The sequence below is a fragment of the Streptomyces showdoensis genome, from assembly GCF_039535475.1.
GTDB lineage: Bacteria > Actinomycetota > Actinomycetes > Streptomycetales > Streptomycetaceae > Streptomyces > Streptomyces showdoensis.
Genome location: NZ_BAAAXG010000028.1, coordinates 342990 through 458332, shown reverse-complemented (window position 1 = coordinate 458332; position 115343 = coordinate 342990). Strand labels below are relative to the sequence as shown.

86 protein-coding genes, 1 tRNA gene, 3 rRNA genes and 1 pseudogene (2 of these 91 cut by a window edge) are annotated in these 115343 nt (G+C 72.1%); 62 read left to right on the top strand and 29 right to left on the bottom strand.

Translation table 11 applies throughout. The features are described from left to right. Nucleotides 1-3920, bottom strand: partial view of a type VII secretion protein EccCa gene (eccCa, locus tag ABD981_RS36690; protein ID WP_345530541.1) — the 5' portion only. 34 nt of this gene lie to the left of the window's left edge; the window shows 3920 of its 3954 coding nt (coding positions 1-3920); its start codon is at nucleotides 3918-3920; its stop codon lies off the left edge, out of view. A gap of 181 nt (nucleotides 3921-4101) precedes the next feature. Here eccCa and eccD point away from each other — a divergent pair, with 181 nt between their 5' ends. From eccD to ABD981_RS36660, 6 genes are all read left to right on the top strand, one after another. Next, on the top strand, nucleotides 4102-5574 hold the full coding sequence (gene eccD / locus ABD981_RS36685) for a type VII secretion integral membrane protein EccD (protein WP_345530540.1): 1473 nt from the start codon (nucleotides 4102-4104) through the stop codon (nucleotides 5572-5574). 217 nt (nucleotides 5575-5791) lie between these two features. Beyond that, the gene (gene rpsO / locus ABD981_RS36680) at nucleotides 5792-6082 is read left to right on the top strand and encodes a 30S ribosomal protein S15 (protein ID WP_128976159.1); all 291 of its coding nucleotides are present in this window, start codon (nucleotides 5792-5794) and stop codon (nucleotides 6080-6082) included. A gap of 296 nt (nucleotides 6083-6378) precedes the next feature. After that, nucleotides 6379-8598, top strand: a complete 2220-nt coding sequence (locus tag ABD981_RS36675) for a polyribonucleotide nucleotidyltransferase (RefSeq protein WP_345530539.1) — start codon at nucleotides 6379-6381, stop codon at nucleotides 8596-8598. Further along, nucleotides 8595-9974: a M16 family metallopeptidase gene (locus ABD981_RS36670; protein WP_345530538.1), complete on the top strand. Its 1380-nt coding sequence runs from the start codon at nucleotides 8595-8597 to the stop codon at nucleotides 9972-9974. The genes ABD981_RS36675 and ABD981_RS36670 overlap by 4 nt, the downstream gene beginning before the upstream one ends. Nucleotides 9975-10006: 32 nt before the next feature. Beyond that, nucleotides 10007-10759 (top strand): 4-hydroxy-tetrahydrodipicolinate reductase, encoded by a 753-nt coding sequence (gene dapB / locus ABD981_RS36665; RefSeq protein WP_345530537.1) that lies wholly within the window; start codon nucleotides 10007-10009, stop codon nucleotides 10757-10759. Between the two features lie 4 nt (nucleotides 10760-10763). Then, entirely contained in the window at nucleotides 10764-11216 is a 453-nt protein-coding gene (locus tag ABD981_RS36660; protein WP_345530536.1) for a hypothetical protein, read from the top strand. Here ABD981_RS36660 and ABD981_RS36655 read toward each other — a convergent pair. Further along, nucleotides 11213-11767, bottom strand: a complete 555-nt coding sequence (locus ABD981_RS36655) for a PH domain-containing protein (protein ID WP_345530535.1) — start codon at nucleotides 11765-11767, stop codon at nucleotides 11213-11215. The genes ABD981_RS36660 and ABD981_RS36655 overlap by 4 nt on opposite strands. Nucleotides 11768-11820: 53 nt before the next feature. After that, nucleotides 11821-12060 carry a hypothetical protein gene (locus tag ABD981_RS36650; RefSeq protein WP_345530534.1) on the bottom strand — a complete coding sequence of 80 codons (240 nt, stop codon included), beginning with the start codon at nucleotides 12058-12060 and terminating at the stop codon, nucleotides 11821-11823. A gap of 195 nt (nucleotides 12061-12255) precedes the next feature. Here ABD981_RS36650 and thyX point away from each other — a divergent pair, with 195 nt between their 5' ends. The 7 genes from thyX to ABD981_RS36615 all read left to right on the top strand — a co-directional run bounded on the left by thyX (nucleotide 12256) and on the right by ABD981_RS36615 (nucleotide 21603). Continuing rightward, nucleotides 12256-12996: an FAD-dependent thymidylate synthase gene (gene thyX / locus ABD981_RS36645; RefSeq protein ID WP_345530533.1), complete on the top strand. Its 741-nt coding sequence runs from the start codon at nucleotides 12256-12258 to the stop codon at nucleotides 12994-12996. 178 nt (nucleotides 12997-13174) lie between these two features. After that, nucleotides 13175-14074 carry a 4-hydroxy-tetrahydrodipicolinate synthase gene (dapA, locus tag ABD981_RS36640; protein ID WP_345530532.1) on the top strand — a complete coding sequence of 300 codons (900 nt, stop codon included), beginning with the start codon at nucleotides 13175-13177 and terminating at the stop codon, nucleotides 14072-14074. Nucleotides 14075-14187: 113 nt separating this feature from the next. Further along, nucleotides 14188-15873: a ribonuclease J gene (locus ABD981_RS36635; RefSeq protein ID WP_345530531.1), complete on the top strand. Its 1686-nt coding sequence runs from the start codon at nucleotides 14188-14190 to the stop codon at nucleotides 15871-15873. 518 nt (nucleotides 15874-16391) lie between these two features. Further along, nucleotides 16392-17917: ribosomal RNA gene (locus ABD981_RS36630) — 16S ribosomal RNA — on the top strand. Between the two features lie 285 nt (nucleotides 17918-18202). After that, nucleotides 18203-21322, top strand: a 23S ribosomal RNA gene (locus tag ABD981_RS36625). An 86-nt stretch (nucleotides 21323-21408) separates the two neighbouring features. Further along, a 5S ribosomal RNA gene (rrf, locus tag ABD981_RS36620) occupies nucleotides 21409-21525 on the top strand. The 16S, 23S and 5S rRNA genes sit together here with 1 tRNA gene alongside, the layout of an rRNA operon. Nucleotides 21526-21530: 5 nt before the next feature. Further along, nucleotides 21531-21603 (top strand) — tRNA-Thr (locus tag ABD981_RS36615). 99 nt (nucleotides 21604-21702) lie between these two features. On the opposite strand, the gene ABD981_RS36610 is transcribed toward ABD981_RS36615, so the two are convergent. After that, a complete protein-coding gene (locus tag ABD981_RS36610) occupies nucleotides 21703-24354 on the bottom strand; it encodes a SpoIIE family protein phosphatase (protein WP_046911766.1) in 2652 nt (883 codons plus the stop codon). A gap of 272 nt (nucleotides 24355-24626) precedes the next feature. Here ABD981_RS36610 and ABD981_RS36605 point away from each other — a divergent pair, with 272 nt between their 5' ends. The 9 genes from ABD981_RS36605 to ABD981_RS36565 all read left to right on the top strand — a co-directional run bounded on the left by ABD981_RS36605 (nucleotide 24627) and on the right by ABD981_RS36565 (nucleotide 39134). Further along, the gene (locus tag ABD981_RS36605) at nucleotides 24627-30095 is read left to right on the top strand and encodes a HAMP domain-containing protein (RefSeq protein ID WP_205628311.1); all 5469 of its coding nucleotides are present in this window, start codon (nucleotides 24627-24629) and stop codon (nucleotides 30093-30095) included. 338 nt (nucleotides 30096-30433) lie between these two features. Beyond that, a complete protein-coding gene (locus tag ABD981_RS36600) occupies nucleotides 30434-31108 on the top strand; it encodes a response regulator (RefSeq protein WP_046911767.1) in 675 nt (224 codons plus the stop codon). Nucleotides 31109-31224: 116 nt separating this feature from the next. Further along, the gene (locus ABD981_RS36595; RefSeq protein ID WP_046911768.1) at nucleotides 31225-34032 is read left to right on the top strand and encodes a DNA translocase FtsK; all 2808 of its coding nucleotides are present in this window, start codon (nucleotides 31225-31227) and stop codon (nucleotides 34030-34032) included. Nucleotides 34033-34282: 250 nt separating this feature from the next. Beyond that, entirely contained in the window at nucleotides 34283-35119 is an 837-nt protein-coding gene (locus ABD981_RS36590; protein WP_046911769.1) for a RodZ domain-containing protein, read from the top strand. 73 nt (nucleotides 35120-35192) lie between these two features. Next, nucleotides 35193-36752, top strand: a complete 1560-nt coding sequence (gene rimO / locus ABD981_RS36585; protein ID WP_046911770.1) for a 30S ribosomal protein S12 methylthiotransferase RimO — start codon at nucleotides 35193-35195, stop codon at nucleotides 36750-36752. Next, complete coding sequence (pgsA, locus tag ABD981_RS36580) at nucleotides 36749-37426, top strand: CDP-diacylglycerol--glycerol-3-phosphate 3-phosphatidyltransferase (RefSeq protein WP_046911771.1); 678 nt, start codon at nucleotides 36749-36751, stop codon at nucleotides 37424-37426. Before rimO ends, pgsA begins: the two co-directional genes overlap by 4 nt. Continuing rightward, nucleotides 37423-37956, top strand: a complete 534-nt coding sequence (locus ABD981_RS36575; protein WP_046911772.1) for a CinA family protein — start codon at nucleotides 37423-37425, stop codon at nucleotides 37954-37956. Before pgsA ends, ABD981_RS36575 begins: the two co-directional genes overlap by 4 nt. Before the next feature lie 109 nt (nucleotides 37957-38065). Continuing rightward, entirely contained in the window at nucleotides 38066-38449 is a 384-nt protein-coding gene (locus ABD981_RS36570; RefSeq protein ID WP_046911773.1) for a helix-turn-helix domain-containing protein, read from the top strand. A gap of 214 nt (nucleotides 38450-38663) precedes the next feature. Further along, a complete protein-coding gene (locus ABD981_RS36565; protein ID WP_046911774.1) occupies nucleotides 38664-39134 on the top strand; it encodes a Dps family protein in 471 nt (156 codons plus the stop codon). Between the two features lie 447 nt (nucleotides 39135-39581). Here the strand turns inward: ABD981_RS36565 and ABD981_RS36555 are convergent, their stop codons facing one another. The 3 genes from ABD981_RS36555 to ABD981_RS36545 form a co-directional block, all read right to left on the bottom strand. Continuing rightward, complete coding sequence (locus ABD981_RS36555; RefSeq protein WP_046911775.1) at nucleotides 39582-40346, bottom strand: SDR family NAD(P)-dependent oxidoreductase; 765 nt, start codon at nucleotides 40344-40346, stop codon at nucleotides 39582-39584. Nucleotides 40347-40436: 90 nt separating this feature from the next. After that, nucleotides 40437-41234: a DNA-formamidopyrimidine glycosylase family protein gene (locus ABD981_RS36550; RefSeq protein WP_046911776.1), complete on the bottom strand. Its 798-nt coding sequence runs from the start codon at nucleotides 41232-41234 to the stop codon at nucleotides 40437-40439. Nucleotides 41235-41267: 33 nt separating this feature from the next. Continuing rightward, nucleotides 41268-45950 carry an Lhr family ATP-dependent helicase gene (locus tag ABD981_RS36545; RefSeq protein WP_046911777.1) on the bottom strand — a complete coding sequence of 1561 codons (4683 nt, stop codon included), beginning with the start codon at nucleotides 45948-45950 and terminating at the stop codon, nucleotides 41268-41270. A gap of 90 nt (nucleotides 45951-46040) precedes the next feature. Here ABD981_RS36545 and ABD981_RS36540 point away from each other — a divergent pair, with 90 nt between their 5' ends. The 3 genes from ABD981_RS36540 (at nucleotide 46041) to ABD981_RS36530 (ending at nucleotide 48056) form a co-directional block, all read left to right on the top strand. Beyond that, nucleotides 46041-46922: an AraC family transcriptional regulator gene (locus tag ABD981_RS36540; RefSeq protein WP_123955179.1), complete on the top strand. Its 882-nt coding sequence runs from the start codon at nucleotides 46041-46043 to the stop codon at nucleotides 46920-46922. Between the two features lie 97 nt (nucleotides 46923-47019). Next, complete coding sequence (locus tag ABD981_RS36535) at nucleotides 47020-47751, top strand: AzlC family ABC transporter permease (RefSeq protein WP_046911778.1); 732 nt, start codon at nucleotides 47020-47022, stop codon at nucleotides 47749-47751. Further along, a complete protein-coding gene (locus tag ABD981_RS36530; RefSeq protein WP_046911779.1) occupies nucleotides 47748-48056 on the top strand; it encodes an AzlD domain-containing protein in 309 nt (102 codons plus the stop codon). Before ABD981_RS36535 ends, ABD981_RS36530 begins: the two co-directional genes overlap by 4 nt. Before the next feature lie 165 nt (nucleotides 48057-48221). On the opposite strand, the gene ABD981_RS36525 is transcribed toward ABD981_RS36530, so the two are convergent. Beyond that, nucleotides 48222-49154, bottom strand: coding sequence for a hypothetical protein (locus ABD981_RS36525; protein WP_046911780.1), 933 nt, complete (start codon nucleotides 49152-49154; stop codon nucleotides 48222-48224). Nucleotides 49155-49233: 79 nt separating this feature from the next. Between ABD981_RS36525 and ABD981_RS36520 the strand changes: the two genes are divergently transcribed. From ABD981_RS36520 to recX, 4 genes are all read left to right on the top strand, one after another. Then, nucleotides 49234-49428 (top strand): DUF3046 domain-containing protein, encoded by a 195-nt coding sequence (locus tag ABD981_RS36520; protein WP_046911781.1) that lies wholly within the window; start codon nucleotides 49234-49236, stop codon nucleotides 49426-49428. A 238-nt stretch (nucleotides 49429-49666) separates the two neighbouring features. Continuing rightward, nucleotides 49667-50887: an AI-2E family transporter gene (locus tag ABD981_RS36515; protein WP_382748608.1), complete on the top strand. Its 1221-nt coding sequence runs from the start codon at nucleotides 49667-49669 to the stop codon at nucleotides 50885-50887. 192 nt (nucleotides 50888-51079) lie between these two features. Further along, nucleotides 51080-52210 (top strand): recombinase RecA, encoded by a 1131-nt coding sequence (recA, locus tag ABD981_RS36510; RefSeq protein WP_345530530.1) that lies wholly within the window; start codon nucleotides 51080-51082, stop codon nucleotides 52208-52210. Nucleotides 52211-52214: 4 nt separating this feature from the next. Further along, nucleotides 52215-52781 (top strand): recombination regulator RecX, encoded by a 567-nt coding sequence (gene recX / locus ABD981_RS36505; RefSeq protein ID WP_345530529.1) that lies wholly within the window; start codon nucleotides 52215-52217, stop codon nucleotides 52779-52781. A 63-nt stretch (nucleotides 52782-52844) separates the two neighbouring features. On the opposite strand, the gene ABD981_RS36500 is transcribed toward recX, so the two are convergent. From ABD981_RS36500 to ABD981_RS36465, 8 genes are all read right to left on the bottom strand, one after another. Further along, nucleotides 52845-53276, bottom strand: a complete 432-nt coding sequence (locus tag ABD981_RS36500; protein ID WP_382748577.1) for a rhodanese-like domain-containing protein — start codon at nucleotides 53274-53276, stop codon at nucleotides 52845-52847. Beyond that, a complete protein-coding gene (locus tag ABD981_RS36495; RefSeq protein WP_345530527.1) occupies nucleotides 53273-53827 on the bottom strand; it encodes a cupin domain-containing protein in 555 nt (184 codons plus the stop codon). The genes ABD981_RS36500 and ABD981_RS36495 overlap by 4 nt, the downstream gene beginning before the upstream one ends. Nucleotides 53828-53903: 76 nt before the next feature. Next, nucleotides 53904-53975 carry a putative leader peptide gene (locus tag ABD981_RS36490; RefSeq protein WP_317852217.1) on the bottom strand — a complete coding sequence of 24 codons (72 nt, stop codon included), beginning with the start codon at nucleotides 53973-53975 and terminating at the stop codon, nucleotides 53904-53906. A 47-nt stretch (nucleotides 53976-54022) separates the two neighbouring features. Continuing rightward, on the bottom strand, nucleotides 54023-55672 hold the full coding sequence (locus ABD981_RS36485) for an FAD-dependent monooxygenase (protein WP_345530526.1): 1650 nt from the start codon (nucleotides 55670-55672) through the stop codon (nucleotides 54023-54025). Between the two features lie 161 nt (nucleotides 55673-55833). Continuing rightward, the gene (locus ABD981_RS36480) at nucleotides 55834-56685 is read right to left on the bottom strand and encodes an amino acid ABC transporter permease (protein WP_345530525.1); all 852 of its coding nucleotides are present in this window, start codon (nucleotides 56683-56685) and stop codon (nucleotides 55834-55836) included. Further along, nucleotides 56682-57329, bottom strand: a complete 648-nt coding sequence (locus ABD981_RS36475; RefSeq protein ID WP_345530524.1) for an amino acid ABC transporter permease — start codon at nucleotides 57327-57329, stop codon at nucleotides 56682-56684. The genes ABD981_RS36480 and ABD981_RS36475 overlap by 4 nt, the downstream gene beginning before the upstream one ends. Nucleotides 57330-57437: 108 nt before the next feature. Next, nucleotides 57438-58355: a glutamate ABC transporter substrate-binding protein gene (locus ABD981_RS36470; protein ID WP_345530523.1), complete on the bottom strand. Its 918-nt coding sequence runs from the start codon at nucleotides 58353-58355 to the stop codon at nucleotides 57438-57440. Nucleotides 58356-58441: 86 nt separating this feature from the next. Then, on the bottom strand, nucleotides 58442-59227 hold the full coding sequence (locus ABD981_RS36465) for an amino acid ABC transporter ATP-binding protein (protein WP_345530522.1): 786 nt from the start codon (nucleotides 59225-59227) through the stop codon (nucleotides 58442-58444). 312 nt (nucleotides 59228-59539) lie between these two features. Between ABD981_RS36465 and ABD981_RS36460 the strand changes: the two genes are divergently transcribed. Next, nucleotides 59540-60244: a response regulator transcription factor gene (locus ABD981_RS36460; protein ID WP_046912362.1), complete on the top strand. Its 705-nt coding sequence runs from the start codon at nucleotides 59540-59542 to the stop codon at nucleotides 60242-60244. An 18-nt stretch (nucleotides 60245-60262) separates the two neighbouring features. Then, the gene (locus ABD981_RS36455; protein WP_123955275.1) at nucleotides 60263-61720 is read left to right on the top strand and encodes a sensor histidine kinase; all 1458 of its coding nucleotides are present in this window, start codon (nucleotides 60263-60265) and stop codon (nucleotides 61718-61720) included. Here the strand turns inward: ABD981_RS36455 and ABD981_RS36450 are convergent. From ABD981_RS36450 to ABD981_RS36435, 4 genes are all read right to left on the bottom strand, one after another. Continuing rightward, complete coding sequence (locus ABD981_RS36450; protein ID WP_046912363.1) at nucleotides 61699-62697, bottom strand: TAXI family TRAP transporter solute-binding subunit; 999 nt, start codon at nucleotides 62695-62697, stop codon at nucleotides 61699-61701. The two genes, ABD981_RS36455 and ABD981_RS36450, sit on opposite strands and share 22 nt — an antisense overlap. A 243-nt stretch (nucleotides 62698-62940) precedes the next feature. Further along, the gene (locus ABD981_RS36445; protein ID WP_046912364.1) at nucleotides 62941-64131 is read right to left on the bottom strand and encodes an RCC1 domain-containing protein; all 1191 of its coding nucleotides are present in this window, start codon (nucleotides 64129-64131) and stop codon (nucleotides 62941-62943) included. A 24-nt stretch (nucleotides 64132-64155) separates the two neighbouring features. Continuing rightward, entirely contained in the window at nucleotides 64156-65340 is a 1185-nt protein-coding gene (locus ABD981_RS36440) for an RCC1 domain-containing protein (RefSeq protein ID WP_046912365.1), read from the bottom strand. 16 nt (nucleotides 65341-65356) lie between these two features. Continuing rightward, nucleotides 65357-66580, bottom strand: a complete 1224-nt coding sequence (locus ABD981_RS36435) for an RCC1-like domain-containing protein (protein WP_046912366.1) — start codon at nucleotides 66578-66580, stop codon at nucleotides 65357-65359. Nucleotides 66581-67171: 591 nt separating this feature from the next. Here ABD981_RS36435 and ABD981_RS36430 point away from each other — a divergent pair. From ABD981_RS36430 to ABD981_RS36420, 3 genes are all read left to right on the top strand, one after another. Next, nucleotides 67172-67678 (top strand): hypothetical protein, encoded by a 507-nt coding sequence (locus tag ABD981_RS36430; RefSeq protein ID WP_046912367.1) that lies wholly within the window; start codon nucleotides 67172-67174, stop codon nucleotides 67676-67678. Nucleotides 67679-67920: 242 nt separating this feature from the next. After that, on the top strand, nucleotides 67921-68859 hold the full coding sequence (locus ABD981_RS36425; RefSeq protein ID WP_046912368.1) for a hypothetical protein: 939 nt from the start codon (nucleotides 67921-67923) through the stop codon (nucleotides 68857-68859). 78 nt (nucleotides 68860-68937) lie between these two features. Continuing rightward, nucleotides 68938-70371: a hypothetical protein gene (locus ABD981_RS36420; RefSeq protein ID WP_276205620.1), complete on the top strand. Its 1434-nt coding sequence runs from the start codon at nucleotides 68938-68940 to the stop codon at nucleotides 70369-70371. A gap of 249 nt (nucleotides 70372-70620) precedes the next feature. Here ABD981_RS36420 and ABD981_RS36415 read toward each other — a convergent pair whose 3' ends face one another. Further along, entirely contained in the window at nucleotides 70621-71586 is a 966-nt protein-coding gene (locus ABD981_RS36415) for a LysR substrate-binding domain-containing protein (protein WP_123955108.1), read from the bottom strand. Nucleotides 71587-71696: 110 nt separating this feature from the next. Here ABD981_RS36415 and ABD981_RS36410 point away from each other — a divergent pair, with 110 nt between their 5' ends. The 6 genes from ABD981_RS36410 to ABD981_RS36385 all read left to right on the top strand — a co-directional run bounded on the left by ABD981_RS36410 (nucleotide 71697) and on the right by ABD981_RS36385 (nucleotide 77350). After that, entirely contained in the window at nucleotides 71697-72854 is a 1158-nt protein-coding gene (locus tag ABD981_RS36410) for a four-carbon acid sugar kinase family protein (RefSeq protein ID WP_046911359.1), read from the top strand. A gap of 375 nt (nucleotides 72855-73229) precedes the next feature. Continuing rightward, complete coding sequence (pdxA, locus tag ABD981_RS36405; protein ID WP_345530521.1) at nucleotides 73230-73976, top strand: 4-hydroxythreonine-4-phosphate dehydrogenase PdxA; 747 nt, start codon at nucleotides 73230-73232, stop codon at nucleotides 73974-73976. A 12-nt stretch (nucleotides 73977-73988) separates the two neighbouring features. Further along, nucleotides 73989-74663, top strand: coding sequence for a HisA/HisF-related TIM barrel protein (locus ABD981_RS36400; RefSeq protein ID WP_046911358.1), 675 nt, complete (start codon nucleotides 73989-73991; stop codon nucleotides 74661-74663). 34 nt (nucleotides 74664-74697) lie between these two features. After that, nucleotides 74698-76230, top strand: coding sequence for a tRNA (N6-isopentenyl adenosine(37)-C2)-methylthiotransferase MiaB (gene miaB / locus ABD981_RS36395; RefSeq protein WP_205628303.1), 1533 nt, complete (start codon nucleotides 74698-74700; stop codon nucleotides 76228-76230). A 75-nt stretch (nucleotides 76231-76305) separates the two neighbouring features. Beyond that, nucleotides 76306-76632, top strand: coding sequence for a hypothetical protein (locus tag ABD981_RS36390; protein WP_046911357.1), 327 nt, complete (start codon nucleotides 76306-76308; stop codon nucleotides 76630-76632). A 10-nt stretch (nucleotides 76633-76642) separates the two neighbouring features. Next, the gene (locus ABD981_RS36385) at nucleotides 76643-77350 is read left to right on the top strand and encodes a class III extradiol dioxygenase subunit B-like domain-containing protein (RefSeq protein ID WP_046911356.1); all 708 of its coding nucleotides are present in this window, start codon (nucleotides 76643-76645) and stop codon (nucleotides 77348-77350) included. A 135-nt stretch (nucleotides 77351-77485) separates the two neighbouring features. On the opposite strand, the gene ABD981_RS36380 is transcribed toward ABD981_RS36385, so the two are convergent. After that, entirely contained in the window at nucleotides 77486-77746 is a 261-nt protein-coding gene (locus ABD981_RS36380; RefSeq protein WP_046911355.1) for an antitoxin, read from the bottom strand. Nucleotides 77747-77803: 57 nt separating this feature from the next. Next, complete coding sequence (locus ABD981_RS36375; protein ID WP_046911354.1) at nucleotides 77804-78046, bottom strand: hypothetical protein; 243 nt, start codon at nucleotides 78044-78046, stop codon at nucleotides 77804-77806. Nucleotides 78047-78158: 112 nt separating this feature from the next. Between ABD981_RS36375 and miaA the strand changes: the two genes are divergently transcribed. The 6 genes from miaA to hflX all read left to right on the top strand — a co-directional run bounded on the left by miaA (nucleotide 78159) and on the right by hflX (nucleotide 86227). Next, the gene (gene miaA / locus ABD981_RS36370; protein ID WP_046911353.1) at nucleotides 78159-79097 is read left to right on the top strand and encodes a tRNA (adenosine(37)-N6)-dimethylallyltransferase MiaA; all 939 of its coding nucleotides are present in this window, start codon (nucleotides 78159-78161) and stop codon (nucleotides 79095-79097) included. A gap of 108 nt (nucleotides 79098-79205) precedes the next feature. After that, entirely contained in the window at nucleotides 79206-79670 is a 465-nt protein-coding gene (locus tag ABD981_RS36365) for a hypothetical protein (RefSeq protein WP_046911352.1), read from the top strand. Nucleotides 79671-79843: 173 nt separating this feature from the next. Further along, nucleotides 79844-80737, top strand: coding sequence for a diaminopimelate epimerase (dapF, locus tag ABD981_RS36360; RefSeq protein ID WP_046911351.1), 894 nt, complete (start codon nucleotides 79844-79846; stop codon nucleotides 80735-80737). Nucleotides 80738-80879: 142 nt separating this feature from the next. After that, nucleotides 80880-83030 (top strand): RelA/SpoT family protein, encoded by a 2151-nt coding sequence (locus ABD981_RS36355; RefSeq protein ID WP_046911350.1) that lies wholly within the window; start codon nucleotides 80880-80882, stop codon nucleotides 83028-83030. A 65-nt stretch (nucleotides 83031-83095) separates the two neighbouring features. Continuing rightward, on the top strand, nucleotides 83096-84586 hold the full coding sequence (locus ABD981_RS36350; RefSeq protein WP_046911349.1) for a M1 family metallopeptidase: 1491 nt from the start codon (nucleotides 83096-83098) through the stop codon (nucleotides 84584-84586). Between the two features lie 147 nt (nucleotides 84587-84733). Further along, the gene (gene hflX / locus ABD981_RS36345) at nucleotides 84734-86227 is read left to right on the top strand and encodes a GTPase HflX (RefSeq protein WP_046911348.1); all 1494 of its coding nucleotides are present in this window, start codon (nucleotides 84734-84736) and stop codon (nucleotides 86225-86227) included. 118 nt (nucleotides 86228-86345) lie between these two features. Here hflX and ABD981_RS36340 read toward each other — a convergent pair whose 3' ends face one another. Together ABD981_RS36340 and ABD981_RS36335 are read right to left on the bottom strand one after the other, a co-directional pair. Continuing rightward, nucleotides 86346-87518, bottom strand: coding sequence for a trypsin-like serine peptidase (locus ABD981_RS36340; protein ID WP_046911347.1), 1173 nt, complete (start codon nucleotides 87516-87518; stop codon nucleotides 86346-86348). A 147-nt stretch (nucleotides 87519-87665) separates the two neighbouring features. Further along, complete coding sequence (locus ABD981_RS36335) at nucleotides 87666-88844, bottom strand: trypsin-like serine peptidase (protein WP_046911346.1); 1179 nt, start codon at nucleotides 88842-88844, stop codon at nucleotides 87666-87668. A gap of 496 nt (nucleotides 88845-89340) precedes the next feature. On the opposite strand from ABD981_RS36335, the gene ABD981_RS36330 reads away from it, so the two are divergent. The 5 genes and pseudogenes from ABD981_RS36330 (at nucleotide 89341) to ABD981_RS36310 (ending at nucleotide 97588) form a co-directional block, all read left to right on the top strand. Further along, a complete protein-coding gene (locus ABD981_RS36330) occupies nucleotides 89341-90663 on the top strand; it encodes a diaminobutyrate--2-oxoglutarate transaminase family protein (protein ID WP_046911363.1) in 1323 nt (440 codons plus the stop codon). A 427-nt stretch (nucleotides 90664-91090) separates the two neighbouring features. Beyond that, nucleotides 91091-92836, top strand: coding sequence for an IucA/IucC family protein (locus tag ABD981_RS36325; protein ID WP_338058656.1), 1746 nt, complete (start codon nucleotides 91091-91093; stop codon nucleotides 92834-92836). Between the two features lie 81 nt (nucleotides 92837-92917). Beyond that, nucleotides 92918-93647: pseudogene (locus ABD981_RS36320) on the top strand (GNAT family N-acetyltransferase). 100 nt (nucleotides 93648-93747) lie between these two features. After that, complete coding sequence (locus tag ABD981_RS36315; RefSeq protein WP_046911344.1) at nucleotides 93748-95568, top strand: IucA/IucC family protein; 1821 nt, start codon at nucleotides 93748-93750, stop codon at nucleotides 95566-95568. Nucleotides 95569-95617: 49 nt separating this feature from the next. Next, complete coding sequence (locus ABD981_RS36310; protein ID WP_046911343.1) at nucleotides 95618-97588, top strand: ATP-dependent DNA helicase; 1971 nt, start codon at nucleotides 95618-95620, stop codon at nucleotides 97586-97588. An 89-nt stretch (nucleotides 97589-97677) separates the two neighbouring features. Here the strand turns inward: ABD981_RS36310 and lexA are convergent, their stop codons facing one another. Next, a complete protein-coding gene (lexA, locus tag ABD981_RS36305; RefSeq protein ID WP_046911342.1) occupies nucleotides 97678-98466 on the bottom strand; it encodes a transcriptional repressor LexA in 789 nt (262 codons plus the stop codon). Nucleotides 98467-99002: 536 nt separating this feature from the next. Here lexA and nrdR point away from each other — a divergent pair. The 3 genes from nrdR (at nucleotide 99003) to ABD981_RS36290 (ending at nucleotide 103433) form a co-directional block, all read left to right on the top strand. Beyond that, nucleotides 99003-99512: a transcriptional regulator NrdR gene (nrdR, locus tag ABD981_RS36300; RefSeq protein ID WP_046911341.1), complete on the top strand. Its 510-nt coding sequence runs from the start codon at nucleotides 99003-99005 to the stop codon at nucleotides 99510-99512. A gap of 177 nt (nucleotides 99513-99689) precedes the next feature. Next, nucleotides 99690-102584, top strand: coding sequence for a vitamin B12-dependent ribonucleotide reductase (locus tag ABD981_RS36295; RefSeq protein WP_046911361.1), 2895 nt, complete (start codon nucleotides 99690-99692; stop codon nucleotides 102582-102584). 159 nt (nucleotides 102585-102743) lie between these two features. After that, nucleotides 102744-103433 carry a DUF6215 domain-containing protein gene (locus tag ABD981_RS36290; protein WP_046911340.1) on the top strand — a complete coding sequence of 230 codons (690 nt, stop codon included), beginning with the start codon at nucleotides 102744-102746 and terminating at the stop codon, nucleotides 103431-103433. Between the two features lie 43 nt (nucleotides 103434-103476). Here ABD981_RS36290 and ABD981_RS36285 read toward each other — a convergent pair whose 3' ends face one another. Further along, nucleotides 103477-104007, bottom strand: coding sequence for a TerD family protein (locus tag ABD981_RS36285; protein WP_046911339.1), 531 nt, complete (start codon nucleotides 104005-104007; stop codon nucleotides 103477-103479). A gap of 87 nt (nucleotides 104008-104094) precedes the next feature. Here ABD981_RS36285 and ABD981_RS36280 point away from each other — a divergent pair, with 87 nt between their 5' ends. Together ABD981_RS36280 and ABD981_RS36275 are read left to right on the top strand one after the other, a co-directional pair. Beyond that, nucleotides 104095-104913 (top strand): arylamine N-acetyltransferase family protein, encoded by an 819-nt coding sequence (locus ABD981_RS36280; protein ID WP_046911338.1) that lies wholly within the window; start codon nucleotides 104095-104097, stop codon nucleotides 104911-104913. Nucleotides 104914-104945: 32 nt separating this feature from the next. Continuing rightward, nucleotides 104946-105551 (top strand): YdbC family protein, encoded by a 606-nt coding sequence (locus tag ABD981_RS36275; protein WP_046911337.1) that lies wholly within the window; start codon nucleotides 104946-104948, stop codon nucleotides 105549-105551. Nucleotides 105552-105650: 99 nt separating this feature from the next. Here the strand turns inward: ABD981_RS36275 and ABD981_RS36270 are convergent, their stop codons facing one another. Further along, nucleotides 105651-106412: a TetR/AcrR family transcriptional regulator gene (locus ABD981_RS36270; protein WP_123955104.1), complete on the bottom strand. Its 762-nt coding sequence runs from the start codon at nucleotides 106410-106412 to the stop codon at nucleotides 105651-105653. Nucleotides 106413-106513: 101 nt separating this feature from the next. On the opposite strand from ABD981_RS36270, the gene ABD981_RS36265 reads away from it, so the two are divergent. The 4 genes from ABD981_RS36265 to ABD981_RS36250 all read left to right on the top strand — a co-directional run bounded on the left by ABD981_RS36265 (nucleotide 106514) and on the right by ABD981_RS36250 (nucleotide 112052). Further along, nucleotides 106514-108124: an ABC-F family ATP-binding cassette domain-containing protein gene (locus ABD981_RS36265; protein WP_046911336.1), complete on the top strand. Its 1611-nt coding sequence runs from the start codon at nucleotides 106514-106516 to the stop codon at nucleotides 108122-108124. A gap of 33 nt (nucleotides 108125-108157) precedes the next feature. Beyond that, nucleotides 108158-108817 carry a histidine phosphatase family protein gene (locus ABD981_RS36260; protein WP_046911335.1) on the top strand — a complete coding sequence of 220 codons (660 nt, stop codon included), beginning with the start codon at nucleotides 108158-108160 and terminating at the stop codon, nucleotides 108815-108817. Nucleotides 108818-108829: 12 nt separating this feature from the next. After that, a complete protein-coding gene (locus ABD981_RS36255) occupies nucleotides 108830-109741 on the top strand; it encodes an ADP-ribosylglycohydrolase family protein (RefSeq protein ID WP_046911334.1) in 912 nt (303 codons plus the stop codon). 229 nt (nucleotides 109742-109970) lie between these two features. Further along, nucleotides 109971-112052 carry a DUF4153 domain-containing protein gene (locus ABD981_RS36250; protein WP_382748591.1) on the top strand — a complete coding sequence of 694 codons (2082 nt, stop codon included), beginning with the start codon at nucleotides 109971-109973 and terminating at the stop codon, nucleotides 112050-112052. 100 nt (nucleotides 112053-112152) lie between these two features. Here ABD981_RS36250 and ABD981_RS36245 read toward each other — a convergent pair whose 3' ends face one another. Continuing rightward, complete coding sequence (locus tag ABD981_RS36245) at nucleotides 112153-113706, bottom strand: MFS transporter (RefSeq protein WP_046912395.1); 1554 nt, start codon at nucleotides 113704-113706, stop codon at nucleotides 112153-112155. Nucleotides 113707-113840: 134 nt separating this feature from the next. On the opposite strand from ABD981_RS36245, the gene ABD981_RS36240 reads away from it, so the two are divergent. Both ABD981_RS36240 and ABD981_RS36235 read left to right on the top strand, forming a co-directional pair. Then, nucleotides 113841-114458, top strand: coding sequence for a TetR/AcrR family transcriptional regulator (locus ABD981_RS36240; protein ID WP_046912396.1), 618 nt, complete (start codon nucleotides 113841-113843; stop codon nucleotides 114456-114458). Between the two features lie 373 nt (nucleotides 114459-114831). Further along, nucleotides 114832-115343, top strand: the 5' portion of a protein-coding gene (locus ABD981_RS36235) for a ribonuclease HII (protein WP_046912397.1). 199 nt of this gene lie beyond the right edge of the window; the window shows 512 of its 711 coding nt (coding positions 1-512); the start codon lies at nucleotides 114832-114834; the stop codon falls past the right edge of the window.

Genomic DNA, 115343 nt, shown 5'->3' with positions numbered 1-115343 from the left:
AGCGGCATCCCGCGCTTGCGGGAGACGAAGGTGCCGCGGCCCGGAGGCATCGGCCTGGCGCGGACGTTGCCGAGGATGTCGCCCTCGCCCGGGTCGCCGGAGAGGATCACGCCCTGGGCGCCGAGCTCCTTCGCGCGCTGCATGAACGGCTCGTACATCGCGCGGGAGGCGCCGGCGGCGCTGCGGGCCACGATGAAGCGGATGCCGACGTCGCGGGCGAACGGCAGGTTCTCCACCAGGACCTGCAAAGGGTTGCCCGAGTTCGTCGCGACCAGCTCGAAGTCGTCGATCAGGACGTAGAGCTGCGGTCCCGTCCACCAGCTGCGGTCGCGCAACTGCTGAGGGGTGATGTCCGGCTTCGGGGCGCGCTTGGTCATCACCGTGTTGATCGCGTCCATGTGCATCTGCATGGCCGAGGCCATCGGCGCGTACTCCAGCAGGTGCGAGGGCGCCACCGCCTCCAGCATCGTGCGCCGGTAGTCGCCGACCACGATCCTGGCCTGCTCCGGCGTGTAGCGCTCGCACAGCTGCTTGGCGATGAGCCGCAGCAGCGCGGTCTTGCCGGACTCGCTCTCGCCGAAGATCAGGAAGAACGGGTCCGACTCGAAGTCGACGAACACCGGCTCCAGGTTCGTCTCGTCGATGCCGATCGCGATGCCGTGCTGCGGGTACTCGAAGCCCTTCGGCAGCTGCTCCGCAGGCAGCCGGCGCGGCAGCAGCCGCACGGCCGGGGCCGGGGCGCCCGCCCAGGCGGCCTTCACGGACTGGACGAAGGCGGCCGCGCCGTCGGAGAGGTCCACCGCCGAACTCGACCCGTCGATGCGCGGCAGCGCGCCCATGAAGTGCAGCTTCTCCGGCACCTGGCCGCGCCCGGGCACGCCCGGCGGCACGTTCGCCGCGACCTTGCGGTCGAACTCGGAGTCCATGACGTCACCGAGCCGCAGCTCCAGACGCCCCAGCATCTGGTCCTTGAGGGCCGCCCGCACCTCCATGTAACGGGCCGCGGTGATCACCACGTGGATGCCGTAGCCCAGACCGCGCGCCGCGAGGTCCGAGACGACCGGCTCCAGCATGTCGTAGTCGTTGCGGAAACCGCCCCAGCCGTCCACCACCAGGAACACGTCGCCCCAGGCCTCGCCCGGGAGTTCACCGGCCGCGCGCTTGCGCCGGTAGGTCGCGATGGAGTCGATGTTGTTCGCGCGGAAGAACTCCTCCCGCCGGTTCAGCACCCCCATCACCTCGGCGACCGTCCGCCGCACCCGCTCCGGGTCCAGCCGCGAGGCCACCCCGCCGACGTGTGGCAGATCGGCCAGCGAGGACATGCCGCCACCGCCGAAGTCCAGGCAGTAGAACTGCACCTCGGCCGGCGTGTGGGTGAGCGCGAACGACGAGACCAGCGTGCGCATCAGCGTCGACTTGCCGGACTGCGGACCGCCGACCACCATCATGTGGCCCGCCGCACCCGAGAAGTCCCGGTACAGCACCTCGCGCCGCTGCTCGAAGGGCTTGTCGATGAGACCCAGCGGCACGGTGAGACCGCCGGGGCGGGTGTACTCCGTCGCCGTCAGCCCCCGGTCCGCGGTCTGCGCGAGCCCCGGCAGCAGCTGGTCCAGCGTGGGCGCCTGGTCGAGCGGCGGCAGCCACACCTGGTGGGCCGGCACGCCCTGCCCCTCGAGACGGCGCACGATCACGTCGAGGACGGTGTCCGCGAGCGCCTCGTCCTCCTCGGCGCGCTGCGCCGTCAGATACGCCGGGTCGGGCGCCGCGTACACCACCGGCACCGGCGAGGCCGTGAACAGCGCGGGCCGCCGCTCGATCGGCAGCTGCCCGGCCTCCAGCCGCGGACCGCCCGTACGGTACGTCCCCGAGACGTACGCCGCCTTGAAGCGGGTCATCTCGTCCGTACCGAACTTCAGGTAGCCCGAACCCGGCACCGACGGCAGGTGGTACGCGTCCGGCACGCCGATCGCCGTGCGCGACTCCGCCGCCGAGAAGGTCCGCAGACCGATCCGGTACGAGAGGTACGTGTCCAGGCCGCGCAGCTTGCCCTCCTCCAGGCGCTGCGAGGCCAGCAGCAGATGCACGCCCAGCGAACGCCCGATGCGGCCGATCTGGATGAACATGTCGATGAAGTCCGGCTTGGCGGTGAGGAGTTCGGAGAACTCGTCGATCACCAGGACCAGCGAGGCCAGCGGCTCCAGCGGAGCGCCCGCCGCCCGCGCCTTCTCGTAGTCGTGGATGTTCGCGTAGTTGCCCGCCGACCGCAGCAGCTCCTGGCGCCGCTGCAGCTCGCCGCGGATCGCGTCGCCCATGCGGTCGACCAGCGTCAGGTCGTCCGACAGGTTGGTGATGACCGCCGCCACGTGCGGCATCTGCGACATGCCCGCGAAGGTCGCGCCGCCCTTGAAGTCCGCGAGGACGAAGTTCAGCGTCTCCGAGGAGTGCGTCACCGCGAGGCCGAGCACCAGCGTCCGCAGCAGCTCCGACTTGCCGGAACCCGTCGCGCCCACGCACAGACCGTGCGGGCCCATGCCCTCCTGCGCGGCCTCCTTCAGGTCCAGCATGACCGGCTGCCCGTCCTCGCCGACGCCGATCGGCACCCGCAGCCGCTCCGCGACCGACCGCGGCCGCCAGGTGCGCGCCACGTCCACGGAGGCGGCGTCGCCGAGGTTCAGCAGGTCCGTGAAGTCCAGGTTGGCCAGCAGCGGCTCGTCGTCGTCCCCGCCGCCCATCCGCAGCGGCGCCAGCTGCCGGGCCAGCGCCTCCGCGGCCGGCAGCGACATCCCGTCCGGCAGGCCCTCGTACGCGAAGCCGCCGCCCGACTCCAGGCGCAGCCGTCCCGGCCGCACGACCACGGACAGGCCGCCGCGCGGCTCGTCGAGCTCACCGGAGACCACCTCGACGATGGTCACGCCCTGCAGCCCCTCGGCCGCCGCGAACAGCGAGTCCGGCGGCACCATGCCGCCGTCGAGCACCACCACCACGTGCGGCTGGTCCAGGACCGGCTGGTTGTCCCGGCTGAACCGGGGCCGCCCGTCGAGGCGCCCGCGGATCAACTGCTCCAGCTCGCCCAGGTCGTCGCCGAACAGGCGCTTGGTGCCCGCCCCGTCGACCGTCCCCGGCACCTGCGCGTGCGGCAGCCACTTCGTCCAGTCCCAGCGCTCCTGCGCACCCCGCGCCGCGACCACGGCCAGCATCAGGTCGTCGGGGGAGTGCAGGGTCACCAGCTGCGCCACCAGACCGCGCGCGGCGGACTGCGCCGACTCCGGGTCACCGGAGACCGTCACGTGGTAGAACGCCCGCATCGACACCGCCATCGGCAGCCCGTCCAGCGTCCCGTGCACGGCGAGGAACTGCTGCATCGCACCCGCACACAGCGGCTCCAGCTCGTCCACCGGCGCCGTGTCCGGCGCGACCAGGGGAGTGGCCAGCTGCTGCGCGCCCAGACCGATGCGCGCCTGCGCGAAGTCGTGGTCGCCGACCCGCCGCTCCCACAGCCGCGAGCCCTCCGCCACCACCGACCACAACTGCTCCGGCGCCGGGTGCAGATACAGCTGCGCGTCCCGCTGACGACGGGCCGTCCGGCGCACCGTACGCCGGGTCTGCGCGAGGTATTTGAGGTAGTCCCGCCGCACATCGGCCATTTGCCCCTGCGTACCGCGGCGGAATCTCACGAACTGGGCGATGGCCATCGCGACCGTCGACGCCAGCATCAGGACGCCCATGATCCGCATGATCGGCGAGGGCGTCATGAAGAAGAACACCACCGACGAGCCCATGCCCAGCATCGGGAGGAGCTGCATCAGCGCGGACTCCTGCTGCCCGCGCGGAAGTTCCGGCGGAGACTCCAGGACCAGTTCCTCACCGGGTACTTCCGGAGGAAGGGACCTCGGCGGGCGTTTGACGACGATCTGGCTCACCGGCGCATCAATCCCTCGTTACGGGCGGGCTCGTGAGGGAGTCGCCGCACCTGCGCCCCCGTCGGCTGTGTTCCGTGCGGTCTCCCCCGTGAGAGCAGGATCCTACTTGCAGCCACCCGTGCCGCTCCCCGGTAGGGTGGCGCCGCACTGTGCGCAACCGCGAATCAGGGGGACCAGACACGTGAGTACGACCGCAGCGACCGGCTTCTGCCGTGTCACCGTCGTGGCGCCGGACAGTCGCATCGACGTCGCACTCCCCGAGGACATCGCCGTCGCCGACGTCTACCCGGAGATCCTCCGGCTCACCGGGCAGACCCAGCCGGCCGGCGCCCCCACCGGCTACCACCTGGTCCGGCGCGACGGCTCCGTCCTCGACGGCGCCCGCACGCTCGCCGCCCAGCAGGTCCTCGACGGCGAGGTGCTCTCGCTGCGCCCCTTCGCCCAGTCGCTGCCGCCGGCCGTCTTCGACGACGTCTCCGACGCCGTCGCCTCCGCCGTCACCCGCGACCGGCACCTGTGGAGCGACGAGCTGCTGCGCGGCGCCGGCCTCGTCGGCGGCGTGCTGCTCCTCGTCCTCATGGGCTTCGTCCTCTGGTTCGCCGACCCGCTCCGCCACGACATGCACAGCCTGCCCGGCGTCATCGCGGGCGCCGTCGGCGTGCTGCTCACCGCCTTCGCGGGCGTCCGCGCCCGGGTCTACGGCGACCGCGCCACCGCCGTCGCCCTGGGCCTCGGCGCGCTGCCGCTGCTGCTCATCGCCGGCTCCGGCATCATCGCGCCCGACGCGGGCCAGGGCCCCGGCCGCCTCCAGTTCCTGCTCGGCTGCGTCACCGTCCTGGTCGCCGCCGTCACCCTGGTCGCGCTCACCCCGAGCGGCGACGCCCCCTTCGTCGCGGCCACCTTCCTGGCCACCGTCGGCACCCTCGCCACCTTCCTGGCGATCCTCACCGAGGCCTCCGCCACCGGGACCGCGGCCGTCTGCGTGCCCGTCGCCATCGGCCTGGTCGCCTTCCTGCCCGGCCTCTCGGCCCGCTTCGCCCGCCTGCCCATCGGCTACGCCTCCCCGCGCAGCGCCGCCGAGGACGAGTTCCTCGCCGACCCGCACCAGGCCCACCAGGAGCCGCAGCCCGTCGACGGCGAGCGCATCGCGCTGCAGGCCCGCCGCGGCCACGAGATGCTGCTCGGCCTGGTCGGCGGCTGCGCGGCCGTCGTCGTCGGCTCCGCCGCGGTCCTCGGCTTCGCGGGGAACGTCTGGGGGCAGCTGCTCGCCCTCGCCGCCGGCCTGGCGATGCTGCTGCGCGCCCGGCTCTTCCGCTACACCTCGCAGGTCGCCTGCGTCCTGGTCGCCGGTCTCGCCGCCATCGCGCTGCTCATCCTCGGCCTCTCCCTGAACCCGCCGGTCGACCTGGTCAAGGACCTCGTCCTGTACGGGGACCGCGGCGGCCTCGACGTCCGTACGATCTGGCTCACCGCGGCCGTCGCGGCGGGCGCCGCCCTGGTCACCGCGATCGGCCTGATCATCCCGAGGAAGGGCCTGTCGCCCTTCTGGGGCCGGATGCTCGACCTCACCGAGGGCTTCGTCCTGCTCTCCCTGGTCCCGCTCTGCCTCGCCGTGCTCGACGTGTTCATGGCGGCCCGCTCGCTCACCAGCTAGTGACCGCCCGGTCACCGAAGGCCTCACCCGAACGGCCTCACCGGCGAGCTGGTACGCTGTGTGACGGCCGTTTGTGTACGCGCTCCCGGAAACCCCTGTTTCAGGACGGACTCGGGGAGCAGCGCTCATCGGACCTTCGCCCGCGAGTCACGGAAGATTCCCCTGAGACCCAGACCAGGGGCACTCGTGGGCGCACGAACACCAAGAGGAGATCCGCGTGGCTCTCGACGCCGCTGTCAAGAAGCAGATCATGGCCGAGTTCGGCACCAAGGAGGGCGACACCGGCTCCCCCGAGGTCCAGGTCGCGATGCTGTCCCGCCGCATCTCGGACCTGACCGAGCACCTCAAGACCCACAAGCACGACCACCACTCCCGTCGTGGTCTGCTGATCCTGGTCGGCCAGCGCCGCCGCCTGCTGCAGTACCTGGCCAAGAAGGACATCCAGCGCTTCCGTACGCTGGTCGACCGCCTCGGCATCCGCCGCGGTGCGGCCGGCGGTGCCAAGTAAGGACGCCGTAGAGGGAGCGGTTCCCACTTTCAGGGGGCCGCTCCCTTTGCTGTACGTGCGAAAGGTGCGCAGCGGACCGTAGGCTGGTGGCACAACCGCACGCACAACAGCACAGACGAAGAGCGAGGAGCCGCCTGCTTCGCCGCCGGTCCTCGGTAGTGGCCCCCGGGCAAGAGACCCCGGGAGCTTCGATCGAAGACCGGCCCGCACCCAGCGCGCTTCTCCGCCTCCGTCGACACCGTCCCCGGCCACACGGGCCGATGGACGCAAAGACGAACACGTAGGAGAAACCGCTAGTGGAGAACGAGACCCACTACGCCGAGGCCGTCATCGACAACGGCACCTTCGGCACCCGCACCATCCGCTTCGAGACCGGCCGTCTGGCCAAGCAGGCCGCCGGCTCCGCCGTCGCCTACCTGGACGACGACACCATGGTCCTCTCGGCGACCACCGCCTCGAAGCGTCCCAAGGACCAGCTCGACTTCTTCCCCCTGACGGTGGACGTCGAGGAGCGGCAGTACGCGGCCGGCAAGATCCCCGGCTCCTTCTTCCGCCGTGAGGGCCGGCCCTCCGAGGACGCGATCCTCACCTGCCGCCTGATCGACCGCCCGCTGCGCCCCTCCTTCAAGAAGGGCCTGCGCAACGAGATCCAGATCGTCGAGACGATCATGGCGCTCAACCCCGAGCACCTGTACGACGTGGTCGCGATCAACGCGGCCTCCGCGTCGACGATCCTCGCGGGCCTGCCCTTCTCCGGCCCCATCGGCGCCACCCGCGTCGCCCTGATCAAGGGCCAGTGGGTCGCGTTCCCGACGCACACCGAGCTCGAGGACGCCGTCTTCGACATGGTCGTCGCCGGTCGCGTCCTGGAGGACGGCGACGTCGCGATCATGATGGTCGAGGCCGAGGCCACCGAGAAGACCATCGAGCTCGTCAAGGACGGCGCCGAGGCGCCGACCGAGGAGGTCGTCGCCGCCGGTCTCGAGGCCGCGAAGCCCTTCATCAAGGTCCTCTGCAAGGCCCAGTCGGACCTCGCCGCCAAGGCCGCCAAGCCCACCGGCGAGTTCCCGGTCTACCTCGACTACCAGGACGACGTCCTGGAGGCGCTGACCGCCGCCGTCAAGGGTGAGCTCGCCAAGGCGCTCACCATCGCGGGCAAGCAGGAGCGCGAGGCCGAGCTCGACCGCATCAAGGAGCTCGCCGCCGAGAAGCTCCTCCCGGCCTTCGAGGGCCGCGAGAAGGAGATCGGCGGTGCCTACCGCGCGCTGACCAAGAAGCTGGTCCGCGAGCGCGTCATCAAGGACAAGGTCCGCATCGACGGCCGTGGCCTGACGGACATCCGTACGCTCGCGGCCGAGGTCGAGGCCATCCCGCGCGTGCACGGCTCGGCGCTGTTCGAGCGTGGCGAGACCCAGATCCTGGGCGTCACCACCCTCAACATGCTCCGCATGGAGCAGCAGCTGGACACCCTCTCCCCGGTGACCCGCAAGCGCTACATGCACAACTACAACTTCCCGCCGTACTCCGTCGGTGAGACCGGCCGCGTGGGCTCGCCCAAGCGCCGCGAGATCGGCCACGGCGCGCTCGCCGAGCGCGCCATCGTGCCGGTGCTGCCGACCCGCGAGGAGTTCCCCTACGCGATCCGCCAGGTGTCCGAGGCCCTCGGCTCCAACGGCTCGACGTCGATGGGCTCGGTCTGCGCCTCCACCATGTCGCTGCTGAACGCCGGTGTGCCGCTCAAGGCCGCCGTCGCCGGCATCGCCATGGGCCTGATCTCCGAGGAGATCGACGGCCAGACGCACTACGTCGCCCTCACCGACATCCTCGGTGCGGAGGACGCCTTCGGCGACATGGACTTCAAGGTCGCCGGCACGAAGCAGTTCGTGACCGCGCTCCAGCTCGACACCAAGCTCGACGGCATCCCCGCCTCGGTCCTGGCCGCCGCGCTGAAGCAGGCCCGCGACGCGCGTCTGCACATCCTCGACGTGATGAACGAGGCGATCGACGTTCCGGACGAGATGTCCCCGAACGCGCCGCGCATCATCACCGTCAAGATCCCGGTGGACAAGATCGGTGAGGTCATCGGCCCCAAGGGCAAGATGATCAACCAGATCCAGGAGGACACCGGCGCCGAGATCACGATCGAGGACGACGGCACCATCTACATCGGTGCCCAGCAGGGCTCGCAGGCCGAGGCCGCCCGCGCCACGATCAACGGCATCGCCAACCCGACCATGCCGGAGGTCGGCGAGCGCTACCTGGGTACGGTCGTCAAGACCACCACCTTCGGTGCCTTCGTCTCCCTGCTCCCGGGCAAGGACGGCCTGCTGCACATCTCGCAGATCCGCAAGCTCGCCGGTGGCAAGCGCGTGGAGAACGTCGAGGACGTGCTGGCGATCGGCTCCAAGGTCCAGGTCGAGATCGCCGAGATCGACCAGCGCGGCAAGCTCTCCCTGATCCCCGTGATCGCGGACGAGGACGGCGCCGAGGGCGACAAGGACGACGCTGCCAAGTGACGTCCCGTAGTTCCCGCGCGACGGCCCGCCCCTCTTCGGAGGGGCGGGCCGTCGCCCGTACCCAAACGCTTCTCCCGGGCAGGGACGGCATCGGCACGGTCCGCCGCACCACCCTCCCCGGCGGCCTCCGGATCGTCACCGAGACCCTCCCCTCGGTACGCTCCGCCACCTTCGGCATCTGGGCGCACGTCGGCTCGCGCGACGAGACCCCCACGCTGAACGGTGCCACCCACTACCTCGAGCACCTCCTCTTCAAGGGCACCCACAAGCGGTCCGCCCTCGACATCTCGGCCTCGATCGACGCGGTCGGCGGCGAGATGAACGCCTTCACGGCGAAGGAGTACACCTGCTACTACGCCCGGGTCCTCGACACCGACCTGCCGCTGGCGATCGACGTCGTCTGCGACATGCTCACGGACTCGCTCATCCTCGACTCCGACGTGGACGCCGAACGCGGTGTGATCCTCGAGGAGATCGCGATGACCGAGGACGACCCCGGCGACATGGTGCACGACCTGTTCGCGCAGACCATGTTCGGCGACACCCCGCTGGGCCGCCCGGTCCTCGGCACCGTCGACACGATCAACGCGCTCACCCGGGACCAGGTCGCCCGCTTCTACAAGAAGCACTACGACCCGACCCACCTGGTCGTCGCCGCCGCGGGCAACGTCGACCACGCCACGGTGGTGCGCCAGGTCCGCCGCGCCTTCGAGAAGGCCGGCGCCCTCACCCGTACCGACGCCGTCCCGATCGCCCCGCGCGACGGACACCGCACCCTCCGCACCGCCGGCAGGGTGGAGCTGCTCGGCCGCCGGACCGAGCAGGCCCACGTGGTCCTCGGCATGCCGGGCCTGGCCCGCAACGACGAGCGCCGCTGGGCGCTCGGCGTGCTGAACACCGCCCTCGGCGGCGGCATGTCCTCCCGCCTCTTCCAGGAGGTCCGGGAGAAGCGCGGCCTGGCCTACAGCGTGTACTCGTACACCTCCGGCTTCGCCGACTGCGGCCTCTTCGGCGTGTACGCGGGCTGCCGGCCCAGCCAGGTCCACGACGTGCTGCGGATCTGCCGGGACGAGCTCGACAAGGTCGCCACCGACGGGCTCACCGACGACGAGATCGCCCGCGCCATCGGGCAGCTCTCCGGCTCGACCGTGCTCGGCCTGGAGGACACCGGCGCGCTGATGAACCGCATCGGCAAGAGCGAGCTGTGCTGGGGCACCCAGATGTCGGTCGACGACATGCTGACCCGGATCGCGGAAGTCACCCCCGACGACGTACGGGAAGTGGCCCGCGATGTACTGGAGCAGCGGCCCTCGCTCTCGGTGATCGGCCCGCTGAAGGACAAGCAGGCGGACCGCCTCCACCAAGCGGTCTCCTGACCCGTACCTCTCGTCACTAAGGAACCAGAGCTATGAGCAAGCTGCGCGTGGCGGTCCTCGGGGCCCAGGGCCGTATCGGCTCCGAGGCCGTCAAGGCCGTCCAGGCCGCCGAGGACATGGAACTGGTCGCGGCCCTCGGCCGCGGCGACAAGCTGGAGACCCTGGTCGAGGCGGACGCCCAGGTCGTGGTCGAGCTGACCACGCCCGCCTCGGTCATGGACAACCTCGACTTCTGCGTGCGCCACGGCATCCACGCGGTCGTCGGGACCACCGGCTGGACCGAGGAGCGCCTCGCGCAGCTGGACGGATGGCTCGCCGACTCCCCGGGGACCGGCGTCCTGATCGCCCCGAACTTCTCCATCGGGGCGGTCCTCACCATGAAGTTCGCGCAGATCGCGGCGCCGTACTTCGAGTCCGTCGAGGTCGTCGAGCTGCACCACCCGCACAAGGTGGACGCCCCCTCGGGCACCGCCACCCGCACCGCCCAGCTGATCGCCAAGGCCCGGGCCGAGGCCGGCCTGGGCGCCCAGCCGGACTCCACCGAGACCGGCGTCGAGGGGGCGCGCGGCGCCGACATCGACGGCGTGCGGGTCCACGCGGTGCGCCTGGCGGGCCTGCTGGCCCACCAGGAGGTGCTGCTCGGCGGCGAGGGCGAGACCCTGACGGTCCGTCATGACTCCCTGCACCACTCCAGCTTCATGCCGGGCATCCTGCTGGGCGCCCGCCGCGTGGTGACCACCCCGGGCCTCACGTTCGGCCTGGAACACTTCCTGGACCTGGGCTGACGTCATGGGCGGAAAGATCACGTACGTCTTCCTCGCCACCGTCCTCGTCCTCGTCTTCGGCGTGGTGGGGATGGAGGGCGTCCTGCTGTTGCTGACCGGCGAGCCGGCCGCGATGGGCATGGGCGCCGTGGCGTTCCTGCTGCCGCTGGTCGGCGCCTGGTTCCTGTGGAAGAACACCCGCTTCGCGCGCCGGGCCAACCGCCTGGCCGCGGAGCTGGACGCCGAGGGCGGGCTGCCCGTCGACGAGCTGAGGCGCACTCAGGGCGGCCGCGTCGACCGGGACTCGGCCGACGAGGTCTTCGCCCGGCGCAAGGCCGAGACGGAGGACTCGCCGGACGACTGGCGCTGCTGGTTCCGGCTGGCGGTGGCGTACCACGACGCCCGCGACACCCCGCGGGCCCGCCAGGCGATGCAGCGCGCGATCACGCTGCACGAAGTCGCCCGGACCGCGTCCTAGCGGGCGGCGGACCCGGCGTACTCCGCGTTCCAGGCCTCGACCGTGTCAGCGGCACGGTCGAAGGCCTCGACGCGCGAGAGGAAGTCCGCGTTGTGGTCGGTGAGCAGCAGGGTCTGCTCACCGCCATGGCGTACGAGCATCAGGGCCTGGCCCTGGACGGTGCGGGGGAGCCCCAGCCAGCGCACCGGCTGCTGGGCGGTGCGCACCTCGGAGACCTTCGGCCACGGCACGGTCCGGGTCGCGAAGAACGAGACCTGGCGCAGGCCGGCCCGGCTCACCCACACGCCCATGCGCAGCAGGCGCAGGGCGGCGGCGATGATCAGCGCGGCGACCCCGAAGGTGAACGCGGCGCCGCCGAGCGCTCCGGCGACGGCGATGATGACGGCGGCCAGCAGCACGAACGAGGCGAGCAGCAGCGCGAGCGCCGCCATTCCCACCCGCCACGGTCCGGGCCGGTACGGACGACGCCACTGATCGTGGTCGTCGAACGGCAGCGCGATGTCGTCGGTCGCGTCGAAAGCACGGTCGGCCGTCAGAAAGGGCAGGGGCACGACAGGTCCTCACTCACAAGCACGTTCGGTGGGCTGTGCCCGGTGAGGCTACCTCAGCGGCCGTCGGAAGCCTCGGACTGCTGCTGATGGCCGCCCGCGCTCCCCGACTGGAGGGAGGGCACACCGAAGACCAGCGATCCGACGAGGCCGGCCACCACGGTCAGCCCGATCAGCGTACGGCCCAGCACCTGTGACGGGGTGGGACGCTCGCGCGGCGGCGGAGTGACGTTACTGCGGAAGCGGTCGGACTCCGCGACGAACGCGAACGGGACGGCCTCTCGCCGGCGCAACATCAGGGTCACTCTCCTCGGACTCGGTGGTGATGACGTCTGTCACAGGTACAGACGAGCGAATCGGGGTTTTGGTGCCCTTTTTCATCAAAGCAGCCGAATCTCATCCTTGAGGAGGACGGGACGGGAGGGGGCCGGGAGGCGCTCGGGACCTGGCTAAAGTGGGCGACTGCAACGCCCCGACTGGAAGGACCGCCGGTGACCGACAGCCCCACCGAGAACCAGAAGATCGACTTCCGGAGCGACGTCACCGTCGACCTGGTCAAGAGCGCGGCCGGCGACTCGGACGTGCTGTGGGCGGCGCGGGTGTCCACCGCGGGAGAGCAGTCGCTGGAGGAGCTCCAGAAGGACCCCGAGCGCTCCAAGGGCCTGATCAACTACCTGATGCGGGACCGCCACGGCAGCCCCTTCGAGCACAACTCGATGACCTTCTTCATCAGCGCCCCGATCTTCGTCTTCCGCGAGTTCATGCGGCACCGGGTGGGCTGGTCGTACAACGAGGAATCCGGCCGCTACAGGGAGCTCCAGCCGGTCTTCTACGTCCCGGACACCTCCCGCAAGCTGGTCCAGGAGGGCCGTCCCGGCAAGTACGTCTTCGTCGAGGGCTCCCAGGCCCAGCACGAGCTCGTCGGCCGCGCCATGGAGGACTCGTACCGCCAGGCGTACGAGACCTACCAGGAGATGCTGGCCGCGGGCGTCGCCCGTGAGGTCGCCCGCTCGGTCCTCCCGGTCGGCCTGTACTCCTCGATGTACGCCACCTGCAACGCGCGCTCCCTGATGCACTTCCTCGGTCTGCGCACCCAGCACGAGCTCGCCGCGGTGCCCTCGTTCCCGCAGCGTGAGATCGAGATGGTGGGCGAGAAGATGGAAGAGCACTGGGCCAAGCTGATGCCGCTGACCTACGCGGCCTTCAACAAGAACGGCCGTGTGGCCCCATAGAGCACATAAGTACGAACTTCTCCCGCGAAGTGTCCGTATTGCGACGTTTCACGAAGTTCATCTAGGCTGATCAAACGGACCCGGCACTGCTTGAACCCCCGAGCAGGCAGTGCCGGGCTCCCTTTCTCACGTCCCCCTAGGGGACACCCGGCGCTGAGCAGCGAGTAGCGTGTTACCCATGGCTCCGATCTCCACTCCGCAGACCCCCTTCGGGCGGGTCCTCACCGCCATGGTCACGCCCTTCACGGCGGACGGCGCACTCGACCTCGACGGCGCCCAGCGACTCGCCTCCCACCTCGTGGACGCAGGCAACGACGGCCTGGTCGTCAACGGCACCACCGGCGAGTCCCCCACCACCACCGACGCGGAGAAATCGCAGCTCGTACGAGCCGTACTGGAGGCGGTCGGCGACCGCGCCCACGTGGTCGCCGGCATCGGCACCAACGACACCCACCACACGCTGGAGCTCGCCCGCGCCGCCGAGCGTGACGGCGCGCACGGCCTGCTCGCCGTCACGCCGTACTACAACAAGCCCCCGCAGGAGGGCCTGTACCGGCACTTCTCGGCCATCGCCGACGCCACCGAGCTCCCGGTGATGCTCTACGACATCCCCGGCCGCAGCGGCGTCCCGATCGACACCGAGACGATCGTCCGGCTCGCCGAGCACCCCCGGATCGTCGCCAACAAGGACGCCAAGGGCGACCTCGGCCGCGCCAGCTGGGCCATCGCACGCAGCGGCCTCGCCTGGTACTCCGGCGACGACATGCTCAACCTTCCGCTGCTCTCCGTGGGCGCCTGCGGCTTCGTCTCCGTGGTCGGCCACGTGGTCACCCCGGAACTCCGCGCCCTCCTGGAGGCCCACCTGGCCGGCGACGTCCAGAAGGCCACCGAGATCCACCAACGGCTGCTCCCGGTCTTCACCGGCATGTTCCGCACCCAGGGCGTCATCACCACCAAGGCCGCCCTCGCCCTCCAGGGCCTCCCGTCCGGCCCCCTGCGGCTCCCGCTCGTGGAGCTGAGCGACGAGGAGACCGCCCAGCTCAGGCTGGACCTCGCCGCCGGCGGGGTAGAGCTCTGAGACACGACTTCACAACTGAAGAGACGTAACTGAAAAAACACACAGCAAGTGCACGAATGTCATGCGCGCCACGTGCCCGAGCCGGCACGTGGCGCGTGTGGTGAGGAGAGACTTTGAGCCATCCGCATCCCGAACTCGGCACCCCGCCGAAGCTGCCCAAGGGCGGCCTGCGCGTCACCCCGCTCGGTGGGCTGGGTGAGATCGGCCGGAACATGACGGTCTTCGAGTTCGACGGCCGTCTGCTGATCGTCGACTGCGGCGTCCTCTTCCCCGAGGAGGAGCAGCCGGGCGTCGACCTGATCCTGCCCGATTTCACCACCATCCAGGACCGCCTCGACGACATCGAGGGCATCGTCCTGACGCACGGCCACGAGGACCACATCGGTGGCGTGCCGTACCTGCTCCGCATGAAGCAGGACATCCCGCTCATCGGCTCCAAGCTGACCCTGGCCCTCATCGAGGCCAAGCTCCAGGAGCACCGGATCCGCCCGTACACCCTCGAGGTGGCCGAAGGCGACCGCGAGCGGCTCGGCCCCTTCGACTGCGAGTTCATCGCCGTCAACCACTCCATCCCCGACGCGCTGGCCGTCGCCATCCGCACCCCCGCGGGCATGGTCGTCCACACCGGCGACTTCAAGATGGACCAGCTGCCGCTGGACAACCGCCTCACGGACCTGCACGCCTTCGCGCGCCTGAGCGAGGAGGGCATCGACCTCCTGCTCACGGACTCGACGAACGCCGAGGTCCCGGGCTTCACGGCACACGAGCGCGACATCTCCAACGTCCTGCGCAACGTCTTCGCCAACGCCCAGAAGCGCATCATCGTGGCCAGCTTCGCCAGCCACGTGCACCGCATCCAGCAGATCCTGGACGCCGCCCACGAGTACGGCCGCAGGGTCGCCTTCGTCGGCCGCTCCATGGTCCGCAACATGGGCATCGCCCGTGACCTGGGCTACCTGAAGGTCCCCGCCGGTCTGGTCGTGGACGTGAAGACGCTGGACGACCTGCCGGACGACGAGGTCGTGCTGGTCTGTACGGGTTCCCAGGGCGAGCCGATGGCCGCCCTGTCCCGGATGGCCAACCGCGACCACCAGATCCGGATCGTCCCCGGCGACACGGTCATCCTGGCCTCGTCCCTGATCCCGGGCAACGAGAACGCGGTCTACCGCGTGATCAACGGCCTGACCCGCTGGGGCGCCAACGTCGTCCACAAGGGCAACGCCAAGGTCCACGTCTCGGGCCACGCCTCGGCCGGCGAGCTGCTGTACTTCTACAACATCTGCAAGCCGAAGAACCTGATGCCGGTCCACGGCGAGTGGCGCCACCTGCGCGCCAACGCCGAGCTCGGCGCCATGACGGGTGTCCCCAAGGACCACATCGTCATCGCCGAGGACGGCGTCGTCGTCGACCTGGTCGACGGCCGCGCCCGGATCACCGGCAAGGTCCAGGCGGGCTACGTGTACGTCGACGGCCTCTCGGTCGGCGACGTCACCGAGTCCTCCCTGAAGGACCGCCGCATCCTCGGCGAGGAGGGCATCATCTCGGTCTTCGTGGTCGTGGACTCCTCGACCGGCAAGATCGTCAGCGGCCCGAACATCCACGCCCGGGGCTCCGGCATCGAGGACTCCGCCTTCGACGCGGTGCTCCCCAAGGTCGACCAGGCCCTGAACAAGTCCGCCCAGGACGGCGTGCTCGAGCCCCACCAGCTCCAGCAGCTGATCCGCCGCACGGTCGGCAAGTGGGTGTCGGACACCTACCGCCGCCGTCCGATGATCCTCCCGGTGGTCGTGGAGGTCTGACGGACCGGCACGGACCAGGACGTACCAGGAGCGGGGCGCCTCGATTTGCATCGGGGCGCCCCGCTCCAGTACGTTTACGGCTCCGCCAGAACGGGAACCGCCGAGCGCCGCAGTGCGCCGGTACGGAAACCGGGAGGCGGGAAAACCGGCTCAGAACTTCTGATAAAGTCGGAACGCGCCGGAAGGCCCCGAGAAAAACAAATTCGGGACCGGAAAGCACCGAGGAAATCGGATCGGAAAGATCTGATAGAGTCGGAAACGCAAGGACGAAGGAAGCGCCCGGAGGAAAGCCCGAGAGGGTAAGTACAAAGGAAGCGTCCGCACCTTGAGAACTCAACAGCGTGCCAAAAATCAACGCCAGATTAGTTGATACCCCGTCCATCTTCGGATGGTCGAGGTTCCTTTGAAAAAGTCCACCCTCCGGGGTGGCACACAGCGAGGACGCTGTGGACAGCAGGCCCTATTCCGGCTTGTCTGTCCCGCTCAACGCGAGTGTCTAGCCGGATTACCGGCAAACATTCACGGAGAGTTTGATCCTGGCTCAGGACGAACGCTGGCGGCGTGCTTAACACATGCAAGTCGAACGATGAAGCCCTTCGGGGTGGATTAGTGGCGAACGGGTGAGTAACACGTGGGCAATCTGCCCTTCACTCTGGGACAAGCCCTGGAAACGGGGTCTAATACCGGATACGACCTGCCGAGGCATCTCGGCGGGTGGAAAGCTCCGGCGGTGAAGGATGAGCCCGCGGCCTATCAGCTTGTTGGTGAGGTAACGGCTCACCAAGGCGACGACGGGTAGCCGGCCTGAGAGGGCGACCGGCCACACTGGGACTGAGACACGGCCCAGACTCCTACGGGAGGCAGCAGTGGGGAATATTGCACAATGGGCGAAAGCCTGATGCAGCGACGCCGCGTGAGGGATGACGGCCTTCGGGTTGTAAACCTCTTTCAGCAGGGAAGAAGCGAAAGTGACGGTACCTGCAGAAGAAGCGCCGGCTAACTACGTGCCAGCAGCCGCGGTAATACGTAGGGCGCAAGCGTTGTCCGGAATTATTGGGCGTAAAGAGCTCGTAGGCGGCTTGTCACGTCGGGTGTGAAAGCCCGGGGCTTAACCCCGGGTCTGCATCCGATACGGGCAGGCTAGAGTGTGGTAGGGGAGATCGGAATTCCTGGTGTAGCGGTGAAATGCGCAGATATCAGGAGGAACACCGGTGGCGAAGGCGGATCTCTGGGCCATTACTGACGCTGAGGAGCGAAAGCGTGGGGAGCGAACAGGATTAGATACCCTGGTAGTCCACGCCGTAAACGTTGGGAACTAGGTGTTGGCGACATTCCACGTCGTCGGTGCCGCAGCTAACGCATTAAGTTCCCCGCCTGGGGAGTACGGCCGCAAGGCTAAAACTCAAAGGAATTGACGGGGGCCCGCACAAGCAGCGGAGCATGTGGCTTAATTCGACGCAACGCGAAGAACCTTACCAAGGCTTGACATATACCGGAAAGCATTAGAGATAGTGCCCCCCTTGTGGTCGGTATACAGGTGGTGCATGGCTGTCGTCAGCTCGTGTCGTGAGATGTTGGGTTAAGTCCCGCAACGAGCGCAACCCTTGTCCTGTGTTGCCAGCATGCCCTTCGGGGTGATGGGGACTCACAGGAGACCGCCGGGGTCAACTCGGAGGAAGGTGGGGACGACGTCAAGTCATCATGCCCCTTATGTCTTGGGCTGCACACGTGCTACAATGGCCGGTACAAAGAGCTGCGATGCCGCGAGGCGGAGCGAATCTCAAAAAGCCGGTCTCAGTTCGGATTGGGGTCTGCAACTCGACCCCATGAAGTCGGAGTTGCTAGTAATCGCAGATCAGCATTGCTGCGGTGAATACGTTCCCGGGCCTTGTACACACCGCCCGTCACGTCACGAAAGTCGGTAACACCCGAAGCCGGTGGCCCAACCCCTTGTGGGAGGGAGCTGTCGAAGGTGGGACTGGCGATTGGGACGAAGTCGTAACAAGGTAGCCGTACCGGAAGGTGCGGCTGGATCACCTCCTTTCTAAGGAGCACAGTACCGATTGCAGGCAAACGTTCTGCACGGTCAGCTCATGGGTGGAACGTTGATTAGTTGGCACGATCTTGAGGATCCTTCACCAGTACTGCTTCGGCGTGGAACGTGACGAGATTTCAACGGATCGTGCTTGGCACGTTGTTGGGTATCTGAGGGTACGGCCGGTTGGTCGAACCTTCGCGATGCCGGCCCCAGTGAACTCACCGCTTCTGTGGTGGGGTGATGGGTGGCTGGTCGTTGCTTGAGAACTACACAGTGGACGCGAGCATCTGTGGCCAAGTTTTTAAGGGCGCACGGTGGATGCCTTGGCACCAGGAACCGATGAAGGACGTGGGAGGCCACGATAGTCCCCGGGGAGCCGTCAACCAGGCTTTGATCCGGGGGTTTCCGAATGGGGAAACCCGGCAGTCGTCATGGGCTGTCACCCATGCCTGAACACATAGGGCATGTGGAGGGAACGAGGGGAAGTGAAACATCTCAGTACCCTCAGGAAGAGAAAACAACCGTGATTCCGGGAGTAGTGGCGAGCGAAACCGGATGAGGCCAAACCGTATGCGTGTGAGACCCGGCAGGGGTTGCGCATGCGGGGTTGTGGGATCTCTTTTTCACAGTCTGCCGGCTGTGAGACGAGTCAGAAACCGTATGGATAGGCGAAGGACATGCGAAAGGTCCGGCGTAGAGGGTAAGACCCCCGTAGCTGAAATTCATGCGGCTCGTTTAAGAGACACCCAAGTAGCACGGGGCCCGAGAAATCCCGTGTGAATCTGGCGGGACCACCCGCTAAGCCTAAATATTCCCTGGTGACCGATAGCGGATAGTACCGTGAGGGAATGGTGAAAAGTACCGCGGGAGCGGAGTGAAATAGTACCTGAAACCGTGTGCCTACAAGCCGTGGGAGCGTCGGACATAGCTTGCTATGTCTCGTGACTGCGTGCCTTTTGAAGAATGAGCCTGCGAGTTTGCGGTGTGTTGCGAGGTTAACCCGTGTGGGGAAGCCGTAGCGAAAGCGAGTCCGAATAGGGCGATTCAGTAGCACGCTCAAGACCCGAAGCGGAGTGATCTAGCCATGGGCAGGTTGAAGCGGAGGTAAGACTTCGTGGAGGACCGAACCCACCAGGGTTGAAAACCTGGGGGATGACCTGTGGTTAGGGGTGAAAGGCCAATCAAACTCCGTGATAGCTGGTTCTCCCCGAAATGCATTTAGGTGCAGCGTCGTGTGTTTCTTGCCGGAGGTAGAGCACTGGATAGGCGATGGGCCCTACCGGGTTACTGACCTTAGCCAAACTCCGAATGCCGGTAAGTGAGAGCACGGCAGTGAGACTGTGGGGGATAAGCTCCATGGTCGAGAGGGAAACAGCCCAGAGCATCGACTAAGGCCCCTAAGCGTACGCTAAGTGGGAAAGGATGTGGAGTCGCAGAGACAACCAGGAGGTTGGCTTAGAAGCAGCCACCCTTGAAAGAGTGCGTAATAGCTCACTGGTCAAGTGATTCCGCGCCGACAATGTAGCGGGGCTCAAGCGTACCGCCGAAGTCGTGTCATTGCAGCAATAAGCCCCAACGGGTGCTGTGATGGGTAGGGGAGCGTCGTGTGCCGGGTGAAGCAGCCGCGGAAGCGAGTTGTGGACGGTTCACGAGTGAGAATGCAGGCATGAGTAGCGATACACACGTGAGAAACGTGTGCGCCGATTGACTAAGGGTTCCTGGGTCAAGCTGATCTGCCCAGGGTAAGTCGGGACCTAAGGCGAGGCCGACAGGCGTAGTCGATGGACAACCGGTTGATATTCCGGTACCCGCTTTGAAACGCCCAATATCGAGCCCATTAATGCTAAGGCCGTGAAGCCGCCCCGGAGCCTTCGGGCAAAGGGGAGTGGTGGAGCCGCTGACCCAAGGTGGTAGTAGGTAAGCGATGGGGTGACGCAGGAAGGTAGTCCAGCCCGGGCGGTGGTTGTCCCGGGGTAAGGGTGTAGGCCGTGTGATAGGCAAATCCGTCACACATTAAGGCTGAGACCTGATGCCGAGCCGATTGTGGTGAAGTGGATGATCCTATGCTGTCGAGAAAAGCCTCTAGCGAGTTTCATGGCGGCCCGTACCCTAAACCGACTCAGGTGGTCAGGTAGAGAATACCGAGGCGTTCGGGTGAACTATGGTTAAGGAACTCGGCAAAATGCCCCCGTAACTTCGGGAGAAGGGGGGCCATCACTGGTGATCGGATTTACTCCGTGAGCTGGGGGTGGCCGCAGAGACCAGCGAGAAGCGACTGTTTACTAAAAACACAGGTCCGTGCGAAGCCGTAAGGCGATGTATACGGACTGACGCCTGCCCGGTGCTGGAACGTTAAGGGGACCGGTTAGCTCTGTTTCGACAGGGCGAAGCTGAGAACTTAAGCGCCAGTAAACGGCGGTGGTAACTATAACCATCCTAAGGTAGCGAAATTCCTTGTCGGGTAAGTTCCGACCTGCACGAATGGCGTAACGACTTCTCGACTGTCTCAACCATAGGCCCGGTGAAATTGCACTACGAGTAAAGATGCTCGTTTCGCGCAGCAGGACGGAAAGACCCCGGGACCTTTACTACAGTTTGATATTGGTGTTCGGTTCGGCTTGTGTAGGATAGGTGGGAGACTTTGAAGCCGTGACGCCAGTCATGGTGGAGTCGCCGTTGAAATACCACTCTGGTCGTGCTGGATGTCTAACCTCGGTCCGTGATCCGGATCAGGGACAGTGTCTGATGGGTAGTTTAACTGGGGCGGTTGCCTCCCAAAGGGTAACGGAGGCGCCCAAAGGTTCCCTCAGCCTGGTTGGCAATCAGGTGTTGAGTGTAAGTGCACAAGGGAGCTTGACTGTGAGACCGACGGGTCGAGCAGGGACGAAAGTCGGGACTAGTGATCCGGCGGTGGCTTGTGGAAGCGCCGTCGCTCAACGGATAAAAGGTACCCCGGGGATAACAGGCTGATCTTCCCCAAGAGTCCATATCGACGGGATGGTTTGGCACCTCGATGTCGGCTCGTCGCATCCTGGGGCTGGAGTCGGTCCCAAGGGTTGGGCTGTTCGCCCATTAAAGCGGTACGCGAGCTGGGTTTAGAACGTCGTGAGACAGTTCGGTCCCTATCCGCTGTGCGCGTAGGAATATTGAGAAGGGCTGTCCCTAGTACGAGAGGACCGGGACGGACGAACCTCTGGTGTGCCAGTTGTCCTGCCAAGGGCATGGCTGGTTGGCTACGTTCGGGAGGGATAACCGCTGAAAGCATCTAAGCGGGAAGCCTGCTTCGAGATGAGTATTCCCACCTCCTTGAGAGGGTAAGGCTCCCAGTAGACGACTGGGTTGATAGGCCGGATGTGGAAGCCCAGTAATGGGTGGAGCTGACCGGTACTAATAGGCCGAGGGCTTGTCCTCAGTTGCTCGCGTCCACTGTGTTAGTTCTGAAGTAACGAACTCGCCCCTCCTGTGGGGGGTGCGGCTTGAGTTCAACTTCATAGTGTTTCGGTGGTCATAGCGTTAGGGAAACGCCCGGTTACATTCCGAACCCGGAAGCTAAGCCTTTCAGCGCCGATGGTACTGCAGGGGGGACCCTGTGGGAGAGTAGGACGCCGCCGAACACCCCGCCCTTTTAGCTCAGTCGGCAGAGCGTCTCCATGGTAAGGAGAAGGTCAACGGTTCGATTCCGTTAAAGGGCTCAGAGAAAAGGCCCCCGCCATCAGGCGGGGGCCTTTTTGCGTTCCCGGGATCCGGGAGAAGAGAAGAAGGGCCCCTGGCGGGGCCCTTCTCGTGTCGGGTCAGCGGTTGTGCGGCTCCGGGATGCGGAGGGCCAGGATGGCCATGTCGTCCGAGGCCGGCTCCTGGGCGAAGCGCTCGACCGCCCGCAGCACCCGGGAGGCGACCGCGCCGGCCGTCAGGCCCGTACAGGACCTGAGGACCTCGGTGAGGCCGTCGTCGCCCAGCATGCGGGTGCCCTCGCGGCGTTCGGTGACGCCGTCCGTGACGCACAGGAGGACGTCGCCCGGGTCCAGGGTGACCGTCTGCTCGTAGAGCTCCAGGTCCTCCATGACGCCGAGGAGGGGCTGCGGGTCCGCCGCGGGGCGCACTCGGCCGTCCTGGCTGAGGCGGAGCGGCAGCGGGTGGCCGGCGCACACGACCTTCAGGACCGCCGAGCCGTCCTCCTGGGGGCGCATCTCGCCGTACAGGAGCGTGAGGAAGCGGCTGCGGGCGCCCTCGTCGAGGATCGCCGCGTTGAGGCGCTCCAGGACGGCCGGGCCGCCGAAGCCCTCGCGGGCCAGCAGGCGCAGGGCGTGCCGGGCCAGACCGGTCACGGCGGCGGCCTCCGGGCCCGTACCGCACACGTCGCCGATGGCGAAGCCGTACGCGCCGTCGCGGATCGGGAAGAGGTCGTAGAAGTCGCCGCCGACCTCGTTGCCCTCGCCGGCCGCGCGGTAGATGACGTCGACCTCGACGCCGGGGATCTCGGGGAGACCGGGCGGCAGCAGGCTGCGCTGGAGGGAGCGGCTGATGGCCGTGCGCTCCGAGTACAGGCGGGCGTTGTCCAGGGCCAGGGCGGCCCGGCGGGAGAGGTCCTCGGCGAGTTCCAGGATCTCCTGGCGGAAGTGGTCGTCCGAGGGCTTGCCGAGGGTCAGCATGCCGATGACGCGGTTGCGGGCCACGAGCGGCAGGACCACGGTCTCGCCGCCGACGGCCGTGGCGGTCGCGAGGGCCGTGTGGATGCCGGAGGACACCGGGCCCGCGGGGCCGTCGAGTTCGCGCATCGAGGCGCTGAGCGCCGCGCGGTGGGCGGCGTCGCCGGGGGCGGTCCACACCCGGGCGCCGGGCGTCGTCACCGGGTCGGGCGGGGAGATCGAGGAGAGCAGGGCCTTCAGGCCGTCGATGAGGTCCTCGTCCTCGTGCAGCACATAGGAGAGGTAGGGGTCGGAGGCCTGGTCCGCGATGGTGTAGACGGCGCACCAGGTGGCCAGGGTCGGGACCGTCATCTGGGCCATCAGGGCCAGGGTCTGGTCCCGGTCGAGGGTGCCGGCCAGGAGGTCGGAGGCCTCGACGAGGAAGCTGAGGGAGCCGCGGCGGAGGCGTTCGAGCTCGCCGAGTCGGGCGGACTCGACGGCGAGTGCGATCCGGTCGGCGGCGAACTGGAGGCGCAGGGCCTCCTCGTTGGAGTAGCGGTTGGCGCCTTCGGCGGCGACGCCGAGGGAGCCGGTGAGGCGGCCCTCGACCTTGAGGGGGACCGTGACGACCGAGCGCATGCCGGTGCCTTCGAGGAGCGGCACGGCGCCGGGGACGGCGGCCAGGTCCTCGTGGACGGCGGGCATGCGGGCGGAGCCGTAGCGGCTGGCGCCGGTCTCCACGGGGACGCGGGCGAAGCGCTGGCGGGCGGAGGGCAGGCCCGTGGTGGCCCGTACCTCCAGTTCGGTCTCGTCGTCGGTGGCGAGGAGGAGGAAGGCGGAGTCCCCGTCGAGCATGTCGCGGGCGCGTTCGACTGTGCGCTGGAGCAGGCCGTCGAGGTCGTCGGGGGCGGGGGAGCCGATGAAGACCTCGAACGGGTCGGTCGCGGTGCGGCTCTCGGGCCCGGTCTCGGAGGCGGCGGGGCGCTGGGGGGTCTGGAGGACGGCGCGCTCGTACTCGCGGACGAGGAGGCAGACCGTGGAGGGCTCGCCCTGGGCGTCGCGGACGCGCAGGTGGGAGGCGTAGACGGGGATGACGCGGCCGTCGGCGCAGCGGATGCCGTAGCTGCCCTCCCAGCGGGAGAAGCGCAGGGCCTCGGCGAGGCCGGTGCCGATGCCGGGGGTGTGGGGCCAGGCGGCCAGGTCGCCGAGGGGCTTGCCGGTGACCTGCTCGGAGCCGTAGCCGAAGAGTTCCTCGGCGTCCTCGTTCCAGGCGGCGATGGCGCCGCCGCGGTCGATCTGGACGACGGCGACGCGGACCCGGCTCTCGGTGACCGGGAGCAGCGGATCGGGCAGCACGGGGCCGGCGGAGCGGGTGCCGACGGGCCGCTCGGGCAGGTCCAGGTGGAACCAGACGTGTTTGCGGGTGGGGCTGTACTCGACGCCCCAGCGGGTGGCGAGGGCGGCGCACAGCAGCAGTCCGCGGCCGTTCTCGCGGTCGGGCCCGGTCATGGACCGGCCCTGCTGGACGGGGATCTCGCGCTCGGGGTAGCGGTCGGCCACCTCGATGCGGACGCCGTCGTCGGCGCGCAGGCACAGGACGTCGGCGGCGGTGCCGGCGTGGATGACGGCGTTGGTGACGAGTTCGCTGGTGAGGACGACGGCGTCGTCGACGACCTCGGCGTACCCCCAGCCCTGGAGGGTGTCCCGTACGAAGGCCCGGGCGGACGCGACGGACCTCCCTACGGGATCGAAACTGGCAGCCGCCCGCGCGGTGATCACTGAACTCCTCGTACGCGTCTCGACACCCGGCTCCGCCATGGTCGGTCTGCCCCTCCCGCTGCCCGTGCTTCTTTCCGGCCGTCCGCACCGACCCCCCGCCGGGCGGACCGGGGCGGGTGGACAGCCGCATGCCAGGTTACTTACCTTCGCTGTCCCAGCGGATGCCGGTCGCCGCTGTTTCCGTCCCTCGGACGTGGGGACGCTGTGCGAAGCTGCCGAACTGTTATGGCCTGGTTCGCACACGGTGAAACACTGGGCAGGCTGGTAGCGAGAGACCGAGCGGCATGGTCGACCCCTTCGGGAGGGACACGGTGGAGTCTGGCACGACGGCGCGGCGCGGAGGCGGTTCGCGGGCGTGGGGGGCCTCCGGTGGGGGGCGTTCCCGTGGCGGTGGCACGGTGCAGGTGGACGCGGCGGCTCTGCAGAGGCTGCTCGCGGCGCTGGCGTCGATGCGGGACGGGAACTTCCGCAAGCGGCTGCCGGTCTCCGGCGACGGGGTGATGGCGGAGATCTCCGCCGTCTTCAACGAGCTCGCGGACCGGCAGACGCATCTGACGGGTGAGCTGTCGCGGGTCCGCCGGGTGGTGGGCCGTGAGGGCAAGCTGTCGGAGCGGCTGGAGACGGGGGCCGGCGAGGGGGCGTGGGCGGCTGCCGTGGAGGCCGCGAACGCGCTGGTGGACGAGTTGGCGCGGCCGGTCTCCGAGGTGGGCCGGGTGCTCTCGTCGGTGGCCGAGGGTGATCTGGGGCAGCGGATGGAGCTGCGTTCGGAGGGGGCGGACGGGACGACCCGGCCGTTGCGCGGGGAGTTCCTGAAGGTCGCCCGTACGGTGAACAACCTGGTCGACCAGCTGTCCGTGTTCGCGGACGAGGTGACCCGGGTCGCCCTGGAGGTGGGCACCGAGGGCAAGCTGGGCGGTCAGGCGCAGGTGCGCGGGATGTCCGGTTCGTGGAAGGACCTCACGGACTCGGTCAACACGATGGCGAACCGGCTGACGGCCCAGGTGCGGGACATCGCGCTGGTGACGACGGCGGTCGCCAACGGCGATCTGTCGCAGAAGGTCACGGCGAACGTGGCCGGCGAGATGCTGGAGCTGAAGAACACCGTCAACAGGATGGTGGACCAGCTGTCCTCGTTCTCGTCCGAGGTGACCCGGGTGGCCCGCGAGGTGGGCACCGAGGGGGAGCTGGGCGGTCAGGCCGAGGTGGCCGGGGTCGCCGGCGTCTGGAAGGACCTCACGGACTCCGTCAACACGATGGCGGGAAATCTCACCAATCAGGTGAGGGGCATCGCGGAGGTCACCACCGCGGTGGCCAACGGCGACCTGTCGCAGAAGGTACGGGTGTCGGCCCGCGGCGAGATCGCGCAGCTCGCGGACACCATCAACCAGATGACGGAGACGCTGCGGACCTTCGCCGACGAGGTGACCCGTGTCTCCGGCGAGGTGGGCGCGCAGGGTCTGCTCGGCGGTCAGGCGCAGGTGCCGGGCGCGGCGGGCACCTGGAAGGACCTGACCGACTCGGTCAACACCGTCTTCCGGAACATCACCACGCAGGTGCGGGACATCGCGCAGGTGACGACGGCGGTCGCCAACGGTGATCTGTCGCAGAAGGTCACCGTGGACGTGGCCGGCGAGATGCTGGAGCTGAAGAACACCGTCAACACGATGGTGGACCAGCTGTCGGCGTTCGGTTCCGAGGTGACCCGGGTGGCGCGGGAGGTCGGCGTCGAGGGTCTGCTGGGCGGTCAGGCCGAGGTGCCGGGCGCGGCCGGTACGTGGAAGGACCTCACCGATTCGGTGAACACGGCGTTCCGCAACCTGACCGGTCAGGTGCGGGACATCGCGCAGGTGACGACGGCGGTCGCCAACGGTGATCTGTCGCAGAAGGTCACCGTGGACGTGGCCGGCGAGATGCTGGAGCTCAAGAACACCGTCAACACGATGGTGTCGCAGCTGTCCTCCTTCGCCGACCAGGTGACGCGGATGGCCAGGGACGTGGGCACGGAGGGACGGCTGGGCGGTCAGGCCCGGGTGGACGGCGTGTCCGGGCGCTGGCGGGAGCTCACCGACTCGGTGAACTTCATGGCTGGCAACCTGACCTCGCAGGTGCGCCAGATCGCCCAGGTGACGACGGCGGTGGCGCGGGGCGACCTGTCGCAGAAGATCGACGTGGATGCCCGCGGCGAGATCCTGGAGCTGAAGAACACCATCAACACGATGGTCGACCAGCTCTCGGCCTTCGCGGACCAGGTGACCCGGGTGGCCCGCGAGGTGGGCACGGACGGGCGGCTGGGCGGTCAGGCGCAGGTGCCGGGCGTGGCCGGCGTGTGGCGGGACCTGACGGACTCGGTGAACGGCATGGCCGGGAACCTGACGGCCCAGGTGCGCAACATCGCGCAGGTCGCCACGGCGGTGGCGCGCGGTGACCTGTCGCAGAAGATCGACGTGGACGCCCGCGGCGAGATCCTGGAGCTGAAGAACACCCTCAACACGATGGTCGACCAGCTGTCGAGCTTCGCGGACCAGGTGACCCGGGTGGCCCGCGAGGTGGGTACGGAGGGCATCCTGGGCGGTCAGGCCGAGGTGCAGGGGGTCTCCGGCACCTGGAAGGACCTGACCCAGTCGGTGAACTTCATGGCGAACAACCTGACCTTCCAGGTCCGCAACATCGCCGAGGTCACCACCGCGGTCGCGCGCGGCGACCTGTCGAAGAAGATCACCGTCGACGCCAAGGGCGAGATCCTGGAGCTGGTGACGACCGTCAACACGATGGTGGACCAGCTGTCGAACTTCGCCGACGAGGTGACCCGGGTGGCCCGCGAGGTGGGCACCGAGGGCATCCTCGGCGGCCAGGCCCGGGTGCGCGGCGTGACCGGCATCTGGAAGGACCTGAGCGACAACGTCAACCTGATGGCCAACAACCTGACCAGCCAGGTGCGGAACATCTCCCGGGTCTCCGCGGCCGTCGCCAACGGCGACCTGACCAAGAAGGTGACCGTGGACGCGCGCGGCGAGGTCGCCGAGCTCGCCGACACCGTCAACACGATGGTGACGACGCTGTCGTCGTTCGCCGACGAGGTGACCCGGGTGGCCCGCGAGGTGGGCACGGAGGGCGAACTGGGCGGCCAGGCGCGGGTGCCCGGGGTGTCGGGCACCTGGAAGGACCTGACCGAGTCGGTGAACTCGATGGCCGACAACCTGACCGGTCAGGTGCGCCAGATCGCCGCCGTCACCACGGCGATCGCCAAGGGCGATCTCACCAAGAAGATCGACATCGACGCGCGGGGCGAGATCCAGGAGCTGAAGAGCACCATCAACACGATGGTCGACCAGCTGTCGAACTTCGCCGAGGAGGTCACCCGGGTGGCCCGCGAGGTGGGTACGGACGGCCAGCTCGGCGGTCAGGCCCGGGTGCGGGACGTCGAGGGCACCTGGTCGGACCTGACCCAGTCGGTGAACGAGATGGCCGGGAACCTGACCCGTCAGGTGCGCGCCATCGCGGCCGTCGCCACCGCGGTGACCCGCGGCGACCTCAACGTCAAGATCGACGGTGTGGACGCGGCCGGTGAGATCCAGGCGCTGCAGGACAACATCAACACGATGATCTCCAACCTGCGCGACACGACCCTCGCCAACGACGAGCAGGACTGGCTCAAGGGCAACCTGGCCCGGATCTCCGGTCTGATGCAGGGCCGCCGGGACCTGGAGGACGTGGCCTCGCTCATCATGAGCGAGCTGACCCCGGTGGTCTCCGCGCAGCACGGCGCCTTCTTCGTGGCGATGCCGACCGGCGGGACGCACAGCGACGCGGAACCGGTGGGCGAGGGGGAGGGCTCGTACGAGCTGCGGATGCGCGGCAGTTACGGCTACTCCGCCGGGTCGATGCCCACCTCGTTCCGGCCCGGCGAGACGCTGATCGGGACGGCGGCCGAGGAGAAGCGGACCATCCAGGTCAACGTGCCCCCGGGCTACCTGAAGATCTCGTCCGGGCTCGGCGAGGCCGCCCCGGCGCATGTGATCGTGCTGCCCGTGCTGTTCGAGGGCCGGGTGCTCGGCGTGATCGAGCTGGCCTCCTTCCAGCCGTTCACGCAGATCCAGCGGGACTTCCTCAACCAGATCGCGGAGCTGATCGCGACCACGGTCAACACGATCAGCGTCAACACCCGCACCGAGGTGCTGCTCCAGCAGTCGCAGGAGCTCACCGAGCAGCTGCGGGAGCGGTCCGCGGAGCTGGAGCACCGGCAGAAGGAGCTGCAGAACTCCAACGCCGAGCTGGAGGACAAGGCCGAGCTGCTGGCCCGTCAGAACCGGGACATCGAGGTGAAGAACACCGAGATCGAGGAGGCCCGGCAGGTGCTGGAGGAGCGGGCCGAGCAGCTCGCCGTCTCCATGCGGTACAAGTCCGAGTTCCTGGCCAACATGTCGCACGAGCTGCGCACCCCGCTCAACTCGCTGCTGATCCTGGCCAAGCTGCTCGCCGACAACGCGGACACCAACCTGACGCCGAAGCAGGTCGAGTTCGCCGAGACCATCCACGGGGCCGGTTCCGACCTGCTGCAGCTGATCAACGACATCCTGGACCTGTCGAAGGTCGAGGCGGGCAAGATGGACGTCTCGCCCACCCGGATCGCGCTGGTGCAGCTCGTCGACTACGTGGAGGCCACCTTCCGGCCGCTGACCGCGGAGAAGGGGCTCGACTTCTCGGTGCGGGTCTCGCCCGAACTGCCCGCGACGCTGCACACCGACGAGCAGCGGCTGCTCCAGGTGCTGCGCAACCTGCTGTCCAACGCGGTGAAGTTCACCGACACGGGCGCCGTGGAGCTGGTGATCCGTCCGGCGGGCGCGGACGTGCCGCAGTCGATCCGGGAGCAGCTCCTGGAGGCGGGGACGCTGCGCGACGCGGACGCCGATCTGATCGCCTTCTCGGTGACGGACACCGGCATCGGCATCGCGGCCGGCAAGATGCGGGTCATCTTCGAGGCGTTCAAGCAGGCCGACGGCACCACCAGCCGCAAGTACGGCGGTACGGGCCTGGGGCTCTCGATCAGCCGGGAGATCGCCCGGCTGCTCGGCGGCGAGATCCACGCGGCGAGCGAGCCGGGCCGCGGCTCGACCTTCACGCTGTACCTGCCGCTGAGCCCGAGCGAGCCGGTGCACTCCGGTTACGGGCAGGAGCAGCCGGACCCGGCCGGACTCCAGGCGCCCGCGGGGGAGTCCGGCGACGGACTGCTGCACTTCGCGCCGACGCCGCCGGCCGAGGCCCGGTCCGGGGCGCTGTTCCGGCACCGGCGCAAGGCGGTCGAACAGCAGCGGGCGGCCGTCCCGGGGGAGACCGTCCAGCCCGGCGCGGCCGAGGCGGAGGAGCGGCCGGAGCCGGCCGCGCGCCGGACCTTCGGCTTCGCCGGGGAGAAGGTGCTGATCGTCGACGACGACATCCGCAACGTCTTCGCGCTCACCAGCGTCCTGGAGCAGCACGGTCTCGCGGTGCTGTACGCGGAGAACGGGCGCGAGGGCATCGAGGTGCTGGAGCAGCACGAGGACGTGTCGGTGGTCCTCATGGACATCATGATGCCGGAGATGGACGGGTACGCGACGACGACCGCGATCCGGCGGATGCCGCAGTTCGCCGGGCTGCCGATCATCGCTCTGACGGCGAAGGCGATGAAGGGCGACAGGGAGAAGGCCATCGAGTCCGGGGCCTCGGACTACGTGACCAAGCCGGTCGACCCGGACCACCTCCTGACGGTGATGGAGCAGTGGATGCGGGGGGAGGGCCGCTGAGCCCCTGAGGCATCCGAGGCACCTGACGGCCCCTGACGGTCCCCGACGGTCCCTTGACGGCACCGGTCGGTCGGCGTCCCGCCGGCGGACCGGTGCCGTCCGGGTGTGAGAGGCCCGGGGACGGGGAACCTTCTGGTCTCCCACCGCGTTCGACGTACGGGCACGGAGGCGTGCTCAGTGACAATGCGGTGACAGGGTGTGGCGACGGGCGGGGTGCGGCTACGATGACCGGCACAAGGACGGACGGCGCATGGGAGTCGTCTTCTGGGGCGGCGCCCGGTGCTTCCTCCGGCTCGCAGAGCCGGAGCGAACCAGTGCCGGGGCGAGGAGGACGGGGCATGGTGCAGAAGGCCAAGATCCTCCTGGTCGATGACCGGCCGGAGAATCTGCTGGCGCTGGAGGCCATTCTCTCGGCGCTCGATCAGACGCTGGTGCGGGCATCGTCCGGGGAGGAAGCGCTCAAGGCGCTGCTGACCGACGACTTCGCGGTCATTCTGCTGGACGTTCAGATGCCCGGGATGGACGGGTTCGAGACGGCGGCGCACATCAAGCGGCGCGAGCGGACCCGGGACATCCCGATCATCTTCCTCACCGCCATCAACCACGGCCCGCACCACACCTTCCGGGGATACGCGGCCGGCGCGGTCGACTACATCTCCAAGCCGTTCGACCCGTGGGTGCTGCGGGCCAAGGTCTCCGTCTTCGTCGAGCTATACATGAAGAACTGCCAGCTCCGCGAGCAGGCCGCGCTGCTGCGGCTCCAGCTGGAGGGCGGCGGCCACGGCGGTCACGCCAAGGAGTCCGCGGGGCTCCTCGCCGAGCTCTCCGCCCGCCTCGCCGCGGTCGAGGAGCAGGCCGAGGCTCTGTCCAAGCAGCTCGACGACGACTCCGCCGACGCGGCGGCCGTCGCCACCGCCGCCCACCTGGAGCGCAAGCTCACCGGGCTCCGCCGGGCCCTCGACGCGCTGGAGCCGGGCACGGGCGGCGCGCCCACCCTGCCCGCGCAGAGCTGACCCGACGTCACCCGCCGGACGCCCGCCGTGAGCGGGCGTCAGTTCCGCGCCCTCGCAAGGGCGACACGAACGGGTGAGCTGTTTCCCCGGCGGCGTACACCGGTAACCTCAGCATCATGGCCTCACGTACGTCCGGCAAGGGTTCCCAGGGCACGGCGGGCACCGCAAAGCCGCGCGCCGGCCGTACGACCGGCACCGCGAGGAAAGCGGTGCCCGCGAAGGCGCCCGCCAAGCCTCCCGCGAAGAAGGCGCCGGCCAAGAAGGCCGCGCCCGCCAAGCGCGCGCCCGCGCGCAAGACCGCGGCGAAGAAGCCCGCGCCGCGCCCGGCACCGTCCCCGACCGGGGGGCTCTACCGGCTGGTGCGCGGGATCTGGCTCGGCCTGGCGCACGGCGTCGGCGCGATGTTCCGGGGGATAGGGCGCGGTGCCAAGGGCCTGGACCCGGCCCACCGCAAGGACGGCATGGCCCTGCTGCTGCTCGGCGTCGCCCTGATCGTCGCCGCCGGGACCTGGTCCAATCTGCGCGGCCCCGTGGGCGACCTGGTCGAGATGCTGGTCACCGGCGCCTTCGGGCGGCTCGACCTGCTCGTACCGCTGCTGGTCGGCGCGATCGGCGTCCGGCTGATCCTCCACCCGGAGAAGCCCGAGGCCAACGGGCGGATCGCGATCGGCCTGTCGGCGCTCGTCATCGGCGTGCTCGGGCAGGTGCACATCGCGTGCGGCTCGCCCGGCCGGGGCGACGGCACCAAGGCCATGCAGGACGCCGGCGGGCTCATCGGCTGGGCCGCCTCCAAGCCGCTCGTCTTCATGATGGGCGAGGTCCTGGCGGTGCCGATGCTGGTGCTGCTCACGGTCTTCGGGCTGCTCGTCGTCACCGCCACCCCGGTCAACGCCATCCCGCAGCGGCTGCGCGCCCTCGGCGCCCGGCTCGGCATCGTGGAGCCGGAGTACGACCCCGAGGAGGACGCCGCCCACGACGCGTACGGCGACGACTGGCGCGAGGAGGGCCCGCAGCCCGCGCGGCCGGTCCGCCGCCGCGCCCCCGGCGCCGGGCCGGGATACGACCCGGACGGGGCCGACCGGGCGGAGGCCGCGGCCCTGGAGCGGCGCGGCCGGCGCCGGACCCCGCCCGCGTCCGCCTTCGACACCGCCGGGCTCGACCCCGTGGACGTCGCCGCCGCGGCGGCCGCGGCCCTGGACGGCGCCGTCCTCAACGGCATGCCGCCGTCCCCGCTGGTCGCCGATCTGACCCGGGACCTCACCGCCGAGCGGGCCGCCGCCGTCGCGGCGGCCGCGGCCGAGGCCGAGGCGCCCGCGGCGCCGGTGCCGACCGCGCGCGGGACCAAGGGGGCCAAGGAACGGGCCGGCGGGGGAGTGCCGGACCTGACGAAGCCGGCCCCCGAGCCGACCGACCTGCCGGCGCGGGCCGAGCAGCTCCAGCTCTCCGGCGACATCACGTACTCCCTGCCGTCCATGGACCTGCTGGAGCGCGGCGGCCCCGGCAAGACCCGCAGCGCCGCCAACGACCTGATCGTCGAGTCGCTCACCAACGTCTTCGCCGAGTTCAAGGTCGACGCCGCCGTCACCGGCTTCACCCGGGGGCCGACGGTCACCCGGTACGAGGTGGAGCTCGGCCCCGCGGTCAAGGTCGAGAAGATCACCGCGCTCACCAAGAACATCGCGTACGCCGTGGCCAGCCCGGACGTGCGGATCATCTCGCCGATCCCCGGCAAGTCCGCGGTCGGCATCGAGATCCCGAACACCGACCGCGAGATGGTCAACCTCGGCGACGTGCTGCGGCTCGCCGAGGCCGCGGAGGACGACCACCCGATGCTGGTGGCGCTCGGCAAGGACGTCGAGGGCGGCTACGTGATGGCCAACCTGGCGAAGATGCCGCACATCCTGGTCGCCGGTGCCACCGGCTCCGGAAAGTCCTCGTGCATCAACTGCCTCATCACCTCGGTGATGATAAGAGCGACCCCGGAGGACGTTCGGATGGTGCTCGTCGACCCCAAGCGGGTCGAGCTCACCGCCTACGAGGGCATCCCGCACCTGATCACGCCGATCATCACCAACCCGAAGCGGGCCGCCGAGGCCCTCCAGTGGGTCGTGCGCGAGATGGACCTCCGCTACGACGACCTGGCCGCGTTCGGCTTCCGGCACATCGACGACTTCAACCAGGCGATCCGGGACGGCAAGGTGCAGCTGCCGCCGGGCAGCGAGCGCGAGCTCAAGACCTACCCGTACCTCCTGGTGATCGTCGACGAGCTCGCCGACCTGATGATGGTCGCCCCCCGGGACGTCGAGGACGCGATCGTCCGCATCACCCAGCTGGCGCGCGCGGCCGGCATCCACCTGGTGCTCGCCACCCAGCGGCCCTCCGTGGACGTCGTCACCGGCCTGATCAAGGCGAACGTGCCGTCCCGGCTCGCCTTCGCCACCTCCTCGCTCGCCGACAGCCGGGTCATCCTCGACCAGCCGGGCGCCGAGAAGCTGATCGGCAAGGGCGACGGCCTGTTCCTGCCGATGGGCGCGAACAAGCCGACCCGCATGCAGGGCGCCTTCGTCACCGAGGCCGAGGTCGCCACCGTCGTCCAGCACTGCAAGGACCAGATGGCGCCGGTCTTCCGGGACGACGTCACCGTGGGCACCAAGCAGAAGAAGGAGATCGACGAGGAAATCGGCGACGACCTCGACCTGCTGTGCCAGGCCGCCGAGCTGGTCGTCTCGACCCAGTTCGGCTCCACCTCGATGCTCCAGCGCAAGCTGCGGGTGGGCTTCGCGAAGGCCGGCCGCCTGATGGACCTGATGGAGTCGCGCAACATCGTCGGACCGAGCGAGGGGTCCAAGGCGCGGGACGTGCTCGTCAAGCCGGACGAGCTGGACGGGGTGCTGGCGGTGATCCGCGGGGAGTCCGACGGCTGAGGACGCGAGCGGCCCGGGAGGACCCGAGCGGGCCGCCGGGCGGAGGTGCCGGAACGAGACCGGGCCGAGACTCACTCGTAAGGGAACGAGGGCAACCGTTTCCCTTGGGCATACGTCAAGTTGGAGGGAGGGACAGGATGATGTCCCAGCCTCATGGCGTACAAACGACGCCCGCCCGGTTGCCCCACCCTTTCGTACCACCCATAGACTGAACGTCCAGCAGGTGGCTACACGCTCGAAAGGCGCTCTCGTGTCCATCGGCAACTCCCCCGAATCCCCCGAGGACGACCGGAACTTCCCGGCAGATGACCGGGATTCGATCGGTCGTGCCCTCCAGCAGGCCCGTGTCGCCGCCGGTCTCACCGTCGAAGAGGTCAGCGCCTCCACCCGTGTGCGCGTCCCGATCGTGCACGCGATCGAGGAGGAGGACTTCTCGCGCTGCGGCGGCGACGTCTACGCCCGCGGGCACATCCGTACGCTCGCGCGCGCCGTGGGGCTCGATCCGGCCCCTCTGATCGAGCAGTACGACGCCGACCACGGCGGCCGTCCCGCCCCGACCCCGGCGGCCCCGCTCTTCGAGGCCGAGCGCATCCGCCCCGAGCCGCGGCGCCCCAACTGGACCGCCGCCATGGTCGCGGCCATCGTGGCCGTCGTCGGCTTCGTCGGCTTCACGATGTTCAACGGGAACGACGTGCGCGGCAACAACGCCGTCGCGGAGGGCCCGGCCCCGGCGCCCAAGGCCAGCACCAGCGTCAAGCCCAAGCCGGTCAAGCCCGCGGCCCCCAAGCCCGCGCCCTCCGAGAGCGCCATCGCGGCGGTCCCGCAGGACAAGGTCACCGTGAAGCTCACCGCCGTGGACGACAAGAGCTGGATCTCGGCCAAGGCGCACGACGGCAAGCTGCTCTTCGACGGCCTCCTCCTCGCGGGCGAGTCCAAGACCTTCCAGGACGACGAGCGGGTCGACCTCATCCTCGGCAACGCCGGGCCGATCGAGCTCTACGTCAACGGCAAGAAGATCCAGGACACCTTCGAGTCCGGCCAGGTCGAGCGCCTGTCCTACACCAAGGGTGACCCCGAGGCGGGCTGATCCCGGTGACGGGCGTGACGGGGGTGAACCCTGCGCGACGGAGGTACGGCCGGGACGAAGTAGTCTTGAGCCCATGCCCGAACGCCGTACCGTCGCCCTTGTCACTCTCGGCTGCGCCCGTAACGAGGTGGACTCGGAGGAGCTCGCAGGCCGCTTGGCAGCGGACGGCTGGGAGCTCGTCGAATCCGCCGAGGACGCAGACGTCGCCGTCGTCAACACCTGTGGCTTCGTCGAAGCCGCCAAGAAGGACTCCGTCGACGCCCTCCTCGAAGCCAATGATCTGAAGGACCACGGCCGCACCCAGGCCGTCGTCGCCGTCGGCTGTATGGCCGAGCGCTACGGCAAGGAACTCGCCGACGCGCTCCCCGAGGCCGACGGCGTGCTCGGCTTCGACGACTACGCCGACATCTCCAACCGCCTCCAGACCATCCTCAGCGGTGGCAGTGTCGAGGCGCACACCCCGCGTGACCGGCGCAGCCTGCTGCCGCTGTCCCCGGTGGAGCGCCAGAAGGCCGCCACGGCGGTGGCCCTGCCCGGCCACGGGGCCTCCGCGGCCGCCGAGGCGCCTGAGACGCCCGAGGCGCCCGCCGCCCCGGAGAACGTGCCCACCGACCTTCCCGAGGGCCTGGCGCCCGCCTCCGGGCCCCGCGCGCCCCTGCGCCGCCGCCTGGACACCAGCCCGGTCGCCTCCGTGAAGCTCGCCTCCGGCTGCGACCGGCGCTGCTCCTTCTGCGCCATCCCGTCCTTCCGCGGCTCCTTCGTCTCGCGCCGTCCCTCCGACGTGCTGAACGAGACCCGCTGGCTCGCCGAGCAGGGTGTGAAGGAGGTCATGCTGGTCTCCGAGAACAACACCTCGTACGGCAAGGACCTCGGCGACATCCGGCTGCTGGAGAGCCTGCTGCCCGAGCTGGCCGCCGTCGACGGCATCGAGCGGGTCCGGGTCAGCTACCTGCAGCCCGCCGAGATGCGCCCCGGCCTGATCGACGTGCTCACCTCGACCGAGAAGGTCGTCCCGTACTTCGACCTGTCCTTCCAGCACAGCGCCCCGGACGTGCTGCGGGCGATGCGCCGCTTCGGCGACACCGACCGCTTCCTGGAGCTCCTGGAGACCATCCGCTCCAAGGCTCCGACCGCCGGCGCCCGCTCCAACTTCATCGTCGGCTTCCCCGGCGAGACCGAGGCGGACTTCGCCGAGCTGGAACGCTTCGTCACCCACGCCCGCCTCGACGCCATCGGCGTCTTCGGCTACTCCGACGAGGACGGCACCGAGGCCGCCACGTACGAGAACAAGCTGGACCAGGACGTGGTCGACGCGCGCCTCGCGCACCTGTCCCGGCTCGCCGAGGAGCTCACCGCCCAGCGCGCGGAGGAGCGGATCGGCGAGACCCTGGAGGTACTGGTCGAGTCCTTCGACGAGGAGGCGGACGGCTGGATCGGCCGCGCCGCGCACCAGGCGCCCGAGACCGACGGCCAGGTGCTCCTCCCGGCCGACTCGGCCGAGGGCCTCGACCTGGCCCCGGGCCGCATGGTCAGGGCCAAGGTCGTCGACACCGAGGGCGTCGACCTGGTGGCCGACTGCTGCGACCTGCTGGGCGCCCCCCAGACCTCCGGAGCCGAGGAGGCGGGCAGATGACCGGAGTCCCGGCGGCATCCGCGACGGGCGGGTCCGGTACGCCGGCGCCCCGCGGCAAGCTGGGCGCTGCGGCCGTCAACCAGGCCAGCCTCTGGAACATCGCGAACATCCTCACCATGGTCCGGCTCGTGCTCGTGCCAGGCTTCGTGGTGCTGCTCTTCCAGGACGGCGGGCACGACCCCGCCTGGCGCGCCTGGGCCTGGGCGGCGTTCGCCGTCGCCATGATCACCGACGTCTTCGACGGGCATCTGGCGCGGACGTACAACCTGGTCACCGACTTCGGGAAGATCGCCGACCCGATCGCCGACAAGGCGATCATGGCGGCCGGGCTGATCTCCCTGTCCTATCTCGGCGACCTGCCGTGGTGGGTGACGGGCGTGATCCTCGCCCGTGAGCTGGGGATCACCCTGATGCGCTTCTGGGTGATCCGGCACGGGGTCATCCCGGCCAGCCGCGGCGGCAAGATGAAGACCCTCGCGCAGGGCACGGCGGTCGGCATGTACGTGCTGATGCTCACCGGTCCACTCGCCACCTTGCGCTTCTGGGTGATGGCGGTGGCCGTCGTGCTGACGGTCGTCACCGGTCTGGACTACGTACGGCAGGCCGTCGTCCTGCGCCGCAGGGGGATCGCGGCGGAGCGCGCGGCGGCCGCCGCGGAGGCGGACGGACGATGAACGAAGCCGCCCGGGTGCTGGAGCTGCTCGCGGAACGAGGCCACACGCTGGCCGCCGCGGAGTCCCTCACGGGCGGTCTGGTGGCCGCGGAGCTGACCGGGGTCCCCGGGGCCTCGAAGTCCTTCCGCGGCTCCGTCACGGCCTACGCGACGCCGCTCAAGGAGCAGCTGCTCGGCGTCGACGGGACCCTGCTGGCGGAGCGCGGCGCGGTCGATCCGGAGGTGGCGCTGCAGATGGCGGCGGGGGTGCGGACCCGTCTGGGGGCCGACTGGGGCATCGCGACGACCGGTGTCGCGGGGCCCGATCCGCAGGACGGACAGCCCGTGGGGACGGTCTACGTGGCCGTCGCCGGGCCCGCGGGGGAGCGCTGCGGGGCGGGGAAGGTGGCCTCGTTGCGATTGAACGGCGATCGCGCGGAAATCCGTAGAGAGAGCGTGCGGAGCGTGCTCGAATTGCTCCGGGAGCTGCTCGACGGAGAACACCCGGAAAATGCGCGGGCACAGGATACGGAACAGAACGGGGGAGATTGATGTTTGCAGCCATGAGTGAACACGACATCGCTCCCCGCACGGCCGCGGCGCGAGGCGGTACGGTGGGGCGTGAAGGATGCGGCTACGCGGTCCGAGGAGGGAGCCACCGATGATTCTGCTCCGTCGCCTGTTGGGTGACGTGCTGCGTCGGCAGCGCCAGCGCCAGGGCCGTACTCTGCGCGAAGTCTCCTCGTCCGCCCGAGTCTCACTCGGCTATCTCTCCGAGGTGGAGCGGGGGCAGAAGGAGGCTTCCTCTGAGCTGCTCTCCGCGATCTGCGACGCGCTGGACGTACGGATGTCCGAGCTCATGCGTGAAGTGAGCGACGAGCTGTCGCTGGCCGAACTGGCCGAGTCGGCAGCGGCGAGCGAACCGGTGCCGGCGCCGGTCCGCCCGATGCTCAATTCGGTGTCGGTGACGTCGGTGACCGGAGTGTCCACCGAGCGGGTGACCATCAAGGCACCCACGGAAGCGGTGAACGTCGTCGCCGCCTGAGGCCGACGCTCTCGATCGAGCGTGACCGAGCCCCGGTCGGCACCCCGTGAGGGGGTGCCGACCGGGGCTCGCTCTTGTTTCGCGGGGCTGGCCCCCTGCCCCGAGCTCCTCCGCGCGCGGAGGAGCTCGGGGCGGCGTGCGTGCCCGTGTTTGGGATGCCGGATCGGGGCGAGACGTGCAGGGTGGGGGATATACGACTGTTGGGAGAAATAGCATGTCCGTGGTCAAGAGCCCGCTGTCGGAGACCGACCTCAAGACGGTCGGAGGCGCTCTGCAAGGGGCGCTGGTCGATCTGGTCGATCTCGCCCTGGTGGCCAAGCAGGTGCACTGGAACGTGGTCGGCCCCCGGTTCCGCTCGGTGCACCTGCAGCTCGACGAGGTCGTCACCACCGCCCGCACGCACTCCGACACCGTGGCGGAGCGTGCCTCCGCGATCGGAGTGAACCCGGACGGGCGGGCGACGACGGTGGCGTCCGGGAGCGCGATCGGTTCCGTACCGGACGGATGGATCAAGGACGAGGACGCCGTGCGGATCCTCGTGGACGCGCTGGGCGTCGTGGTGGCGCGGATGCGCGAGCGCATCGAGGCGACGGGTGACCCGGACCCGGTGAGCCAGGACATCCTCATCGCGGTCACGGCCGACCTCGAGAAGCACAGCTGGATGTACCAGGCGGAGAGTGCCTGACGATGTGCCTGGCGACGTGCTTGGCGACGTGCCCGGCGATGGCGGAGGCCCGGACAGGGGCGGGAGCGGGCGCGATACGGGTGGTGTGCGCCCGGTCTGCCCCTTGTGCGCCCTCCCGCCGGGTGATCCTGCCGCACTAGCGTCGACCGGAGGAGGCGGCCATGGTACGGCGACGGGATCCGCTGGTGACGCTCATGCTGGTCGCGGTCGGGCTGGTGGCCGGTGGGCTCTGGTGGTGGGCGGTGATGCGCCTGCTGTTGGTACCGGGGGAGGCGGGACCGGTCGAGGGGGCGGTGGCCGCGGGCGGCTGGGGGCTGAGCCTGCTGCCGGTGCACGTGGCCGCCTCTTCGCGACGACGGGCGGCGGCCTCGGGGCGACCGGGTGGTCCGGGCAATCAGGGAGGCCCGGGAGGGCGGGCAGGCCCCGTGGCGGTGCCGGAGCGGCCGGTCACCACGGCATCGCGATGCCGCCGTTGGGGCGGAGGATCTGGCCCGTCGTGAACGAGGAGGCGTCGCAGGCCAGGTGCAGCACCGCGTGCGCGATCTCCTCGGACTCGCCGACTCGGCCGAGCGGGGAGACGCGGACCATCATCGCCTCGGCCTGCTCCTGCGCGGCCGGCTCGTGGCGGTCGGTCATCGGGGTGCGGATCCAGCCGGGCGCGACCGCGTTCACCCGGATGCCGTGCCTGCCCACCTCGGCGGCGAGCGTCTTCGTCAGCTGCACCACGGCCGCCTTGGCGACGCTGTAGCAGAGCAGCCCCGGGCTCGCGGTGTCCATCGCGCCGGAGGCCATGGTCACGATGGAGCCGGGGACGCCGTGCTCGATCATGGCGCCCGCCGCCTCCTGGCAGGCGTGCAGCACGCCCTTGAAGTTGACCGCGAGGATCCGGTCCAGGTCCTCCTCGCGGGTCTCCAGCACCGTGCTCGTGTGCATGATCCCGGCGACCGCCGCCATCACGTGCAGCGGGCCCGCAGCGCGCACCGCGGCGGCGAGGGCCGGGCGGTCGGTGACGTCCAGCGCGTGGACGTGCGCGGTGCCGCCGCGCCGCCCGATCCGGGCCGCCGTCTCCTTGAGGCCGTCCGCGTCGCGGTCCGCGCAGTGGACGGCGGCTCCCGCCTCGGCGAGCAGCTCGGCGGTGGCGCGGCCGATGCCGCTCGCCGCTCCGGTGACGAAGGCCGTGCGGCCGGTGAGGTCGTACGCGGTGAGGACCATGTCCCGGACGGTACGACCGGATCTGACGGCTCGTCAATTGGTGCGGGTGGTCCGATCCGGCGGGGGACGCGGCCCGGTCGGGGGTGGGGGTCAGGGTGCTGCCGGGCCCGGGCCGCGCTGGCAGCCGGGGCACCAGTACGTCACCCGGTCGCCGAGCTCCGCCTTGCGGACCGGGCGGCCGCAGCGCGGGCAGGCGCGGCCCGCGCGGCCGTAGACGTACAGCCGCTCGCCGGAGCGCCCGGTCGTGGTGGTGCGGCGGTCGGGGCGGGCCTTGTTCGCCTCCAGGAGGCGGTGGGCGGTGACCGCCAGCCGCTCGGGGACGTCCGGCGGCAGCTCGCCGACGGGCAGCCAGGGGCTGACGGCTGCGAGGAAGGCCAGCTCCGACTTGTACACGTTGCCGATCCCGGCGAGGTTCCGCTGGTCGAGCAGCGCCTCGCCCAGCGGGCGCCCCGGGTCCCCGGCCAGGCGGCGGGCGGCCTCCTCGGCGTCCCAGTCGGGGCCCAGCAGGTCCGGGCCGAGATGGCCCACCACCCGCTCCTCCTCGGCGGTCCGGAGCAGCTCCAACACCGGAAGCCGGTAGCCGTACGCGGTGAACTCCGCGTTCCCCAGAACCGCCCGGAGCTGGTGCTCCGCGCCCCCACGCGGGCGCTCCCCGGTGGCGAAGACCCGCCATGCCCCGTCCATCCGCAGATGCGAGTGGAGCGTCAGCCCGCCCTCGATCCGGGCCAGCAGGTGCTTGCCGCGCGGCGTGACGTCGAGCACCCGCCGCCCGGTGAGATCGGCGGTCGCGAACCGGGGCACGCGCAGGTCGGACCGGGTCAGCACCCGCCCCGCGAGCGCCTCGTCCAGCCGGCGGGCGACGGACCAGACGGTGTCTCCTTCGGGCATGGGGCCATGATGCCCTGGGGAGCACCGCCCGGGTCAGGCGCGCAGGCGGAGGCCCCTGGGGGTGGCGTGGAAGCCCGCGGCCTCCAAGGCGCGGGACAGGGGGGAGGTCAGGGCGGCCGCACCGTTGATCCGCTCCACCGTCACCGTGCCGAGCGAACCCGCCGTCGCCGCCGCGGCCAGCGCCTCGGCCGCGGCCCGCAGCGCCGGGGAGTCCGGGTCCGTCGGCCAGGAGAGCAGGGTCTTGCCGCCCCGCTCCATGTACAGCGTCAGCTCCCCGTCGACCAGGACGACCATCGCCCCCGCCTTGCGGCCCGGCTTGTGGCCCGCGCCCGTCGGCGGCTCGGGCCAGGACAGAGCCGCCCCGTACGCGTTCGCCGGGTCGGCCGCCGCCAGGACCACCGCGCGGGGGCCCACGCCCTCCTCGGTGCCCCGGTCCCGCGCGTTGGCCGCCGCGCGGAGCCGGTCGACGGCGCCGTCCATGGCGAACTGGGCCGCGCCGAGCCCCTCCACCACATAGCCGCGGCGGGCCTGCCCGCTGTCCTCGAACGCGGACAGGATCCGGTACGTCGCCGAGAAGCCGCCCTCGACGCCCTCGGCCGCCACCGCGCCCCGGGTGACCACCCCGTGCCGGTCGAGGAGCGTCCGGGCCAGGGCGTGCGCCCGGTGGGTCGGCTCCGGCTCCGGCGGCGGGAGCAGCGACCAGCGGCCGCTGACCGTCGGCGGTCCCGTGCGGGAGGCGGGGCGGGCGGCGGCGCTGAGCGTCCCGTACCGGCCGCGCGGGACCGTGCGCCGGGCGCGGTGGGCCGTGGAACCGGCCGTGCGGCCCGAGCCGAGGAGGGAGCGCAGCGGGGCCAGGGTGTCGTTGGTGAGCCGCCCCGACCAGGCCAGGTCCCACAGGGCGTCGGCCAGCTGCGGGTCCGTCGCGTCCGGGTGGGTGGTCGCCCGCACCTGGTCGGCGATCTGGCGGAAGAAGAGTCCGTACCCCCCGGAGAGCACCGTCAGGACGGACTCGTGGAGGGCGGTCGGCTCCAGCGGGTGCGGCGGCGGCAGGAGCAGCGGCGCCGCGTCCGCCAGATAGAGCGAGATCCAGCCGTCCTTGCCGGGCAGCGCCCCCGCCCCCGCCCAGACCACCTCGCCGGTCGTCGTGAGCTCGTCGAGGAGGGCCGGGGAGTAGTCCCGCACCCGGGACGGCAGGATCAGCTTCTCCAGAGCCGAGGCCGGCACCGGCGCGCCCTGGAGCTGCTCGATCGCGCGGGCCAGCCCGTCGATCCCGCGCAGGCCGTTGCTCCCCAGGTGCTGCCACTGGGGCAGGAACGTGGCGAGGGCGGCCGGGGGGACGGGCTCCAGCTCGTGCCGCAGGGCCGCGAGGGAGCGGCGCCGCAGCCGGCGCAGCACGGCCGCGTCGCACCACTCCTGGCCGATGCCCGAGGGATGGAACTCGCCCTGCACGACCCGGCCGGCCGCCGCGAGCCGCTGGAGCGCGCCATCGGTGACCGCCGTGCCCAGGCCGAAACGGCCGGCGGCCTGCGAGGAGGTGAAGGGGCCGTGGGTGCGGGCGTGGCGGGCCAGCAGGTCGCCCAGCGGGTCCTTCACCGGCTCCGTGAACGCCTCGGGCACGCCGACCGGCAGCGCCGTGCCGAGCGCGTCGCGGAGCCGGCCCGCGTCCTCGATCGCCGCCCAGTGCTCGGCGCCGGCGATCCGGACCCGGATGGCCCGGCGGGCCCGGCCCAGCTCCGGCGCCCAGTCGGCGTGGGCGCCCCGCTCGGCCAGCTCGGCGTCGGTGAGCGGTCCCAGGACCCGGAGCAGGTCGGCGACGCCCTCCGGGTCCTTGATCCGCCGGTCCTCCGTCAGCCACTGGAGCTCGCGCTCCAGCTCGGCGAGCACGTCCGCGTCGAGCAGCTCCCGCAGCTCCGCCTGCCCGAGGAGCTCGGCGAGCAGCCGGGAGTCCAGCGACAGGGCGGCCGCCCGGCGCTCGGCGAGCGGAGAGTCCCCCTCGTACAGGAACTGGGCGACGTAGCCGAAGAGCAGCGAGCGGGCGAAGGGGGACGGCTCGGGGGTGGTGACCTCGACCAGGCGCACCCGCCGGGCCTCGATGTCGCCCATCAGCTCGGTCAGGCCCGGCACGTCGAAGACGTCCTGGAGGCACTCGCGGACCGCCTCCAGGACGATCGGGAAGGAGCCGAACTCGCTCGCCACCTGGAGCAGCTGCGCCGCCCGCTGGCGCTGCTGCCACAGCGGGGTGCGCTTGCCCGGATTGCGCTTGGGCAGCAGCAGGGCGCGCGCCGCGCACTCGCGGAACCGGGAGGCGAACAGGGCCGAGCCGCCGACCTGGTCGGTGACGATCTGCCCGATCTCGCCCTTGTCGAACACGGCGTCGGCCGCGCCGACGGGGGCCTGGTCGCCGTCGAAGGCCGTGTCGCCGAAGCGGCTCGGGTCCACCGGGCCGCCCGCACCGGCCGCGCCCACCGGTGCGCCCGGGTCGGCGTCGAGCAGGTCGAGGCCCATGAGGTCGGCGTCCGGCAGGCGCAGCACGATGCCGTCGTCGGCGTGCATCACCTGGGCGTCCAGCCCGTACCGCTCGGCGAGCCGGGCGCCGAGCGCCAGCGCCCACGGGGCGTGCACCTGGGCGCCGAAGGGGGAGTGGATGACGACCCGCCAGTCGCCGAGCTCGTCCCGGAAGCGCTCCACCAGGATCGTCCGGTCGTCGGGCACGTGGCCGCAGGCCTCGCGCTGCTCGGCGAGATACGCGAGCACGTTGTCCGCCGCCCAGGCGTCGAGTCCCGCCGCGACCAGGCGCAGCCGGGCGTCGTCCGGCTTCAGGGAGCCCACCTCGCGCAGGAAGGCACCCACCGCGCGGCCCAGCTCCAGCGGCCGGCCCAGCTGGTCGCCCTTCCAGAACGGCAGCCGGCCCGGCACGCCCGGCGCGGGCGAGACCAGCACCCGGTCGCGGGTGATGTCCTCGATCCGCCAGGACGTCGTGCCCAGCGTGAAGACGTCGCCGACCCGCGACTCGTACACCATCTCCTCGTCGAGCTCGCCGACCCGGCCGCCGCCCTTCTTCGGGTCGGCGCCCGCCAGGAACACCCCGAACAGGCCCCGGTCGGGGATCGTCCCGCCCGAGGTGACCGCGAGGCGCTGGGCGCCCGGGCGGCCGGTGACCGTGCCCGCGACCCGGTCCCACACCACGCGCGGGCGCAGCTCCGCGAAGGCGTCCGAGGGATAGCGGCCCGCCAGCATGTCCAGGACCGCCGTGAACGCCGACTCCGGCAGCGAGGCGAACGGCGCCGCCCGGCGGACCAGCGCCAGCAGGTCGTCCACCTGCCAGCTGTCCAGCGCGACCGTCGCCACCAGCTGCTGGGCGAGCACGTCCAGGGGGTTCGCCGGGACCCGCAGCGACTCGATGGAGCCGCTGCGCATCCGCTCGGTCACCACGGCCGACTGCACCAGGTCGCCCCGGTACTTCGGGAAGACCACCCCGGTCGACACGGCCCCCACCTGGTGCCCCGCGCGGCCCACGCGCTGGAGCCCGGAGGCCACCGAGGGCGGCGACTCGACCTGGACGACCAGGTCCACCGCGCCCATGTCGATGCCCAGCTCCAGGCTGGACGTCGCCACCACGGCGGGCAGCCGGCCCGCCTTCAGGTCCTCCTCGACCAGGGCACGCTGCTCCTTGGAGACCGAGCCGTGGTGCGCGCGGGCCAGCAGCGGCGGGGCGCCCTGCGCCGCCCCCGACTGGGCCATGATCTCGGCGGGCGGCCTCCCCTCGGGCAGGGCCTCGCCGGTGGCCCGTTCGTACGCGATCTCGTTCAGCCGGTTGCACAGGCGCTCGGCGAGGCGGCGGGAGTTGGCGAAGACGATGGTCGAGCGGTGCGCCTGCACCAGGTCGGCGATCCGCTCCTCCACGTGCGGCCAGATCGACGGCCGGTCGCCGCCCCCCGCGCCGCCGGAGGCGTCCGAGGCCGGGGAGCCGCCCAGCTCGCCCATGTCCTCCACGGGCACGACCACCGACAGGTCGAACTCCTTGCCCGAGGGCGGCTGGACGATCTCGACCTTCCGCTGCGGCGACAGATAGCGCGCCACCTCCTCCACCGGCCGGACCGTCGCCGACAGGCCGATCCGGCGGGCCGGGCGGGGCAGCAGCTCGTCCAGCCGCTCCAGGGAGAGCGCCAGGTGCGCGCCGCGCTTGGTCCCGGCGACCGCGTGGACCTCGTCCAGGATCACCGTCTCGACGCCCGCGAGCGCGTCGCGGGTGGCCGAGGTCAGCATCAGGAACAGCGACTCGGGGGTGGTGATCAGGATGTCCGGCGGCCGGGTCGCCAGCGCCCGCCGCTCGGCGGGCGGGGTGTCGCCCGAGCGGATGCCCACCTTGACGTCCGGCTCGGGCAGCCCGAGCCGGACCGACTCCTGGCGGATGCCGGTCAGCGGCGAGCGCAGATTGCGCTCGACGTCGACGGCGAGGGCCTTCAGCGGGGACACGTAGAGCACCCGGCAGCGCTTCTTGGCGTCGGCCGGCGGGGGCGTCGCGGCCAGCCGGTCGAGCGAGGCGAGGAAGGCGGCGAGGGTCTTGCCGGAACCGGTCGGCGCGACCACGAGCACGTCCGAACCCGCGCCGATGGCCTGCCAGGCGCCTTCCTGCGCCGCCGTGGGCGCGGTGAAGGCCCCGGTGAACCAGCTGCGGGTCGCGGGGGAGAACGAGTCGAGCGCGGACCTGACCATGCCACCCATCGTGCACCCCGCCACTGACAACCGCCCGGACCTGGGGAAACCCGTTCGTGGCGGCGGAGCCGGGTGGCGCAGAATGGGGACATGGCGAGCGGTGACGCGGGGCACGGGCGCGCGGCCCGGGAGCACGGGGCCCCGGGCGAGCGGGTCGCGCGGGGCGAGCGGGCCCGGTACTGGCGTCCGGACGGGCTGCCGGGGGTGGACCTGCTGCACGCCCACTACGTCCGCAAGGAGTTCTCCCGGCACACCCACGAGAGCTTCGTCTTCGCCGCGATCACCGAGGGCGTGGAGGCCTTCCACTACGGCAGCGACCTCGTCCGGGCCGGGCCGGGACAGATCGCCCTGGTCAACCCCGACACCCCGCACACCGGGCACGCCGGCGTGCCCGAGGGATGGACCTACCGCACGATCTACCCGGACGCCGAGCTGGTCCGCGCCATCGCCGCGGACACCCTCGCCGTCCGCGGCACCGTCGGCTTCGTGACGCCGGTCGTCGACGACCCGTACGCGGCCCGGCTGGTCGTCGGGGTGCACCGGGCCGCCGAGGAGGGCAACGCGCTCGCCGCCGACAGCCTGCTACGGCTGGTCACCGCGCGGATGCTGCGCAGCCACGGCGGCCGCGTCCGGCCGCTGGCCCCCCGCGCGGCCGGGGCCCGGGACGCGGCACGCGCGCGGGCGGTCCTGGAGGAGCGGATGGCCGACCCGCCGACCCTGGAGCAGCTCGCCGCCGAGCTCGGCACCAGCCCCTTCGCCCTGCTGAGGGCCTTCCGCGGGGCCTACGGCATGCCGCCGCACACCTGGCTGACCGACGCCCGGGTCCGGCGGGCCCGGCGCCTCCTGGACGCCGGCACGCCCCCGGCGCAGGCCGCCGTCGCCGTCGGCTTCACCGACCAGCCGCACCTCAACCGGCACTTCACCCGGAGCGTGGGGGTGCCCCCGGGGGCCTACCAGCGGGCTGGGCGGTAGGTCCTGCCTTTCGGGTCAGACCGGATCAGCCCGCGACGCCTGGCCCCGCGCAAGAACGTACAAGACGGGTTCCGCCCCCTCCCGTACCGTCTCTGACGTGGCAGAACAGACAGCACCTCCGGACATACGCGACGAGATCGCACCCCCCAAGAGCGACGCGGCCGTGGTCCGCGACGCGCTCGGGGTGGGGATCGCCGTCGGGCTCTCCGGCTTCGCCTTCGGCGTGACCTCGGCCGGCTCCGGCCTGAGCCTGCTCCAGACCTGCGCGCTCAGCCTGCTGGTCTTCACCGGCGCCTCGCAGTTCGCCCTGGTGGGCGCGCTCGCGGCGGGCGGCAACCCGTTCACGGCGGCCGCCGGGGCGTTCTTCCTCGGCACCCGCAACGCCTTCTACGGCCTTCGGCTCGGCCAGCTGCTCGCCTTCCGGCGGGTCGTCCGGCCGTTCGCCGCGCAGTGGGTGATCGACGAGACCACGGCCGTCGCCCTCGCCCAGCCGGACCGGCGCACCGCGCGGCTCGGCTTCACCGTCACCGGCCTGACCCTGTACGTGCTGTGGAACCTCACCACGCTGCTCGGCGCGCTCGGCGCCGAGGCCATCGGGGACACCGGCGCGTGGGGCCTGGACGCGGCCGGCCCCGCGGTCTTCCTGGCGCTGCTCGCGCCCATGCTGAAGTCGGCCACCGAGCGCGCCACCGCGGCCCTCGCCGTCCTGCTCGGCCTCGGGCTGATGCCGGTCCTGCCGGCCGGCGTCCCGGTCCTGGCCGCCGCGCTCGCCGCGCCCGCCGTGCTCTGGTTCCGGGGCCGCCGCGAGGAGAAGGAGGAGGGCCGATGAACGTCTGGCTCGCCATCGGCCTGACCGCGGCCGGTTGCTACCTGGTCAAACTGCTCGGCCTGCTCGTGCCGGCCGACACCCTGGAGCGCCCCCTCGTCCAGCGCCTCGCGGCCCTCGTTCCGGTGGCCCTGCTGGCGGCGCTCACCGCCCAGCAGACCTTCAGCAGCCAGGGTTCCCTCACCGTCGACGCCCGTGCCGCGGGCCTCGCGGCGGCGGGCCTCGCCCTGGTCCTGCGCGCCCCCTTCCTGGTGGTCGTCGGCGCGGCCGTGCTCGTCACGGCCGGGGTGCGGGCGCTGGGCGGCTGACACCGCGACCCCCGCACCGACCCGCCGTGGCCCGGCCCCTACGACCTGGCCACGCCCCGGGGGAGCGCCACCGCCACCGCGGCGCCTCTGCTGCGGGAGACCGGGGCCTGAACCGGCCGCCCCGCGGAGCGCGGACGGCCGGCGGGGCGGCCGTGGCCCGGTCGGTCAGATCGTGCGGCCGTGCGCCCGCAGCGTCCGCAGGGCCTCCACGGTCACGACCGGCCGCCACTCCAGGGCGGAGCCCGGCGCCCACCGCCGCCAGCCGATCGGCCAGCCGCCGTCCTCGTCCTGGCTCGCCGCGAGGTGGTCCAGGGAGCGGGACATCTCCTCGTCCGTGAACCAGCGGCGGGCCAGCGAGTCCGGTACGCGCGCGTAGTCGTGCGGGTAGTGGTGCTCGCCCGGGGCGTAGCCGTCCGCCACGGGGAAGTCCTCCGGCCGGTCCGGGTCGAGCACCGCGAGCCGCTGCTCGCGCACCAGACGCCCGAGCCGGTCGCTCGCCGCCTGGGCCCGGGAGCGGTCCGGGACCCCGTCGAGGAAGGCGACCGCCGCCTGCACCTCGTACGGGTGGGACTTCTCCAGCGCCTCGACGGCGGCCCAGCAGAACTCGGTGGCCCGGAACAGCCAGGCGTGCCAGACCTGGTTGCGGTGGAGCAGCCCCACCACGGGACCGGTGGAGAGCAGCGCGCCGGGCGGCCCGTCGACGACGGGCACGAACGGTGCCGCCGGATAGCCGCGCTGCGAGGGGTGGATCGCGGGGAGCGCGCCCTCGTGCGTGGAGACCTCGGTCAGATAGCGGCAGATCCGCTCGATCCGCAGCCCGCCGCAGCGCCCGATCGAGTCGAGCACCCGCAGGGCGTGCGCGGTGTGCAGCGGCTGGCTGACCGGGCCGCGCAGATCGGGTTCGAGGGCGTGGCCGTAGCCGCCGTCCTCGTTGAGGTACGCGCCGAGGGCGGTCTCGACAGGGTCGGCGCCGCCGCGCAGGAAGTGGTAGGCGAACCGGCGCTGTTCGAGCACGCGGGCGGTCAGCCAGACGAAGTGCTCGGCCCGAGCGAGGGGAGAAGCGAGGGGAGAGGCGTTCTCTGGGGGTTTTCCGGCCATGTTCCGACCGTAGGCGGGATGGCGCGTCTGACAAGGGCTTCGGGCCGGGCTGCACCCTTGAGAGCGCGATACTGGGCTCATGCGGTTGACGATTTTCTGGGAGCGGATGGCCGACCACTTCGGTGCGGGCTATGCGGAGAGCTTCGCCAAGGACCATGTGATGGCCGAGCTCGGCGGTCGTACGGTGCACGAGGCGCTGGACGCGGGCTGGGAGGCCAAGGACGTGTGGCGGGCGGTCTGCTCGGCCGTCGGCGTACCGGCCGAGAAACGATGATGTGACGGCCCCTGGCCGGAATGTCCGGACGGTGCGCGAGACTGACGGGGTGGCCACCGACGACGTGAACGACGATTCCCGTGACGACACCGCCGATACCGACGGCAAGGACGGCGCTGCCGACACCGCCGGCCCCTCCGGCACCCGTGCCGGCGCCGGCGCCCCCCGCTGGGCCGCGGCCGCCGAGGAGGCGGCCCGGTCCCCGCTCGGCGTCCCGGCCCCCGGCGGGCACGGCGGGCTGAGCCCCGCGCCCGCGGCCCCCGCCGTGGCGCCGGCCCCGGGTGCCGGGGAGGCACCCGGGGCCGGCACGGCCCCCGCCGCGAGAATGCCGCGCTGGCTGCCCCGCGCCCTGGTGCTCGCCCTCGCGCTCTACGCCTGCTTCCAGCTCGGCAGCTGGGCCTTCCACCAGCTCATCGGGCTGCTCGTCAACATCCTGCTCGCCTTCTTCCTGGCGCTCGCCATCGAGCCGGCGGTGGGGCGCATGGCGGCGCGCGGCATGCGCCGGGGGCTCGCCACCTTCATCGTCTTCTTCGGCGTCCTCGTCGTCAGCGTCGGCTTCGTCGTGCTGCTCGGCTCGATGCTCGCCGGGCAGATCGTCGACATGGTCGAGAACTTCCCCAAGTACCTCGACTCCCTGATCAACTGGACCAACCAGCACTTCCACACCGATCTGTCCCGGGTCGAGGTGCAGGACAGCGTGCTGCGCTCCGGCTGGCTGCAGAAGTACGTCCAGAACAGCGCCTCCGGCGTGCTGGACGTCTCCGCGACCCTGCTCGGCGGTCTGTTCAAGCTCCTGACGATCTTCCTGTTCTCGTTCTACTTCGCGGCCGACGGGCCCCGGCTGCGCCGGTCGCTGTGCTCGGTCCTGCCGCCGGCCCGCCAGACGGAGGTGCTGCGGGCCTGGGAGATCGCCGTCGACAAGACCGGCGGGTACCTGTACTCGCGCGGCCTGATGGCGCTGATCTCCGGGGTGGCGCACTTCGTCCTCTTCGAGATCCTGGGCGTGCCCTACGCGCCGGCCCTCGCCGTCTGGGTCGGCCTGGTCTCGCAGTTCATCCCGACCATCGGCACGTACCTGGCGGGCGCGCTGCCGATGCTGATCGCGTTCACCGTCGACCCCTGGTACGCGCTGTGGGTGCTGGTGTTCGTCGTGGTCTACCAGCAGTTCGAGAACTACATGCTGCAGCCGAAGCTGACCTCCAAGACGGTGGACATCCACCCGGCGGTGGCCTTCGGCTCGGTCATCGCGGGCACCGCGCTCCTCGGCGCGGTCGGCGCCCTGATCGCCATCCCCGCCGTGGCCACCCTGCAGGCCTTCCTCGGCGCGTACGTGAAGCGCTACGACGTCACCGACGACCCCCGCGTCCACGGCCACCGCCGCTATGGCGAGGCCGTCGTCGCGCGCCTCCAGAAGGCCCTCCACCACAAGAAGGAGCAGGCGGAGTCGGGCCGGGGATAGCCCCCGCGGCTCCGGCGTGGTGCGCTTGACACGAAAATCGAACATCCATTCTCATGAGAGTCAGGGCCTTGGAACCACGGGGTTTTCGCCGAGTTATCCACAGGCTGGAGGAGGCGCCGGGGCCCATTGTCAGTGGCAGGGGTTAGCGTCTTTCACATGAAGCGATCGACTCAAGCAAACCGGGTGGAACCCATGGCAGGAACCGACCGCGAGAAGGCGCTCGACGCCGCGCTCGCACAGATCGAACGGCAATTCGGCAAGGGTGCCGTGATGCGCATGGGCGAGCGCTCGAAGGAGCCGATCGAGGTCATCCCGACCGGATCGACCGCCCTGGACGTCGCGCTCGGCGTCGGCGGCCTGCCGCGCGGCCGTGTCGTCGAGATCTACGGCCCGGAGTCCTCCGGCAAGACGACCCTGACCCTGCACGCCGTCGCCAACGCGCAGCGGGCCGGCGGCCAGGTCGCCTTCGTGGACGCCGAGCACGCCCTCGACCCCGAGTACGCCCGCAAGCTGGGCGTCGACATCGACAACCTCATCCTGTCCCAGCCGGACAACGGCGAGCAGGCCCTCGAGATTGTCGACATGCTGGTCCGCTCCGGCGCCCTCGACCTGATCGTCATCGACTCCGTCGCCGCGCTCGTCCCGCGCGCGGAGATCGAGGGCGAGATGGGCGACTCGCACGTCGGTCTGCAGGCCCGGCTGATGAGCCAGGCGCTGCGGAAGATCACCAGCGCGCTCAACCAGTCCAAGACCACCGCGATCTTCATCAACCAGCTCCGCGAGAAGATCGGCGTGATGTTCGGCTCGCCGGAGACCACGACCGGTGGCCGCGCCCTGAAGTTCTACGCCTCCGTGCGGCTCGACATCCGCCGCATCGAGACCCTCAAGGACGGCACGGACGCGGTGGGCAACCGCACCCGCGTCAAGGTCGTCAAGAACAAGGTCGCGCCCCCCTTCAAGCAGGCCGAGTTCGACATCCTCTACGGCCAGGGCATCAGCCGCGAGGGCGGCCTGATCGACATGGGCGTGGAGCACGGCTTCGTCCGCAAGGCCGGCGCCTGGTACACGTACGAGGGCGACCAGCTGGGCCAGGGCAAGGAGAACGCCCGCAACTTCCTGAAGGACAACCCCGACCTCGCCGACGAGATCGAGAAGAAGATCAAGGAGAAGCTGGGCGTCGGCGTCCGGCCCGAGGAGCCCTCGGCCGAGCCGGGTACCGACGCCGCGAGCGGTTCGGGCGAGGCGGGCGCCGACGCGGCCGGCTCCGTCCCGGCACCGGCCAAGGCCGCCAAGGTGACCAAGGCCACCGCGGCCAAGAGCTGAACCGGTGACGGGCCGCACCGAATGGCCGGACGACAGCCCCGACTCGTCGAGGGCCGAGAAGGAGCTGTCGTCCCAGGATCCGGCTGAGCGGGCGCGGGCGATCTGCCTGCGCCTGCTCACCGGGACCCCCCGCACCCGCAAGCAGCTCGCCGACGCCCTGCGCAAGCGGGAGATCCCCGACGAGGTCGCCGACGAGGTCCTCTCCCGCTTCGAGGACGTCGGGCTCATCGACGACGCCGCCTTCGCCGGGGCCTGGGTCGAGTCCCGGCACCACGGCCGGGGTCTGGCCCGCCGGGCCCTCGCCCGCGAGCTGCGCACCAAGGGCGTCGACGCCGCGCTCATCCAGGAGGCCGTCGACCGGCTCGACTCCGACCAGGAGGAGACCCGGGCGCGCGAGCTCGTCGACCGCAAGCTGCGCGCCACCCGGGGCATGGAGCGGGACCGGCGGCTGCGCCGCCTCGCCGGGATGCTCGCCCGCAAGGGCTACCCGGAGGGCATGGCGCTGCGGGTGGTCCGCCAGGCCCTGGCCGAGGAGGGCGAGGACACCGACGGCCTGGACGGACCCTTCTAGGTCCCTCCCAGACCTCCGGCGAGGGGCTCAGGGGCACAGGGATGCCCCGCGCCCGACCCGCCCTCAGTGGCGTCGGCCCGATCCCGTCGCCGGCAGCAGGACCGGGAGGCCCGCCGCCTTCCAGGCCTGGAAGCCGCCGATGACGTCCGTCGCGCGGTGCAGGCCCAGCTGCCGCAGGGACGCGGCGGCCAGGGACGAGGCGTAGCCCTCGTTGCAGAAGACCACGACCCGCAGGTCGTGGCTGTACGCCTGGGGCGCGCGGTGGCTGCCCAGGGGGTCGAGCCGCCATTCCAGTTCGTTGCGCTCCACGATCAGCGCGCCCGGGATCAGGCCGTCCCGTTCGCGCAGCGCCGCGTAGCGGGTGTCGACCAGGAGCGCGTCACCCGCCTCGTACGCCTCGTAGGCGGTCCGGGCGTCGACGCGGTCGAGGCCCGCCCGTACGCGCTCCAGGAGTTCGTCGATGCCGACGCGGCCGTCGGCCGTCCCCTCGCTCACTGCCAGTCCTCCGGACGTTCGACCTGCTCGAGACGGAGCACCGCGCCCGACCGGCTGAAGCGCCGGATCAGGGGAAGCGGCGGATAGTAGGCGTGCACCGAGATCGCGTGCTCGGTGCCGGACTCGTTGAGGACCTCGTGCACGTGGTGCCGGCCGAAGGCGCGGCCCTGGCCGGCCGGGAGCTCGCGGCGGCGGTCCACCCCGTCGGCCAGCTCCAGGTTCTTCCAGCCGCCGGCCGGCAGCCGTACCGCGAGCGAGTGCTCCTTCAGGGTCCCGCGCGCGGTGGCGAAGGCGCCCAGCGACTCGGCGTGGTCGTGCCAGCCGGTACCCGTGCCGGGCGGCCAGCCGATGAGCCAGGCCTCGCTCCCGCCGGGGCCGTCCAGCCGCACCCAGGTGCGGCCCTCCGGGTCGAGGGGCAGCGAGGCGATCAGTGCGGTGTCGGCGGCCGTGCGCCGGACGAAGTCCAGCAGATCGGCCGCGGTGGGGGAGCCCGGAGGCGGGCCCGACCGGGATCCGGAAACGGGCGTGGGGGCGTGCTGTGTCTGGGACACGGAGGACCGTCCTGAGGGTTCGCGAAAGCGCGCACGACCGGGCGGGCGCGCGAAGAAGCGGAAGAGGGATGCGAATTCAGCAGGACGGGCGACACATGCAGCCCGCGTAGCGGACCAGGTCCATATGGACCCTCCGCCACAGGCGCACATCGGTGTCGGTCACGTTCCGGAGTACACCATGTGCGCCTGCGAGGGTCAATTGACGTCCGCTGTGCGGTCGCTGTCCGTGGACGACTCCTGGACGGCCGGGCCTCCGCCCCGTACCGCGTCCGCCGCGGCGTGCAGTTCCTCCGGGCGGACCCCGGCGAAGGCGGCGGCCAGGTGCCCGTCCGGGCGGACGAGCAGGACGGCGTGGGCCGGGGCGCCCGGGTAGCCCTCCGTCACCAGCAGTTCGGCCGGGGCCGGCAGCGCGTCCACCGCCTCCGCGAGCCGCGGCATCACGCCCGCGCTCATCCAGTGCCGCCGGTCCCAGACCCCGGTGCCCGGGGCGACGAGGACGACGAGCAGCCGCCCCCGCCCGAGCCGGTCCCGCAGCCGCACGGTGGTCCCGTCCGGGGCCGTCACGCGGACGTCCTCCGCCGGGGCCCCGTCCGGCGTGCCCACGGGGATCCGCCCCTCGGAGGCCGGCGGTGCCAGCGGCGAGTGCGGATAGGCGGGCGGCGCGCCCAGCGGGCCGCGCCCCAGGTGCCCGTCGGTGAGCAGGGCGTCGTGCCCCCGCCCGCCGCCGGGCAGATAGGTCCGCAGGCCCCCGCCGCCGCGCAGCACCGGCAGCGACTGGTCGGCCGCCCGCAGCCGCGCGGCGACGGCCGCGCGGCGCTCGCTCTGGTAGCTGTCGAGCAGGGCGGGCGAGGTGTCCCGGTGGTGCCAGGCGCGGGCCAGCTTCCAGGCCAGGTTGTCGACGTCCCGCAGCCCCTCGTCGAGCCCCTGGGTGCCGACCGCGCCCAGCAGGTGCGCCGCGTCCCCGGCGAGGAAGACCCGGTCCACCCGCCAGCGCCGGGCCAGCCGGTGGTGCACGGTGTGCACGCCGGTGTCGATCAGGTCGTACGGCGGGGTGGTGCCCTCGCACCAGCCGGCCAGGGTGTCGCGGATGCGGGTCACGAGCGCGTCGGGGGTGACCAGGTCGCCGCGCGGCGGCAGCAGCCAGTCGATCCGCCACACGCCGTCGGGCAGCGGCCGTGCCGAGATCTCCTCGCCCGCGCCGCGCCACGGTGGCTGACGGTGCAGCAGGGCCTCGCCGGCCCAGGGGAGTTCGGTGCGCAGCGCGGCGACCGCGTGCCGTTCCACCGCCGTCCGGCCGGGGAAGCGCACTCCCAGCAGCTTGCGCACGGTCGAGCGGGCGCCGTCGCAGCCGACCAGGTGGCTGCCCCGCCACCAGGTGCCGTCGGGCCCCCGGGTGCGGGCGCCGACGCCGTGCGCGTCCTGCTCGACGGCGTCGACCCGCGAGTCGGGGACGAGGGTGATCAGCTCGTGCCGGGCGATCGCGTCGCGCAGGCCGCGGGCGAGGGCGTGCTGGGGGATGTGCAGGGGCGCGGGCGGGCCCTCGGTCCCCTCCGCCGCGCCGGCGTCCCCGGACAGGCCCAGGTCGAGCGGGACGTGCCGGGTCTGCTGCTTGCGCCGCAGGGAGCGCCAGCCGACCCAGCGGACCCCCTCGTCACGGAGGGTGGTGCAGCCGAGCCGTTCCACCAGGGCGGCCATGTCGGCGCGCAGCACGACGGTGCGGGCGGGGCGTGGCTCCTCCTTGCCCGGGCTCTCGTCGAGGACGACGCTGGGCACGTCCTGGGCGGCCAGGGCGAGGGAGAGCGCGAGGCCGACGGGCCCCGCGCCCACGATGATCACCGGGTCCACGGCGTGGCTCCTGAGGGCCGTACGGTCATGCGGGTAGCACAGCGGAGTGTGGCGCGGGCCCGGAGCTTGATCACAGAACGTATGCAACCCACTGCGGGTGCGTGCGTCAAGTGACAGGGGCAGCGGCGGTCGCCACTGCCCCCGGATGATGTCACATGCCGTCAGTTCTTCGTGCTGTCAGGGGTGTCGGCGGGTCCCTTGGCCGAGCCGGTCCTGGCCCGGCGGCCGCGCTTCTCGATCCAGGTGGCGAGCGCCGAGAGCGCCAGACACAGGGCGATGTAGATGACGCCGAAGACCACGATCACGGAGACGTACGGGTACTGGCCGTTGACCAGGGTGTTGGAGGCGATCAGCTGGGCCGAGTAGAGCAGCTCGGGGTAGAGGATCATGTAGCCGAGCGAGGTGTCCTTGAGGGTCACCACCAGCTGGCTGATGATCGTCGGCAGCATCGCCCGGATCGCCTGCGGCAGCAGGACGGTGGTCATCACCTGGGTCTTGCTCATGCCGAGCGCGTACGCGGCCTCGCGCTGTCCGCGCGGTACGGCGTTGACGCCGGCGCGCAGCACCTCGGCCTGGACGCAGCCGTTGTAGATCGACAGGCCGAGCGCCAGCGCCCACATCGAGTAGTCGGTGAGGAAGGCGACCCACACCGCGTAGATGGTGATCAGCAGCGGGAGCGAGCGGAAGACCTCGATGAAGCCGGTGGCCACCCAGCGGACCGGCTTGTGGTCGGAGAGCCGGGCGACGGCGAGCACCACGCCGAGGACGAGCGAGCCGACGGCCGCGAGGCCGAAGGCCTTCAGCGTGGCGAGCAGCGCGTCGGCGATGTTCTGCCGGATGCCCGAGTAGTTGAAGATGTCCCACATCTCGGGGGCGAGGTGCCCCTTGTCGTTCAGCCGGACCACGCTGACGGCGAGCAGGCCGAGGATCAGCAGGGTGCCGACGACGGCGTAGATCCGGTTGCGGACGCGGGCCTTGGGGCCGGGGGCGTCGAAGAGAACGCTGGCGCTCATCGGGCGACCTCCATGGTGCGCTCAAGGAGACGGAAGAGACCGCTGATGGCGAAGGTGATGACGAGGTAGGCGATGGCGACCCAGAGGAAGACCGGGGCGATCGCGTAGCCCTGCTCGCTCATCAGCGTCTGCCAGCCGAAGAGTTCCGTGACGCTGAAGGCGCCGGCGATGGCGGAGTTCTTGGTCAGCGCGATGAAGATCGAGCTCAGCGGGGGCAGCACCGTCCGGGTGGCCTGCGGCAGCACGATCAGCCGCAGCGTCTGCGAGAAGCTCATGCCCAGCGAGCGGGCTGCCTCGGCCTGGCCCAGCGGCACGGTGGAGATGCCGGAGCGGACGGCCTCGCAGACGAACGAGGAGGTGTAGAAGCCCAGCGCGAGCGAGGCGAGCACGAAGGGGCTCATGCCCGGGAAGAGGATCTCCGGCACGACGAAGAAGAAGACCAGGAAGAGCAGGGTCAGCGGGGTGTTGCGCAGCAGCGTCACCCAGGCGGTGCCGAAGAAGCGCAGCGGGGGGACGGGGGAGACCCGGAAGCCGGCGATCACGATGCCGAGGACCAGGGCGATGACCGAGCTGACGGCGGTGATCGACACGGTTCCTATGAATCCGTCGCGGAACTCCGGGAAATGGTCGAGCAGTACGTTCATGATGACTCCGCGTCGGCAGTCAGCGGCGGGCGGGCGGCGGGCTTACGGGCAGGGGGCGGGGGCGCCCCGCAGCGCCAGGCGCGTACGGGGCGCTCTCGCGCGGGCGGATCAGTAGCGCACGACCGCCGGCGGCTCGGTGTAGGCGGAGCCGGAGAGGCCGAGGGTGGCCTCGTAGATCTTCTTGTAGGTGCCGTCCTTCTCGAACTTCTCCAGGACGTCGTTCACCTTGTCGCGCAGGATCTTGTCGTCCTTCGGCATGCCGATGCCGTAGGGCTCCTCGGTGAACGGCTTGCCGATGACCTTGAGCTTGCCCTTGTTGGCGGCGGCGTAGCCCTTGAGGATCGAGTCGTCGGTGGTGACGGCGTCGACCTGCTTGGTGAGCAGCTGCTGGACGCAGTCGGAGTACTTGCCGAGCTCGACGGTCTCCGCGCCGTACTGCGGCTTCTTGATCTCCTGGAGCGGGGTCGAGCCCGTGATCGAGCAGACCTTCTTGCCCTTCAGGCTCTCCGGGCCGGTGATCGCGGTCTCGTCCTTGCGGACCAGGAGGTCGGCGCCGGCCTTGTAGTACGGGCCCGCGAAGCCGACCTGCGCCTTGCGCTTGTCGTTGATCGTGTAGGTGCCGACGTAGTAGTCGACCTGGCCCGTGGAGATGGCGGTCTCGCGGAGCTTGGAGTTGACGGTCTTCCACTCGATCTTGTCGGGGGAGAAGCCGAGCTCGGCCGCGATCATCTTCGCGATCTCGATGTCGAAGCCGGAGCGCTCCTTGGTGGCCTGGTCCTCGAAGCCGAGGTACGGCTGGTCCGCCTTGGAGCCGATGATCAGCTTGCCGCGCTCCTTGGCCTTCTTGAAGGTCGGGGAGTTCAGGTCCACCCCGCTCGCGACGGCGTACGTGGGGAGCTTGGGGGCGGCGGCGTCACCGGGCTTGGTGGCGGGCTTGTCGCCGGCCGAGCCCTCCTTGCCGCCACAGGCGGTCGCGGTCAGCGCGAGTACGGCAACGGCCACGGCCGCGGTCTTGCGGAGCTTCATCGTGAACATCCCTCAGGTCGTGGGTAGTTGATCGTCAGTGTGCAGCACGTCGCCCGGGGCGACTAAGGAGTTGCGGCCGCGCGCCGTCAGTGGTGGAGGATCTTCGACAGGAAGTCCTTGGCCCGGTCGCTGCGCGGGTTGCTGAAGAACGCGTCGGGGGTGGCCTGTTCGACGATCTTTCCGTCGGCCATGAAGACCACGCGGTTGGCGGCCGAGCGGGCGAATCCCATCTCGTGGGTGACGACCACCATCGTCATGCCGTCCCGGGCCAGCTGCTGCATGACCTCCAGGACCTCGTTGATCATCTCCGGGTCGAGGGCCGAGGTCGGCTCGTCGAACAGGATGACCTTCGGGTCCATGGCGAGCGCGCGGGCGATGGCCACCCGCTGCTGCTGGCCGCCGGAGAGCTGCGCCGGGTACTTGTCGGCCTGGGTGCCGACGCCGACCCGGTCCAGCAGGGCGCGGGCCTTGGTCTCGGCCGCCTTCTTGTCCGTCTTGCGGACCTTGATCTGACCCAGCATCACGTTCTCGAGCACCGTCTTGTGCGCGAAGAGGTTGAAGGACTGGAAGACCATGCCGACGTCGGCGCGCAGCCGCGCCAGCTCCCTGCCCTCCTGGGGCAGCGGCTTGCCGTCGATGGTGATGCTGCCGGAGTCGATCGTCTCCAGGCGGTTGATGGTGCGGCACAGCGTGGACTTGCCGGACCCGGAGGGCCCGATGACCACCACGACCTCGCCGCGGGCGATGGTCAGGTCGATGTCCTGCAGCACGTGCAGCGCGCCGAAGTGCTTGTTCACGTCGGACAGCACGACCAGGTCGTCCGCGGCCGGTACGGCGTTCTGGGAACCCTTGGTCACTGACACTCCGCTCATCGGCTTCTGGCTCCGTCCTGCTCGGTTGGGGAGGACACTAGAGACCGGGTGCGACGAGCGTCATCAGATCTGAGCGAAGTTTGAGGATAACGATCCGGTCGCAAACGGGCACTCTGTGTGAAGAGGGCGGCCGGTGCCGTACCGGGTGCATAACGGAAACGCCCGGGTAACGGGGGGACACTTGACTGTGACCGTGGCCATCGGCGTTCATGCCCTGGTACACACATAGTCATCGCGCGTTGCCGGAAGACCATCGGCAGGGCCCGGCACGGGCACCGCGAAGCGCGACACGAGAGATCACGGAGGAGGGCCATGAGACTGCTGCTCGTCGAGGACGACGACCACGTCGCCGCCGCGCTCTCCGCGATCCTCGCCCGGCACGGCTTCCACGTCACCCACGCCCGCAACGGCGAGGAGGCGCTCCAGGCCGTGCTGCCCGCCGCGCACGGCGAGCGCCCCTCGTACGGGGTGATCCTGCTCGACCTCGGCCTGCCCGACCAGGACGGCTACCAGGTCTGCGGCCGGATCCGGAAGCTCACCACCACCCCCGTGATCATGGTGACCGCGCGCGCCGACGTCCGCTCCCGGATACACGGCCTCAACCTCGGCGCCGACGACTACGTGGTCAAGCCCTACGACACCGGCGAACTCCTCGCCCGCATCCACGCGGTCAGCCGGCGCACCGCCGGCGGCGAGGACGGCGCCGGTGCGGCCGAGGACAGCACCCTGCGCCTCGGGCAGGTCACCATCGAGCTGCCCACCCGCCGGGTCAGCGTCGACGGCGACGCCGTCCCGCTCACCCGCAAGGAGTTCGACCTGCTCGCCCTGCTCGCCCAGCGGCCCGGAGTGGTCTTCCGCCGCGAGCAGATCATCAGCGAGGTCTGGCGCACCAGCTGGGAGGGAACCGGCCGCACCCTGGAGGTGCACGTCGCCTCCCTGCGCTCCAAGCTGCGCATGCCCGCCCTGATCGAGACCGTGCGGGGCGTCGGCTACCGCCTCGTCGCGCCCACCGCGTAACCCCGGACCCGCCGGCACGTGCGCACCCGACTCCTCCCGCTCCTCATCGTCCTGATGGCCGGCGTCCTGCTGGCCCTCGGCTTCCCGCTCGCCGCCAGCCTCGCCGCCTCCGAACAGCAGCGGGTGGTCGTCGACCGGCTGGACGACGCGGCCCGGTTCGCCGCGCTCGCGCAGTTCGTCGGCGAGACGGTGATCGGCCCCGACGAACGTCGCACCACCCTCAGCGGCGAACTCGCCAGCTACCACGACGTCTACGGCATCCGTGCCGGCATCTTCTACCGCAACAACCGTGCGATGGCCGCCGCCCCCGAGGACTGGGTCGTCCCCTACGAGGGGGAGGGCAGGCGCGCGTTCAACGAGGCGCTCCTCGGCCGGCGCAGCCACGACCCGCCACAGGTCTGGCCCTGGCAGGGCGACGCCCGGCTCACCATCGCCTCCCCGGTCGTACGGGACGGCGACGTCGTCGCCGTCGTCGTCACCGACTCGCCCACCGGGATGCTGCGCACCCGCATCCTGCACGGCTGGCTGCTGATCTTCGCCGGCGAGGCGGCCGCCATGCTGCTCGCCGTCGGCGCGGCCTTCCGGCTCACCGGCTGGGTCCTGCGACCGGTCCGGGTCCTCGACGCCGCCACCCACGACATCGCCACCGGCCGGATGAAGTCCCGTGTCGCCGCCTCCGGCGGACCACCCGAACTACGGCGCCTGGCGCGCTCGTTCAACGAGATGGCCGACAACGTCGAGGACGTCCTCGAACAGCAGCGGGCCTTCGTCGCCGACGCCTCCCACCAGTTGCGCAACCCGCTCGCCGCACTGCTGCTGCGCATCGAGCTGCTCGCCCTCGAACTGCCCGAGGGCAACGAGGAGATCGCCTCCGTGCGCACCGAGGGCAAGCGGCTCGCGCAGGTCCTCGACGACCTGCTCGACCTCGCGCTCGCCGAGCACGCCGACGCCGACCTGCGGCTCACCGACATCGGGGCGCTCACCGCCGAGCGGGTCGCCTCTTGGCGGCCGGTCGCCGATGAGAAGGGCGTGGCGATCCTCGCCGACACCGGCGCCGTCACCGCCTGGGCGGACCCGGTGGCGCTGTCCAGCGCGCTCGACGCGGTGATCGACAACGCGCTGAAGTTCACCCCGCCCGGCGAGGACGTCGGCGTGCGGGTCGCGCTGAGCCCGGGCGGCCGGACCGTCGCGGTCGAGATCGCCGACCACGGCCCCGGCCTCACGGACGAGGAGCTGGAGCGGGTCGGGGACCGCTTCTGGCGCTCGACCCTGCACCAGAACGTCAAGGGCTCCGGCCTCGGCCTCTCCATCGCCCGGGTCCTCCTCACGGCCGGCGGCGGCGCCGTCGCCTTCGCCCGCAACGAGCCCCACGGACTCAAGGTGACCGTCACCGTCCCCCGCGACGAGCCGCGCCGGCAGGCCGGCCGCAGCCAGGCCGCACCGGGGCCCGGCGGTCAGGGCTTCACGGAGCGGTAGTACCGCCGGGCGCCCTCGTGCAGGGTGAGCGGCTCGGTGTAGATCGCGGTCCGCAGGTCCACCAGCTGCGCCGGATGGACCTGGCCGCCGATCCGGTCCCGGCTCCCGATCACGGTCCGGGTGAAGCCCTCCACCAGATCCGGGTCGGCGGCGTCCGTGGTGACCAGGATGTTCGCCACCGCCAGGGTGTCCACCGGGTTGCCGTCCTGGGCCAGGCCGTACGCGTCGGCGGGGATCCTGGCCGACCGGTAGTGACGGGTGGACTCGCCCACGTCGTGCAGGCTGTCCACCAGGGTCGCGTCGAGCGGCACCAGCCGGATCGGGAAGCGCTCGGACAGCTTCTGCACGGCCGTGGTGGGCAGCCCGCCCGACCAGAAGAACGCGTCGAGCCGCCGCCGCTCCAGGAGGCCCGGCACGGTGTTGATGCCCGCCGAGACCGGACGGACGTCGACGTCCGGGGTCAGTCCGGCCGCCGCCAGCACCCGGTCCGCGATCAGCCGCACGCCCGAGCCGGGCTGACCGACCCCGACCCGCAGCCCGCGCAGGTCGGCCACCGACTGCACGGACGAGCCCTTCGGCACGACCAGCTGGACGTAGTCGTCGTAGAGCCGGGCGCAGCCGCGCAGCCGCTCGAAACCGGGCTTGCGGTCCCGCTTGTACTGGGCCACGGCGTCCGCCGTCGCCACGGTGAAGTCCGCCTCACCGGAGGCCAGCCGGGCCAGATTCTGCTGCGAGCCCTCGCTGTTGCGCAGCGTTATCGAGACGTCCGGCAGATCGCGGGCGAGGGCCTGCTTGAGCAGCTCCCCGTACTGCTGGTAGACGCCCGTCGGCACGCCCGTACTGAAGGTGACGTGCCCGCTCGGCGCCTTGGCGCCGATGGGAACCAGCCACCACACCAGGGCGCCCACCAGCACCAGGAGCGCCGCCGAGACCTGGAGGACACGGCGGCGGGCGGTACGGGTGAGCGCGGGGAGCATGGCGCGATCCTGCCAGCTCGCTCCCCGTCCTGGCCAGGCCGGCCCCGGTCCGGACCGGAGGCGAGCGGTCCCGGCCCGGGGCGGGGCGGCCGGCCGGTACGGCGAGGCACCGGCCGGTTCCGCTCGGTGGGCGGACCGGGAACGCGGATCGGCGGGCGCGGCCGGTCCTCCCGGTGTCGCTCGGCGGGCGCGGCCGGTCCTCCCGGTGTCGCTCAGGGGGCGAGACCGGATCCGCCGGTCACCTCAGTAGGCGAAGCCGGACTTGCCGGTCATCGTCGAGGCGACGTGGGTGATGCCGCTGCCCGGCGGCAGCGCGCTGACCGTCGCCGTGCCGGTGGTCCCGGTGGTGGTGCCGTCGCCGAGCTGGGCGGCCGCGTTGGCGCCCCAGCCGATCACCGAGCCGTCGTCGAGCGCGGCCAGCGAGAAGTCGGCCCCGCCGGCGATCTCCTGCACGCCCTTGAGCTGGTCCAGGACGACCGGGGTGGTGCGGTTGGCGGCGGTGCCGTCGCCGAGCTGGCGTTCGGTGTTCTTGCCCCAGCCGGCCACGTTGCCGTCGTCGAGGACGGCGAAGCTGGACCAGGCGGTGGCGAAGACGGAGGCGACGGCGTCCAGGTAGGCGACGTCCACGGGCGTGCTGCTGTCGACGGTGGAGTCGTTGCCGAGCTCGCCCTCCGCGTTCTTGCCCCAGGCCTTGAGCGTGTTGTCGGCCGTCAGCGCCAGGACGTGGTCGCAGCCCACGGCGATCGCCTCGATGTCGTCGAGCCCCGGCACCTTCTGCGGGGTCTCGCGGGTGGTGTTGTTGCCCGTGCCCAGACGTCCGTTGTCGCCCTTGCCCCAGGTCCAGACGGTGCCGTCCTGGCGCAGTGCCACGCTGAAGTCGCAGCCGGCCCCGACGTCCCTGACCTTGTCCAGGCTCTGCACGGGGATCGGCGCCTTGTACGGGTTGGTGGTGTCCTGGCCGGTGCCGAGCTGCTTGGAGGCGTTGCTGCCCCAGGCGAGGACCCGGCCGCCCTTGACGGCGAGCACGTGGTTGAGGCCCGCCGAGAGCGCGCTGACGCCGGACAGGCCGGTGACGGTCGCCGGGAAGCTCTGGTTGACGGTGGTGCCGTTGCCGAGCTGGCCGGTCGCGTTTCCGCCCCAGGACTTCACGGTGCCGTCCTTCAGCAGGGCGACGGCGAACTGGTTGGAGGCCGCGGCGGCGCCGCCCCCGCCGCCGGAGACCTTGCGGACGTCGTCGCGGGTGATGCCGGTGACGGCGGCCGGGGTCTGCTGGGCGAGCACGGAGCCGTTGCCGAGCTGCCCCTGGGCGTTCTCGCCCCAGCCGCGGACCCAGGGGTCGGTGCCGGCGGCGGACGCGGAGGCGGGGAGGGCGGTCAGGGGGAGGGCCGCCAGGGACAGGGCGGCGAGGAGGGTGAGACGCAGCGGTGGGGTCATCTGCGTGCCTTTCCGTTCGGGGGATCAGTAGGCGTAGCCGGACTTCCATGCGGTGGCGCTCGCGAGGCGGGTCGTCCCGCTGCCCGGGGGCAGGGCGACGACCGGGGTGAGGGACGGGGTGGTGGTGCCGTCGCCGAGCTGGCCCACGTCGTTCGCGCCCCAGCCGACGACCGACTGGTCGTCGAGGAGGGCGAGGGTGAAGCCCCAGCCGCCGAGCAGCGAGGACACGCCGCTCGGGGCGGAGAGCGGGACCGGGGTGGTGCGTTTGACCTTGGTGCCGTCGCCGAGCTGGCCGGCCCAGTTCTCGCCCCAGGCACGGACGCCGCCGTCCTCCAGGAGGGCGAAGTTGTGATACGGACCGGCGAAGAGCCCGGAGACTCCGACCAGCTCCTTGACGTCGACCGGAACGGTGCTGAGTTCGGTCGTGTCGTTGCCGAGTTCGCCGCCGCTGCCCTTGCCCCAGGCCTTGACCGTGTGGTCCACGGTCAGGGCGAGGGCGTGCCGGCAGCCGGCCCGGACGGCCACGACGTGGTCGAGGCCGGGCACCCGCCTGGGGGTGCCCCGGTCGGCCGTGGAGCCGTTGCCGAGCTGGCCCTCGTGGTTCCGTCCCCAGGTCCACACCGTGCCGTCCTGGCGCAGGGCGAGGCCGAACTGGCAGCCGGCCGCGACGCTCCTGACCTTGTCGAGGCTCTGCACGGCCACCGGCCGGGTCACCGGGCCGGTCGCGTCGGGGAGGCCGTCGCCGAGCTGGCCGAAGGCGTCGCTGCCCCAGGACAGCACCCGGCCGCCCCGCAGGGCCAGGGCGAAGTCGAGGCCCGCGGCCACGCCGGTCACCCCGTCGAGGCCCGCGACCGCGGCCGGGAAGCCCCGGTTGGCCGTGGTGCCGTCGCCGAGCTGTCCGCTGACGTTGCCACCCCAGGACTGCACGGTGCCGTCGTGCATCAGGGCGAGGCCGAACACCTGGTCGGTGGTCCAGCCCCCGCTGGTGAGCTCGCGCACGTCGCCGCGGGCGAGACCCCTGACCGCGGAGGGCGTCGACTGGTCCTGGGTGGAGCCGTTGCCGAGCTGGCCCGAGTTGTTCTGCCCCCAGGCCCGTACCCATGGATCACGCGGTGCGGCGTGGGCGGGCGCGCTCAGGAGGGTGAGCCCGAGGGCGGCGGCCAGGGCGGCGCCTATGCGGAAGCGGCTGCGGATGCGCAGGTACGTCATCGCGTACGCACCCCGCTCAGTACGCGTACGTCGTGTTGCCGCCTAGGGAGACCGCGACGTCCTTCACCTTCGAGCCCTCGTTGAGGATCTTCACCGACTCGAAGCGGGACACGGTCGTGCCGTTGCCGAGCTGGCCCTCCCCGTTGTGGCCCCACGCGAAGACCTCGTCCGCGGTGACCGCGACGCCGTGGCGCGCGCCCGCCGCGAGGTGCTGGACGCCTTCGAGGCGCGGGATCTCGACGGGCGCGGTGCGGTTGGTGCGCGAGACGTTGTCGGTGAAGGACTCGTCGCCCTCCAGGAGCTGGCCGTACTGGTTGTTGCCCCAGCCCCAGACGTGACTGTCGCTGGTCATGGCGTAGTTGTGGTGGGCGCCGGCCTCGATGTCGGAGACGCCCTCCAGCCAGTCGACGTCGACCGGGACGGTGGAGGACTTGGTGCTGGAGTTGCCGAGCTGGCCGTAGAGGTTGTAGCCCCAGGACTTCACGGTGTCGTCGGCGGTCAGCGCGAGCGCGTGGTGGCAGCCCGCGTCGACCGAGACGATGTTCTCCAGGCCGAGGACCTGCCGGGGCACGGAGCTGCTCGCGCGGTTGCCGGTGCCCAGCTGGCCGTGGATGCCGCGGCCCCACGCGTACACCCGGCCGTTCTCCAGCAGGGCGAGGCTGAAGTCGCAGCCGGCCGAGATCTGCTTGACCTTCGGCATGCCCTGGACCCGGTCGGGGACCGTACGGCTGTCGCCGGTGCGGTTGTTGCCGAGCTGGCCGTAGGCGTTGTCGCCCCAGGAGTAGACCTGGCCGCTCGTGTCCAGGGCGAGGGCGTGCCGCCCGCCGGCCGCGATGTCCTTGACGTTGGCCAGCCGCGGCACGGTCGTGGGCACGGTCTGGTTGTCGTTGCCGCCGTTGCCCAGCTGGCCCGAGGAGTTGTGGCCCCAGGACTTCACCGTCTTGTCGGTGCGGGCGAGGACGAACGAGTCGGCCGACGAGGTGCCGCCCGCCGACATCTGGTCGACGTCGCCGCGGAAGAGGCTGGTGACCGAGGTGGGCGACAGGCTGTCGGACCGGGTGCCGTTGCCGAGCTGCCCGGTGCGGCCGGCGCCCCAGCTCAGCACGGTCGGATTGCCCTCGTTGGCGGCGGCCGCGGGGGCGAGGGCCGGGAACGCCGTCAGCGCGGCGGCCCCGGTGAGGGCGGCGGCGAGGCTCCATCTGAGCGGGCGGCGCAGCGGGACGCGTCGTGTTCGGGACATGGGTCTGCTCTCCTTCGTGGGGGACAAACGGGAGCGCGACGGCCCACGGGCATGGCGTGCCGAGGGCCCGGCCGGACGGCCGGGACGGGCCGTCGGACACAGCGCCAGCCTTACCGACTGTGATCATGGGCGCGAGCCGGGAGCGCCGAAACACCCGTATGCCGGACGTCCGTTCGGGGCCGCGCTTCCGGCGGTGAATTCACCGGTACGGGGTCGCGTGCGCGGGTCCCGCGAGGGCCGGGCGCGGCGCGCGGCCGATCGGCGGCGCCTGGGTGGGTGAGAGGCCCGTCCCGCGGGTGGCCGGCCCCCTCACCTCGGGCCCCGGATTCCATCCGGACGAGTCTGGGGCGCGGGCCCGGCGGGGGGTCGTGGAGCCGCCGCCGTACGGCCCGTCCGGCGGCCTCCGCGTGCGCTCCGCCGAAGCGGTGAGCGGTGTGCGGGGCCCGCGCCGCACCGTGTGTCCTGCGGGTGCGCCGAGGTGGGGCCGGTTAGCTTCGAGAGGCGCTTGGCGATCTTGATGGCAGTCCCTGCCGCGGCCCGGGCGCTGTTCCCGCGAGCCTGAATTCACCCCCGTCCCCAGGGAGTTCCGCCATGCTCTCCGTCCTTCCCGTACGGCGTGCCGCCGGCGCCGCCGTCCTCGCCGCCGCCCTCGCGCTGGCCGCCGCGCCGGCCGCCCTCGCGGCCCCGTCCGCCGGTCCGGCCGCTCCCGCCGCCGAGTGCCAGCCCGACGACCAGCCGTGCAAGGACAAGGAGACCAACGCCAACGAGGCGAAGGAGATCGACGAGCAGCAGAAGAAGACCAAGGAGTCGGCGGCCAAGGCCGACCAGGACATCGCCAAGGTCGGCAAGGACCTGGAGAAGTGCAAGCCCGGCTCCGAGACCTGCATGGACGAACTGGCCAAGGGCAACGGCGAGAAGGCGGGCCTCGCCGACATGACGACCAAGGTCGGTGCCTTCCAGCCCGACCCGAAGGACAACGCCCAGACCGCCGTCACCAGCACCTGCAGGGACTTCCCGGCCTCGCTGCCCGCCGGCTCCACCGACCCGGGCGGGTCGCCGTTCCCGGTCTCCCAGCTCTGCTCGCTGCTCGGCTCCTGACCGGGCTCCCGCCCCGGGCCGTCCGGTCTCCCGCCCGGACGCCCGTCCTCGCCTCTCGTCGTCCGGCTCCCGCCCGTACGGCCCTGCGCCCGCCCCTGCTGTCGGCTCCCGCCCGTACGGCGCTGCGCCCGCCGCTGCTGTCGGCTCGCGCCCGTACGGCGCTGCGCCCCGCCCTCCCCGTCCGGCTCCCGCCCGTACGGCCCGTCCCCGCCCCGTGAGAACCCGTCCCGAAGGGATGTCCCATGCCCTCGCGCCGTCCCGCGCTCTTCCTCCTGCCCGCCCTGGCCCTCGGTCTCGCCGTGCCCCTCGCCCCGCCCGCGCTCGCGGAGGAGGGGCCCGGCGAGCCGCCCGTCGCGCGTGCCGTCACCGCCGACGGACGCCCCGCGAAGGTCGCCGACGTCCTCAAGTACTGCGACAGCAGGGCGGACGCCTGCCGCTTCGTCATCGACCCCAAACAGGGGCGCGAGTTCGCGACCGCCGTCCGGTCCCTCGGCAACTCCGTCGTCAACTGCACCGTGAGCGACATGAGCGTCGACCGCACGGTCACCCTGCGGACGTCCAGCACCGACAACATCGGCGGCGAGATCTCCGGAAAGATCACCGCGGAGGGCACCGTCACGGCGTCCGGCGAGGTCACCACCAACCTCACCAACGACATCACCAGCGAGAACAAGACCCCCAACCTGAAGGACGGGCCGACCTCCAGCAACGGCACCAAGACCAGCGTCGCCGCCGGCGGCAAGGTCGCCGGCTCCCTGAGCGCCAAACTCGCCTTCGAGGCCGCCTTCAAGGCCACCTTCTCCAAGTCGTGGACGGTCGAGAACACCGAGGCGACGACCTACCGGACCACCGTCAAGCCCTACGACATGCTGGTGTTCGGGGCGAGCGCGGCCATGCGGCGGGTCGTCGGCAGCCTCATCGCCGGCTCGGGCGCCCAGATCTCCGGGATCGCCGTGGACAGCCCGTCCATGGTCAACTCCAGCAGCTTCGTCGCCCAGACCTACGCCGCCCCGGCCGATCTCTGCGGCCGCACGCGCCCCACGGGCAACACGGCCGGCGGCAACAACCCGCAGCCGGGCCCGCCCCCGTCCCCCCGACTGATGCCCGCCCGCGACGCCCTCGTCCCCGGCGCCGCACCGAAGCGGGTCGACGTCCTGCGCCTCTCCCGCAGCGCTTCCTGAGCGGCACGACTCCCGCGCTCCCCAGCTCTCCCCGTCCCGCCCCTGGCACGCACCACCCCCACGAGGAGTCCGTCCCCCATGCCCCCCACCTCCGCGCCCGTCCCCTCCCGCCCGACCCTCCGGTCCCGCCCCTCCTCCGCCTCCGCCGTTCGCGCGATCACGGCCGCGGGCCTGCTGCTCCCGGCCGTCCTCACCGGTCCCTGCGCGGCCGCCGAAGCCCCGGCGCCCCAGGCCGTCAACGTCCTCAACGGCGACTTCGCCGACCCCGTCATGAAGGGCGACGGCCCCACCACCGTCGGCCTCGACTCCTGGGACGGCCGGAACCAGCGCTACTCCCCGTCCGCGTCGGGCCGCACCGACAACGCCCACGGCGTCGCCCTGGAGAAACAGGGCAACTCCCTCGCGCAGCGCCTGCGCGGGGTCCGTGCCGGAGCCGAGGTGACGGTCGAGTACGAGGACAGCCCGGCCGTCTCGAAGGAGTGCAACGGCTCGGACGTCGTCGACGGCCAGCCGTACACCGTCGAGGGCTCCGGCGGCACCGTCCGGGCGGTGACCACCGCCGGAGACCCCGACAGGGTCAAGGGGACCCCGGGGCCCGGGCGTTGGACCAAGCGCACCTACACCTTCGTGGCCGGCGAGAACGAGCCCCTGCTCACCTTCGCCTCCAAGGTCACCGACTCCAAGACGCACGTCACCTGCACCCCGATGATCACCCGCGTCCGCGCCGTCGAGGTGCCCGTCCCGCTCGACCGGACCGTCGACAAGACGGCGCTCGGCACGGCCGAGGCGTACAAGGGCAACGAGCGCCAGTCGACGCTGCACAACGCGGCCGCCGCCTGCAACGGCGAGAACGCCTGCGTCTTCCGGCCCGACATGCGGATGTCCTTCCGCTACTACGACCGTGCCCGGGTGGTCGGCGAGGCATTCGTCAACTGCACCCGCAGCACCCTCGACCACAACCGGGTCATCGGCTTCTCGGAGCGCTCCTACGACAGCATCGCCCAGACCTACGCCGCCGCCGGCCTCTCCCTCAACGACGTGGCCAAGCTGCCCACGTCCGGCGACCGCGCGGAGGACGAGAAGCGGATCAAGGAGCGCCCGATGGCGGGCCAGTTCTCGCTCGCGTACGAGAAGGGCTGGCAGCGCGCCTGGCAGTGGTTCGGCGGCGAGCAGCGCACCGTCGTCGAGCGCATCCAGCCGGGCGAGGTCAGCTGGATCGAGCTCCAGCCGAGCCGGGAGCGCGTCGAGGGCTGGTTCCTCAGCAGGAAGGACGACTACCGGTTGCACGCCGTCATCGACGGACCCTCGCGCGGAGTGCCCGACCGCCTGCTCCAGCGCACCGGACCGATGGCCGAGGCGGAGAAGCAGCGGTGCGCCGCGGCCCGTCCGATGACCACGACCCCGGTCGACGCCGGGGCGGCCGCCTACTCCTCCGACAAGGGCCTCCTGAAGGTCCCCTCGTCCGCCGCGACCCGGTCGGCACGGGCGACCCGCACGGTCCCGCTGGGCTGACGGCCGGGTCCGGCGGCACGGTCGGACCGCTCGGTCCGCCGGACCGCTGAGCCCGCCGGACCGCTCGGCCCGTCGGCTCCCCGGACCGCTCGGCCCGCCGGACCGCTGAGCCCGCCGGACCGCTCGGCCCGTCGGCTCCCCGGACCGCTCGGTCCGCCGGACCGCTGAGCCCGCCGGACCGCTCGGCCCGTCGGCTCCCCGGACCGCTCGGCCCGCCGGCTCCCGGGACCCCTCGGCTCCCCGGACCGTTCAGCCCGCCGGGGCCGCCGGGGCCGCCGGGGCCGCCGACGCAGCCGGACCGCCCGGACCGGCCGCCCGCTCCCGCCGCTCCCCGGGCGGCGGGACCAGGGCCGCCGCCTGCTCCCGCAGCCAGCCGAGCAGCGCGGCGGTCCTCGTGTCCCGCTCCGGCGGGCGGGGGCTCAGCAGTCCGTAGCCGGTGCCGTCCGCGACGAACCCGTACGGGGCCGCCAACTGCCCCCGTTCCAGGTCGTCCCGGACGAGCGCGTACGGCCCGATGGCGACGCCCACGCCGGCGACGGCGGCCTGGAGCGCCAGGTAGAAGTGCTCGAAGGTCTGCTCGCCGGCCCCCCGCGGGCCGCTCCCGCTCAGCCGCCGCCAGTCGTCCCATGCGGTCGGTCGCGTGCTGGTGTGCAGCAGGGGGACGGGCTCCCCGCCGGTCAGTCGTGCGGCGAGCTCGGGGCGGCAGACCGGGCCGATCCACTCCTCGAAGAGCGGCACCCGGCTCACCCCCTCGGGCACCGGGAAGTCGTCCCGGCGGACCGCCGCGTCCACCGTGTCCCGGGCGAACGCGACCGGACCGCCGCCCGCCGACAGGTGCACCGTGAGCTCGGGGAGCCGCACCGCGAGGTCCGGCAGGCGCGGGATGAGCCAGCGCATCAGGAGGGTCGGCTCGCAGGACAGGGCGAGCGGGCCGCTCCGCTCCCGGCCGGAGGCCTCCACGGCCGCCGCCTCGACGAGGTCCAGGGCCTCCCGGACCGCCGCGGCGAGGCGGCGGGCCTGCGGGGTGGGCCGCAGGGAGCGCGGGCCGCGCTCGAACAGGGGCGTGCCGAGCGCCTTCTCCAGGTTCTGCACCTGGCGGCTGACCGCCCCGTGGGTGACGTGGAGCTCCTGCGCGGCCCGGGTCATGCTCGCGTGGCGCACGGTCGCCTCGAAGGGCAGCAGGGTGTTCAGCGGGGGCAGGTCCGGGCGGCTCATGTGTGAAATCTACTCACAGGTGGAGTGAGAAGGAATCGCTTGTCCAGCGGGTTCGTGCGGGCCACTGTTGATCTCGTCACGGAAAACCGACCCGAGGGGCATCCCACGCGATGGAGCCGTCCACCGTCGTCGTCCTCGCCGACGACCTCACCAGCGCCGCCGACGGCGCCGTCCCCTTCCGCAGGTCCGGGCACCGCGCCCTGGTCCTGTTCGACCCGCCCGCGGGCCGGCGGGGCGCCGCCCTGCCGCCCGGTGTCACGGCCGTGGACCTCGGCACCCGCCTCGTCGACGCCACCGCCGCGGCCGCCCGGACGCGGGCGGCGGCCACGGCGTACGCGGGCGCGGATCTGCTGCTCAAGACGGTCGACTCGACCCTCCGCGGCCATGTGGCCGCCGAACTGCGGGCCGCCCTCGCCGGTTCGGGCCGCCGCACGGCCGTCGTCGCCCCCGCGTTCCCGGCGGAGGGGCGGACGACGGTCCGTGGCGTGCAGTACGTCCGGGGCGTACGGGTCGACGAGAGCGAGTTCGCCCGCGACCCGGCCCACCCGGTCCGCACCGCCGACCTGACCCGGCTGCTGCCGGAGTGCGTCGCCGTCGAACCCGACCGGCTCGAACTCCTCGCGGGGGAGGGCGTGTTCGTCTGCTCGGCGACGACGGAGGAGGAGCTGGAGGCGGTCGCCGCCGCGGTGCCCCGCCCCGAGGAGGTCCTGTGGGTCGGCTCCCCGGGCCTCGCCGGGGCCCTGGCCCGCCGTCATCGCCGTACCCCCGCCGGGGAGTTCCCGGGACTGCCGCCGGTGCGCCGCCCGCTGGCCGTCGTCGGCAGCGCCCATCCCGCCAGCAGGCGCCAACTCGCCGCGCTGTACGAGCGGTCGGGCGCGGACGGCGCCGTGGCCGGCGACCCGGCGGCGGCCGTCGCCGCCCTGAGCGCGTCGGCGGCGCCCCTGCTCGTGCTGCACACCCCCGACGCGCGGGGCGCCGACCCGGCCGCGCTGACCCGTCGCCTCGCCGAGGCGGCGGCGGAGGCGGTCGGCAAGGGCCTGGCCGACGGACTCGTCCTCACCGGCGGCGAGACCGCCGCGGCCGTCCTCGGCGCCCTCGGCGCCACGGGCATCGAGCTCCACGACGAGCCCGAACCGGGCATCGCCCGCGGCACCCTCCACGGCCCCACCGCCCCCCGCCTCCCGGTCCTCGTCAAGGCCGGCGGCTTCGGCGACGACGGCACCCTCGCACGCCTCTGCGCCCTCCTCGACGGGGGCGAGGCCCGATGAGCCGCCCCGCGGGAGGGCCGGAGGCCGGCCCGGGCTCCCCCCGGAAGTCCCGCCCCGACCCCCGCCCCATCGCCCTCACCATGGGCGACCCGCACGGCGTGGGTCCCGAGATCACCGTCAAGGTCTGCGCCGACCCGCGCCGCCGCGCCGCGGTCCTCGTCATCGGCGACCCCGGTGCCCTCGCCCGCGCCTGCCGGGACGCCGGCGTCCCGCTGACCGTCCGGACGGTCGCCACCGCGGCCGAGGCCGGGGCCGGCTACGGCGGTCCGGGGGAGCCCGGGGTCCTCCACGTGCTGCCCGAGGGCCCCGCCCTCCCCGCCGCGCTCGCCCTCGGCACCGTGGACGCCCGCGCGGGCGCGGGCCTCCTTCGCGTACGTGCGCCGGGGCATCGAGCTGGCGCTCGCCGGGGAGGTGCGGGCGATCACCACCGCCCCGATCAACAAGGAGGCCCTCCGGCTCGCCGGGCTGCCCTACCCCGGCCACACCGAGATCCTGGCCGAACTCTCCGGCACCGAGCGCTACGCCATGATGATGGCCAACGACGAGCTGCGGACCGTCCTCGTCACCGTGCACCAGTCGCTGCGCACCGCGATCGACGCGCTCACCCCCGAGCGCGAGCTGGACATCATCCGGCTCACCCACCAGGCCCTCGGCGGCGGACCGGGAGCCGGGTCCCGGCCCCGCATCGCCGTCGCGGGACTCAACCCGCACGCCGGGGAGAACGGCCTCTTCGGCCGCGAGGACCTCGACGTCATCGCCCCCGCCGTGCGGGCCGCCCGCGCCGAGGGAATCGACGCCAGCGGGCCGCACCCCGCCGACACCGTGTTCATGCGGGCCCGCGCGGGCGAGTTCGACGCCGTCGTGGCCCAGTACCACGACCAGGGCCTGATCCCGGTGAAGTACCTGGGCCTGGAGCACGGGGTCAACATCACCCTCGGCCTGCCGTTCGTCCGCACCAGCGTCGACCACGGCACCGCCTTCGACCTCGCGGGCACCGGCACCGCCGACCACACCAGCCTGCTCACCGCCCTGCACCACGCCGCCGAGCTGGCCGACCGCGCGGACCACGCCCCCCGCGCCGTCGAGCCGGCCGACCGCACCGACCACTCCGACCACTCCTGACCGAGGGACCCCATGGACTTCATCTTCATGCTCACCCGTGACGACAGGACCGTCACCGACTGCCTCCACGTCCTGGACTCCGTCCGCGGCCTCGGCATCACCCACATCGGCTTCAAGGACGTCGGCGTCGACCCCGCGACCCTGGCCCGCCTCCACGAGCAGATCAAGGAGCTCGGCGCCACCAGCCACCTGGAGGTCGTCTCCACCGGCCGCGAGCAGGCCCTCGACTCCGTACGGGCGGCGGCCGACCTCGGTGTCGACTGGCTGATGGGCGGCGTCTGGATCGAGGAGACCCTCGGCCTGCTCGACGGCACCCCCGTCCGCTACCTGCCCTTCGCGGGAGAGCCCCAGGGCCATCCGACCCGCCTGGCCGGCACCCCGGCCCGGATCGCCGAGGACTGCCGCCGGGCCGAGGCCGCCGGGTGCGCCGGCGTCGACCTGCTCGCCCACCGGGCCACCGAGGCGGACCCGCTCGACCTGGTCCGCGCCGCCCGCGCCGCCACGGCGGGCCGGCTCGTGGTGGCCGGCTCGCTCTCCTCCCCGGAACAGATCCACGCGCTCGACGCGGCGGGGGCCGACGCCTTCACCGTCGGTTCCGCGGCCTTCGCGGGCGCCGTCCGACCCGAGGCCGGGAGCCTTGCCGCGCAGCTCACGGCCCTGGTCGAGGCGAGCGGCGGCCCGAGGTAGCCGGACAGTCCCGGGGCCCCCTTACCCTTGTCAGGTGACCAGCAGCAAAGACGGGACCGGAGCAGTGGCCGAGGCGGGCGTGACGCGCACCTACGAAGTACGCACCTACGGGTGCCAGATGAACGTCCACGACTCCGAGCGGCTCTCCGGCCTCCTGGAGGAGGCGGGTTACGTCAAGGCCCCGGCGGACGCCGACGGCGACGCCGACGTCGTGGTCTTCAACACCTGCGCCGTCCGCGAGAACGCCGACAACAAGCTGTACGGCAACCTCGGCCGGCTCGCCCCGCGCAAGGCCGGCCGCCCCGGCATGCAGATCGCCGTCGGCGGCTGCCTGGCGCAGAAGGACCGCGACACCATCGTCAAGAAGGCCCCCTGGGTCGACGTGGTCTTCGGCACCCACAACATCGGCAAGCTGCCGGTCCTCCTGGAGCGCGCCCGCGTCCTGGAGGAGGCGCAGGTCGAGATCGCCGAGTCGCTGGAGGCCTTCCCCTCCACGCTGCCGACCCGGCGCGAGTCCGCGTACGCCGCCTGGGTCTCGATCTCCGTCGGCTGCAACAACACCTGCACCTTCTGCATCGTCCCGGCGCTGCGCGGCAAGGAGGAGGACCGCCGTCCCGGCGACATCCTCGCCGAGATCGAGGCGCTGGTCGGCGAGGGCGTCTCCGAGATCACCCTGCTCGGCCAGAACGTCAACGCGTACGGCTCCGACCTGGGCGACCGCGAGGCCTTCAGCAAGCTGCTGCGCGCCTGCGGGGAGATCGAGGGCCTGGAGCGCGTCCGCTTCACCTCGCCGCACCCGCGCGACTTCACCGACGACGTCATCGCCGCCATGGCCGAGACCCCGAACGTGATGCCGCAGCTGCACATGCCGATGCAGTCCGGCTCGGACACCGTCCTGAAGGCGATGCGCCGCTCGTACCGCCAGGAGCGCTTCCTCGGGATCATCGAGAAGGTGCGCGCGGCCATCCCGCACGCCGCCATCTCCACCGACATCATCGTGGGCTTCCCCGGCGAGACCGAGGAGGACTTCGAGCAGACCATGCACGCGGTCCGCGAGGCCCGCTTCGCGAACGCCTTCACCTTCCAGTACTCCAAGCGCCCCGGCACCCCCGCGGCGACCATGGAGGGCCAGATCCCCAAGGAGGTCGTCCAGGACCGCTACATGCGCCTGGTCGCCCTCCAGGAGGAGATCTCCTGGGAGGAGAACAAGAAGCAGGTCGGCCGCACCCTGGAGGTTATGGTCGCCGAGGGCGAGGGCCGCAAGGACGGCGAGACCCACCGCCTCTCCGGCCGCGCCCCCGACAACCGGCTCGTCCACTTCACCAAGCCGGACGAGGACGTGCGCCCGGGCGACGTGGTGACCGTCGAGATCACCTACGCCGCCCCGCACCACCTCCTCGCCGAGGGCCCGACCACGGCCGTCCGCCGCACCCGCGCGGGCGACGCCTGGGAGAAGCGCACCACCGAGGCCGCCGCCAAGCCGGCCGGCGTCCTGCTCGGGCTGCCGAAGATCGGCGTCCCGGAGCCGCTGCCGGTCGCCGACGCCCCGGCCTGCGGGAGCCACTGACCCGACGCGGCCGCGCGGGGGAGCCGACCGGCTCCCGCAAGCGGCCGCACCGGGCACGATCACAGGGGGGACAGCATGGGGCAGTGGGCCGTCATCGCCCAGTTCGGGCGCGGCGAGCAGTACGTCACGGAGGTCGTCGCCCGGGTGTCCGGCACGCGGGAGGACGCCCGGCAGGCGCTGGCCGAGGCCGCGCGGTGGTACCGCAAGCCGCGCCGGGAGAAGCGGCGCGAGGTGTACCGCCTCCCGGACGGCGACAGCCACCTGCTGATCCTCCAGGGCGCCGTGACCCGCATGGAGATCACCCTCACCCTCGCCGAGCTCGTGTACGACTCCGCCGACCCGGCCGCCGACGAGGCGGGCGGTCCGGTCCGGCCTCCCGTGGACCGGCGCCCGGAGCAGTAGGCTGCGGATCATGCTTGTCGCCGCCGCCGTGTGTCCCTGCCCCCCGCTGCTCGTGCCGGCCGTCGCGGCCGGTGCGGCGTCCGAGCTCGCCGACGCGCGGACGGCCTGCTCCGACGCGCTCTCCGTGCTCGCCGCCTCCCGCCCCGACCGGCTGGTCGTCGTCGGCCCCGCCGGGGAGGGCGCCCGGGGCGTCCACCCCGCCGGTTCGGCCGGCTCCTTCGCGGGCTTCGGCGTCGACCTGACCGTACGGCTCGGCAGCGGGCCCGGCGGGGGGCGTCCGCTGCCCCCGTCGCTCGCGGTCGCGGCCTGGCTCCTGGAGCACACCGACTGGGCCGACGCCCCCGTCGAGGGGCTCGGGGTCGCCGAGGACCTGGAGACCGGCCGGTGCGCGGAGGCGGGCCGGGAGCTCGGCGCCTCGGCGGAGCGGGTCGCCCTGCTCGTGATGGGCGACGGCAGCGCCTGCCGCACGGTGAAGGCGCCCGGCTACTACGACGAGCGCGCCGAGGGCTTCGACGCCGGGGCCGCCCACGCGCTGGGGACGGCCGACCCGGCCGCCCTGCTCGCCCTGGACCCCGGCCTCGCGCACGCGCTGCAGGCGGCGGGGCGGGCCCCCTGGCAGGTCCTCGCGGGCGCGGCCGAGGGCGCGGGCCTGGAGGGCCGGCTGCTGTACGAGGACGCCCCCTACGGCGTCGGGTACGTCGTCGCCGCCTGGAGCTGAGCGCGGGACCCCGTACGGCGGACGGCCGCGGAGCGCGATGCTCCGCGGCCGTCCGCCGTACGGAGGGACCGTGGGTGACGCCGGGCGTCCGGCGGCCCCGGGTGCCAGGGGCGCGTGCCTCGGGCGGGGCGTGCCTCAGGCGGCCGGCGGCGGGGTGGCGCCGTCGCCCTTGCCGCCCTCCGTGCCGTCCTTGTGGGCGAGCCGGTCGAGGGCCTCCTTGGCCTTTCCGGTGCCGGATTCGATCTTGTCGCTGTACTTGCCCTTGGTCTTCTCGTCGACCACCTTCGCGGCCTTCTCCAGGCCCTGCTCCACCTTGTCCCCGTGCTGCTGCGCAAGGTCGGAGACCTTGTCCTTGGCGGGGGCGAGCTTGGCCTTCAGTGAATCCAGGAGACCCATGGGGTCACCCTCCCTCCGACGGACCCCCGTGGGGTCCGTGTCCGTGCCGGTCCGTGCCTAGGTGCGGGCGCCTTCGCCGGCCTCGTTGTCCGCGGCCTCCTCGGCCGACTGCTGCTTCGGGATCTCGACGGCCTCGGCCTTCGCCTCGGCCGCGGCGGGCTCCACGGCCTCGGTGCCGCCCTCCGCCTCCTCGGCCTCCGCCGGCTCCGCCGTGGCGGCCTGCGACTCCTCCGTCACGGCAGCCGTTTCCACGCCGCCGTCCTTGCCGTTCTTGCGCCGAAACAATGCGAAAACGCCCATATCTGCTCCCTAGCGTACTCAGGGTCGGAATCCCGCAACAGCAACGAAGCCGGGTGGGGCCCGTCACGTCGCTCGTTCGGGGACGCGTCGTGAGGTTTGCGAGACTGGTGCGGTGAGAAGTGCAGCTCCCGCCCCGCGGGTCATCGCCGTCGTCGGCCCCACAGCGGCCGGAAAGTCCGATCTGGGCGTCTTCCTCGCCCAGCAGCTGGGCGGCGAGGTCGTCAACGCCGACTCCATGCAGCTCTACCGAGGGATGGACATCGGCACCGCCAAACTGACGCTCGAGGAGCGCGGCGGCGTTCCGCACCACCTCCTCGACATCTGGGACGTGACCGAGGCCGCCAGCGTCGCCGAGTACCAGCGGCTGGCCCGCGCCGAGATCGACCGGCTGCTCGCCGAGGGACGCACCCCGATCCTGGTGGGCGGCTCCGGGCTCTACGTACGCGGCGCCCTGGACGTGATGGAGTTCCCCGGCACCGACCCGGAGGTCCGGGCCCGCCTGGAGGCCGAGCTGGAGGAGCGCGGCTCCGGCGTCCTGCACGCCCGGCTCGCCGCCGCCGACCCCGAGGCGGCCCGCGCCATCCTGGCCGGCAACGGGCGGCGCATCGTGCGCGCCCTGGAGGTCATCGAGATCACCGGCAAGCCCTTCACGGCCAACCTGCCCGGCCACGACTCCGTCTACGACACCGTGCAGATCGGCGTCGACGTCGGCCGCCCCGAGCTCGACGAGCGCATCGCCACCCGCGTGGACCGCATGTGGGAGGCCGGGCTCGTCGACGAGGTGCGCGCCCTGGAGGCGCAGGGCCTGCGCGAGGGCCGCACGGCCGCCCGCGCGCTCGGTTACCAGCAGGTGCTCGCCGCCCTCGCGGGGGAGTGCACCGAGGACGAGGCACGCGCGGACACGGTGCGCACCACCAAGCGCTTCGCCCGCCGCCAGGACTCCTGGTTCCGGCGCGATCCGCGCGTCCACTGGCTGAGCGGCGCCGTCGACGACCGGGCGGAACTCCCCGGGCGGGCACTGACGTTGGTCGAACGAGCGGTTACAGCCTGATCACGTGATGGCATCGGGACGTCATGCCCGTCATTCCGGGGGGTGGCGGCGTGCCATCATCGAGCATCGATCGACCAAGTGGAGTCCGAGTTGGGAGGGTGCGTGGCGATGGAGGCCGGCCCTCGTGACACGGAGCAGCAGTCCGCCGTCCGGGGCGAAACCCCCGGTGGGGCGTCCGGACTGACGCCGGACGGACCCGACCAGGCCGAGGGAAGCGCCGTCGAGGTGGACGCGGCGGAGGTCGAGGTGGAACTGCGGCCGCAGCGCCGCCTGCGGATCTGGCAGCTCGCCCCGATCGTCGGGCTCGCCGCCGTCGGCTCCCTCATGTTCGCCTTCCCGCTCGCCTTCGGCTCGGGCGAGGGCGGCGCCGTCGTCGCCATGCTCGGACTGCTCATCAGCTCCTGCGCGGCCGGCTGGGGCATGATGGCCGCCCGCCGGGTCGGCTACACCTGGCCGGGCCTGCCCGCCCGCGGCTCCGGCGACCGCCCGAACTGGCGCGCCCTCGCCCTGTACGTGTCGCTGAGCGCCCTCCTGGTCGTGCTCGCCGTCTGGCGCGTGGCCCGCCTGCGCTGAGCCGCACCGGGAGGGGCCGGCCCCGCACCGGCCCGACGGGGCCGCACCCGTCGGCACCGCACGGCCCTCCCCGTACCCCACGGCACACCCCGTGCCGCACCGCACCCGCCGGCGGCCGTCCGTCCCCTGGACCGTCCCGCCCGGTGTCGTACCCGCCCCGTACAGTTGATCCCGTGACCAGCACGCAGACCTCGCCCCTCACGTTCCTCAAGGGCCACGGCACCGAGAACGACTTCGTGATCGTCCCCGACGCGGAGAACGCCGTGGACCTGCCCGCCGCGCTCGTCGCCCGGCTGTGCGACCGCCGGGCCGGGATCGGCGGCGACGGGGTGCTGCACGTGGTGCGCAGCGCCGCCCACCCGGACGCGCGGCACCTGGCAGACGAGGCCGAGTGGTTCATGGACTACCGCAACGCGGACGGCTCCGTCGCCGAGATGTGCGGCAACGGTGTCCGGGTCTTCGCCCGCTATCTGGAGCACGCCGGACACGTCACGGCCGGCGAGGTCGCCGTCGCCACCCGCGGCGGAGTCAAGCGCGTCCACCTCGACAAGGACGGCTCCGTCACCGTCCGCATGGGCCGCGCCGTGCTCCCCGAGGACGGGGTCACCGTCACGGTCGGCGAGCGCAGCTGGCCCGCCCGCAACGTCAACATGGGCAACCCGCACGCGGTCGCCTTCGTCGACTCCCTCGACCACGCGGGCAAGCTCGACGACGAGCCGCCGTACGAGCCGGCCGGCGTCTACCCGGACGGTGTCAACATCGAGTTCGTCGCCGACCGGGGCCCCCGCCACGTCGCCATGCGCGTCCACGAGCGCGGCGCGGCCGAGACCCGCTCCTGCGGCACCGGCGCCTGCGCCGTCGCCGTCGCCACCGCCCGCCGGGACGGCGCCGACCCGGCCCTGTCCGGCGCCCCCGTCACGTACACGGTGGACGTCCTCGGCGGCACGCTCGTCATCACCGAGCACCCCGACGGGGAGATCGAGATGACCGGCCCGGCCGTGATCGTCGCCGAGGGCACGGTCGATCCGGCGTGGCTCGCGCCCCGAATCGAAACCGTCAACGACTGATTCGTCCCTCGAATGGGTGATCCGGTTCACGCTCGGCGAGAGCGGGACTGCGCCACGTGGTGGGGTCGGTAGCATCAAGCACCGGCCCGCCGGGCACGCCCTGCCCCGGCCCTCCGCCGGTCCACGCCGCCGGAGGTGCCCCATGAGCGCAGAGGCCACCAACCCCGTGAGCGAGGCCGGGGCCACCGGCCCCGACGCTCCCGGCCGCAGACGCGGCCGCCCCAGGATCGACCTGCGCAGGCTCGGCCGCGCCGCCCTGCTCGGCGCCACCGCGGGCCCCGCCGCCCGCGACCGGCTGCCCGACGCCATCGGGCACGTCGCCGAGGCGCACCGCGCCCACCACCCCGAGGCCGACCTGGCCGTGCTGCGCCGGGCCTACGTCCTCGCCGAGTCCTCGCACCGCGGCCAGTTCCGCAAGAGCGGCGAGCCCTACATCACCCATCCGCTCGCGGTCACCCTGATCCTCGCCGAACTCGGCGCCGAGACCACCACCCTGACCGCCGCCCTGCTCCACGACACCGTCGAGGACACCGAGGTGACGCTCGACCAGGTGCGCCACGAGTTCGGCGACGAGGTCGCGTACCTCGTGGACGGCGTCACCAAGCTGGAGAAGGTCGACTACGGCGCGGCGGCCGAGCCCGAGACCTTCCGCAAGATGCTCGTCGCCACCGGCAACGACGTCCGGGTCATGTCGATCAAGCTGGCCGACCGCCTGCACAACATGCGCACGCTGGGCGTGATGCGCCCCGAGAAACAGGCCCGCATCGCCAAGGTCACCCGCGACGTCCTCATCCCGCTCGCCGAGCGCCTCGGCGTCCAGGCGCTCAAGACCGAACTGGAGGACCTGGTCTTCGCCATCCTCCACCCCGAGGAGTACGAGGCCACCCGGGCCCTCATCGCCGGGAACACCGGCGCGGGCGACGCGCTCGCCGCCATCGCCGAACAGGTCTCCGGCCTGCTGCGCGAGGCCGGGGTCGGCGCCGAAGTCCTCGTCCGGCCACGGCACTTCGTCTCCGTCCACCGGGTCCGCCTCAAGCGCGGCGACCTGCGCGGCAGCGACTTCGGCCGGCTCCTCGTCCTGGTCGCCGAGGACGCCGACTGCTACGCGGTCCTCGGCGAGCTGCACACCTGCTTCACCCCGGTGGTCTCCGAGTTCAAGGACTTCATCGCCGCCCCCAAGTTCAACCTCTACCAGTCGCTCCACACCGCCGTCGCCGCCCCCGACGGCGCCGTCGCCGAGGTGCTCATCCGCACCCACCAGATGCACAAGGTCGCCGAGGCCGGCGTGGTCGCCCTCGGCAACCCGTACAGCGGCCCGGACACCGCCGCCGACCAGCCCCCCGGCGACGACGGCGAGCGCGCCGACCCCACCCGGCCCGGCTGGCTCTCCCGGCTCCTCGACTGGCAGCAGGCCGCCCCCGACCCCGACACCTTCTGGACCTCGCTGCGCGCCGACCTCGCCCAGGACCAGGAGATCACCGTCTTCCGCACCGACGGCGGCACCCCCGGCACGATCAGCCTGCCCGCCGGCGCCACCTGCGTCGACGCCGCCTACGCCCAGCACGGCGAAGCCGCCCACAGCTGTCTCGGGGCGCGGGTCAACGGCCGGCTCGCGCCCCTGAGCACCGTCCTCCAGGACGGCGACACCGTCCAGCCGCTGCTCGCCCAGGACACCGCTTCCGGGCCCTCGCCGCAGTGGCTGGACCACGCCCGCACCCCCGCCGCCCGGATCGCCATCACCGGCTGGCTCCGGACCCACCCGGAGGCCGCCAAGATCCCCGCCGCGGCCCCCCGCCCCGCCGTGGGCGTCACCGCCGACCGGCGCTCCGGCACCCGGCTGCGCGCCGAGCTGCCCGGCACCGAGACCCCCGCCGTGCGCCCCGCTGGCTGCTGCACCCCCGTACCCCCCGACGAGATCACCGGCTTCGTCGTGCGCGGCGGCGCCGTCACCGTGCACCGCACCGCCTGCGCCTCCGCCGACGCCATGCGGCGGCTCGGGCGCGCGCCCGTCACCGTCCACTGGGGCGACACCGCCGCCTGCCGCGTCACCCTGGTCGCCGAGTCCTTCGGCCGGCCCCGGCTGCTCGCCGACCTCACCGAGGCCATCGCCACCGAGGGCGCCGCCGTCGTCGCCGCCACCGTCGAGCCCCCCAGCGAACAGCGGGTCCGCCACACGTACACCCTCCAACTCCCCGATGCCGCCGGGCTGCCCGCCCTCATGCGCGCCATGCGGGACGTGCCCGGGGTGTACGACGTGAGCCGCGCCCGGCACCCCGCGTCACCACAGCCCTGACCCCTTCGGGTGGCGGGCGCGCGCGCCGCCCCGGGGAGCGGCCCGCGCCCTGGTAGCCGTAGCCCATGCCGCTCCCCTCCCGCACGCCCCGCCCCCCGTCGCCCCGCGCGCGTGCCCGCGCGCGCGTGCTGCGCTCCGCCGTCCTCGTCGCCCTCTCCGCCGGACTCGTCGCCGCCGCCCTGCCGCCGGCCGCGCCGCTCGGCATCGGGGACCCGCTCTTCCCGCAGCTGGGCAACCCCGGCTACGACGTCCTCTCGTACGACATCTCCCTCACCTACCCCGGCCGCAACACCGCGCCGCTGGCGGCCGTCACCCGGATCCAGGCGCTGGCCACCGGCGACCTGGACCGGATCAACCTCGACTTCACCCACGGCACCGTCTCCGCCGTCACCGTCGAGGGCGAACCCGCCGCCTACGAGAGCAGCGGCGAGGACCTGGTGATCACCCCCGCCCGCCCGGTCGACCGCGGCGAGGCCGTCGAGATCGCCGTCACCCACACCAGCGACCCCCGCGGGCCCGCCGACAGCGGCGGCTGGGTCCGCACCGGCGACGGCCTCGCCATGGCCAACCAGGCCGACGCCGCCCACCGGGTCTTCCCCTCCAACGACCACCCCTCCGACAAGGCCTTCTTCACCTTCCGGATCACCGCCCCCAACGCCCTCACCGCCGTCGCCAACGGCCTGCCCGAGAGCCGCGTCCGCAAGGGCGCGACCGCCACCTGGACGTACCGCACCGCCCACCCCATGGCCACCGAGCTCGCCCAGGTCTCCATCGGCGAATCGACCGTCGTGCACCGGCAGGGCCCGCACGGCCTCAAGCTCCGGGACGTCGTGCGCACCGCCGACCGCGAGCTCCTGGAGCCCTGGCTGCGCCGCACCCCCGGCCACCTCGAATGGCTGGAGAAGCGGCTCGGCGGGTACCCCTTCGAGACCTACGGGGTGCTCGTCGCCGACGCCGACACCGGCTTCGAGCTGGAGACCCAGACCCTCTCCCTCTTCGAGCGCGGCCTGTTCACCGAGCCGGGCCTGCCCGACTGGTACGTCGACTCGATCATGGTCCACGAGCTCTCCCACCAGTGGTTCGGCGACAGCGTCTCGCCCCGCACCTGGTCCGACCTGTGGCTCAACGAGGGTCACGCCACCTGGTACGAGGCGCTGTACGCCGAGGAGAAGGGCGGGCCCACCCTGGAGCGGCGCATGAAGGCCGCCTACGGGGCCTCCGACCAGTGGCGCGCGGACGGCGGCCCGCCGGCCGCGCCCAAGCCGCCGGAGCCGGGGGAGAAGATCAGCCTCTTCCGCCCCGTCGTCTACGACGGGGCCGCCCTGGCGCTGTACGCGCTGCGCCACGAGATCGGCACCGAGGCCTTCCAGCGCCTGGAGCGCACCTGGGTGAGCGAGCACCAGGACGGCACGCCGGGCACCAAGGACTTCATCGCGCTCGCCGAGTGGATCTCCGGCCGCGACCTGACCCGGTTCTTCGCCGACTGGCTCTACGCGGCGAAGACCCCGCCCATGCCGGGCCACCCCGACTGGCACAGCCGCGCGCCACGGCCGTGAAACCGGGATGACGGGCCCGGTCCGGCCGTGTCACCATCTTCTGGTCGGCGGCGCGGCCGGACCCCGGGAATTCTTCCGGGACGTCACGCGTTGTGACTGCCGTGACGGATTTTTCCGTGACGACTTCCCCTTCGACGTAAGGATCAAATGACCTCCTCTTCATCCCCTTCCCAGGACAAGCAGAGCTTCGCGGAGACGAACCGCACCGAGAGCCTTCGGGCCGATGCCCTGATGGAAGAGGACGTCGCCTGGAGCCACGAGATCGACGGGGAGCGGGACGGCGACCAGTTCGACCGCTCCGAGCGCGCGGCCCTGCGCCGTGTCGCCGGCCTCTCCACCGAGCTCGAGGACGTCACCGAGGTCGAGTACCGCCAGCTGCGCCTCGAGCGCGTCGTGCTGGTCGGTGTGTGGACCTCGGGGACGGTGCAGGACGCGGAGAACTCCCTCGCGGAGCTCGCGGCCCTCGCCGAGACGGCGGGTGCCCTCGTGCTCGACGGCGTCATCCAGCGCCGCGACAAGCCGGACCCGGCCACCTTCATCGGCTCGGGCAAGGCACGCGAACTCCGGGACATCGTGCTGGAGACCGGCGCCGACACCGTCGTCTGCGACGGCGAGCTCAGCCCCGGCCAGCTCATCGCCCTCGAAGACGTCGTCAAGGTGAAGGTGGTCGACCGGACCGCCCTCATCCTCGACATCTTCGCCCAGCACGCCAAGTCCCGTGAGGGCAAGGCGCAGGTCGCGCTCGCGCAGATGCAGTACATGCTGCCGCGGCTGCGCGGCTGGGGTCAGTCGCTCTCCCGGCAGATGGGTGGCGGCGGCGGTGGCGGCATGGCCACCCGTGGTCCCGGTGAGACCAAGATCGAGACCGACCGGCGTCGGATCCGCGAGAAGATGGCGAAGATGCGCCGGGAGATCGCGGAGATGAAGACCGGCCGCGACATCAAGCGGCAGGAGCGCCGCCGGAACAAGATCCCGTCGGTCGCCATCGCCGGCTACACCAACGCCGGCAAGTCCTCGCTGCTCAACCGCCTCACGGGCGCGGGCGTGCTGGTGGAGAACGCGCTGTTCGCCACCCTCGACCCGACCGTCCGCCGGGCCGAGACGCCCACCGGCCGGGTCTACACCCTGGCCGACACGGTCGGCTTCGTCCGGCACCTGCCCCACCACCTGGTCGAGGCCTTCCGCTCCACCATGGAGGAGGTCGGCGACTCCGACCTCATCCTGCACGTGGTGGACGGCTCGCACCCGGCCCCGGAGGAGCAGCTGGCGGCCGTGCGCGAGGTGTTCCGCGACGTCGGCGCGGTGAACGTGCCGGAGATCGTCGTCATCAACAAGGCGGACGCGGCCGACCCGCTGGTGCTCCAGCGGCTGCTGCGGGTGGAGAAGCACTCCATCGCGGTCTCGGCCCGCTCGGGCGAGGGCATGGAGCAGCTGCTCGCCCTCCTCGAGTCGGAGTTGCCGCGGCCTCAGGTCGAGATCGAGGTCCTGGTGCCGTACACCGAGGGCGGTCTCGTCTCGCGGGTGCACGCCGAGGGCGAGGTCCTCTCCGAGGAGCACACCCCGGAGGGCACCCTGCTCAAGGCGCGCGTGCACGAGGAACTGGCGGCGCTCCTCGCGCCGTACGTCCCGGCCGCGCACTGACGCGGACCTCGCGAGGACGCCCGCGCGCGTCGACGCGAGCGGGCGGGCAAGGCTGAAAAAGGCGCCGGCCGCCTCCCACACGGGAGGCGGCCGGCGCTTTCACGTCGGTGCCCTCGGGTCAGCGGGCGAACTTCTTGCTGACCATGTCGTGGGCCGCCTTGGCGCCGCGGCCCAGCTGCGGTCCGGCCAGCCAGCCGGTGCGGCCGGCCGGGCCGATCGAGGTGTTCGACACCAGCGCCGTCGTGCCGTTCGGCAGCACGCGGAACCAGCCGCCGCCGGAGGAGCCGCCGGTCATGGTGCAGCCGATCCGGAACATCGTCGGCGTGGCCGGGGCCGTGGTGAGGCGGGTGGCGCGGTCCAGGCACTTGTGCATGATCATGCCGTTGTACGGCGGCGCCGCCGGGTAGCCCCAGGCGCCGACCGTGCCGGCCCGCGAGGGTGCAGGGGCCGAGAAGTCGACCGGCAGGGCCACGCCCACGGTCTCCTCCAGGGACTTGCCGCCCCGCTCCGGCTGGACGTGCAGCACGGCGTAGTCGTACGGCCAGGCCTGGTTGGTGCCGCCGCCCTTGATCCACTCACCGGAGGTCACGGCCCAGTCGGCCCAGTACTGGCCGTAGGGGTACACCTCGTGCGGCTGCGCGTTGCGCAGCGCGGCGGGGGACTTGCCCAGGTCGTTGAAGGCCGGGACGAAGGTGATGTTGCGGTACCAGCCGCCCTTCTTGCCGGCGTGCACGCAGTGGCCCGCGGTCCACACGAGGTTGGACTTGCCGGGGCGGCGCGGGTCCTTGACGATCGTGCCGGAGCAGACCATCGAGCCCTGGGGCGAGTCGAAGAAGATCTTGCCGACCGGGGCCGCGTAGCGGTGGTAAGGCGTCTTCTCGCGCTGCGCCTGGACCGGCCGCGGCACCGGGTCGCTGCCGGAGCTGCCGGCCTGCGCGGTGATCGTCGGGTCGGGGCTCTTCGCCGACTGCATCCGGGCCGGGTCCCAGAGACCGTCGATCACCGGGTTGACGAAGTCCTCCGCCTCACGGAGCCACTTGTCCTGGTCCCAGTTCTTCCAGTCGCCGTCCTTCCACTTGTCGAGGTCGACGCCGTGCTTCTTCAGCTTGCCGGCGATGTCCTTGGTGAGGTCGGAGCCGGAACCGGCGCCGTCCTCGGCGGGCGTGGAGGCGGCGGGCTTGTCGGCGGGCTTGTCGGCCGCCGGGGTCTCGGTCGGACCACAGGCCGTGGCGGTCAGCGCGAGCGCCGCCGCCAGGGCCGTGAGACCGGGCAGAAGTCGTATGGAACGCATGAAGTGATGTCCCCCTGGAGTGTTCTGCGCGTCCGGCCGGGTCGGAATCACCCGCTCCGCATTGCCATGGACGCGTCACTAGCGGTGCACAGTATGCCCGTACGGAGGGGCGGGACCCCGGACGGGTCCCGCCCCTCCCGCACGGGGTCAGCGGTTCGCGTACTTCTTGCTGACGCCCTCGTAGACACCCTTGGCCTCGGCACCCAGTCGCGGCCCGGCCAGCCAGCCCGCCGTCACCGGGCCGATCGAGGTGTTCGACACCAGCGCCGGCTTGCCGTCCTGGCCCTTGGCCACCCAGCCGCCGCCGGAGGAACCGCCGGTCATGGTGCAGCCGATCCGGTACATCGTCGGCTGCTCGGTCTTCACCGAGAGGCGGCCCGGCTTGTCCTGGCACTGGAACATCTTCTGCCCGTCGTAGGGCGGACCCGCCGGGAAGCCGGTCGCGGTCATGTCCGCGATCTTCGGCACGGCCGGGGCGTTGAACTCCACCGGAAGCGCCGAACCGACCGTCTCCTCCAGGGACTTGCCCGTGGCGCCCTTCTCCGGCGTCACGTGCAGCACCGCGAAGTCGTACGGCGCGCCCTGGCCGCCGGTCTGCCCGCCCTGGGCGATCCACTGGTCGGAGGTCTTCGCCCAGTCGCTCCACCACACGCCGTACGGGGCGATCTCCTCGCGGGTCGCCTTCTCCAGCTCGGCGGTCGGCTTCCCGGCGTTGTTGTACGAGGGGACGAAGGCGATGTTGCGGTACCAGCCGCCCTTCTTGCCCGCGTGCACGCAGTGCCCGGCCGTCCAGACCATGTTGGACTTGCCCGGGTGCGCCGGGTCCTGCACGACCGTGGCCGAGCAGACCATCGAGCCCTCGGGGCCGTCGAAGAAGACCTTGCCGGAGGCGGGCGCGGTCGAGTGGTACGGCGCCTGCACGGAACGGGCCTTGACCGGCTCGGGCGTCGGGTCGGTCACGCCCTTGTCACCGGAGATGTCCTCGTCCTTGACCGGCTTGTCGGGGCGCTCGGCGTCCCGCATCCGGTCCGGGTCCCAGAGGTCCTCGATGATCGGGTTGACGAAGTCCTTGGCCTCACGCAGCCACTTGTCCTTGTCCCAGTTCTTCCACTCGCCGTTGCGCCACTTGTCCACGTCGATCCCGTGGTCCTTCAGGCGCTGCTTCAGGTCGTCCGGAATCGTGATCTTGCCGTCGGAGGCCGGGGTCGCGGTAGCGCTGGGCTTGTCACCCCCCGCGTTGTCCTCGGTCGGACCGCAGGCCGTCGCCGTCAGCGTCAGTGCCGCGACGGCGGATGCTGCGGCCAGCATCGGACGAATCGATCGCATCTCGTGATCCCCCTGGGACTACGTCAACTTGTGTATCAGCGTGTGCATCGGTGAAGCGGGGCGGCACGGACGGCCGTCCCGTGTGAAGCCCCCACTATGCCGGTGCCGGAGGGGACGGCACGACGCAGGTCCGCGGTTCCGTGCCCCCAACGGCCTTTGCCGGTCCGTGATCCGGGACACGCCAAGATCTTGGCCTCCGGCCGTGATCCCCGGCAGGCCCCGTCGTTGGTACGGACGGGGGACACGACGGCGGTGTCCGGGACACCTCTTCGGGTGGCCCTGCACCGTACCGATGTGCAACGCAACTGTTACCGCGGGAGGACTGCGAGCCGTGGCCGTGACCGAACCAGCTCCGGCCGTGACGCCGGACCAGCGGACCTGCGACGACCACCGGGACGACCACCCGGACGCGAGCGGGGGCGAGGCGCGTCACGACCACCGCGACGCCCCCCGGGGCGGGACGCGCGCGACCGGTGAGGCCGCCGTCCACGAGGGCATCCTGCGCCGGCAGGCGCAGCGGGAGTCCGCCGCCCGCACCTACGCGCGCTCCCTGCCCATCGTCCCGGTGCGCGCCCGGGGGCTCACCATCGAGGGCGCCGACGGCCGCCGCTACCTGGACTGCCTCTCCGGCGCCGGGACGCTGGCCCTCGGCCACAACCACCCCGTCGTCCTCGAAGCCATCCGCAAGGTCCTCGACTCGGGTGCGCCGCTGCACGTCCTGGACCTGGCCACGCCCGTCAAGGACGCCTTCACCACCGAGCTGTTCGCCACGCTCCCGGCCGGACTCGCCGACGACGCCCGCATCCAGTTCTGCGGGCCGGCCGGGACGGACGCCGTCGAGGCGGCCCTCAAACTCGTCCGCACCGCCACCGGCCGGACCGGCGTGGTCGCCTTCAGCGGCGCCTACCACGGCATGACGGCCGGTGCCCTCGACGTGTCCGGCGGCGCCACCGACGTCCGCGTCGCCCGGCTGCCCTACCCGCAGGACTACCGCTGCCCCTTCGGCATCGGCGGCGAGCGCGGGGCCGAACTGGCCGCCCGCTGGACCGAGACCGCGCTCGACGACCCCAAGAGCGGCGTCCCCGCCCCCGCCGGCATGATCCTCGAACCCGTCCAGGGCGAGGGCGGCGTCATCCCCGCCCCCGACGGCTGGCTGCGCCGCATGCGGGAGATCACCGCCGCCCGCTCCATCCCGCTGATCGCGGACGAGGTCCAGACGGGCGTCGGCCGCACCGGCACCTTCTGGGCCGTCGAGCACAGCGGCGTCGTCCCCGACGTGATGGTCCTCTCCAAGGCCATCGGCGGCTCCCTCCCGCTCGCCGTCGTCGTCTACCGCTCCGAGCTCGACGCCTGGGAACCCGGCGCCCACGCCGGCACCTTCCGCGGCAACCAGCTCGCCATGGCGGCCGGCGCCGCCACCCTCGCCTACGTACGGGAGAACGGGCTCGCCGCCCGGGCTGGCACCCTCGGCACCCGCATGCTCGGCCGGCTCCAGGGCCTCGCCGCCGCCCACCCCTGCATCGGCGACGTCCGCGGCCGCGGCCTGATGATCGGCGTCGAACTGGTCGACCCCGAGGCCCAGGGCCCCGACGACCTCGCCCCGCCGCCGGACCCGGCCCTCGCGACCACCGTCCAGCGCCAGTGCCTCGACCGCGGCCTCATCGTCGAACTCGGCGGCCGCCACAACGCGGTCGTCCGGCTGCTGCCCCCGCTCACCCTCACCGACGAGCAGGCGGCCGCCGTCCTCGACCGCTTCGCCGACGCCCTCGCCGCCGCCGAGCGGGTTCACCGGGCCCGCCCGTCCGGGCCGGCCCGCTGAATCCGGGCCGCCCCCCGCTCCCGGACCGGACCCGCCCGGACCGACCCACCCGGCCGCATCCCCCGGCCCGCCTCCCAAGGAAGCCACCGTGAATCCCACCCCCGCCCACGAGCCCTCCGGCTCCGCGAACGCCCCGCTCGCCGCCGAACCCACCGTGCCGCACCAGTACCCGGGCCCGGGCGTGCCCTCCGCGTCCGCCGGGCCGTGCGTGGCTTCCGCACCGGCGGCGTCCCCCGTGCGGACGACGTCGTTCGCCACCGTTCCCGCCGTGGCTTCCGTGCATGAGGTGGCGTCGGTGGCCGGTGCGGCCGCCGGGTCTGTCGGATCTACCGGGTTTGTCCAGTCCGCTGTGTCCGCCGGGTCTGTCGGGTCTGTCTGGAGCCCCGGATCCCCGGGGTCCCCCGCGTCCGCCGGGTCCGCCGAGCCCGTGGCCGACCCGGATCCGCTGGACGACCCGGATCCGCTGGACGACCCCGACCCCCGCCGGGCCGCCGACCAGGCCGCCGTCGAGAACCTGCTGCGCTGCTGGGTACGGGAGAAGGACCTGGCGGCGCCCGGCGCCGCCACCCTGCGCATCCCCCTCGACGCCTCCGGGACCGCCCTGCTCGTCCCCGTCCGCTACTGGTCGCCCACCGGCTGGCACCGCTTCGGCGCCCCCGCCCTCGAAGGCCTCCCGGCCACCGCGCCGACCGTCGACGCGGTCACCGTCGCCGCCCTGCTCAGCCGCGAGAGCGGGCGCCCCGAGGGCACCGAACTCGTCGGCCGCGTCGCCGACTCCGCCCGCCGCACCGCCGAGTTCATCGCCGAACGGCGCCGCGACCCGCTGCCGGGCCCCGAGGCCGACCTCTTCCTCACCGCCGAACAGTCCCTGCTGCTCGGCCACCCGCTCCACCCCACCCCCAAGAGCCGCGAGGGGCTCTCCGAGGCCGAGGCCCGGCTCTACTCGCCCGAGTCGCACGGCTCGTTCCCGCTCCACTGGATGGCCGTCGACCACAGGGTCCTCGCCGCCGACTCCGCCTGGACCGAGCAGGGCCGTCCCGTCGCCGCCGCCCAGCTCACCGCCGCCCTCGCCGAGGGCCTCGACCTCCCCGCCGGCACCGCCGCCCTGCCGCTCCACCCCTGGCAGGCCCGCGAGCTCCGCCACCGCCCCGCCGTCGCCGCCCTCCTCGACGCGGGCCTCCTCCACGACCTCGGCCCGCACGGCGGCCGCTGGCACCCGACCTCCTCCGTCCGCACGGTGCACCGCCCCGGTGCCCGCGCCATGCTGAAGCTCTCCCTCGGCGTGCGGATCACCAACTCCCGCCGCGAGAACCTGCGCAAGGAACTCCACCGCGGCGTCGAGGTGCACCGGCTGCTCCGCACCGGCCTCGTCGACCAGTGGCAGTCCGCCCACCCGGGCTTCGACATCGTCCGCGACCCGGCCTGGCTCGCGGTCGACACCCCCGAAGGCGAAGCCGTCCCCGGCCTCGACGTGATGATCCGGCACAACCCCTTCGCCGCCGGCGACGACGCCGTCTGCCTCGCCGCCCTCACCTCACCACGGCCCCGGCCCGGCTCCGCCCGCATGAGCTCGCGCCTGGCCGAGATCACGGCCCGGCTCGCCGCCCGCACCGGCCGCCCCACCACGGCCGTCGCCGCCGAGTGGTTCCTGCGCTACCTCGACCTCGTGGTCCGCCCCGTGCTCTGGCTCGACGGCCGGGCAGGCGTCGCCCTGGAGGCCCACCAGCAGAACACCCTGGTCCTGCTCGACCCCGAGGGCTGGCCCGTCGGCGGCCGCTACCGCGACAACCAGGGCTACTACTTCCGCGAGTCCCGCCGCGACGAACTCGAGAGCCGCCTCCCCGGCATCGGCGAGGCCAGCGACACCTTCGTCTCCGACCAGGTCACCGACGAGCGCTTCGCCTACTACCTCGGCATCAACAACGTCCTCGGGCTGATCGGCGCCTTCGGCGCGCAGCGGCTCGCCGACGAGCGCGTCCTGCTCGCCGCCCTGCGCCGGTTCCTCGCCACCGCGACCAGCCTGGGCTCCCCGCTGCCGCACCGTCTCCTGGAGGCCGCGACCCTGCGCTGCAAGGCCAACCTCCTCACCCGGCTCCACGGCCTCGACGAGCTGGTCGGCCCCGTCGACACCCAGTCCGTGTACGTCACCCTCACCAACCCCCTCCGCGCCTGACCCCTCCGCGGCGGTGGCCCCGGCCCCGTCGACCCGCCCGCCCGACCCACCGACACCGACCCGCCGAGAGGAGAGCGCCCCGTGCCTCCCACCGATGCGCACCCCGGCACCGAGGCCGCAGGCCCCGTACCCGGCACCGGCAGCCAGCCGGGCGCCGACGACACCCTGGACCTGCACCTGCCCGAGGAGCTCGTCGCGCTCCTCGGCGCCGACCTGCCGAGCGGGCCCGCCGACGGCGGCGACCTCCTCGACGCCGTCGCCGACTGGCAGCCGGCCGACACCCCCGTCGGCCGCTTCCGCCTCGTCCCCGTACGGCTCGACCGCGACCTGCCGCTCGTCGCCCGCTGGATGAACGACCCCCGCCGTCGCCGCCTTCTGGGAGCTCGCGGGACCCGCGAGCGTGACCGCCGACCACATCGGCGCCCAACTCGACGGCGACGGACGGAGCGTGCCCTGCCTCGGCGTCCTCGACGGCACCCCGATGAGCTACTTCGAGATCTACCGGGCCGACCTCGACCCGCTCGCCCGGTACTACCCGGCGCGCCCGCACGACACCGGGATCCACCTGCTCGTCGGAGGCGTCGCCGACCGCGGCCGCGGAGTCGGCACCACTCTGCTGCGCGCCGTCGCCGACCTGGTCCTCGACCACCGGCCCCGGTGCACCCGGGTCCTGGCCGAGCCCGACCTGCGCAACACCCCCTCCGTGGCGGCCTTCCTGGGCGCCGGCTTCCGTCTGTCCGCGGAGGTCGAGCTCCCCGACAAGCGTGCCGCGCTCATGGTCCGCGACCGGGCCCTGCGCCACGTCCTGTGAGCAGCCGCCGACTCGCACCACCGACTCGCACCACCGAATCGCGCCCACCGACTCGCAACCACCGCTCGCCCCACAGCGGTTCCCACCCGGAGGAGTCCTCGTGTCGACGTCCCCTGCACCCCACGACTCCGCACCACCCGCACCACCGGCCCTCTGCGTGCCACCCGAACTGAACCCCGCCGCCTGGGCCCGGGCCTCCACCCGCCTGCTCGCCAAGGCCCTCGCCGAGTTCTCGTACGAGGAGATCGTCGAACCCCGGCCGGCCGGGCCCGGCACGGACGACGGCCGGCCCGGCCCGTACACCCTCACCCTCGACGACGGCGGCACGCTCGCCTTCACCGCCCGTCGCGGCGCCTACGGCAGCTGGCGGGTGGAGCCCGACTCGATCACCGTCGACGGCAGCCCGGCCACCGACCCGCTGGACTTCCTGGTGCGGGCCCGGCGCCTCCTCGACCTCGACGGCGCCACCCTCGGCCACCTCATCCGCGAGCTCACCACCACCCTCGCCGCCGACACCCGGCTCGACCACACCGCGCTGCCCGCCGCCCGGCTCGCCGACCTCGGCTACGCGGAACTCGAAGGCCACCAGACCGGCCACCCCTGGCTCGTCCTCAACAAGGGCCGCATCGGCTTCTCCGCCACCGACGCCGCCCGCTGGGCCCCCGAGGCCCGCCGCGCCGCCCACCTGCCGTGGATCGCGGTCAGCAGCCGGATCGCCGCCTACCGCGGGGTCCCCGGCCTCGACACCCCCGACCTGCTCTACGCCCGCGAGCTCGACCCCGAGGTCCGGGCGTCCTTCCACGCCACGCTGCGGGCCCGCGGCCTCGACCCGGACGGCTACCTCCTCCTGCCGGTCCACCCCTGGCAGTGGGACGAGGTCCTGCTCCCGCTGTACGCCCCCGCCATCGCCTCCGGGGCCCTGGTGCCGCTCACCGCCGACGGCGACCTGCGCCTGCCGCAGCAGTCGATCCGCACCTTCCTCAACACCAGCCGCCCCGACCGCCACACGGTCAAGCTGCCGCTGTCCGTCCTCAACACCCTCGTCTGGCGCGGCCTGCCCACCGAGCGCACCCTCGCCGCCCCGGCCGTCACCTCCTGGGTCCACGGCCTGCGGGACGCCGACCCCTTCCTGCGCGACGAGTGCGGGGTGATCCTGCTCGGCGAGGTCGCCTCCGTCACCGTCGAGCACCCGTTGTACGACCGGCTCCCGGAAGTGCCGTACCAGTACAAGGAGCTCCTGGGCGCGATCTGGCGCGAACCCCTGCGCCTGCCGCCGGGCGAACGCGCCCGCACCCTCGCCGCGCTGCTGCACACCGACCCCGAGGGCCGGGCCTTCGTCGCCGAGCTCGTCACCCGCTCGGGGCTCGCCCCCCGGGCCTGGCTCCAGCGCCTCTTCGCCGCCCTGATGCCGCCGCTGCTGCACTTCCTCTACCAGTACGGCACCGTCTTCTCCCCGCACGGCGAGAACGCCATCGTCGTCTTCGACGACCAGGACGTGCCCGTGCGGCTGGCGATCAAGGACTTCGTCGACGACGTGAACATCAGCGCCCACCCGCTCCCGGAGCACGCCACCATGCCGGACGACGTCCGGGCCGTGCTGCTCACCGAGGAGCCGGACTTCCTCACCCAGTTCATCCATTCGGGCCTCTTCGTCGGCGTCTTCCGCTACCTGGCGCCCTTGTACGAGGAGCAACTGGGCACCCCGGAGGAGGAGTTCTGGACCCTGCTGCGGGCCGAGATCCTGCGCCACCAGGCCCGCTTCCCGGAGCTGAAGGAACGCTTCGAGCTGTTCGACCTCCTCGTCCCCCGGATCGAGCGCCTCTGTCTCAACCGCAACCGTCTCCACCTGGACGGCTACCGCGACCGGCCCGAGCGCCCGCACGCCGCCGTCCACGGCACCGTCCCGAACCCCCTCGCGTGATCACGGGGAGGGACCGGCTGTCGGTGCCGCCCCGTAGGCTGGAAGCGCTATGACGAAGCTATCCCTCCCCGACCTCCTCCACGCCGCCGTCGCCGCCGTCGGCGGTGTGGAGCGCCCCGGCCAGGTCACCATGGCCGAGGCCGTGACCGAGGCCATCGACGACGGTTCGCACCTCCTCGTCCAGGCCGGCACCGGCACCGGTAAATCCCTCGGCTATCTCGTACCGGCGCTGGCGCAGGGGGAGCGGGTGGTGGTCGCGACGGCGACCCTGGCCCTCCAGCGCCAGCTCGTCGAGCGCGATCTCCCGCGGACGGTCGACGCCCTGCACCCGCAGCTGCGCCGCCGCCCGGAGTTCGCCATGCTCAAGGGCCGGTCGAACTACCTCTGCCTGCACCGCCTGCACGAGGGCGTCCCGCAGGACGAGGAGGACGGCCTCTTCGACCCCTTCGAGGCGGCGGCCCCCACCAGCAAGCTGGGCCAGGACCTGCTGCGGCTGCGGGACTGGTCCGACGAGACGGAGACCGGCGACCGGGACGACCTGACGCCGGGCGTCTCCGACCGGGCCTGGGCTCAGGTCTCGGTCTCCTCCCGCGAGTGCCTGGGCGCGAGCAAGTGCGCGTACGGTCCGGAGTGCTTCGCCGAGGCGGCCCGCGAGCGGGCCAAGCTGGCCGAGGTCGTCGTCACCAACCACGCGCTGCTCGCCATCGACGCGATCGAGGGTGCGCCGGTGCTGCCGCAGCACGAGGTGCTGATCGTCGACGAGGCCCACGAGCTGGTCTCCCGCGTGACCGGCGTCGCCACCGGCGAGCTCACGCCCGGCCAGGTCAACCGGGCGGTGCGCCGGGCGTCCAAGCTGGTGGACGAGAAGGTCGCCGACCAGCTCCAGACCGCGGCGGAGGGCTTCGAGCGGCTGATGGAGCTGGCCCTGCCGGGCCGGCTGGAGGAGATCCCTGAGGACCTGGCGTACGCGCTGATGGCGCTGCGCGACGCCTCCCGCGCGGTGATCACGGCCCTCGGCAACACCCGCGACCGTTCCGTGCAGGACGAGGACGCCGTCCGCAAGCAGGCCATGGCCTCCGTGGAGACGGTGCACGGCGTGGCCGAGCGGATCACCCAGGGCTCGGAGTACGACGTCGTCTGGTACGAGCGGCACGACCGCTTCGGCGCCTCGCTGCGGGTCGCCCCGCTCACCGTCTCGGGGCTGCTGCGCGAGAAGCTCTTCGCCGACCGCTCGGTGGTCCTCACCTCGGCCACGCTCAAGCTGGGCGGCGACTTCAACGGGGTGGGCGCCTCGCTCGGGCTGGCCCCCGAGGGCACCACGGGCGACGACCTGCCGGTCTGGAAGGGCATCGACGTCGGCTCGCCGTTCGACTACCCGAAGCAGGGCATCCTCTACGTCGCCAAGCACCTCAACCGGCCCGCCCGGGACGGTGAGCGCGGCGACATGCTGGACGAGCTGACCGAGCTGATGCAGGCCGCCGGCGGGCGCACGCTCGGCCTGTTCTCCTCGATGCGGGCCGCGCAGCAGGCGGCGGAGGAGCTGCGGAGCCGGATTCCCGAGCTGCCGATCCTGCTCCAGGGCGAGGACACGCTCGGCGAGTTGATCAAGAACTTCGCCGCCGACCCGAAGACCTGCCTCTTCGGCACGCTCTCGCTGTGGCAGGGCGTCGACGTGCCGGGGCCGAGTTGCCAGCTCGTCGTGATGGACAAGATCCCCTTCCCGCGGCCCGACGACCCGCTGATGAGCGCGCGGCAGAAGGCGGTGGAGGACGCCGGGGGCAACGGCTTCATGGCGGTGGCGGCGACGCACGCGGCGCTGCTCATGGCGCAGGGCGCCGGCCGACTGGTCAGGGCCACGGGGGACCGGGGCGTCGTCGCGGTGCTCGATCCGCGGCTGGCGACGGCCCGGTACGGCAGCTACCTCAAGGCCTCGCTGCCGGACTTCTGGTACACCACCGACCGCAATCAGGTGCGGAAGTCGCTGGCGGCGATCGACGCGGCGGCGGACGCGAAGGCGTAGCCCACGTCCTGGGGGCCCTGGAGACACGGCAGGGCCCCGGGACCGGCGCAGTGGTTCCCGGGGCCCGGTTCAGGGCCGACGAGGTGCGGTCACACCCGTCGCAGCACGGCGACGACCTTGCCGAGGATGGTGGCCTCGTCGCCGGGGATCGGCTGGTACGCCGCGTTGTGCGGCAGCAGCCAGACGTGGCCGTCCTCGCGCTTGAAGCGCTTGACCGTGGCCTCGCCGTCGAGCATGGCGGCCACGATGTCGCCGTTCTCGGCGACCGGCTGGCGGCGGACCGTGACCCAGTCCCCGTCACAGATGGCGGCCTCGATCATGGAGTCGCCGACGACCTTCAGGACGAAGAGCTCGCCGTCGCCGACCAGCTGCCGGGGGAGCGGGAAGACGTCCTCGACGGACTCCTCCGCCAGGATGGGGCCACCGGCCGCGATGCGGCCGACCAGGGGGACGTAGGAGGCGGCGGGCTTGCCCGTGGTGTCCGTCGGCTGGGTGCTGGGCTGGTCCGAGCCCCGCACCTCGTACGCGCGGGGGCGGTGCGGGTCGCGCCGCAGGAAGCCCTTGCGCTCCAGCGCCATCAGCTGGTGCGCCACCGAGGAGGTGCTGGAGAGGCCCACGGCCTGGCCGATCTCACGCATCGACGGCGGGTAGCCGCGGCGCTGGACCGAGTCGCGGATGACCTCGATGACCCGGCGCTGCCGGTCGGTGAGGCCGGAGCTGTCGGCCCGGATGCCTGGGGGGCGTCCGGGGAGCGAGCGCGCGGGTCGGCCGGGCTCCTCCCCGTTCATGGCTGCGTCATTCATCGCATGCACCGGCTCGAGTCGGCCCTGGGAGCGGTCCTGGGCAGTGATGGTGGCACTGTCTGCGGTGGTGGTCACGTCGGCGGCCCCTCTCGAATGGTCTCCCTGGCTGGCACAACGGTAGTGGCTTTCGAAAGGTTGCGCCAAACACACGTTCGAGTGAAAAATCGCAGATCGCCGTACGCGTGTGTGTACGTGGGTGTATATGCGGCCCACAGGGCGTGATCGCAGGCCTCTCCGTCGCCGACGTCACCGATGTGCCACCGGTCTCTCACCGGTCTCTCGTCGGTGTCTCAATTCGGTCATTACGGTAACCTTCAGCGCCGGACCGCGTGGGGCGGGGGTGCCCTCCCAGTGTCGCATCGGCGACCCCGGAATCCGTGCCGCCGCGCCCTTCCCGTACCCTCGTGGCCGGTCGGGAGCGCGACACGCGCAGGTAGGTCGAAATCGCGGTCCGCCCCAAGATCTAGTGGTTGGATTGCATCAGCCACCCAGAACTAGTGGTCCTCGGTCTGCCGAGGGTCCCCGCATCACCTATGCTGGTGGTCGCTTCGAGGGCCTTGACGGGCCCGGTGAGGCTATTCAGTCGTGCCGTGAGGGAGGGTCGGAACCACATGCACTGCCCCTTCTGCAGGCACCCCGACAGCCGGGTCGTCGACAGTCGCACCACCGACGACGGGACGTCCATCCGACGCCGCCGCCAGTGCCCCGACTGCTCCCGCCGTTTCACGACGGTGGAGACGTGCTCGCTGATGGTGGTCAAGCGTTCGGGCGTCACCGAGCCCTTCAGCCGTACCAAGGTCATCTCCGGCGTGCGCAAGGCGTGCCAGGGGCGGCCGGTCACCGAGGACGCCCTCGCCAAGCTCGGCCAGCGGGTCGAGGAGGCGGTGCGCGCCACCGGGAGCGCCGAGCTGACCACCCACGACGTGGGCCTGGCCATCCTCGGCCCGCTGCAGGAGCTCGACCTCGTCGCGTACCTGCGGTTCGCGTCCGTGTACAAGGCTTTCGACAGCCTCGAAGACTTCGAGGCCGCCGTCGTGGAACTCCGCGAGCGGCCTCCCGCTGAGCTGCGCGGGACCGGAGCGACCCCAGAGGTCCCCGTTCCCGCCACCGCCGCCGACTAGACCGGCGGGCCGGATCGAGGACGATCCGGCGACCGGCCGCCGCGCGGCCCGGAAAGACCTGCCCCGAGTGAACCGCGAGGTGCTCGTGGCAACTGCACTACAAGACGAAGTACAGAAGGCGGAGCCCTGGAATTTTCCGGGCGCTCCAGCGTGTTTTGCCCGTATATGGGAGGCGGCATGACAGAGACGGCGAGCGGTCCGGCACGTGGTTCCCGCACCAAGGGAGCCAAGGCGGCGAGCAAGGGCCTGCGTATCGAGCGCATCCACACCACCCCCGGCGTGCATCCGTACGACGAGGTGAGCTGGGAGCGCCGTGACGTCGTCATGACCAACTGGCGCGACGGCTCGATCAACTTCGAGCAGCGTGGCGTCGAGTTCCCCGACTTCTGGTCGGTGAACGCGGTCAACATCGTCACCAGCAAGTACTTCCGCGGGGCCGTCGGCACCCCGCAGCGCGAGACCGGTCTCAAGCAGCTCATCGACCGGATCGTGAAGACCTACACGAAGGCCGGCGAGGAGTACGGCTACTTCGCCTCGCCCTCCGACGCCGAGATCTTCGAGCACGAGCTGGCCTACGCCCTCCTGCACCAGATCTTCAGCTTCAACTCCCCGGTGTGGTTCAACGTCGGCACGCCCCAGCCCCAGCAGGTCTCCGCCTGCTTCATCCTGGCCGTCGACGACTCCATGGAGTCGATCCTCGACTGGTACAAGGAAGAGGGCATGATCTTCAAGGGCGGCTCCGGCGCCGGCCTGAACCTCTCCCGCATCCGCTCCTCCAAGGAGCTGCTCTCCTCCGGCGGCAACGCCTCCGGCCCGGTCTCCTTCATGCGCGGCGCCGACGCCTCCGCGGGAACCATCAAGTCGGGCGGCGCCACCCGCCGCGCCGCCAAGATGGTCATCCTGGACGTCGACCACCCCGACATCGAGGACTTCATCGAGACCAAGGTCAAGGAGGAGGAGAAGATCCGCGCCCTCCGCGACGCGGGCTTCGACATGGACCTGGGCGGCGACGACATCACGTCCGTCCAGTACCAGAACGCCAACAACTCCGTCCGCGTGAACGACGAGTTCATGAAGGCCGTCGAGTCCGGCGGGAAGTTCGGCCTGCGGGCCCGCATGACCGGCGAGGTCATCGAGGAGGTCGACGCCAAGTCGCTCTTCCGCAAGATGGCCGAGGCCGCGTGGGCCTGTGCCGACCCGGGCATCCAGTACGACGACACGATCAACCACTGGCACACCTGCCCCGAGTCCGGCCGGATCAACGGCTCGAACCCGTGCAGCGAGTACATGCACCTGGACAACACGTCCTGCAACCTCGCCTCGCTGAACCTGATGAAGTTCCTCAAGGACGACGGCAAGGGCAACCAGTCCTTCGAGGTCGAGCGCTTCGCCAAGGTCGTCGAGCTCGTCATCACCGCGATGGACATCTCCATCTGCTTCGCCGACTTCCCCACCCAGAAGATCGGCGAGAACACCCGCGCCTTCCGCCAGCTCGGCATCGGCTACGCCAACCTCGGCGCCCTGCTGATGGCGACCGGCCACGCGTACGACTCCGACGGCGGCCGCGCCCTGGCCGGCGCCATCACCTCGCTGATGACCGGCACCTCGTACAAGCGCTCCGCCGAGCTCGCCGCCGTCGTCGGCGCCTACGACGGCTACGCGCTCAACGCCCAGCCGCACCAGCGCGTCATGCAGCAGCACGCCGACGAGAACACCAAGGCCGTCCGCGTGGACGACCTGGACTCGCCGATCTGGGCCGCCGCCACGGAGGCCTGGCAGGACGTGATCCGCCTCGGCGCCAAGAACGGCTTCCGCAACGCGCAGGCCTCGGTCATCGCCCCGACCGGCACCATCGGTCTCGCGATGTCCTGCGACACCACCGGCCTCGAGCCCGACCTCGCCCTGGTCAAGTTCAAGAAGCTGGTCGGCGGCGGCTCGATGCAGATCGTCAACGGCACCGTCCCGCAGGCCCTGCGCCGCCTGGGTTACCAGGAGGAGCAGATCGAGGCGATCGTCGCCCACATCGCCGAGCACGGCAACGTGGTCGACGCCCCCGGCCTGAAGACCGAGCACTACGAGGTCTTCGACTGCGCCATGGGCGAGCGTTCCATCTCCGCGATGGGCCACGTCCGCATGATGGCCGCCATCCAGCCGTGGATCTCGGGCGCCCTCTCCAAGACCGTCAACCTGCCGGAGACGGCGACGGTCGAGGACGTCGAGGAGGTCTACTTCGAGGCCTGGAAGATGGGCGTCAAGGCGCTCGCCATCTACCGCGACAACTGCAAGGTCGGCCAGCCCCTCTCCGCCAAGAAGAAGGAGGAGGAGAAGGTCGAGGTCACCGCGAAGTCCGAGGCGACGATCCGCGAGGCCGTCGAGAAGGTCGTCGAGTACCGCCCGGTGCGCAAGCGCCTCCCGAAGGGCCGTCCGGGGATCACCACCTCCTTCACCGTGGGTGGCGCCGAGGGCTACATGACCGCCAACTCCTACCCGGACGACGGTCTCGGCGAGGTCTTCCTGAAGATGTCGAAGCAGGGCTCCACGCTCGCCGGCATGATGGACGCCTTCTCCATCGCCGTCTCCGTCGGTCTGCAGTACGGCGTCCCCCTGGAGACGTACGTCTCGAAGTTCACCAACATGCGCTTCGAGCCGGCCGGCATGACGGACGACCCGGACGTGCGGATGGCGCAGTCGATCGTCGACTACATCTTCCGCCGCCTGGCGCTGGACTTCCTGCCCTTCGAGACCCGCTCCGCGCTCGGCATCCACTCCGCCGAGGAGCGCCAGCGTCACCTGGAGACCGGCTCGTACGAGCAGTCCGTGGACGACGTCGACGTGGACGTGGAGGGGCTGGCCCAGTCCGCCCCCCGCGCCCAGGAGCTGAAGGCCGTCGCCGCTCCGGTGCAGGCCGAGGTGCCCGCCCCGAAGCAGGCCCACACCTCCGCCGAGCTCGTCGAGATGCAGCTGGGCATCAGCGCGGACGCCCCACTCTGCTTCTCCTGCGGCACGAAGATGCAGCGCGCCGGCTCCTGCTACATCTGCGAGGGCTGCGGCTCGACCAGCGGTTGCAGCTGACCGTCCTGAGTAGCGTCTGAGAGAGGGTGCCGACCACGGGTCGGCACCCTCTCTCGCGTACCCGTCTCCCGCGCGGGTGACGGAAATCCCTGTTCGCCTCGGAACGATCACCGGTTACGCTCGCCGCCGCGCCCTCGTGCGCGTACGACAGGGGGGAACATGGCGGAGGACGTGGCCGGAGCGGTCAAGGGGCCCAGCGTGGGCGGGCAGGTGGCCACCGCGCTGGTGCTGGGGGCGGTGCTGGCGGGCGGTTTCTGGTTCATGGCGAAGAGCGACATGGACGGCGCCGCCGCGCGGGAGCCGGCCGTCTGCACGGCCTCGACGGGCTCGCTGCCGTCGCAGTACGTCTCGGGGACCGAGCTCTGCCGGGCGCTGAACCGGCCGGACCTGCCGGCCCTCCTCGGCACGCCGGAGGAGAAGGCGCGGAACGCCTGGGGGAGCGACGGGTGGCTCACCGTCGGGAGCGCCAAGCTCCCGTCGCCGGAGGGGAACGTCGGCCTGCCGACGTACTCCGTGAAGCTCTCGGCCTCCTACGACGGCCTTCCGGTCGCCCGGATGGGTCCGCTCCTCGGGAGGACGGCCGAGCCGACCCGGGTGCTGGGGCGGACGGCGGTCCTCTACTCGGACCGGACCATCGCGCTCAAGATCCCGCTGGTCGGCGGCAGCAAGGCCGAGACCGGCACCGGCGGCATCGCCCGGCATCTGCTCGTCGCCAAGGACGCCAAGGACGGCGGCGGCGCCTACGAGCTCGTCGTCTGGCGTCAGGACGAGGCGGTTCCCGACGACACCGCTTTGCTGCGGGTGGCCGAGCGGGTGCTGCCCACGATTCCCGGCTGGGCCGCACGGTGACGGGGGCGGGGGACCCGCCCGAAGGACGGGCCCCCGCACCGCCTCACGGACGCCGCGCCCCCATCAGGGCGCCGAAGTCCCGCGGATCCGTGTCGAAGCCGACCGAGAGGGGGCGCAGGGTCCAGCCCTCGGCCCCGTCCCGGATGAACTCGACGACCGTCGCCGCGGTCGCGTCCGCCACGGCGGCGAAATCGTCCTCCAGCAGGTCGGAGTAGCCCTCGCGGACCAGGACCCCCGTATGGGCGACCTGTCCGAAGGTGAGCCGGCCGCCGCCCTGCTGTATGGCCACGCCCACCACCACGCGCGCGTAGAGCGGCGCCAGCCTGGTCAGCTCCAGGGTCATCGCCTCGTCGTAGCCGAAGCCCTGCCCCGTACGGCTGTCGCGGTGCAGCGTGATCGTGCCGTCGGGCGAGCGGCTGTCGAAGTGCACGAGGTAGGCCGGCGGCCCGTAGGGTGCGTCCGCCGTGTAGACCCCCGCGACGAGGTCCAGGTCGTGCGCGGGCGTGCCCATCGGACTGGGGTCCCACTTGAGCGTCACCTCGGCCTTGCCGACCCCCTTGTTGAGTCCGCTCACCGTGAATCCCCTCTCCCTGTACGGTTCCTGACGTCCCGTTCATGGTGTCATGTGATCAACGTGTCATCGGTCGAGGGGGAGCGCGCGATGTGGAGCGGGGAAGAGCTGGATCTGGACGCATATCTGGCGCGGATCGGGTACTCGGGGGAGCTCGCACCGGACCTGCGGACGCTGCGCGCCCTGCACCGCGCGCACGTGGGCGCCATCCCGTTCGAGAACCTGGACGTGGCGCTCGGGCGCCGGATCCCGCTCGACGTCAAGAGCGTCCAGGCGAAACTGGTGGGCCGGCGGCGCGGCGGCTACTGCTACGAGCAGAACTCGCTCTTCGCGGCCGCCCTGGAGCGGATCGGCTTCGAGGTGGCGGGGCGCGGCGCCCGCAACCGCTCGCGCGGGGACGCGCTGACGGCGATCACCCACGCCCTGCTCGTCGTCACGGTCGGCGGTGAACAGTGGCTCGCGGACACCGGGTTCGGCTGGCAGGGCCCGCTGGAGCCGGTTCCCCTGGTGGACGGGGCGCGGGTCGACCAGGACGGCTGGGTCTTCGGCGTCGTGGCCGAGGCGGAGGGCGTCCACCTGCTGCGCTCGCTTCGCCCGGAGGGGTGGGCCGACCTGTACTCCTTCGCCCCCCACTCCGTGTACCCCGTGGATTTCGAGCTGATGAACCACTACAGCTCCAGCCACCCGCTGTCCCGCTTCGTCGGCCAGGTCGTGGCGCTGCGGCCGGGTTCCGAGGCGCGCCGGGCGCTCGTCCGGACCGGTCTGACCTCGGTGAACCGGGACGGCACGACCGAGGAACGGACCGTCGGACCGGCCGAGTTGATCGGCGTGCTGGCCGAGGTCTTCGGGATCGAACTGGACGCCGAGGAGGCCGCGGGTCTGGTGCGGGTGCAGTCCGCGGAGGTCTGACGGAGCGTCGCTCCGACCCGTACCATGGCGCGGTGCTGGTCAAGTGGATTCGCTGCACCGTGGTGGACCGTCGAGGGTTCGAGCGGGGGCAGCGGAAATGGGCGGGGCTGCTCGGTGAGCCGGGCTTCCGGGGGCAGGGCGGCGGATGGAGCCGGCGACGGCCGGATGTCGCCCATGTCTTCGCGTTCTGGGAGAGCCGGGCGTTCTACGACTCGTTCATGGCGCGCTCCCACGACCGGCTCGCCGCCACCCAGGCCGGCACGTTCAAGGACGCCCAGGTCAAGCTCTTCGACCACCGCTTCGACGTGAAGACGGGGTTCGAGCCGCGCTTCGCCGACGCCGACGTGGCGCGGGTGGCGCACAGCCGGGTCCACGAGGAGCGGGCCGAGCACTTCGCCCTCATGCAGGAGAAGGTCTGGAACCCGGCGATGGCCGGGTCCCCCGGCATGCTCCGCGGGCTCTTCGGGGAGGCGCCGGGGCACGAGTTCCTGGTGCTGTCGATGTGGAACTCGGCCGCCGAGCACGGGAAGTACCGCGTGGAGCGGATCGAGCGGCTCGGTCTGCGGGCGCAGACCGCGGCCGACGTGGCCGCCCTCTCGGGCGACGTGGTGCAGCTCGAACCGGCCTGGGCGGTCTGACACCCGGGAGCGTGCGCACGCGCCTCAGCTGGTCGGCGTGCCGGCCGCCTTCGTCGTGGGCGGTGGGGTGACCGCCGTCGTGGTGGGCGGCGCCCCGGCCTACGCGGTCGTGGGAGGCGCCGTGACCGCCTTCGTGGGGGGTGTGGCGACCGGCTCCGTGACCGCCGTGGCGACCGGCTCCGTGACCGCCTTCTTGGGCGGTGTGGCGACCGCCTCCGTGGGCGGCTCGGTGGTCCCGCGGGTGAAGGCGCCCGCCCCGACCGCGGCGAGCACCGTTCGCGCCGCCTGTTCGGCGACGGCTTCGTCCACCGGTTCGCGGGTCACGAAGAGGCGGAGGAAGAGGGGCGCCGACACCGCCCGGACGACCGCGCCGGCGTCCGTCCCTGCCGGGGCCTCGCCGCGTGCCACGGCCCGGTCCACCACGGGCTCGCAGCGCCGGAAGCGCTCCGCGTAGAAGTCGCGCAGGGACTCGGCGGCCCGCTCCGACTGGAACGCGGCGCCGACGAAGGCCGTCGGCGCGGCCGCCTGCGCCGGGTCGGCGAAGGCGTCGGTCACCTCGCGGGCCAGGGCGCGCAGGTCACCGGCGAGGCTCCCGGTGTCCGGCGGCGTCCAGGCGTCCTCGCCGGCGAGCGCGAGCGCGTCCGCGACCATGCCCTCGACGCCGCCCCAGCGCCGGTAGAGCGTCGTCTTGTGCACCCCCGACCGCTCCGCCACGTACTCGACGGTGAGGGCGGGGTAGCCGTGTTCGGCCAGGCCGGTCAGGACGGCGTCGCGGACCGCGGCGCGGGTCCGGGCGGTGCGCCCGCCGGGGCGTCTGCTGCCGGGGGCCGGGGACGGCGCTTCCTCGGTCGTCTCATTCAATTGCTACTCCCGTTGCGTTAGTGGCTACGAGTGTGCCACACTCGCCATAACGCGACAACCGTTGCGTTTGTTGTGGTCCATGCTGTCCTGCGGAGGTGCCCTTGCCCACCCAGCTCTCCCTCCACGACGTGACCGTGACCCGCGGCGAACGCCTGCTGCTCGATCAGGTCTCGCTCACCGTGCGCCCCGGCGAGCGGATCGGGATCGTGGGGGAGAACGGCGCGGGCAAGTCCACCCTGCTGCGGATCCTCGCGGGGCTCGACCCGCCCGACTCCGGCGAGGCCGTCACCGTCACCGACGGCGGCGCCCGCCTGCTCGCCCAGACCCCCGAGCTGCCGCCCGCCGCCACCGTCACCGAAGCCGTCGACGCCGCGCTCACCGAGCTGCGCACCATGGAACGGCGCCTGCGCACCCTGGAGGCCGCCCTCGGCACGGCCGACGAGCGGACCCTCGGCGCGTACGGCGACCTGCTCACCGCCTTCGAACTGCGCGGGGGATACGAGGCGGACGCCCGCGTCGACAAGGCCCTGCACGCCTTGGGCCTCGCCCACCTGGACCGCGACCGCCGGCTCGGCAGCCTCTCCGGCGGCGAGCAGGCCAGACTCGGCATCGCCTGCGCGATCGCCGCCGCGCCCGAGGTCCTCCTCCTGGACGAGCCGACCAACCACCTCGACGCCCAGGCGCTCGACTGGCTGGAGGACTCCCTCCTCGCCCACCGCGGCACCGTCGTCGCCGTCTCCCACGACCGGACCTTCCTGGAGCGCGTGACCACCGCGATCCTGGAGGTCGACGCCGACCGCCGGACCGTCGTGCGGTACGGCGACGGATACGCGGGCTTCCGCGCCGAGCGGGCCGCGGCCCGGCGGCGCTGGGAGCAGGCCCACGCCGCGTGGTGCGCCGAGACCGCGCGCCTCGCCGCGTACGCGACGAGCACCGCACTCGGCGTGGCCGCGGGCCGGGCGATCAAGGACAACAACAAGATGGCCTACGACCGCGCGGGCGGCCGGGTCCAGGCCTCCGTCTCCGGCCGGGTGCGCAACGCCCAGGAGCGCCTGCGCCGACTCCACGAGGAGCCCGTGCCCGAGCCGCCCCGACCCCTCGCCTTCACCGCGAGGCCGCCCACCGGCCGGGCCCGGGGCGAGCTGCTCGCCCTGGACGGGGTGCGGGTCGCCGACCGCCTGTCCGTCGACCGACTCACCGTCGGCGCGGGCGACCGCCTCCTGATCCACGGGGGCAACGGCGCGGGCAAGTCCACTCTGCTCCACGTCATGGCGGGACTGGTCGAACCCGACGCGGGACGGGTCGCCCGCCACGGCCGCACCGGATTCCTCGCCCAGGAGATACCGGCCCACCGGCCGGCCGAGCGCGTCCTCGCCGCCTTCGGCCGCGGCCTCGCCCTCACCGAGGACGAGCAGGCCGAACTGCTCCTCTCCTACGGACTGTTCCGCCCCGCCGACCTGCGGGTCCCGGTCGGGGGTCTCTCCGCCGGGCAGCGCCGCCGCCTGGCCCTCGCCCGGCTGCTCGCCCGCCCCGCCGACCTGCTGCTGCTCGACGAGCCGGCCAACCACCTCGCCCTCGGCCTCGTCGAGGAACTGGAGGAGGCGCTGGAGCGGTGGCCGGGCGCCGTGGTCGTCGTCTCGCACGACCGCGCACTGCGCCGCCGGTTCACCGGCCACGTCCGCCGGATGGACTCCGGACACCTGCTCGACTGAGCCCCCCGCCGCACGGCGATCTAGGGTCGTCCCATGGCACGACCGCGGCGCATAGTCCTCGTACGGCACGGAGAGTCCGAGGGCAATGCCGATGACACGGTGTACGAGAGGGAGCCCGACCACGCCCTCCGGCTCACGGAGACCGGGTGGCGGCAGGCGGAGGAGACGGGGGGACGGCTGAGGGAGCTGTTCGGGGAGGAGCGGGTCAGCGTCTACGTCTCGCCGTACCGCCGGACGCACGAGACCCTGGGCGCCTTCCGCCTCGACCCGCGGAACGTGCGGGTCAGGGAGGAGCCGCGGCTGCGCGAGCAGGACTGGGGCAACTGGCAGGACCGGGAGGACGTGCGCCTCCAGAAGGCCTACCGGGACGCGTACGGACACTTCTTCTACCGCTTCGCCCAGGGCGAGTCGGGCGCCGACGTGTACGACCGGGTCGGGGCGTTCCTGGAGAGCCTCTACCGGAGCTTCGAGGCGCCGGACCACCCGCCCAACGTCCTCCTCGTCACCCACGGGCTGACCATGCGGCTGTTCTGCATGCGCTGGTTCCACTGGACGGTCGCCGACTTCGAGTCGCTGTCCAACCCGGGAAACGCGGAGACCAGGACGCTGCTGCTCGGCGACGACGGGAAGTACCGCCTCGACCGGCCCTTCGAACGCTGGCGTACCCCGGAACCGTACGGCCCCACCGGATAGAGTGGCAGAGCGATGACCGCTGACTCCTCTCCCGACCGGCGCTTCGAACGCGCCCTGGCCAGCCTGCGCGGGCTGTCCGTGGGGGACGCCCTGGGCTCCCAGTACTTCGTCCCCGTCAACTATCCCCTGCTGAAGCGGCACGAGCCGCCCGCCGGTCCCTGGCAGTGGACCGACGACACCGAGATGGCCTGCTCCGTTCTCGCCGTGCTCGTCGCCCACGACCGGATCGACCAGGACGCGCTCGCCGCGTCCTTCGCCCACCACCACGACTTCGACCGCGGCTACGGCCCCGCCGTCAACCGGATGCTCCGGCTGATCCGGGAAGGCGGCGACTGGCGCGAGCTCGCGGCCGCCCTCTTCAAGGGCCAGGGCTCCTGGGGCAACGGCGCCGCCATGCGGATCGCCCCCCTCGGGGCCTGGTACGCCGACGACCCCGAGCAGGCGACCCACCAGGCCGAGATCTCCGCCTACACCACCCACCAGCACCGCGAGGCCGTGGTCGGGGCGATGGCCGTCGCCGCGGCGGCCGCGCTCGCCGCGGACCCCGCCGGCCCGCCCACCCCCGAGGCCCTGCTCGACGGCGTCATCGCCCTCGTTCCGCGCAGCGCCGTCGGTGCCGGGCTGCGCCGGGCCCGCGACATGCTCGACTACGGGGACGCGGCCACGGTCGCGGCCGTCCTGGGCAGCGGACGGCGCACCAGCGCGCACGACACCGTGCCGTTCGCCCTCTGGTCGGCGGCCCGCTCGCTCGGCGACTACGAGCGGATGTTCTGGACCACCGCGGCCGTGGGCGGTGACGTCGACACCACCTGCGCCATCGCGGGCGGCATCGTCGCCTCGGGCCCGGCCGGGGCCCCGCCCGCCGGGTGGCTGGAGCAGACCGAGGACCTGCCCGGGTGGGTGCCGACCGGGGTGCGCGCGTAGCGGACCCCTCCGCCGGACCGCCACCGCAGGACCGCCAGGGCGTGCGCCGGGGCGGAATGTCACGGTCCTGCCACAGCGGCTCCCGAGGGGGTTCGCCGGGTCGGGGCGCGGTTAGAGTCGGCCACTCCGTAGCGCTGATCATGACAAGAGCGCGTCGACGAGACACCTGGCAGCGACCGGGCGCCGCCGCACGGCGGCGCCCGCGAGCGCCGGGTCGGGAGGGGGTCCCGTGACCGACACACCGTCCGCACAGCCGCCGAAAGACGGCGGGCCGCACGACAGCCCGCCGAAGGATGGCGGGCCGGAGGGCAGGGCGCCGAAGGGCGGCGAGCCCAAGGACGGCCCGCACCAGGATGTCCGGCCGGAGGGCAGCGCACCCGAGGGCAGCCCGTTGAAGGACCGCGGGCCGGAGGACAGTGCGTCCAACGACAGTGCGTCCAACGACAGCGCGTCCAACGACAGCGCGTCCAAGGACGGTGCGTCCAAGGGCAGCGGGCTTGAGGGCAGCGGGCCCAAGGGCAGCGGGCCTGAGGGCAGTGGGCCGAAGGAGGGTGGCGGGAAGCCGCAGGAGGTCCAGCCGTCGGCGCAGCCGGTGCATGCGACCGGGGCGGCCCCGGGCACGGCCGCGGGCGGCCCGCCCGGTCCGCCGGCGGGCCCCGCCGGGCCGGCGCCGGCCGTCGCGGCCATGCCGGCCGGTGGCCCGCCTCCGGGCGGCCCGTACCCGTTCGGACCGCCCGGAGCCCCGTACGGGCGGCCCGGTCCCTACGGCCACGTGCCGCACCACCCCTGGGCGCCGCCCAGGAAGCCGAGCGCGGCGAGCAGGCTCCGGCCCGCGGCCCCGGCGCCCGCGACCGCGGCCACCCTGTGGGCGATCGTCGCGACCGCCCTGTTCGCAGCCCTGCTGCTCGGCGACGGCGCCGGGGTGAACCTGCTGCTCGTGGCTGTCCCCGCCACCCTCGCCGGGGCCTTCGCGGCCCGGGCCGCCGGGCGCCGGATCCGTCCCTGGACGCTGGTCTGGGCGGTCGGCGGTGCGGCCCTGCTCGCCGTCCCGGCGCTGAGCGACGCGGGCTGGCCGACCTTCCTCGCGATCGTCGCCGCGATCGGACTCACCGGCTTCGCCCTGCACGGCGGCCGTGGCTGGACCAGCATGCTGCTCGGACCCGTCGGCCTCTTCGACTCCGTCGGCGGCGGCATGCTGTGGGTCTGGCGCGGTGCACGCCAGCGCGCCGACGGCTCGCGCGGCCGCTGGGGCCCGATCCTGCGCACCGCGCTGATAGCCCTCGGCCTGCTGGTCGTCTTCGGTGCCCTGTTCGCCGGGGCGGACGCCGCCTTCGCCGACCTGCTCGGCTCGCTCATGCCCGACATCTCGCTGGAGCAGGCACCCTGGCGCACCCTGTGCTTCCTGCTCGGCCTGTTCGGCGCGATCGCCGTCGCGCGCACCGCCGCCGCCCCGCTCCGCTGGGACCGGCTGGCCGTCACCCCGGGCAAGGCCCGCGGCCGCCTGGAGTGGGCGCTCCCGCTCGTCGTCCTGAACCTGCTGTTCGCCGCCTTCAACGCGATCCAGCTGGCCGTCCTCTTCGGCGGCTACGACAAGGTGCTCAGCGAGACCGGTCTGACCTACGCGGAGTACGCGCGCCAGGGCTTCTGGCAGCTGCTCACGGCCACGCTCCTCACCCTGGTCGTCATCGGCCTCGCGCTGCGCTGGGCACCCCGCACCGACGCGGGGGACCGGCGGCTCGTGCGGGCCGTGCTCGGCACCCTGTGCGTCCTCACCCTGGTCGTCGTCGCCTCCGCGCTGCGCAGGATGGACCTGTACGTCGACGCGTACGGCCTGACCCGGCTGCGGATCTCCGTCGCCACCATGGAGATCTGGCTCGGCGTCGCCCTCCTGCTGATCATGGCCGCAGGGATCTGGGGCGCCCGCCTGCTGCCCCGCGCGCTCGCCGCCAGCGCCGCCGGATTCGTCCTGGTCTTCGGTCTGATCCAGCCGGACGCCGTCATCGCCCGGCAGAACGTCGACCGCCACGAACGGCTCGACAGGATCGACGTGCACTACCTCCAGGGTCTCTCCGCCGACGCGGTCCCCGCCCTCGACCGGCTCCCGGAGCCCCTGCGCTCCTGCGCCCTCGTCGAGATCGACGCCCAGCTCCGCGAGGACGAAGGCGGCTGGTACGCCACGAGCCTGGCCGAGACCAGGGCCCGGGAGATCCTGGAGGCCCGCCCCGTCACCCGCACGCCCGACGAATGCGGCCCGTCCAGCCGCGAGGAGGAGGGGTACGACCCGGAGGCCGACCCGTACGGCGCCCCCTGACCCGTACCCCTTCGGGCCGCGCGCGGCGAGGGGCGGGTCCTCCTCCCCGTACGGGAAGGAGGACCCGCCCCTCGGCCGTGACCGGGGAGGGCCGCGCCGGTCAGGCGACCGGGCCCGCGGCCCCCGCCGTACCGCTGAGCGACTCCAGGTCGCTCTTGCGCACCCGGATCACGGTCACCGCGGTGACGAACGCGACCAGCGCCATGACCACCGCGGCCGTGAACGCGAGCGAGATGCCGGCCGTCAGTACGTCGTGGGACCAGGGCGGCGGCAGCTCGCGGGTCCGGGCGAACGCCGCCTTCTGCTCGGGCGTCGCCGTCGCGAGGAACTCCGGGACCAGCTGCCGCGCCTCGTCCCGGCCGGCCGTGCCGAAGACCGTGACCAGGATCGACAGGCCCAGCGAACCGCCGACCTGCTGGGTGGCGTTGAGCAGCCCCGACGCGGCACCGGCCTCGTGCTGCGCGACGCCGGAGACGGCGGTCAGGGTGAGGGTCACGAAGTTGAGCCCCATGCCGAAGCCGAAGACGAGCATCGGGCCGAGGACGCCGCTCGCGTAGGAGCTGTCCGAGCTGATGAAGCTGAGCCAGAAGAGGCCGATCGCGGTGCACGACGCTCCGGCCACCATGAACGGCTTCGGGCCGAGGACCGGCAGCATCCGCTGGGCGAGTCCCGCGCCGAGCCCGATGGCCAGCGTCACCGGGAGGAAGGCGAGTCCGGAGCGGATCGGGCTGTAGCCGAGCACGTTCTGGACGAACAGGACGATGAAGAAGAACATGCCGAGCATGGCGGCGGCCAGGCTGAGCATGATCACGTACGTGCCCGAGCGGTTGCGGTCGGCGAACATCCGCAAGGGGGTGATCGGTTCGCGGGCCCGCGCCTCGATGAGGGCGAAGGCCGCCAGCAGGACGCCCGCCGCGATGAACGCCGTGATCGTCAGCGAGTCCCGCCAGCCTTCCTCCGAGGCGCGGATGAAGCCGTAGACCAGCGCGGTCATGCCGAGGGTGGAGGAGAGCGCGCCCGCGAGGTCGAAGCGGCCGGGGTGGCGCTCGGACTCGTTGATGAAACGGGGCGTCAGGAAGGCGATGACCAGCCCGATCGGCACGTTCACGAAGAGCACCCAGCGCCAGTCGAGCCACTCGGTGAGCATGCCGCCGGCGAGCAGGCCGATCGCGCCGCCGCCGGCCGAGACGGCGGCGAAGACGCCGAAGGCCCGGTTCCGCTCCGGGCCTTCGGGGAAGGTCGTCGTGATCAGTGCGAGGGAGGTCGGCGAGGCGATCGCGCCTCCGACGCCCTGCAGGGCGCGCGCGGCCAGGAGCTGCCAGGGCTCCTGGGCGAAGCCGCCGAGCAGCGAGGCGAGGGTGAAGACCAGGATGCCGGTCATGAACACCCGGCGGCGCCCGAGGATGTCGCCGGCCCGGCCGCCGAGCAGCAGCAGGCCGCCGAACGTGAGCGTGTAGGCGCTCAGCACCCACGACAGGTCGGTGGTGGAGAAGGAGAGCGCCTCCTGGATGTGCGGAAGCGCGATGTTCACGATCGTGGCGTCGAGGACGACCATCAACTGGCAGGCGGCGATGACGGTGAGAGCGATTCCCGGCCGATTCGGGTACCTGGCGGTGCCTGGACCTGTCCGGGTGTCCACCGGAGATGTTGTCACTGTGTATCCCCCACGGAAGAATCCAGTGAACGCACTCGTTCACTGTCTTCCACGGTAGTGATTCCCCCTCAGAGAACGCAACCGTTCACTGAGCACTGCCGGTTGCCCGAAGACGGCCCAACAGAGAGGTCCTGATGGTTACTTCGCACTCCGTGGCCACCGCTCGGCCACCGGGGGCGACGTCACGGCGTCGCGGCGCGGTGCTGGAACGCGCGATCCTGGAGGCGGCGCTCGAACAGCTGAGCACGGTCGGCTGGAACGGCCTGACGATGGAGGGCGTCGCCGTCGGCGCGCAGACCGGAAAGGCCGCGGTGTACCGGCGCTGGTCCTCCAAGGAGGACCTCGTCGTCGACGCGCTCCGGGCCGCGCTCCCCGCCCTGGGTGAGGCACCCGATCACGGAAACGTCCGCGAGGACCTCTACCAGCTGTGCCGGAGGGTGCGGGCGGCGATGTACTCGAAGCCCGGCTTCGCCCTGCGTGCCGTCATTCACGAATGTGACGCCGAGACCTCCGAGCGCTTCCAGGCACTCATCCTCACCGGGGTGACCGACCCCTCGAAGCGGTTGCTGCGGGAGGTGGTCGAGCGTGGTGTGGAACGCGGAGAGGTCCGCGCGGACGCTCCCGGCGATCTGGTCTACGACGTCATCCCGGCGATGATGATGTACCGCTCCAAGGTGTGCGGCAGCGAATGGAGCGAGGCCGAGATCGCCGAGATGATCGACCGGGTCATGGTGCCGCTGCTGCGGAAGTAGGGCCGGGGCTGCCAGGGGGGCGGGGCGGCGCGGAGGTCAAGGAGACAAGGGAGGGCAGGGAAGCAGGGGAGGGCAGGGAGGCAAGGGAGGGCAGGGAAGCAGGGGAGGGCAGGGAAGCAGGGGAGGGCGGGGGGCAAGGGAAGTCGTGGAGGTCGGGCGGGCCCGCGAGGACGGGTCGGAAGGTCGGCCGGGGGCGAGAACCGGCCGGGCCTGGGTGGCGGCGGGGGCGGTATCCGGCCCGGGCGGGGTGGCTGCGGGGTTGATATCCGGCCGGGATCGGACCGCCCTCGGGTCGGGATTCGGTCGGGTGCGGGTCACCAGGTGGAATCCGGGTACCGGGGGAGGCGCCCGTCGGCGTAACCTGTCAGGCGCCATGCCGTACGAACCACCCACCCACAGTGTCGAGCGATCGATCCGAGCCACCACCGGCGCCAAGATCATCGCCGGGGTCGACGAGGTCGGACGCGGGGCGTGGGCCGGTCCCGTGACCGTGTGCGCCGCCGTCACCGGCCTGCGCCGGGCACCCGCCGGACTCACCGACTCCAAGCTGATCACCCCCAAGCGACGCACCGCGCTCGCCGCCGAGCTCCAGGACTGGGTCACGGCGTACGCGCTCGGTGACGCCTCGCCCGAGGAGATCGACGAACTCGGGATGACCGCCGCGCTCCGGCTGGCCGCCGTCCGCGCACTGGAAGGCCTTCCGGTGCGCCCCGACGCGGTGATCCTCGACGGCAAGCACGACTACCTCGGCAGCCCCTATCAGGTCCGTACGGTGATCAAGGGCGACCAGTCCTGCATCGCCGTCGCCGCCGCCTCCGTGATCGCCAAGGTGCGGCGCGACGAGCTGATGGGCGAACTGGGGGCCGAGGCGGAGGAGTACGCCGC

What these genes read in the sequence shown, in the direction of transcription:
- ABD981_RS36600 (WP_046911767.1), top strand. Translation starts at nt 30,434, where the DNA reads ATGGTGCAGAAGGCCAAGATCCTCCTGGTCGATGACCGGCCGGAGAAT.
- ABD981_RS36310 (WP_046911343.1), top strand. Translation starts at nt 95,618, where the DNA reads ATGACGAAGCTATCCCTCCCCGACCTCCTCCACGCCGCCGTCGCCGCC.
- ABD981_RS36445 (WP_046912364.1), bottom strand. Translation starts at nt 64,131, where the DNA reads ATGACCCCACCGCTGCGTCTCACCCTCCTCGCCGCCCTGTCCCTGGCG.
- ABD981_RS36475 (WP_345530524.1), bottom strand. Translation starts at nt 57,329, where the DNA reads ATGAACGTACTGCTCGACCATTTCCCGGAGTTCCGCGACGGATTCATA.
- ABD981_RS36520 (WP_046911781.1), top strand. Translation starts at nt 49,234, where the DNA reads ATGCGGTTGACGATTTTCTGGGAGCGGATGGCCGACCACTTCGGTGCG.
- ABD981_RS36410 (WP_046911359.1), top strand. Translation starts at nt 71,697, where the DNA reads ATGGAGCCGTCCACCGTCGTCGTCCTCGCCGACGACCTCACCAGCGCC.
- ABD981_RS36260 (WP_046911335.1), top strand. Translation starts at nt 108,158, where the DNA reads ATGGCACGACCGCGGCGCATAGTCCTCGTACGGCACGGAGAGTCCGAG.
- ABD981_RS36565 (WP_046911774.1), top strand. Translation starts at nt 38,664, where the DNA reads ATGTCCGTGGTCAAGAGCCCGCTGTCGGAGACCGACCTCAAGACGGTC.
- ABD981_RS36595 (WP_046911768.1), top strand. Translation starts at nt 31,225, where the DNA reads ATGGCCTCACGTACGTCCGGCAAGGGTTCCCAGGGCACGGCGGGCACC.
- recA (WP_345530530.1), top strand. Translation starts at nt 51,080, where the DNA reads ATGGCAGGAACCGACCGCGAGAAGGCGCTCGACGCCGCGCTCGCACAG.
- ABD981_RS36450 (WP_046912363.1), bottom strand. Translation starts at nt 62,697, where the DNA reads ATGCTCCCCGCGCTCACCCGTACCGCCCGCCGCCGTGTCCTCCAGGTC.
- ABD981_RS36375 (WP_046911354.1), bottom strand. Translation starts at nt 78,046, where the DNA reads ATGGGCGTTTTCGCATTGTTTCGGCGCAAGAACGGCAAGGACGGCGGC.
- rimO (WP_046911770.1), top strand. Translation starts at nt 35,193, where the DNA reads ATGCCCGAACGCCGTACCGTCGCCCTTGTCACTCTCGGCTGCGCCCGT.
- ABD981_RS36400 (WP_046911358.1), top strand. Translation starts at nt 73,989, where the DNA reads ATGGACTTCATCTTCATGCTCACCCGTGACGACAGGACCGTCACCGAC.
- ABD981_RS36340 (WP_046911347.1), bottom strand. Translation starts at nt 87,518, where the DNA reads ATGCGTTCCATACGACTTCTGCCCGGTCTCACGGCCCTGGCGGCGGCG.
- ABD981_RS36570 (WP_046911773.1), top strand. Translation starts at nt 38,066, where the DNA reads ATGATTCTGCTCCGTCGCCTGTTGGGTGACGTGCTGCGTCGGCAGCGC.
- ABD981_RS36525 (WP_046911780.1), bottom strand. Translation starts at nt 49,154, where the DNA reads ATGGCCGGAAAACCCCCAGAGAACGCCTCTCCCCTCGCTTCTCCCCTC.
- ABD981_RS36610 (WP_046911766.1), bottom strand. Translation starts at nt 24,354, where the DNA reads ATGGCGGAGCCGGGTGTCGAGACGCGTACGAGGAGTTCAGTGATCACC.
- ABD981_RS36295 (WP_046911361.1), top strand. Translation starts at nt 99,690, where the DNA reads ATGACAGAGACGGCGAGCGGTCCGGCACGTGGTTCCCGCACCAAGGGA.
- ABD981_RS36440 (WP_046912365.1), bottom strand. Translation starts at nt 65,340, where the DNA reads ATGACGTACCTGCGCATCCGCAGCCGCTTCCGCATAGGCGCCGCCCTG.
- ABD981_RS36540 (WP_123955179.1), top strand. Translation starts at nt 46,041, where the DNA reads ATGGCGAGCGGTGACGCGGGGCACGGGCGCGCGGCCCGGGAGCACGGG.
- ABD981_RS36355 (WP_046911350.1), top strand. Translation starts at nt 80,880, where the DNA reads ATGAGCGCAGAGGCCACCAACCCCGTGAGCGAGGCCGGGGCCACCGGC.
- ABD981_RS36545 (WP_046911777.1), bottom strand. Translation starts at nt 45,950, where the DNA reads ATGGTCAGGTCCGCGCTCGACTCGTTCTCCCCCGCGACCCGCAGCTGG.
- ABD981_RS36470 (WP_345530523.1), bottom strand. Translation starts at nt 58,355, where the DNA reads ATGAAGCTCCGCAAGACCGCGGCCGTGGCCGTTGCCGTACTCGCGCTG.
- ABD981_RS36335 (WP_046911346.1), bottom strand. Translation starts at nt 88,844, where the DNA reads ATGCGATCGATTCGTCCGATGCTGGCCGCAGCATCCGCCGTCGCGGCA.
- ABD981_RS36530 (WP_046911779.1), top strand. Translation starts at nt 47,748, where the DNA reads ATGAACGTCTGGCTCGCCATCGGCCTGACCGCGGCCGGTTGCTACCTG.
- dapA (WP_345530532.1), top strand. Translation starts at nt 13,175, where the DNA reads ATGGCTCCGATCTCCACTCCGCAGACCCCCTTCGGGCGGGTCCTCACC.
- ABD981_RS36350 (WP_046911349.1), top strand. Translation starts at nt 83,096, where the DNA reads ATGCCGCTCCCCTCCCGCACGCCCCGCCCCCCGTCGCCCCGCGCGCGT.
- ABD981_RS36240 (WP_046912396.1), top strand. Translation starts at nt 113,841, where the DNA reads ATGGTTACTTCGCACTCCGTGGCCACCGCTCGGCCACCGGGGGCGACG.
- ABD981_RS36415 (WP_123955108.1), bottom strand. Translation starts at nt 71,586, where the DNA reads ATGAGCCGCCCGGACCTGCCCCCGCTGAACACCCTGCTGCCCTTCGAG.
- ABD981_RS36465 (WP_345530522.1), bottom strand. Translation starts at nt 59,227, where the DNA reads ATGAGCGGAGTGTCAGTGACCAAGGGTTCCCAGAACGCCGTACCGGCC.
- ABD981_RS36660 (WP_345530536.1), top strand. Translation starts at nt 10,764, where the DNA reads ATGGGCGGAAAGATCACGTACGTCTTCCTCGCCACCGTCCTCGTCCTC.
- ABD981_RS36650 (WP_345530534.1), bottom strand. Translation starts at nt 12,060, where the DNA reads ATGTTGCGCCGGCGAGAGGCCGTCCCGTTCGCGTTCGTCGCGGAGTCC.
- ABD981_RS36385 (WP_046911356.1), top strand. Translation starts at nt 76,643, where the DNA reads ATGCTTGTCGCCGCCGCCGTGTGTCCCTGCCCCCCGCTGCTCGTGCCG.
- ABD981_RS36280 (WP_046911338.1), top strand. Translation starts at nt 104,095, where the DNA reads ATGTGGAGCGGGGAAGAGCTGGATCTGGACGCATATCTGGCGCGGATC.
- nrdR (WP_046911341.1), top strand. Translation starts at nt 99,003, where the DNA reads ATGCACTGCCCCTTCTGCAGGCACCCCGACAGCCGGGTCGTCGACAGT.
- ABD981_RS36480 (WP_345530525.1), bottom strand. Translation starts at nt 56,685, where the DNA reads ATGAGCGCCAGCGTTCTCTTCGACGCCCCCGGCCCCAAGGCCCGCGTC.
- ABD981_RS36255 (WP_046911334.1), top strand. Translation starts at nt 108,830, where the DNA reads ATGACCGCTGACTCCTCTCCCGACCGGCGCTTCGAACGCGCCCTGGCC.
- ABD981_RS36575 (WP_046911772.1), top strand. Translation starts at nt 37,423, where the DNA reads ATGAACGAAGCCGCCCGGGTGCTGGAGCTGCTCGCGGAACGAGGCCAC.
- ABD981_RS36290 (WP_046911340.1), top strand. Translation starts at nt 102,744, where the DNA reads ATGGCGGAGGACGTGGCCGGAGCGGTCAAGGGGCCCAGCGTGGGCGGG.
- ABD981_RS36555 (WP_046911775.1), bottom strand. Translation starts at nt 40,346, where the DNA reads ATGGTCCTCACCGCGTACGACCTCACCGGCCGCACGGCCTTCGTCACC.
- ABD981_RS36460 (WP_046912362.1), top strand. Translation starts at nt 59,540, where the DNA reads ATGAGACTGCTGCTCGTCGAGGACGACGACCACGTCGCCGCCGCGCTC.
- ABD981_RS36380 (WP_046911355.1), bottom strand. Translation starts at nt 77,746, where the DNA reads ATGGGTCTCCTGGATTCACTGAAGGCCAAGCTCGCCCCCGCCAAGGAC.
- pgsA (WP_046911771.1), top strand. Translation starts at nt 36,749, where the DNA reads ATGACCGGAGTCCCGGCGGCATCCGCGACGGGCGGGTCCGGTACGCCG.
- ABD981_RS36435 (WP_046912366.1), bottom strand. Translation starts at nt 66,580, where the DNA reads ATGTCCCGAACACGACGCGTCCCGCTGCGCCGCCCGCTCAGATGGAGC.
- ABD981_RS36430 (WP_046912367.1), top strand. Translation starts at nt 67,172, where the DNA reads ATGCTCTCCGTCCTTCCCGTACGGCGTGCCGCCGGCGCCGCCGTCCTC.
- ABD981_RS36550 (WP_046911776.1), bottom strand. Translation starts at nt 41,234, where the DNA reads ATGCCCGAAGGAGACACCGTCTGGTCCGTCGCCCGCCGGCTGGACGAG.
- dapB (WP_345530537.1), top strand. Translation starts at nt 10,007, where the DNA reads ATGAGCAAGCTGCGCGTGGCGGTCCTCGGGGCCCAGGGCCGTATCGGC.
- ABD981_RS36390 (WP_046911357.1), top strand. Translation starts at nt 76,306, where the DNA reads ATGGGGCAGTGGGCCGTCATCGCCCAGTTCGGGCGCGGCGAGCAGTAC.
- hflX (WP_046911348.1), top strand. Translation starts at nt 84,734, where the DNA reads ATGACCTCCTCTTCATCCCCTTCCCAGGACAAGCAGAGCTTCGCGGAG.
- ABD981_RS36425 (WP_046912368.1), top strand. Translation starts at nt 67,921, where the DNA reads ATGCCCTCGCGCCGTCCCGCGCTCTTCCTCCTGCCCGCCCTGGCCCTC.
- ABD981_RS36420 (WP_276205620.1), top strand. Translation starts at nt 68,938, where the DNA reads ATGCCCCCCACCTCCGCGCCCGTCCCCTCCCGCCCGACCCTCCGGTCC.
- ABD981_RS36365 (WP_046911352.1), top strand. Translation starts at nt 79,206, where the DNA reads ATGGAGGCCGGCCCTCGTGACACGGAGCAGCAGTCCGCCGTCCGGGGC.